Consider the following 110,960-nt stretch of genomic DNA (forward strand, 5'->3'; position numbering starts at 1 on the left):
AGATCGGCCTCGGCGAAATCCTGTTCGGGGGGCACCGGCAGGCCAAGCAGGTTGGCGGCGTGGGCGATCACGTCCTGCGGCGGTGCGGGATCGTCGTCGCAGACATTGTAGACCGCGCCGGGGTCGGGGCGCGCGATCGAGGCCAGCAACACCTGCACGATGTCGTCGACATGGGTGCGGGAGAATACCTGGCCCGGCTTGACGATCCGGCGCGCGGTGCCGTTGCGCAGCTTTTCGAACGGGCCGCGACCGGGGCCGTAGATGCCGGCCAGGCGGAAGATGTGCAACGGCAGGCCGGGAATGGCGGCCCATGCGGCCTCGGCCGCCACGCGCCGTTCGCCGCGCCTTGTGGCGGGCGTCAGCGGTGCGGTCTCGTCGACCCAGCCGCCCCGGCGATCGCCATAGACCCCGGTGGTGGACAGGTATCCGGCCCATGCCAGCCGGGATGCGGCACCGGCGATTTCCTGCCCATAGAGCGGCAGCACCGGGTCGCCCTGCGCATCGGGCCCTGCCGAACACAGCAGGTGAGTCGCCCGGGCGATGACGTCGGCGATATCGTCCTGCCCCCATAGCAGGGGGGTGACGCACTGCGCGGTCAAGTCACTGATTTTCGAAGGATTCCGCGTGGTTCCAAAGACCTGCCACCCGGCCGGGACCAGCCGCCGCGCAAGGGCCTGGGCCACGTATCCGTGGCCGAATGAGAGCAGGATTTTTTCCATGCACGATAAATGGGTTAGGCGCCCTGCCATGGCAAGTGTTACAAAAATTGCTTTGAGTGTTGTGTTTTGTAACTTATAACATGTTCAGCGAACAGCAGGAGGCCAGCCATGTATAGCCAGGGTCTGATCGGTGCCGATGGCAGCACCACGGAAACGCCGGAATTCCTTGATACCTTCCAGAAGCGCATCGACGCCGAGCAGAAGATCGAGCCGACCGACGCGATGCCCGAGGGCTATCGCCGGACGCTGGTGCGCCAGATCGGCCAGCATGCCCATTCCGAGATTGTCGGTATGCTCCCCGAGGGCAACTGGATCACCCGCGCGCCGTCGCTGCGCCGCAAGGCCGCGCTGCTGGCCAAGGTGCAGGACGAGGGCGGGCACGGTCTGTATCTCTATTCCGCCGCCGAAACGCTGGGCGTGAGCCGCGAGCAGATGACCGAGGAGCTGCATTCGGGCAAGGCGAAGTATTCGTCGATCTTCAACTACCCGACGCTGACCTGGGCGGATATCGGCATCATCGGCTGGCTGGTCGACGGCGCCGCGATCATGAACCAGATCCCGCTGTGTCGCTGTTCCTTTGGCCCCTATGCCCGCGCGATGATCCGGGTCTGCAAGGAGGAATCGTTCCACCAGCGGCAGGGATACGAGATCGTCATGACGCTGGCGCAGGGCACGCCGGAGCAGAAGGCGATGGCGCAGGATGCGCTGAACCGCTGGTGGTGGCCGTCGATCATGATGTTCGGCCCGCACGACGCCGACAGCCAGCACTCGGATCAGAGCATGGCGTGGAAGATCAAGCGGTTCACCAATGACGAGCTGCGCCAGAAATTCATCGACGCCACGGTGCCGCAGGCCGAGTATCTTGACCTGACGATCCCTGACCCGGACCTGAAATGGAACGAGGCAAAGCAGGGTTACGACCACGGGCCGATCGACTGGGACGAGTTCTGGCGCGTGGTCAAGGGCCACGGGCCGATGGCGCGCGACCGGATAAAGGACCGCAAGGCCGCCTGGGACAACGGCGCCTGGGTGCGCGAGGCGGCACTGACCCATGCCGAAAAGCGCCGCGCGCGCAAGATGGCGGCGGAGTGACGCCGGCAGGGATGGGGGCGCATCGCCCCGCCTGCCGGCCCGCTTTCCGGGGGCGCTGCCCCCGGACCCCCGGAGTATTTTTCAGAACGATGAAAGGATGAGGCCATGACGCAAGCGACGCCTCTTTGGGAAGTGTTCATCCGGCCCCGCAACGGGCTGAGCCACAAGCATGTGGGGTCGATCCATGCCGCGGACGAGGTGATGGCGGTGCAGGCGGCGCGCGATGTCTATACGCGGCGCGGCGAGGGCACGTCGATCTGGGTCGTGCGCTCGGCCGATATCGTGGCGAGCGATCCCGACCAGGCCGGCGAGAATTTCGAGCCGACCGCCGACAAGATCTATCGCCACCCGACATTCTACGAGATCCCCGAAGACGTGGGGCATATGTGATGGCTGTGTTCGAGGCGATCCTGGAGCTGGCGGACGATCACCTGGTGCTGGGCCACCGGATCAGCGAGTGGTGCGGCCACGCGCCGATGCTGGAAGAAGACCTGGCGATGCCGAACATGGCGCTGGACCTGATCGGCACCGCGCGCACGCTGTATGATCGCGCGGCCATGCTGGAGGGCAAGGGCCGGTCCGAGGATGACATGGCCTATCTGCGCGGTGAGCGGGAGTATCGCAACTGCCTGCTGGTCGAGCGCCCGAACGAGGATTTCGCGCATACCATGCTGCGCTCGCTCTATTTCGCGGCGTTCATGCGGCCGTTCTGGCTGGCAACGCTGGAAATGACGACTGACGAGACCGTGCGCGGGGTGGCGGGCAAGGCCGAAAAGGAAATGGCCTATCACATCCGCCATGCCGGGGAATGGGTGATCCGGCTGGGCGACGGGACCGAGGAAAGCGCGCGGCGGATGCGTGACGCGGTGGCGGCGCTGCATATCTATACCGGCGAGCTGTTCGAAAGCTCGCCCGCGGCGACCGAAGCCGAGGCCGAAGGGGTGTTGCCGGTTCGTGCGGATATGCGCGCGGCCTGGGAAGATGTGATCGGCCAGGTATTCGCCGAGGCGCTGCTGGAGGCGCCCGAGGTGCCGTATCCCCAGACCGGCGGGCGCAAGGGGCTGCATGGCGAGGGGCTGGGCCATCTGCTGGCCGAGATGCAATCGGTCTATCGCGCCCATCCCGGGGCCACGTGGTGAGCGTGTGCTGGCAGGGAACCGGCGAGGCGGCATGGGAGGCTGCGGCCTCGGTGCCCGACCCCGAGGTGCCCTGCGTGACGGTGGCCGATCTGGGCATTTTGCGCTGGGTCAGGGTCGAAGACGGGGTGGCGGTGGCCGGTGTCACGCCGACCTATTCGGGCTGCCCGGCGACGCTGGCGATCGAGCTGGCGATCGAGGCGGCGTTGCGGGATGCCGGGTTCGACGCGCGGATCGAACGCGTGCTGACGCCGCCCTGGACGACCGACTGGATCACCGATGAAGGCCGCGAGAAACTGCGCGACTATGGCATCGCCCCGCCCGAGGAAAGCGGCGGCAAGGCCACGCTGTTCGGCGCGGCGCAGGTGACCTGCCCGCGCTGCGGCAGCCGCGAGACCGAGCGTCTGTCCGAGTTCGGCTCGACCGCGTGCAAGGCGCAGTATCGCTGCCTGAGCTGCCGCGAGCCGTTCGATTATTTCAAATGCATCTGAGGGGGGCACGATGTTCCACGACCTGACCATTCGCGCCGTGCGGCAGGAAACGCCCGACGCGGTTTCGATCACCTTCGACACGCCCGCGGCGGGGTTCGACTGGCAGCCGGGGCAGTACCTGACCCTGCGCGCCGATGTGCAGGGCGAGGATGCGCGGCGGTCCTATTCCATCGCGTCACTGCCCGGCGCGCCGCTGACCGTGGGCGTCAAGAGGGTCGAAGGCGGGATGTTCTCGACCTTTTGCCAGGGGCTGAAGCCGGGCGACCGCATCCGTGTGATGCCGCCCGAGGGCCGGTTCGTGACGCATGGCGAGGAGGATATCGTGCTGATCGCCGCCGGATCGGGGATCACGCCGATGGTGTCGATTGCCGGCGCTGCGCTGGCGCGGGGCGCGCGGGTGACGCTGATCTACGGCAACCGCAATTTCGGGTCGATCATGTTCCGCGAACAGCTGGATGCGCTGAAGGATCGGTATGTCGACCGGTTTACCCTGATCCACGTGCTGAGCCGCGAGCCGCAGGATGTCGACCTGCTGAACGGGCGGATCACCGGCGAAAAGGTCGCCGCGCTGGGCCGTGCGGGCGCTGTCGATCTGGCGGGGGCCGACGGGATATTCCTGTGCGGGCCGGGCGACATGATCGACGATGTGACCGCCATGCTGGACGGGCAGGGCATCGCGCGTGAGCGGATTCATTTCGAACGCTTCTACCAGGATGGCGAGGTGCCGCGCGCGCCGAAATCGGCCGCGGCCGAGGCAGCCGCGGAACACAGTGCGCAGGTCGAGGTGATCCTGGACGGCGCGCGCCGGCAATTCACCGTGACCGCCGGGGACGATACCGTGCTGGACGCCGCCGCGCGGCAGGGGCTGGAGCTGCCCTATTCCTGCAAGGGCGGCATGTGCTGCACCTGCCGCTGCAAGGTGTCGGAGGGCAGCGCCGAGATGGCGGTGAATTACTCGCTGGAGCCGTGGGAGCTGGAGGCCGGGTTCACGCTGGCCTGCCAGACGCGGCCGACGAGCGAAAAGCTGGTGCTGGATTTCGACGCGGCGTGATCAGGCCAGCCTGACCCGGCCTTTTTGGGTCAGCTCCCACACATCGCCGTCCTGGAACAGGGCGGCGGTGACCTTGCGGCCATAGCCCGCGCCGCTGTCGAGATTGACGCGGTTTCCGTAATTTCTGGCTGTTTCGACCGGGGTATGGCCGTGCACGATCAGCGCGCCATGATCGCGCGGGTCGTCGTGAAACTCTTGCCGTATCCACAACAGGTCGGTTTCCGATTGCGCATCCAGCGCCACGCCGGGGCGGATGCCGGCATGGGCAAAGAACAGCCCGCCGACGCGATGCGAGAGTTTCAGGTCGCGCAGGAATTGCGCGTGGTGCGCGGGCACCTGCGCGCGGATTTCATTGGCCAGTTCGAACATGCGGCGGCCTTCCACCTCTGTCACGCCGTAAGAGGCCACGGTTTCGCGCCCGCCGATCCGGTCGTGCAGCCAGTGATAGCCGACCAGCATATAGGGATCGTGCCGGGGCGGGGTTTCCAGGTACCATTCCATCATCCGGTCGTGATTGCCCTTGAGGCAGGTCCAGTCGCGCCCGTCGGTGCGGCCCCGCGACAAAAGCTCGATCACGCCCCGGCTGTCGGGGCCGCGGTCGACGTAATCGCCCAGAAACACGACGGGCGCATCGGCGCCGCCATCCGCCTCGATCAGGGAAAGCGCGTCTTCGAGCCGGGCAAGCTGGCCATGAATGTCGCCGACGGCGTAGATGGGATCGGTCATGTCATGGCCTTAGCGGAAATGCGGGGCGGGAAAAAGGCGCTTGCCCCGCCGCAGGACAAAAGGCGCCACCCCGGCGGAGGTGGCGCCTTTTAGTGTCGCGTATCGCGCGGGATCAGGCTACGTCGAATTCCAGCGGCTTGATCTGGCGGAAAAGGCCGGTGTCATGCAGCGCCGTCAGCACCGAGGCGGGCGGTTCCGCATCGAGATAGAGCAGCGCGATCGCCTCGCCCCCGGCGGCCGCGCGGCCAAGGGTGAAGTTGGCGATGTTGACGCCATTGGTGCCCATCGTCTGGCCCAGCGTGCCGATGATGCCGGGCACGTCCTCGTTCGTGGTGTAGAGCATGTGGCTGCCCACCTCGGCGTCGATATTGATGCCCTTGATCTGGATGAAGCGCGGCTTGCCGTCCGAGAACACGGTGCCCGCGACGGACCGCTCGCGCTTGTCGGTGACGACGGTGACCTTGATATACCCTTCGAACGCGCCGGATTTGTCCTGGTTCGTCGTGCTGATCTTGATCCCGCGTTCCTTGGCGATCACGGGGGCCGAGACCATGTTCACATCCGGGTTCACCTTTTTCATGATGCCCGACACGACCGAGCAGTTCAGCGCCTCGAGGTTCATCGCGGCGACGACACCGTCGTAAAGGATGTTGATGGCCTTGATCGGCTCGTCCGTCATCTGGCCGATGAAGCTGCCCAGATGCCCGGCAAGCGACACCCACGGGCCCATGACCTTGGCCTCTTCGGCGGTCATCGACGGCATGTTCAGCGCGTTTTCCACCGCGCCGTCCAGCAGGTAGTTCGACATCTGTTCGGCCACCTGCAAGGCCACGTTTTCCTGTGCCTCGGTGGTGGCGGCGCCCAGATGCGGGGTGCAGACCACGTTGGGCAGGTTGAAAAGCGGGTTTTCGGTGGCCGGTTCGACGCTGAACACGTCGAAGGCCGCGCCGGCGACATGGCCCGATTTCAGCAGGTCGGCCAGCGCCTCTTCGTCGACAAGGCCGCCGCGGGCGCAGTTGATGACGCGCACGCCCTTCCTGGTCTTTTCAAGGTTTTCGCGGCTGAGGATGTTGCGGGTCTGGTCGGTCAGCGGAACGTGCAGCGTGATGAAATCGGCGCGTGTCAGCAGGTCGTCGAGGTCTTCGACCTTTTCGACGCCCATCTTCTCGGCCTTTTCGACGCTCAGGAACGGATCGTAGGCGACGACCTTCATCTTCAGGCCGCGCGCGCGGTCGCAGACGATGCCGCCGATATTGCCCGCGCCGATCACGCCCAGCGTCTTGCCGGTGAGTTCGACGCCCATGAATTTCGACTTTTCCCACTTGCCCGCATGGGTCGAGGCGCTGGCCTCGGGAATCTGGCGGGCCACGGCGAACATCATGGCGATGGCGTGTTCGGCGGTGGTGATCATGTTGCCAAAGGGTGTGTTCATCACGATCACACCCTTTTTCGACGCCGCTTCCTTGTCGATGTTGTCGGTGCCGATCCCGGCGCGGCCGATCACCTTGAGCCTGTCGGCCTTTTCCAGGATCGTCGGCGTAACCTTGGTGGCCGAACGGATGGCGAGACCGTCGTAATTGCCGATGATCTCGGCCAGTTTTTCCTTGTCCTTGCCCAGGTCGGGCATGAAATCCACGTCGATCCCGCGATCGCGGAAGATCTGGACGGCGGCATCGGACAGCTTGTCGGAGATGAGAACTTTGGGAGCCATGTGTTTGGTCCTTTGAAGCTATGTCAGGGGGTCATCAGGCGCTGCGCGCCGTCTTTGCGAAGGAAGGCGGCAGCCCTGACGAGTGTTCGTTATTGCGCGGCGATTTCTTCGTGGAACGCCCAGTCGAGCCAGGGCAGCATCGCCTCGATATCGCTGGTTTCCACCGTGCCGCCGCACCAGATGCGCAGGCCGGCCGGTGCGTCGCGGTAGGCGCCTACGTCCAGCGCCACGCCCTCGGCCTCAAGCCGCTTGGCGACGGCCTTGGCGAATGCGGCGCCGTCGGTGATCCGGTCGTCGGTGAATTTCAGGCAGACGCTGGTGTTCGACCGCGTGGCCGGGTCGTTGGCCAGATTGTCGATCCAGCCGCGGTCGTCGCAGAAATCCCAGATCGCCCGCGCATTGGCATCGGCCCGCGCCATCAGCCCCTTGAACCCGCCGACCGAGCGCGCCCAGTCCAGCGCGACGAGGTAATCCTCGACCGCCAGCATCGAAGGCGTGTTGATCGTTTCGCCGACAAAGATGCCCTCGATCAGCTTGCCGCCCTTGGTCAGGCGGAAAATCTTGGGCAGGGGCCATGCGGGGGTATAGCTTTCCAGCCGCTCCACCGCGCGGGGGGAAAGGATCAGCATCCCGTGGGCCGCTTCGCCGCCCAGCACCTTTTGCCAGCTGAAGGTGGTCACATCCAGCTTGTCCCAGGGCAGATCCTGCGCAAAGGCGGCGCTGGTCGCGTCGCAGATCGTCAGCCCGTCGCGGTTTGCGGGGATCGCATCGCCGTTGGGCACGCGCACGCCCGAGGTGGTGCCGTTCCAGGTGAACACGACATCGGTATTCCAGTCGACCGTGGCCAGCTCGACGATATCGCCATAGTCGGCGGTCTTTACCTCGGCGTCGATCTTAAGCTGCTTGACCGCGTCGGTCACCCAGCCCGCGCCAAAGCTTTCCCATGCCAGCATTGTGGCCTTGCGCGCACCCAGGAGCGACCACATCGCCATTTCCACCGCGCCGGTATCCGAGGCAGGCACGATCCCGATGCGGTAGTCGGCGGGGATGCCCAGCAGCTCGCGCGTGCCTTCGATCGCGTCCTTCAGCTTGGCCTTGCCCACCGCGGCGCGGTGCGACCGGCCCAATGCGGCATCGGACAGCTTGTTCAGGTCGAATGTGGGGATCTTGGCGCAGGGGCCAGAGGAAAAACGCGGGTTAGCCGGCCGCGTTGCCGGTTTGGTCATAGCCATGATGTGCTACCCTTCCAGATAAGCGCCCCTCGTTGGGGAGGGGTGTCCCAAGGCCGGGATTACTCGCACCCAGGAAAAACAGCAATAGATACATGGGCCAGAGATGCAGAAAAATGCAGCCCAATGTGGAACATTGCCGGAACGCAAGTTTCCGATTGGCACAAATCTGACACAAAGCGCGACACGCCGGATGCCCGCCGCAAGGTGCGGCTGCACAGGTCATGGAGTCTGCCGGGGAAAACAAAAATCGCCGAGGGAGCTGGCACTCCACTCGACGACATTTGGAAAATAGAAGCTTCGCGAAAAGATTACTGCAATCCGAGTCGCACCGCAAGCCGGACGATGGGGGTGCCGTCATGAGCGCCACCTATACCCATCAGGGCCTGCCCGAAGGCGTGAAGCCGTTTGACCTGCCGGACATGCTGGAGAAGCTGCGCATGAGGCTGGGGCTTCGGGACGAAGACATCACCTATATCCGCTACCTGCTGCGGAAGGTCCGCGCCGCCGATTTTCAACCGGGCCGGATATGCGCGGTCTGGGAGGCGGCTGCGACTCAGGCCGCCGATCTCGGGTTCAACACCCGGCGGATCACGCGGATTGCCACACGGCTGGAAACGCGCGGGCTGGTCCTGCGGACGGCCAGCAAGGGTGGCCGCCGGTTCGGACTGCGCGGGCCGGACGGCAGGATCGTTGCGGCTGGCGGGATCAATCTCGGCCCGCTGATCGAACAAGCGGGCGATCTGCTGCGCCTCATCCGGCATGAGGCGCGGGCGTCGGAGCGCCTGCGCGACCAGCGGCAGCGTGCCAACGATCTCATCAAGGTGATCCGCGCCCTCGATGCGGAGGGCGCGCTTGAAGTCGCGCGTGCCGTGTTTCCCAGATTGCGCCCTTCAGAGGTCAACGACCCGGAGCGGCTCGCCGGGATCATCGAGGCGCTAGAGGCTGTGCTGGCCGATTTTTCGACTGCTCCCGGTCGGACAACCGAGGCCGCCGGGTCGGACAGTTCGGGCCGACCAGATACCAACCCGGAAAAGAAAACCAAAACCTGTATGGCCGGGAAGCGGCGCGAAACGCAGCCGCTGCACACGACACCCGCACAGGTCGCCCTGCTGGCATCCCGCGACCTGCGCAAGGCCTTGGAGCTTTACTGGAGCGCCCAGGATCGAGGTGGGCACCTGAGTTGGGAGAGCGTCTTGGCGGCCGTTCGGGATCGCGTCCGTCAACTCGGGATTTCGGGTGCGTTCTGGGAACGACAATGCGATCTGCTCGGGCCTGATCGGGCGGCCCTGTGTCTGGTGATTGCAGATCGCAACGCTGAACGGACGGATGATTATCGGGTCCGTGACGCGGCCAGGGCTTTTGCGGGCATGGCGCGAAAGGAGGGGTGCCAGGGCGGGATCGTCAACAGCCTGCTGGGCGAGCTGATCGCATTCGCGGGAGGTCAGCAACGATGATGCTGGATGTTTGCTCCCCCGCTGCCTGCAAAGCGCTTACGATTCCCTTGGCGATCCCATCTCGTGCGCCACATACAGGGTTGGCGCGAGATGGGATCGCAGCCGCCAACGGTGGCTTCGATCCGGGACGGATCGGCGGCGCAGCCGCTTGGCGGGGTCGAGGGGCGCAGCGCTCTCGCCGACATGTTGCTTGCAACATAATAGTCGGTCCATATTGCGTTACTCCGAACGGGGGGCTTTGACGATGTCCGGCCCTCAATTCCTCCATATCCAGAGCTATTCCCTGAAGGCGAACCCTGCCGGTCAGTCGGTGGTTCAGATACTTGGCGAGGCTGCCCGGCAGCCGGAATATTCGGTGCATGTCGATAGTCCGACGCCGCCCAAAATCATCTATGGCGTGACGCCGGACGAGGTGCGCGAAAAGCATGACGAGATGGTCAAGTCCCGCACCATCGAGGTTAAACTTGCCAACGGGAAGACTGCCAATCGCGGCATTCGAAAAGACCGGCACACGCTGTTGACGGCAGTCGCGTCGTATCCGCTGCTGACCAGACAGGTCGGGGAAGGTCTGCCCGACCGCATGGCATATGAGCGGTGGATCGACCTGAACTTGAAGTGGCTACGCGACCAGTTCGGCGAGCAACTGGTTTCGGTCATTGAACATGTAGACGAGAAACACCCCCACCTTCACGCATTCATCTTGCCACTGGACGACCCGGATTGCATGGCGCGGCGGTTGAACCCTGCCTGGAAGGCCAAGGAAGAGGCCGAGACGCTGGCGAAGACCGATGGTCAAGCAGCCAAGGAGGCGGTGAAGCTGGGGAACCGCGCGTACAAGGCCAAGGCACGTGAATTGCAGGACGATTATTATGAAAAAGTCGGTTTGCCAGCAGGGCTGACGAGGACCGGGCCGAAACGCGAACGCCTAAGCCGCCAGCAATGGAAGGCGCGGAAGGAGGCGGCGAAACGTGAAGCCGAACTGCTCGATCAGATGAATGCCCGCGTCGACGACCTCGCCGATGGTCAGGCAGAGCTGGACGCGGAAGCAGAACGGAAGGCCGAGGAGATTGCGGCGAAGCTGGAAATGGCGGAATCGATTCTTGAAGGCGCCGAACGTGCCCAACAGGATGCCGAGCAGACGGCGCGTGCCATTATCGCGCGGGCAGAACGCGAGGCCGAACACCTGAACCGGCGCGTCCGCAGCGAGTTGTTTTATCGTCAGGACCGGCTCGAAACCGAAATCCAACAATTTGCCCAAACCCGGAAGGCGTTCGATGCGGAGAAAAAGCAGCTTCGTATGGAAGCCTTCACCGAGACGGCGGGTGTGACCGTCCGCGTCATACTGGGCGTGTTCACGGGCCGTGTGGAGCTGACCGATGATCGAAAACGGCTGCGGATCGACGATCCGTCGTTGGCGCAGTCCGTGACGCGATTGGAGCTGACCGCTGCCCTTTGCAAGGTTGTCGCAGTCGTTGAGTTGGTCTGGCACCGGCTGACCGGCAGGTTATCCGAAGCGGAGCTGCAAGCCGAGCGGCACCGGGCAGAGCAAACCTTGAAACCGACAGTTCACAAAAACCACCGGGGGCCTGACCCCTCATGAGCGATCTCGACAAGCGTATCGCCAACCTTCGGGAAAGACGGGACGGCAACATCAAGCTGGTCGGGCGGGAAACCGAACGGCTCAACCAGAAGGTTGCGGCGCTGGATAACGCGGTTCAGCAGGCCTTTGACCGAATGAAGCTGTGTGAGGCGAAGGCCGCTCAGGTGGATGCGGAAATGGATCGGCTGGTTGGAAGGCTTGGCAAGCTGCGCAGCCTCCTCCTTGCCGGAATACTGGTGATCTTGCTGGCGGCAATTGCGATCCTCGCGGTGGCTGCGTGGTCCGGGGCAAACATCCGACAGGCGGCGCGACAGGAGGCTGCGACCATCCGAATGCAGAACGCGACCGAAATCGCTCAGGCACGCCGAGAAGGCGAGGAGGCACTGGCCGGGCTGCACCAGCAATTCGCAGAGCAGAGAGCATCAATCGAAGGGCAGATCGTGGAAATTGGCGCCGACCTGGCAATGCTGTCCGAAGAGCGCGACGCAGCGCGAACGGAACTCGAACGGTTCCGCGATCTGCGGGACCGGATCGGCTTCCACCTTGCGGACTACCGGGGAAGAGTGGTGATTATCGTGCCGGAAGGCCAGGAAATCCGGGGCTGGCGAGCGCCGGGCCTGTCAGACCTGGCCCGATACAACGGGCGGGTGTTTCGGATACGGGAGGTAGAGTAGCACGCCTACTGTTGTGCTTCTCGCGCGGCGTCCAGTTCTGTCATGGCCTCGCCGATTTCTGTGCGTATCGTTGCAAAGTAGTTCTCTGCGCGACTGAGCGCCCCGGTGGATTGCTGCACATCCTCCAAGGTTAGACCCTGGACGACGGCAAGGTTCTCTTCCAGCCATTGACGGTGCCTGCCTTGTGCGCGGCCCACACATCCCCAAGGTTGCATACCCGAAACCATGCTGCCGTAGGCTTCGCAGGCTGCGTTCAGTTCCTCATGGAGATCGGGCAATTCGGAAGCCAGCCTTTGTCCTTCAGCTTTTGCGTTATCCAGACGGAGCACCAGTTCTGCGTTCTGAGCTTCTGCTTCCGCGAGGGCTGCGGTCAATTCAGACCGTGCGTTGTCCAACACGTTTTGCGCCTCGGAAATAGCTTCGACCAACCTCTCCCCAGGGCGTATGCCGAAACGTGCTGTGCCGTCAGGGTCATCCAGTGCCACCAGGGTGTCCTCACCTTGCGAGATCAGGCGTTCGGCGCGGCCGCTGTCACACAGTCGGGGCTGACGTGCACGGAGGCGCAACCCTTGGGATTCCGCTTCATTCTGAACCGCCTCAATCGCTTCACAGATTTCCGCGAAGTCAGATACTAGGCCCCGCGCCTTGGCGAGGTCTGACCGCAGGGCCTCTGCCTCATCCATAGTTGCATTGGCTTTCAGCACAGTCGCGATTTCAAGCGCTTGGATCGCGGTCGCGGGGCGTTCGAGGTCGCGCATCATCAGGGTGGGGTGTTCGGACAAAAGGCGTTCGAAACGCGCTCTGCAATCGGCCTGCATGATGGTCAGCAATTCAGCGGGCACATCGTCCCGGTCATCCAGACGGCCGGATACCGCATCAAGGCATTCCAGCTTCCACGCAGGCACACTTGCCGCTTCAGGATCGTTGCCAGTGAGAAAACCCCGGAGAGCGTCCTCTGAAGTATCGGCAACTGTCATCGACGGGAGCGACAATAATAAAATAAGGCAAAAGCGCGGGAGAGTTTGCATACCGGATACCTGCAACCAGAACGGGATTCTGCGCTTTTGTCGACGATCTTTGCCTAAGCTGCAAGTGATGTGTGAAACAGTTTTCAGAGATACCTCAGCCAGTTAACTCTTCTTCGATTGCTAAAACAAAATCGCTCATCCTGATCCCGAGGCCATCGCACAACCCGCGCAGCGTCGAAAGGCTCGGCTGATGCCGACAGCTTTCCAGCAGCGAGATGTAACGCATGCTTTTGCCCGCCCGGTGGGCCAGTTCTTCCTGAGATAGGCCCGCGCGTTGTCGCTCACGTCGAAGCACCGTCGCGAAGGCGGTCAACAGGTCTTTGTCTGTTTTTTCGCTCATTGCCCGAAGAGCGGGCAGAACGGCAATTGCTTCTATGAAGTATTCTATGAATAATGAAGTATACTGTGAGTTTCTCGGAGGTTAGGCCATGCAAATCATCACCATCTTCAACCCGAAGGGCGGCACGGGAAAGACCACGGTCGTCATGACGATTGCCTCGGGCCTGATCGAAGCCGGGGAGCGTGTAGCGGTCCTCGATCTTTCGCAGCCCAGAGAATCCAGCCTGGAAGGGTCGCGCTTCATAACCATGTGGGAAGATGCGATGGTCGAGACCGGCGTTGGCGCGGATCAGCTCGTCACGGCACCTGCCAAAGACGCGGCCGCGATGAACCGGGCGCTGGATGGCTTTGCCCGCCAAGGTTTCGATTACGTGCTGGTGGATACCGGCACCTATGTGGACCGTCGCACTATCGACGCGCTGGAACAGAGCAAGCTGGTGATCGCGCCGTTCCGGTTCGCCCAGGAAGCCGCGTGGGCAAGCCACTGGTTCGCCGAGAACAGCTTCGATCTTGCCCCGGTCTTCGGCCTTTCGACCGGTGCCGTCGATCTGGAAGAAGAGACGCTGGCCTGCGCGACGTTTACCACCGGGCCTGTGCTGCGGAAGCGCCTGCCCGCTAGCTACCTGCTCGATACGCAGTTCAAGAGCGGGCATCTTTTCGCCCGGAAACGGCGCAAGGCGTTCGCGCCGGAAGATCGCTCGCCCAAAGCCCGTGCATACTGGTGGGGCGCCTATGCCGCCCGCGCGGAAGTCATGGCTTTGTGCCTTGAAATTATCGACATCCTGAAGGTCGGCACGCCGCGCGGCTATATCGTCAATCGACCGTTGGCGACCGGCGATGCCTTCGCCCATTTGCGCGGGCTGCTTGAGGCCGACGCAGAACTGTTCACCGGATAAAGAGTGGAGTCTACCCAATGAAACCGTTCCTGATTTCTGTCCTTTTCACCACGTTTCCCATCGCCGCTGTCGCCGAAGATCAGCTCGTGCCGCTCGATACGATCCCGGAACGCCCGTATCCTTACGAGATTGTCGGCACGCAGCCCGGTGACGATCTTGAAGCGATCATGCAGGTCTTCACCGAGCGAACGGGCGCGGAGCCGTATGGCGATACCGAGGTGATCCGCGTCCAGTCGCCCGAAGGCCGCGCCTTCGAGGTCCCCCTTGATGTCTGGCGCAACATTGGCGGTCTGAGCAGGCAGGAGATCATCGGGAGGTCCAACCGGGACTACGAGGAGGCCTTCCGTGTCGAGATGGCAACGGACGCACTGAACGGCACGCCTGTGGTCATCAACCGGTCCATGCGCTTGCCCACAGGCGAGCTGCCTGAAGCCCTGGCCCTTCGCGCCCAGATCGAGGACACCTACGGCCCGCCCTCCAAGGTGGACATGAACGACCACGGTTCCATGACGATGGTCTACGCCTGGGGCGACGGCGGGTTCATCCCCGACCTTGACGCCCAGCCCGAACGCGAGATCACCTACATGGATCGCGGTCGCGAACGCACCGAAACCTACCAGCCCTGTATCGGCAACCAGGCCTATAGCGGCAGTGTCGAATACCGCTTTCGGCATCCGAGAGAACGCGGGATCATGCCGGGTTGTGTGGCTGTCTTCCAGATCAGCCACACTGGCAAGCCCGGCCAGACCTCGATCTCCTTCAAGATCACGGATTATGAGCTGGCCCGCCTGAACACGGCCGAGACCGACCGCCAGATCGTCGAGGCCCTGACCGGCGAGCAGGACGTCGAGGCATCGGATATGGATTTGTGACGATACCTTTGCGATCTGCTAATGGTGTGCGTCCCCGGCCAGGCCGGGGGCAACGAAGGAATTTGGACAATGGTGAACTGGTATACCGCCGACACCCATTTCGGACACGAGAACATCATCCCGTTTTGCGGGCGGCCGTTTCGCCATGTCGGTCACATGGATTCCATGCTGATCGAGAACATGTGGAAGGTTGTGCAGCCGGATGATGACCTCTGGATCATCGGCGATTTCGCGTTCGGCCCGAAGGCAAAAGACCCGGAGTATCTCGATATCCTGTTCGGCCAGCTTCCCGGTGCTCGCAAACATCTGATCGTGGGCAACCATGACCTGGCCCCGACGCTGGCCCTGCCCTGGGACAGCATCTCGCACCTGACCGAAGTCCGGGACGGGCCGGATGGCCTGCATCACACGCTCTGCCACTACCCGATGATCACCTGGAACGGCGCTCGCAAGGGGACGCTCCAGCTCTTTGGCCATGTGCACAACAACTGGCAGGGATCGCGGAATGCGGTGAACTTGGGCGTCGATCAATGGGATTTCATGCCGGTGTCGTTTCAGCAGGTGGCGCAGCGGGCGAAGCGGCTGCCGGTGAACCAGCATTGGGGGGATGTGGAACGAGGGCGGGTGTTGATATGACGCTGCCGGAAGATGAAAAGCCGGGTCGTTAACGCTTCGGAATACCGGGTTTAATCCAGCCTTCGTGCTGGAGGTTTGAGTATCGAACGGCGGGAAGCAGCCATTCGCTGCGGGTGCTGGAACGCTACGAAAGCGGACATTCTGCTGGGTTTCCTAGCCAGACAAGCTCCGAATTTAGTTTCATCTTACCTGCTGCAGCAAGTTCTTCTGATGTGAAAACGGCACTGGCCATCTAGCGGTCCGCGCCCCAGATTACAGTGGTACTCTCTTCTTCCAGATACGAAGTCTAGGTGATAGGATCACGCAAATCCACAAAATCTAGAGAGTAAAGTAGAATCAGTGGCCAGCTTCAAGTCCTTACTAAAGTATATCTGGTCATTCATCGCCGGGCCTGGAAACAGAGCATCACAGAAATCGCGCTATGTTGATCTCGCCCCGACAAGCGACGCTGATGAAGAGGGCGTTTATGCAAGAGCTCTGAGTTTCGCTACTAGTAATGCGAATGTCTTCAACATCGCGCTCACAGGCCCATACGGATCGGGCAAAAGCAGTGTCATCAAGTCCTTCTTGAAGCGATACCGCGGTAAGCATCTTTCCATTTCGCTAGCTTCATTTCTGCCAGATGCGGAAAGCGATCAGCCCGAAGTCAACCGACAACAAATAGAACGCAGCATCTTGCAGCAGATGCTATACGGGCCCGACGCGGACAAACTGCCGTTGTCGCGCTTCAAGCGGATACAGAAGCCTAAAAGGATCGCACCTTTGATGTCTTTGCTGGCTTTGGTGGGATTTTTTTCGGCTTGGCACTTATTTCAAAACAGAGCGGAAATCGCATCCGGGGCATTCTTTACGCCGATTGGGTTAAAAAATTGGCTAAATTTTCTTACGTTCTTGATCGGCTTTCTCTTTTTGTGGCGTGTTCTGCACCAGCTCTACGTCAAGAGCTTGGGCGTATCGGTCAAGAGCATCTCACTCAAAGATGTGGAGATGTCGACAAATGAAGCCGACAAAGAGTCGATACTCAATCGGCATTTGGATGAGATTATCTATTTTTTCCAATCCACGAAATACGACCTAGTGATTATTGAAGACCTAGACCGCTTTGAAGAGCCGGCGATTTTTGTCACACTTCGAGAGATAAACGGATTAATCAATGCCAATAACCGTGTGACGCGAAGAGTGCGTTTTCTCTACGCTTTGCGCGACGACATGTTCGTCAACAAAGACCGCACCAAGTTCTTCGAATTCATTGTTCCGGTGGTTCCAATCATCAATGCCTCAAACTCAATCGATAAGGTTCTTGTCGAGGGCAAACGACTCGAGCTGGATACAAGGCTTAACCCGCAGTTCTTGCGCGAAGTATCGCGCTATCTGAGCGACCTTAGACTGATCAAGAATATCTTCAACGAATATGCGATTTACATCGACAATCTGGAACAGGAAGAGAAAGGCGTTCTGGATCCCAACAAACTCGTGGCGGTTCTAATCTACAAGAATGTTATGCCGGACGATTTTGAGAGCCTACATCAACAGAAAGGCAAGATCGCGGCCATCTTGCAGCGCTACGACGAGTGTGTTGCCAGCATCGAGATGGACCACAAAGCTGCCATTCGCGAAATTGAAGCAGAGATCGCTGAAGCTGAAGAACAGCACCCTCGCGATTTGAAAGAACTACGCAGAGTCTATGCGATGGCCATTTTAGATCGTCTGCAGAACAACCACTCAATTGTGCGTATTCGCAATGTCGATATTCAACCTCAAAAATTGACCGATCACGAACTTCTCGAAGAAATTATTGAAACCTCAATTGTGCAACAACGCTCAATTCAAGGGCATCAAAGGGAACTGGACCTGTCCACACTGCAAAAGGACGTTGATACCAGGCGTAGCTACAAAGAGCGCAAAGAATTGATCCAGCGCAAGTCTTCGGAGCATCGAGAAGGTGCTGCGCGCAGAATCCAAAAACAGAAAGATCAGATAGCTTCGCTCCGTCGTTCAAAGTTCAGCACCATCATCCAAGCCTGTTCGGACAACCTAGAAGATGATCTGGCTGCCCTTGGTGAGAACAGAGATTTGATCCAGTACCTGCTCTTTGAAGGGTTCTTGGACGATACCTACTATCAATACATTTCTCTTTTCCATTCTGGTCGCCTGTCGCCCAGCGACAATAAGTTTCTGATCCAAATCCGCGGCTTTAAAACACCTGACCCAGACTTCCAGATCGACAACCCGGCGGAAGTTGTTGCAGGCATGCGTGAGGAAGATTTTGAGCGTGGCTATGTCCTGAACCGGCACCTCATCGACCATATGCTGGAAAACGTATCAGAGCATAAGGGACGTCTTGAGCAAGCGATGAAATTTATCGCTCGCAATTTTGAAGGATCTCAGGAGTTCTTCGAGAGCTTTTACACAAATGGGCGGCAGATATCACAGCTTATGAATGAGCTCGCGAAGCATTCACCTGGCGTGGCAGACTTAGCGGTGAAAGCGCCGAATGCTCCTTACCACATTGCTCACTTGGTCAATTTCCTACCTCCGAAGATGCTGACGGACACAATAAATCGCACAGGGACTGTGTCGGGATACCTCAATGAAGGCCTGGTGGATGTCCTGAACACGGGAATTGATCTTGAACTAGGTCGTCTAGAGGCACTTGGTGTTCAAGTCGTAAGCCTAGCTGATATTGCCGATCATCATGCTGCTGCGAAGTTCGTTGTTGAGAATGCCCTATATCGTATTTCATACGATAACATTCGCCATGTCATCGCATTAAGTGCTGATGCGACGACATTGGCCGGTCTTGAGACCCACAATTTTTCAACCATACGCGAACTTGGTCCACAACACCTTCAAGACCATATTGAGCAGAACTTTGGCACCTACCTAACGGATGTTGTGCTGCCGCTAGAAGAGAATACGCATGAGAGCAAAGACGCAATCGTACTCGTACTCAAACGCGACGATGTAGACGAAAGTGTTTTGACCGAATTTCTTGTGAAGCAAGACGCGGTTTTTGAGAGTTTGGACGAGGTGCCAACCCGGTTCTACTCCACACTCATCGAGCACAATATGGTCGAACCGAAATGGGAGAACTTGATACGCTACACGAGTCTTGAAAAATACAGCGGCGATCTCCTGACTGCCTTTATGCAGGATGGTAGCAACAAACAGGCCCTACTGGCGGATCACTATGAAAACAATAAGGATAGCCTAGCGCTCAGCCGCTTCATTCTCAAAAATGAAGAATTCTCAGATGCTGAGCTACGGGACTACTTGAATATCGTTCCCGTGACATTCACGAATTTTCCTGAGAAAGAAAACGCCTCTAGACGCCAGATTTTGGTCGAAGAGGGTGTGATTGGCTTCAACGACGATACGTTCGGCGCGGCATCAAAAGAAGACGAGCTACTGATCGCGCTGCTGGTTCAGCATATCGGCGCGTTTCTTGAGAAGAAGTCCGACTATCTTGTTGAAGATCGAATTTTGGCCGCGCTGCTTGAAGAGGAGATATCCGAAGCGCAGAAGCTTGAAATTGCCCGTGGCATTAATGCGAGCACTGTAGCGACCGATCCTCAAATCGCTGCTATCGTCGGGCCGGTGCTTGATCGTTCTGACGTCGCGTTCAAGGATTTCGACTTTGAGTACATAAAATCAGTCATCATAAACTCCTCTCCCACGAGAGTTAAAATTTCTTTGCTGAACAAATGCCAGAGCTTTATGAGCGAAGACCAAGTCAGGCTGGTCATTGCGGGCTTGCCTGCGCCGTACTCAACGATTGCCGAATTTTGGGTTTATCCGAGAATTAAGAATACGGAACAAAACCAAGTGTTGGCAGAGTGGCTCGAAGAACGAGGAATCATCTCGTCATGGAGCAAAACACTTCTTGGCGATATCCGCATCAACACTTTCAGGCGGGCCCGCGGCGAAAGCTGAGTTTGAGGCGAAGGGCTTCACAGATCACGGTTTGGACGTATCGCGGTTTCATACAGCTCCCTTGGTAGACTCCATTTCAGCTAAGGGGTAGCGTCAAAGTAACACTCCCGGCACGGGATGGGCTCGCTACACTCGACTTCTCATGGTCATGGGTAAGTCAATACGACTCGCATCATGTTTTGCTCTTGCAGCGAAAGTCGGCAATGCGGACTGCGACCACGGCATCGAGGGACTGTGCCGGATGTCGGCTATGGGCCGCCACTAGCGTGCGCCGAACTTGCCAAACATCGGGCGCGAACTTGTCCAAAGAGCATCCTCAAGGTCTTGGACAAGGGCAGTATTTAATTCGCCGCGAACAACGGAGACCTCCACGCGTAGTCTATTTTCCGTATTGGGACACCATAGGTGCATCTTTAGTGCATATGTTCCTGCCGCGCAGTTGTTCAAATGCTGCGGAAGCCTGTCCCTAATTGTTCGTGAACTACCAACATAGACGGTTCTGCTTCCAGCCACTCCGTTGTTTCGAGCCAGCTTGACACCGTCTGGTGGTACGTACTCTTCAAAAGCCAGTCTCAACCGGTTTGCGCCATCTTGGTCATTCACTGTGAGGCGGTAAATGGCCGCACAATCGATGTCCTCGCCGAGCAATGGTGTGATCCAATCCCGGATCTGAGCAGCGTTGACCCCCGCTCTAATCTGCTCGAATGAAAAGTCTCGCTGAAATACATCCGTGAGCTGTGCGTTATCGATAGCTGCAACTCGATTCCGAAGGTTTTGGCGAGCAAGATCCAACACTGCATTATTAATCAAACTGCCGATCTCCTCAGTAGTGTCTCGATAGTATCGTCTAGCCAATTCCGAGACGGAACACCAAGGCAGCCTTCGATTTGGTATCTTCTCTCAATGTCAGGAATGTGGGCTGCAACCGCAGCATCTCAAGATGCTTCCTGATGGCCGGTGTGGTCCGTCCCCGGTCTAGGCGGCGTCAGCCTACGAACTCGCAGGAAATCATTCGGACCTAGCAATTTATGCCATTCTGGTTCCTGGCTTCTCTAGCGGAGGCTCCTTCGGGCTCTTCGTATCTCCCATGTGCCCCCAGAAACGATCCCTTCGGGTGATACTTACCGTCCGAGCCAAGAAACGAGCCAGGTAGGTGGTACTTTCCATCACTTCCAATGAATGATCCGGCAAAGTGGTACTTCCCGTCCTGCCCGAGAAAACAACCAGCCGGGTGGTACTTGCCATCCTGGCCGAGGAAAGCGCCTCCAGGATGATATCTTCCATCCTGACCCAAAAAAGAGCCAGCGGCGTGATACTGCCCGTCTTGTCCTAGAATTGCACCAGCGGGATGGTACTTGCCATCGGCGCGAAGAGTTTCGCCTTTGCGGTGATATTTGCCATCTTGCCCAAGAAATGAACCGGGAGCGTGATATCGACCGTCTTGACCAAGGAAGTACCCCTTGGGATGGTATCGGCCATCTTGTCCCAAGAATGAACCAGTCGGATGATACTTTCCGTCTTGGCCGAGGAATTTTCCGGTCATGCATGCCTCCCTAGATGCGGAGAGAACTTTTGGCGAACATAAGGGTAAATCGGTCACTCTGCAATCAGCATTTTCATAATCAAGAGTTCCGCATTTCACGCCTCGACCGTCAGACATGCGGCGAGGTTCGTGATTGGCGGCTTCAGGGAAGCTGCACCACAACATCTACAGCGTCCTGAAGGACAGCTCCGGGCCGCTAGTCGGCTCCCGCCGCATCTCTCCCCTGTGCTCCGCCCAAATCCTCATCCACCATGCGCTGCCATGTGGCCATGTCACGTTCATACTGATCTTGGTCCTCGCCGTAGTCTTCCCAGAAGGGCGGTGCGGGCAGGTCTTCGGGGTGGAAACGGTAGCGCGTGACCATCTTCACGGCATCACGAATGACCTGGGGGTGGATGCGCAGCGCCCCGTCCCAGTCATACGTTACGACAAGTCGCGCGACCTTGGTGCGGGTGTTCATGTCCATGTCGGGATACTCGGCGTCCAGGAAGCGCAAGACGGTGCAAAAATCGCTGATTGCACTTTCGATGGTCTCGGGTCGGGCACGAGCGGGCCTGCCCAGCAGGATTTCGTTCATGTCCACGCCTGTCAGCACGGCCAGGCGAACCAGAACGTCAGATGATATCGTGCGCTGGCCTCGCTCGTACCCGTAATAGGTGCGCGGCGTCACTTCCATCAGCTCGGCCATCTCCTGTTTGTTCAGCTTGAGGCGCAAGCGAAGGTTTCGAAGGTTCTCATGAACCGCGCTGTCCGGGCCGTTTCTGCGAACTGCTTCTTCGCGTGCGCGGTCGCGGTCTTCTTCGGCTTCTTGCCTCAAAAGCTCGTCTTTGGACCTTGCGCGGAACTTGTAGTTCGTCATTACATACCTCATTTCGGAAACAAGTTACCGTTATTATATATTAAAACAAGATAGTATTTACACTTATGTTGGGGGTGTAGCAAACTGCAAGAAGATGCAGGAGACCGGTGACGCCATGTCAGAATTGTTGGCAAAGGGGCAAACGCCCGAGAAATGGAGTGAAACTCTGATGAGCCACGGGGTTCATGTTTCGCCGCGCCTTATCCGCTCCAAAGCCCGGCGGTCAGGTCAATACTACAAGATCGATCGCCTCATGCTGCTGACGCCCGAGCAGTTGGAAAAGCTGCTGGCCGTGGAAGGAGGGGCCGGGCATGGCCAATCGTGAGGCGCAACTCCTCCATCCCGAATACACGACGCCCGCCGAACTGGCAGGTCACCTCGGCATGTCCGTGCGGACGGTCAAGGAGAAGGTCGCTGAAATCGGCGCTTACGCCAAGCTGGGCCGTCGCCGCGTCATGTTCCCCCACCACGTTCACGATTTCATGGAGGCGATCCAATGCCGCTCACACTCCACCGACGAGGCAAAAACTGGCACTACCGGGGGACCGTGGCCGGAAGGCGATTACGCGGCTCTACGGGCACGGCTGACCGCTCCATCGCGGAACGGATCAAAGCCGAGGTCGAGGCAAAAGCGTGGGACAGGCGGTTCGACGGGCCGGGGGCGGGGCTGACGATGGCGCAGGTTTTCACCGCCTATCTGGATGCGGACAAGCCGGAGAGATTCCTGCTGCGTCTGGCAGACTATTGGAAGGATACGCTTGTCGAGAATGTGCGCCCCGAGACGGTGCGCCAGGCGGCGAAGAAGATCTACCCCGGCGCAGCGGAACCGACCTGGAACCGCCAGGTCATCAAGCCGACGCAGGCCGCCATCAACTATGCTGCGGAGCTTGGCTGGTGTCAGCGGATTTCAGTGCGGCGATACACCGAGAACCCGGAACTCAAGACGCCTGCCACTCTGGAGTGGGTGCTGGCGTTCTCGGATCAGGCGGCGAAGGATGATTTACAGCATCTCGGTGCGCTGTGCCTCTTCATGTTCGGGACCGCTGCAAGAGTGGGAGAGGCCTGCCGCCTTCAGTGGCGCGATGTCGATCTGGACAACGCGACGGCCAAAATCCACCTCTTCAAGCCGACGCCGTGGAGCCGGACCGCGCATTTGCAGCCTGCCCTGGTGGAGGCGCTGGAAGCGCTGCCTTCCAACCGCAGCCCGGATGAGCGCGTTTTCAAATACACGGGTCGGGGGAGCGTTCGTGGCCCTTGGAACAATGTCGCGAAGCGGGCAGAGATCGAGCGGTTGACGCCGCATTGCTGCCGCCACGGCTTCGCGACCTCGATGTTGCGCAAGGGTTATGATGTAAAGACCGTCGCAGTGCGTGGAGGGTGGAAAGATGCGACCACCGTACTGCGCACCTATGCCCACGCAATCGAGGATCAGACCGTCACGGATGTGCTGTTTGACACATGAGTGACACAGCGCCATACTGCGTCACGCGCAACAATCTGAAAATAAAGGAGAAAAGCGCCATGAACATGACCCCTCGTTGGGAGGGGTGTCCCGTGGACGCAGATACGGGTGCGAGTGCCGTCTGGCAAGCGCAGAAATGACGCAGCAGCGGCGGTTGACCCGCAAAATGCGACATTGCGCGTTCCGATAGGAAACTCGGGCCGGTGGGGTGGCGGTGCGGTCCGACTTGGCGCTATAGAGCCTGCGAATCCCATGTGGCCGGAGGTTTGCCCCGTGTTCATCTGCACCCTGATCGCCGAACCCGGCACGCTGGACCCTGCGCTGGTGGACAGCTTGCGCAATGCCTGGGGCGGGGGCGATGCGCACTGGTTGTCGCCGGACGAGGCGGCGGAGTTCTCGCTGGCCGGGATGCCCGCCAACCGTTGGGAGGTGTGGGCCGATGTGCAGAAACTGGGTGTCGATCTGGTGATCCAGCCCGCGCAAGGGCGGCGCAAGAGGATGCTGCTGGCCGATATGGACAGCACCATGATCCAGCAGGAATGCATCGACGAGCTGGCCGATGAGGCCGGGGTGGGCGCACACGTCAAGGACATCACTGCCCGCGCGATGAACGGAGAGCTGGATTTTGAAGGCGCCCTGACCGAGCGTGTGGCGCTGCTGAAAGGGCTGGAGGCGCAGGTGATCGACCATGTGCTGGCAACCCGCATCACCTATATGCCGGGCGGGGCGGCGCTGCTGGCGACGATGAAGGCGCATGGCGCGCATACCGTTCTGGTGTCGGGCGGGTTCACCGCGTTCACGGCCAAGGTGGCGGCCGAGCTTGGCTTTCACGAAAACCGCGCCAACACGCTGCTGATCGAGGGTGGCAGGCTGACCGGCGAGGTCGCCCGCCCGATCCTGGGCAGGCAGGCCAAGGTCGACGCGCTGGAACAGGTCACCGCGCGGCTGGGCCTGACCGAGGGCGATGTGATCGCCGTGGGCGACGGGGCCAACGACCTCGGGATGCTGCACCGGGCCGGAACCGGCGTGGCGCTGCATGCCAAGCCCGCGGTCGCGGCGGAATGCGAGGTGCGGGTGAACCACGGCGACCTGACGGCGCTGCTGTATCTGCAAGGCTACGCTCGGTCCGAGTTCGTCCTGCCCTGACGCGGATGCGTGGCCGCGATCACTGGTGCCTCAGCGCCTCGATCGGGTCCATGCGCGCGGCGGCGCGTGCCGGGAAATAGCCAAAGATCACGCCCACCACCGCCGAGAAGGCGAAGGCCATCAGCACCACCGTCGGGTCGGGGGCGAAGGGGATCGACATCAGGTTCGATGCGAATGCGGCCAGCCCCAGCCCCAGCAGGATGCCCAGCACGCCGCCCAGCAGCGACAGCACCACGGCCTCGACCAGGAATTGCATCATCACCTGCCGCGCCTGCGCGCCCACGGCAAGGCGGATGCCGATCTCGCGCGTTCGTTCGGTCACCGACACCAGCATGATGTTCATGATACCAATGCCGCCCACCAGCAGGCTGACCGCCGCCACGGCGGACAGCATCCCGGTCAGCACATCGTTGATCCCCGTCAACATGCTGGCGATCTGTTTCATGTCGCGCACGTTGAAATCGTCATCCTCGCCGGGGCTGATGCGTCTGATCTCGCGCAGCAGGGAGTCGATCTCGGCCTTGGCCGCGTCGGTCGAGGCCCCGTCGCGTACGGCGACATAGATCATCCCGACATCGCGGTTGCCCGCGATCCGGCGCTGGAACAGCCGCATCGGCAGCATCACCACGTCGTCCTGGTCCTGCCCGAAGGTCGACGCGCCCTTGGGCTCCAGCAGGCCGATCACCTCGCAGCTGATTGCGCCGATGCGTATCTTCTGGCCCACCGGGTCGCCGCTGCCGAACAGTTCCAAGCGCACCGTTTCGCCCATGATGCAGACCGCGCGGCCGGCCTTTTCCTCGGCCGCGTTGAAATTGCGCCCGGCGATCAGCGGCCAGTCGGTCGCCATCAGGTAGCGGCTGTCGGTGGCCGTGATCTGGGTGCGGTAATTCTCGTTTCCATAGACCACGGTCGCCGATGAGCTGCCCATCGGCGCCGCGGTTTCCACCAGCGCGATCTCTTCGGCGATCCGGTCCACGTCCTTCATCTCGAACGGTTTGCTGGCGGCGTTCGAACTGCCTGGCCCCATGCGCGCCTGTCCGGGGCTGATCATCAGGATATTCGTGCCCAGCTTTTCCACATCGCTGGTCACCTGATCGGACGAGCCCTGTCCGACCGTCACCATCGCGATCACGGCGGCCACCCCGATCACCACCCCCAACACCGTCAGGAACGACCGCAGCGCGTTGCGAAAAATCGCCTTGAGCGCCAGCTTCACGGTTTCCCAAAGCACCTCAGCCCGCCTTTCTCATGCGGCCTTGCCGGGCCGGCCGTCGCGGGCGATCTTTCCGTCCACCATCCAGATCAGCCGGTCGGCATAGGCCGCCATGTCGTCCTCATGCGTGACCATCACGATGGTCAGGTCAGGGTTTTCCTGCCTCAGCCCGGTCAGCAATTGCATGATCTCGACCGAGCGCCGGGTATCGAGGTTGCCGGTCGGTTCGTCGGCAAGGATCACCTCGGGCGAGCCCGCCAGCGCCCGGGCCATCGCCACGCGCTGCTGCTGCCCGCCGGACAGTTGCGAGGGATCGTGATGCTCGCGCCCCTCCAGCCCGACCTGCTGCAATGCCTGCCGCGCGCGCGCGATCCGTTCCTCTGGCGGCAGGCCCTTGTAGATCAGGGGTAGTTCCACGTTATCGAGCGCCGTCGTCCGGGGCAGCAGGTTGTAACCCTGGAACACGAAGCCAAGGAAATTGCGCCGCAGCAGCGCCCGCTGGTCGTGGCTGAGCCGGGCGATTTCCACCCCGTTGAAATGGTAGCTGCCGCCGGTCGGCCGGTCGAGGCAGCCGATCACGTTCATCGCGGTCGATTTGCCCGACCCGCTTGGCCCCATGATCGCCACGAACTCGCCGCGCCTGATATCGAGGTCGAGCCCGTCCAGCGCGCGCACCTCTGCCTCGCCCTTGCCGTAAACCCGCGTGATCCCGCGCATACGGATCAGCGGCATGTCCTCGTCTTCGGCCATCGTTCAGCCGCCCTGCCCGATGATCACCATGTCGCCGGGATGCAGGTCGCCGCCGGTCACGATGGTGTGGCGCCCGTCGCTGGCGCCGGTTTCCACGGCGATTTCGGTGGCCGACCCGTCGCGCAGGACCCACACGGTTCTGGCCGAGGTGACCCCGGCTTGTTCGCCCGGCGGCGACGGCATGAGCATCCCCAGCAGCCCGCCGCCCCGGTCCGAACTGTCGTCGCTTGCCACGGGCGGGGCAAAGCGCAGCGCGGCGTTGGGCACCAGCAGCTTGTCGGTTTCTTCGGCCACGACGATCTCGGCGGTGGCGGTCATCCCGGGACGCAGCGCCATGTCGGGGTTTTCCAGCGCCAGCGTTGCGCTGTAAGTCACCACCCCGTCCACCGTTTCCGGCGCATAGCGGATGCGCACGATTTCGGCCTCGAACAGCCGTTCGTCATAGGCCTCGACGGTGAAGCGGGCGATATTGCCGGGGGAAAGCTGGCCGATATCGGCCTCGTCCACGGCGACCTGCACTTCCATCTTGGTCAGGTCTTCGGCCACGGTGAACAGCACCGGAGCAGAGAGCGAGGCCGCCACGATTTGCCCGGTATCGGCCTGCCGGTCCAGCACCACGCCGTTGATCGGGGAACATATGCAGGCCTTGTCCAGCTCGGTCCGGCTGAGCGCCAGGTTGGCCTCGGCCACGCTGCGGTCGGCATTGGCGACCTGCACCTGCGCCAGCGCCCGGTCGAGCGCGGCCTTCGACTCGATCAGCGCCTGGTGCGATGTGACGCCACGCTCATCCAGTTTTCTTGCTGTCTGGTAGTTTTCCATCGCCTCGCTCAGCGTGGCGGTGGCGGACAGAACCTGCGCCTCAGATGCCTGCAGGCTGGCTTCGCGCAGGCGGACCTGCGCCTCGAGCTTTTCGGTATCGAGCCGCGCCAGCACCTGGCCGTCCGTCACCGGATCGTTGTAATCCACAAGAACCTCGGCAATCGTGCCCGAAAGCTCGCTCGAGATATCGACGACATTGGTGGGCTCCACAGTGCCCGTCGCGGTGATCGTCACGGTAACATCGCCGCGCACTGCCGCCTCGGTGCGATAGGCGGGCGCGGTACTGGCGTCCTGCCGCGTCTGAAACCACCAGTAGAAACCGCCGCCAAGCAGCACGACCAGACCCGCGATCAGCCCCCAGCGACGCATCCGCCCGGCCCCCCGGCCTGCACCGATCCCGATCGCGGCTTCGATCTCTTGCTGTTTCGATTTCGATGCTTCGGCCATGGCCCTTGCCTCTCAGCTGGCGGCTGTCTGTGCGGTGTGCCATGCACGTCGCGCCGACTCGGTTTCCCGAGAATGGCACCATTTTAACGTGCGGCAACGACATTTCCGGCGCAAAGCCCGGTGTCAGGGGCGCATGGCGGCCGGGCGCACCTATTTGTCGCACAAAGGGTATCGCCTGACGGGCGGTGCAGGCAACGGCTTTGGCGAATGCCGCGCCTCGGCCCGAGGCTAGCGCGGGCGTGGCTGGCGGCAAATTGTCACGCGAAGGCCCCGGCCGGGCGTATCGCCCCGGTCACCAGACCCGCGAAATTGCGGATCGGCGCGTTCAGGAACTTGCGCGTCGCCGGATGATCGGCGTCGAGCAGGCCCAGCTTTACCAGGATCGCGGCAATGGCGCATTCCGCGCCGCGCGTGCCGCCATCGGTGATCTTCAGCGCGACGCCCAGTTTGCGCTCGGGGATGATGGCGATGAAAAATGCCTCGGCCCCGGTTTTCAGCGCCACGCGCCCGCCCATCGCGCGCATCAGTTCGGTGCAGGCGCGGCCTTCGCCGGCGACAAGCTCGGGGCAGGCGGTCATCGCGTCGCGCAGCGTTGCGGCGGCGCTTTGCTGCGTGCCGGCGCCATCACGCGCGGCGGCGAAAAAGGCCATCGCCCGCGCCATGCCATGCAGCGAGGTGGCGAAATTCGGGGCCGAACAGCCGTCGATGCCGAAACCGGGGCTGTCCTCGCCGGTGACCTCTTCGAACGCGGCCTTGCACGCCTTTTGCACGGGGTGGTCGGGGTCGACATAGTCGGGGCCTGCGCCCAGATGGTCGGCCAGCGTCAGGAATCCGGCGTGTTTGCCCGAGCAGTTGTTGTGGATGCGGCAGGGCGCGCGCCCTTCGCGGATCAGCGTATCGCGGATGTCCAGATCGCGCGGTTCCTGCGGGCCGCAACGGAAATCGTCATCGGTCTTGCCGATGTGATCCAGCCATGCCTGCACGCGCCCGACATGGATCGCGGCGGCGTTGTGCGAGGCGCAGGCCAGCGCGAAATGTTCCGTCCCCAACCCGTTCGCGGCGGCGGCACCGCTGGTCAGCAAGGGCAGCGCCTGGATCATCTTGGCCGACGAACGCGGCAGGACGGTGGTTTCCGGGTCGCCCCAGGCCTGGACGATCTGACCGGTGTCGTCGCAGATCACCGCGTGGCCCATATGCACGCTTTCCAGAATCGGGCCGCGCCAGATCTCGGCCATGGGAACCGGGTTCGTCATCGTCTTTGCCCTTCAAATCTGTGCGAAAATTCGCCAATGGCCCCTTTCACCGGTGGCGGATCATACGCTAATGTCGCAATGTCGAGACGGAGTGGTGCCGCAAGAGCAAAGCGAAAACAAGCGGCATCGGTTGAATTGAGGCTAACGGACAGCTGGAGGCTGGTCACATGGTATCACGGATTGCGAAAGGGCTGGTCTGCGCCACGATGGTGCTGGCGGGCACGCATACCTGGGCGCAGGACACGAGCGACAACCAGGTTGCCGCAAAAACCGATTGGAGCGTATTCGAAGACACCGATCCCAAGGAATGCTGGGCGGTATCCTCTCCGAAGGAAACGGTGAACATGCGCGACGGGCGCGTCGTCGCCGTGCGCCGGGGCGAAATCCTGTTCATGGCGTTTTACCGTCCCGGGGCAGGGGTGCAGGGGCAGCTGGGTTTCACCGGCGGTTATCCCTTTGCCAGCGGTTCGACCGTGAACCTGAATGTCGACGGCAACGAGTTCGAACTGTTCACCGAGGGCGAATGGGCCTGGCCGGCCTCGGCCGCGGACGATGCCAAGATCATCACCGCGATGAAGCGCGGTGCAAGCGCCATCCTGACCGCGCGGTCCTCGCGGGGCACCACGACGAAGGATACGTTCTCCCTTCTCGGGTTCACCGCCGCTCTGGAAGAGGCTGAAAAACGCTGCCAGTGAGGGGGGTGCAGAACCCACCGCAGAAACTTGCGAGTTGAACAATGCGCCTGCCCGGAACAGCCGCGCAGCGGCCCGGGCATCGCACGGCCGGGCGATTGGCTGCCGCAAGTGCCACGCTTTGAGGGAGCAGGTGGCTGCACGATAGAATGCCAGTCACAAATGTCGGATCGCCCGACCGCGGGCATGCGATGCCCTCTGTCGGGAACGGTTCACATGTCCCAAGGGGCTCTGAGCGGTCATCGCCGCCGCACTGTCCCTCACCCCATTCCCCATGCACTCCGCCGGGGGCTGTCTGAAATGCCACAACCCCCGGATCATGCGTTGCTTTTTCTGGACGGGCCCCGCGCCGTTCTGTAACTTGGGCACAAACCGGGGCGAAAAGACCCCGCACCTTGAGGCAGTCACAGATGTTTCCCGAGCGGTTCTCGAACCTACCGGCCTATGCGTTCCCGCGCCTGCGCGCGCTCCTTGACCCGCATCCAGCGGGCGGGCCGGTGCGTCATATGACCATCGGTGAGCCGAAACACCCCTTTCCCGCGTGGATTTCCGACATCCTGAGCCGCGAAATGTCGGGTTTCGGGCAATACCCCCCGAACGAGGGCACGCCCGAACTGCGCGCCGCGATCACCGGCTGGCTGAACCGCCGCTATGGCGTGACGCTGGACCCGGACACGCAGGTGATGGCGCTGAACGGCACGCGCGAGGGGCTGTATAATGCCTGCATGGCGCTGGTGCCCGAGGCAAAGAACGGGGCGAAACCGGCGATCCTGATGCCGAACCCGTTTTATCAGGTCTACATGATCGGCGCGATCTCGGTGCAGGCCGAGCCCGTTTTCGTGCCGGCAACCCGCGAAACCGGGTATCTGCCCGATTACATGTCGCTGCCGGCCGAACTGCTGAACCGTGTGGCGGCGGCCTATATCTGTTCGCCCGCGAACCCGCAGGGCGCGGTGGCAAGCCGGGCCTACTGGACCGACCTGATCGGGCTGGCCGAGACATATGATTTCCAGGTCTTCGCCGACGAATGTTACAGCGAAATCTACCGGGGCGAGCCGCCTGTCGGTGCGTTGGACGTAGCCGCGGAAATGGGCGCGCATCCTGACAGGGTGGTGGTGTTCCATTCGCTGTCCAAGCGGTCGAACCTGCCGGGGCTGCGTTCGGGCTTCGTGGCCGGGGGTGCGGAAAGCATCCAGCGGATCAGGCAATTGCGCGCCTATTCCGGCGCACCGCTGCCGCTGCCCCTGCAGCGCGTGGCCGAGGCCGTCTGGACGGATGAGGCGCATGTGCAGGAAAACCGCGCGCTTTACCGCGAAAAGTACGCGGTCGCGGACGAGATTTTCGCGGGCATCAACAGCTACCAGGGCCCCGAGGCGGGGTTCTTCCTCTGGCTGCCCGTCGAGGATGGCGAAGAGGCCGCATTGAAAGCCTGGACCGAAACCGGCGTGCGGGTTCTGCCCGGCGCCTATCTGAGCCGCGACACGGCGCAGGGCAATCCGGGCAAGGGGTATATCAGGGTCGCGATGGTGGCCCCCCTGGACGAGATGCGCGAGGGGCTGATCGCCCTGCGCGACTGCATCTACAGGTAAAGAAAAGAAGAGAAGACGAGGCGAGGCATGGCATATCAGACAAGGGGGCGTGATCCGCTGTTCGACAGCGACATGGCCGAGGCAATCGAAAAGCGCGGCAAGGAATTGCTGGGGATCGGCCTGCTGGTGCTGGCCGCCGCCGCCGCTGCGATGGTCATGAGCTATCATCCCGAGGACCCGTCCTTCCTGTCGGCCACCGATCAGCCGGTGCAGAACTGGCTGGGCCGGTTCGGCGCCTCGATCGCCGCGCCGCTGTTCATGATCGTGGGATGGGCGGCCTGGGGCCTGCCCATCGTGCTGGGGGCCTGGGGGATGCGCCTGATGCTGCATCGCGGGGCGGATCGCGCCGTGGGCCGCCTGATCTTTGCCCCGATCTGGATCGCCGTGCTGTCGCTCTATGCCGCGTCGCTGACGCCCGGTGCCGAATGGGCGCAAACCCATTCCTTCGGTCTGGGCGGGCTGTTCGGCGATACCGTCATGGGCACGCTTCTGGGTATCCTGCCGGTCGGCGCGGCCTTCGGGCTCAAGCTGATCTCGGTGCTTCTGGGGGCCGGAATGCTGGTTCTGGGCGCCTTCGTGCTGGGCTTTACCATGCCGGAACTGCGCCGTATCGCCCGGTTCCTTCTGGTCGGTCTCGTCGTGGCCTATGCCGGCCTGATGACGCTGCTGGGCCGGGGTGCCGGCGGTGCCGTGCAGGCGGCCCGCGCGATGCAGGCCCGCGCCGCCGACCGCAAGGCCGAGCGCGAGTTCGCCGCGCAGGAGGCCGCGGAATACGCCGCCGCGCAACAGGCCGTGGCCCCGCCGATGACGCACCGGGTGCGCCGGGCCGAACCGCCGCTTTCGGGTATGCCCGAACTGGTCGAGGACGAGGAAGAGCCCGCGCGCAGCGGCCTGTTCGCCCGTATGCCCAGCCTGATCCGCCGCCCCGAAACCATGCCCGAGCCCGAGCTTGTCACCCCCGACCCTGTGGCCGGCGATGCCGAGATGCCGGGCGATGATCGCATCCGCGCCAAGATCGCCGATGTCATCAAAAGCCGCGCGCGCGGCGGGGCCGCCATCATCGCGCCCGGCACGGCGCCTTTGACCAAAGGGCGTGGCCGCGGGCCGGACCCGTTGCTGCTGAACACCGGCCGCGCGGCGGGTGCCTTGCCGCCCGAGCCGCCCCTGACCGCCGCGCAGGCGGCGCAGCCCGCCCTGTCGGTGCCCCCCGCGCCCGCCGCCTTCGACGATGAGGAGGAGGATGACGACGCCTATCTGCCGTTGCAGGATCAGCAGGTGACCCACCCCGCGATCCCGGTGGCCGAGCCGCGCAAGGTGGTGCAGCACCCGGTGCGCAAGCCGGTGCAGCCCTCGACCCGCGCCCGCGCCGAGGCGCAGCCCGCCCTGCCGCTGGAAGAACGCGCCGCCATCGAATACGACCTGCCGCCGCTGTCGCTGCTGTCCAGCCCCGAAACCGTGCAACGCCATCACCTGAGCGACGAGGCGCTTGAGGAAAACGCGCGTATGCTGGAAACCGTGCTGGACGATTACGGCGTCAAGGGCGAGATCGTCAGCGTCCGCCCCGGCCCCGTCGTGACCATGTACGAGCTGGAACCCGCGCCGGGCCTCAAGGCCAGCCGCGTGATCGGCCTGGCCGACGATATCGCGCGCTCGATGTCGGCGCTGTCGGCCCGCGTGTCCACCGTGCCGGGCCGCAGCGTGATCGGGATCGAACTGCCCAACGATTACCGCGAGATGGTGAATTTCCGCGAAGTCCTGTCCAGCCGCGACTATGGCGACGGCAAGCACAAGCTGCCGCTGGCGCTGGGCAAGGATATCGGCGGCGATCCGGTTGTGGCGAACCTGTCCAAGATGCCCCACCTGCTGATCGCGGGGACCACGGGCTCGGGCAAGTCGGTGGCGATCAACACCATGATCCTGTCGCTGCTCTACAAGCTGACGCCGGAAGAATGCCGGCTGATCATGATCGACCCCAAGATGCTGGAACTGTCGGTCTATGACGGTATCCCGCACCTTCTGTCGCCCGTCGTGACCGACCCGAAAAAGGCGGTTGTCGCCCTGAAATGGGTCGTGGGCGAGATGGAGGAGCGTTATCGCAAGATGTCCAAGATGGGCGTGCGCAACATCGACGGCTATAACAGCCGCGTGGCGGACGCGCTGGCCAAGGGCGAGATGTTCAGCCGCACGGTGCAGACCGGGTTTGACGACGAAACCGGCGAACCCGTGTTCGAGACCGAGGAATTCGCACCCGAGAAGATGCCCTATATCGTCGTGATCGTGGACGAGATGGCCGACCTGATGATGGTCGCGGGCAAAGAGATCGAAGCCTGCATTCAGCGCCTGGCACAGATGGCGCGGGCCAGCGGCATTCACCTGATCATGGCAACGCAGCGGCCCTCGGTCGACGTGATCACCGGCACGATCAAGGCGAACTTTCCCACGCGGATCTCGTTCCAGGTGACGTCGAAGATCGACAGTCGCACCATCCTGGGCGAACAGGGGGCCGAGCAACTGCTGGGTCAGGGCGACATGCTGTATATGGCGGGCGGGGCCAAGATCACCCGCTGCCACGCGCCCTTCGTGTCGGACGAAGAAGTCGAGGAAATCGTCAACCACCTGAAATCCTACGGCCCGCCCGAATATATCGGCGGTGTCGTGGAAGGCCCCGACGACGACAAGGCAGACAATATCGACGCGGTTCTGGGCCTGAACACGGGCGGCAACACCACGGGCGAGGATGCGCTTTACGATCAGGCGGTGGCGATTGCGATCAAGGACCGCAAATGCTCGACCTCCTATATCCAGCGCAAGCTGGGCATCGGCTATAACAAGGCCGCGCGCCTGGTCGAGCAGATGGAGGACGAGGGCATCGTCAGCACCGCCAACCATGTCGGCAAGCGCGAGATCCTGGTGCCCGAGCAATAAATCGCCCGATGACATCCCCGTCGCGTGAACGTGACGGGGGGTATCTGGCGCGTTGGTGCATCACGGCATAGTTTCGGGGGCATGATGGTGTTTCGTTCCTTTCTTGCGGCGGCCCTGCTGGTTGCCACAACCCTGCCCGCGGCGGCCGAGAAGCTGTCGCTGGCGGAAATCTCGCGCTATCTGAACGACCTGCAAACGGCGCAGGGCGCGTTTACCCAGATCAACGATGACGGCACGATCGACACCGGCACGATCTATATCAAGCGTCCGGGGCGCGTGCGGTTCGAATATGCGCCGCCAAACCCGGCGCTGGTGCTGGCGGGCGCGGGCAGCGTGGCGGTGTTCGACGCGCGGTCGAACATGGGGCCGGATGTCTATCCGCTGAACCAGACGCCGCTGTCGATCATCCTGGCGCGCGATGTCGACCTGACCCGCGCGCGCATGGTGGTGGGGCACGAAACGGACGGGACGACCACGACGGTAACGGCGCAGGACCCCGACAATCCCGATTACGGGAATATCCAGCTGGTCTTTACCGCCAACCCGACAGAGCTGCGCCAGTGGAAGATCAACGACAGCGCGGGCGGCACGACAACCGTGGTGCTGGGCGAGATGACGGTCGGCGGTGCCATCAGCAACCGCCAGTTCGATATCCAGCGCGAGGCCGAAAGGCGCAGCGGCCGCTAGGGCCGGGATCAGGCGGTCAGCAGGGCGATGTGATCCATCGTCAGGCCGGCCCCGGTTGCGAAACTGGCGATCGGCACACCGTTCATGGTCAGAGCCATCCGGTCGGGGGTCTGCATATCCTCGGCAAGGCCCAGTGTCGGCTCAGCCCCCGTTGACGCGTCATAGACGATGACGATCTGGTCCTCTTCGGGGTCGAAGTCGCTTACGAAAACCGGGTCGGCGATCCAGTCGCCCAGAATGACCGTGTCGGCCCCGTCGCCTGTGTCGATATGGTCGCCATCTCCGCCTTCGATCACGTCATTGCCGCCACCACCGTTCAGGAAATCCGCAGCATCGTCGCCGCGCCCCGTCAGGGTGTCGTGGCCCCAGCCGCCGAACAGGGTATCGGCATCGGCCCCGCCATCCAGAACATCGTGCCCCAGCCCGCCATGCAGCGTGTCGTTGCCGGCATCGCCTTGCAGCGTATCGCTGCCATCGCCGCCGACCAGACTGTCATCGCCGGTCCCGCCGGACAGCAGGTCGTCATCCGCGGCGCCGAACAGCGTGTCGTTACCGTCATCCCCCTGCAAAAGATCGTCGCCGGTGTCGCCCTGCAGCGTATCGTCACCATTGCCGCCCGACAGGCTGTCGTCGCCTGCCTCGCCATGCAGGTCGTCATCGCCTGCGCCGCCCGACAGGCTGTCATTCCCGTCGCCGCCGCCCATTTCGTCGATGCCATCGCCGCCGGTCAGGATATCGTCGCCATCCCCGCCCGCGATCGTCTGGTCGCCACCCCCGTCCGGCAACCCGTCCGAGGCGAGCCGGACAAGGTCGGGCACATCGCCGGTCGCGGTTTCGCCGGGCGTGTCGGGGGCATCGGTTTCGACCTCTCCATCATCCTCTTCCGGCATCACGGCGACGACGGCGGCCCCGGCCATCATAAGGCCCAGCAGACTGGCAAGCATCAACATGGTTCTAACCCCGGAAACACACACCCCAACGGCACTCTGCCACAGATAGGGTGAGTCGGATCAGATACAATCGGAAGGCGTGGTTAACGGATTTGCCCGATCTCGTCGGCGATCTGGCGTGCCCATTGGCCGACGATGGGCAGGAATTCGATCTGCGACAACCACCACGCCAGCAGCGAAACAAGGATCGTCGCCCCCACGACCGAGCCCAGGCCAAAGGCCATCCCGCGCAGGAACTGGAACATCAGCATTTTCCGGGGCTTGTCATGCATCCGCACGAAACGGTGGCTGTTCAGCAGCGCCACCTCGCGCGAAAGGCGCTCGATCGCGTCCTTCAGATCGCTTTGCCCGTCAGCCATCGGATGTCCTTTCGTCGCGGCCAGGCAGCCACGGTTCGGGTTGCCGGGTATAGGCGATGTAAAGCGGGTGCTTCGGATGCCCCGCCTGCGTCAGGCCCAGATGGTGCACCGCGCGGCCGGTGCCGCGCAACAGCGCCTCGACCTGCGCACCGCGATCCAGATGCGCACCATGCGCCCCCCAGGCGGCGATGATCCGGTCGGCCCAGGGGCAGCTTTCAGCGATGGCCGCATTGTTCGCCGGGCCCACAGGATCGGCGGCGGCGCGCATCTTTTTCGGGTCGGTATCGCGCCATGCAAAGATGTTGGTCACGCGGAACGCGCCGAACCCCAGCGCGCGGGCGCGGCGTTCGCAGCGTTCCACGGTGGGGTCGTTCTGCACCTCGGTCGCGGTCGACGGGTTCAGCATGATGAACAGGGCCCGCCGCCCGGCAGGTTCCCACACCCGCGTCAGAAGATAGCGGTAGCGTTCGCAATCCGAATAGACGGCGGTGGAATGGGCATCGCCCTTTTGAAACTCGCGCGTGATCATGCAGGGTTTTTGCCGGTCTGTGCGATGCGTTGCAAGGGTCAGGCGTTGAACACGCGGCTGGGATGCAGCTCACCCGACTTGTAGCGGCCCACGGCCACCGCCTGCCCCTGGTAGGAGGCCCAGCATTCCTCGCCATACTCGACATCGCTGGCGATCACCATGCCGGGGTTGCCGTTACGCAGCCGGGTCGCGCCCTGATCGGTGCAGGTGACCTGCGGCAGGTCCGCCAGCCCGGTTTCCAGCGGCAGCAGCAACGCGTCAAGTTCCGGCTGCCGGGCCAGTTCCTCGAGCCGGTCCAGCGTAACCGCCTCTTCCACGTCGAAGGGGCCGGACCAGATCCGCCGCAGCCGGGTGACATGGCCATGACACCCCAGAACCTCGCCCAGATCGCGGGCGATGGCGCGCACATAGCCGCCCTTGCCGCAGGTCATTTCCAGCGTGACATGGTCGGGATCGGGCCGGTCCACCAGCACCAGCTCTTCGACCCAGAGGGGGCGGGCCGCGATTTCGACCTCTTCGCCCTCGCGCGCAAGCTTGTAGGCGCGCTGCCCGTCGATCTTGACCGCCGAGAATTTCGGCGGAACCTGCATGATCTCGCCCAGGAACCCGCCAAGCGCCTGCTTGATCTCGTCGTCGGAAGGGCGGGTCTCGCTTTCGGCGACCACCTCGCCCTCGGCATCGTCGGTGTTGGTGGCCTGGCCCAGCCGCATGGTGAATTCATACGCCTTCATCGCGTCGGTGACGAAAGGCACGGTCTTGGTCGCCTCGCCCAGTGCCACCGCCAGAACCCCCGTCGCCTCGGGGTCGAGGGTGCCGGCATGGCCCGCCTTGTTGGCGTCGAACGCCCAGCGGACCTTGTTCACCACCGCGGTCGAGGTCAGGCCCGCGGGTTTGTCCACGACCAGCCAGCCGGAAATGTCGCGGCCCTTTTTCCTGCGTCCCATGCGCCTGTGCCCTTACCAGAGAAAGCGGCGGGGTAGCCCAAGCGCCGCGCGCTGTCAAACGCCCTCAGTCATCTTTCTGAAAGGGCGCGCGCCCGATGGATTCATACGATTCGAACCCGGCCCGCTTTGCGTCTTTCGGCGCATAGACATTCCGCAGGTCGGCCATGCGCGGCACGGTCATCTTCTTCGCCAGTTTCTTCAGGTCGAGCGCGCGAAATTCGTTCCATTCGGTCAGCAGCACCAGCAGGTCGGCGTTCTGCGCGGCCTTGTAGGCATCGTCGAGCCAGTGAACGCCGGGCAGCAGCGCCTCGCCCTCGTGCCTGCCCTGCGGGTCGACCACGCGCACCTTGGCGCCGCCGCCGACCAGCGCGGGCACGATGGTCAGGCTGGGCGCGTCGCGCATGTCGTCGGTGTTGGGCTTGAAGGTGACGCCAAGCACCGCGACCGTCTTGCCGTTGAACGAGCCGTCGCAAAGATCGAGCAGCTTGTCGATCATCCGGCGCTTGATCTCTTCGTTGACCTTGATGACGGTTTCGGTGATCTGCATCGGCACGGCATGGTCCTGCCCGATCCGCGCCAGCGCCTTGGTATCCTTGGGAAAGCAGGAACCGCCATAGCCCGGCCCGGCATGAAGGAACTTGTTGCCGATCCGCCCGTCCAGCCCGATGCCGCGCGCCACCTCTTTCACGTCGCCGCCTGCGCGTTCGCACAGCGCCGCGATTTCGTTGATGAAGGTGATCTTGGTCGCCAGAAAGGCGTTGGCCGCGTATTTGATCATCTCGGCCGATTCCAGATCGGTCGTGACGATGGGAAAGTCGCGCAGGTAGAGCGGGCGATAGATTTCTGCCATCACCTCGGCGGCGCGGTCGTTCTGCACGCCCACCACCACGCGGTCGGGTTTCATGAAATCCTCGATCGCGGCGCCTTCGCGCAGGAATTCAGGGTTCGAGGCGACGTCGAAATCCAGCTCCGGGTTGGCCTTGCGTATCGCCTTTTTGACCTGCCGGTTGGTGCCGACGGGCACGGTGGATTTCGTCACCACCACGACATAGCCCTTTGCCACCCGCGCGATCTCTTCCGCGGCGGCCATCACATAGGTCAGGTCGGCATGCCCGTCGCCACGCCGCGTGGGTGTGCCCACGGCGATGAACACCGCATCGGCCCCGTCCACCGCCCTTTCCAGGTCCATGGTAAAGGACAGCCGCCCGGCCTCGACATTCTTGACCATCAGCTGATCCAGGCCCGGCTCGTAAATCGGCACCTCGCCCTGTTCCAGCCTTGCGATCTTGGCCGGGTCCCTGTCGACGCAGATCACATCATGCCCGAAATCGGAAAAACATACCCCCGAAACCAGCCCCACATAACCCGTCCCGATCATTGCGATTTTCATTCGCCTGGTCCTGCTGTTCGTGTTGTGGCGATCTTTTCGCCAGACCGGCCCCCAGTGTCAATCGGACCCGTGATCGCGGGGGTGCCGGGCGGAAAACCGTGTTGAAAATGCCGGGCGGGATCAGGCGCGCGCTGCCAGTTGCAGGTCGCTTTCGGGCTGTTCGACCCAGCGGGCCAGCACCTCGCGCGCCGCCTTCGCGTCATGCGCGTCGATCGCGTCGCGCAGGTCGCGCAGGGCGTTGGCCATCTCGATCTCGGACAGGGCGCTTTCCTGCGCGCGCAGGATTCCGGGATGCGGTGTGGTCAGCATATCGGCCGAAATCAGCAACTCTTCGCGCAGCTTCTCGCCGGGGCGCAGGCCGGTGATGCGGATCTCGATATCGCCGTCGGGGGTGTCCGCGTCACGAACCGCCAGCCCGGCGCCTTCGATCATCTGGCGGGCAAGGGTGCGGATCGGCACGGGCTGCCCCATGTCCAGCACGAAAAGGTCGCCGCCCCGCGCGTAGGACCCCGCCAGCAGGACAAGGCGCGCGGCCTCGGACCGGGTCATGAAATAGCGGCTGACCTGCTCATGCGTCAGCGTCACCGGGCCACCCCGCGCGATCTGTTCCCGGAAAAGCGGGATCACCGACCCGGACGAGCCGAGCACGTTGCCAAAGCGCACCATGGCGAATTTCGTGCGCGTCGCGCGCGTGGCAAGATCCTGCACCACCATTTCGGCCAGCCGTTTCGACGCGCCCATGACATTGGCGGGGCGCACCGCCTTGTCCGACGAGACAAGGATGAACCGCCGCACCCCGGCCCGGAGCGCCGCCGCCGCGATCACGCGGGTGCCGAAGACGTTGTTCCAGAGCCCCGCGATCTCGTTACCCTCGACCAGCGGCACGTGTTTGTAGGCGGCGGCGTGCACGATCACCTCGACCCGGTGGATTTTCAGGATATGCGCCACCAACCCCATATCCGTGACCGAGCCCAGGACCGGCACGATGTCCGCGCCCTGCGGATCGGCGCGCATCTCGGTGTCGATGGTGTAGAGGGCAAGCTCGGAATGATCGAGCAGGATCAGCCGCGCCGGCGCACATGCCAGAAGCTGCCGGCAGAGTTCCCCGCCGATCGTGCCGCCCGCGCCGGTGATCAGGATCGTCCGCCCGGTATAGCTGTGCGCGGCGCCGGGCAGATCGGCGTCCAGATGCGCGCGGCCCAGCAACTCCTCGACCGGCTGCGCGGCCTGCTGCAGGCTGACCCCGCTGCCGCTGACAAGTGTTGCGAATGACGGCAGCGAATGCAGCTCGACCCCAAGCGGGCGCAGCCGCCGCGCGATACGCATCTGCGCGCGGGCATCGACCGAGGGCATGGCCAGAACGATCCTGTCGATCCTGTGCCGCGCCGTCAGGGCCGCCAGTTCCAGGGGGGCAAAGACCGGCAACCCGGCGACGACAAGCCCCTGCAGCGCGGGGTTGTCGTCGACAAAGGCGACCGGCGTTACCGCGTCATCGGTGCGCAGCGCGGCGGCCAGTTGTTGCCCGGTCCGGCCCGCGCCGTAGACGATCACGCGCATCCGGTCCTGCCCGCGGCGATAGATGGCGATCAGCGCCTGCCGCAGCAGCACGCGCCACGATACCGACAGGATCAGGTAGGCCATCGTGACCGTCACGAAGGCGCGGGGAAACAGGGGGTGCAGCATCAGGTGATTGACCGCCAGCCCGCCCAGCCCGGTCAGCGCGGCAAAAAGCGCGGTCCTGACGATTCCGCGGCTTTCATAGGCATTCAGCTTGATCCGGGGCAGGCCGGTCAGGATGGCCGCCAGCGCGGCGATGGCGGATATGGCCAGCGTCAGCCAGACGATGCGCGCGCCCTCGGGCGGGGTGCCGGTCAGGGCAACGGCCAGCAAAACCGCCAGCGGCACCATCGCGATATCGAGCGTCAGAAAGATCAGCCGCTTCTGGAACCGCGAAAGAGAGGTCACCATCCTGTAAAGAAACATCCAGCACCCTGCACGATCGCAAACCGGTTACGAAAGGGCCCGGGCGCACCGGAAACGCGCATTTGGCCCATGCCTCCGGCTTGGACCCAAAGTGGTAAACGGGTGGTAAACGAAAGTGGAAAAACCCGCCGGCGCGGCGATCAGACCGGGGAAAACCCGCCCAGGTGCTTTTCGCCGCGCGCGCGGGCCAGGTCGATCTGGTGCTGGCGTTCACGGAACCGCGCCTTGTCTTCGTCGCTGGTTTCATCGGCGCAAAGGTGGCAGCTGACGCCATGCTCGTACTCCGGGCGGTCGCGGTCCCCGGGCAGGATCGGGCGGCGGCAGGCGTGGCACAGCAGGTGCGGCCCCTCTTTCAGCCCGTGTTCCACCGACACGCGCCCGTCGAAGACGAAACAGGCGCCTTGCCATGTGCTGTCGTCGGCAGGCACCTCTTCAAGGTATTTCAGGATGCCGCCCTTCAGGTGATAGACCTCGGGCACGCCCTGGCCCAGCAGGAAATTGGTCGATTTCTCGCACCGGATGCCGCCGGTGCAGAACATGGCGATCCGCTTGTTGTGGAATCGCCCCTTGTTCTGTTCCCACCAGTCGGGAAACTCGCGGAAACTGTCGGTCTGCGGATCGACCGCGCCTTCGAACGTGCCGATGGCCACCTCGTAATCGTTGCGGGTGTCGATCACCACCACGTCGTCGCTGCGGATCAGGTCGTTCCAGTCCTGCGGCGCGACGTAATGGCCGACGCGGGCGCGCGGGTCGATATCGGGCTGCCCCATCGTCACGATCTCGCGCTTGAGCTTGACCTTGGTGCGGGCAAAGGGCTGCTCGGCCGCGGCGCTTTCCTTCCACTCCAGACCGGCGCAGCCGGGCAGGGCGCGCACGTGGGACAGCACAGCGTCGATACCGGCACGATCCCCCGCGATGGTGCCGTTGATCCCCTCGCGTGCCAGCAGCAGCGTGCCGGTCACGCCCTTGTCCTGCATCAGCGACAAAAGCGGCCCGCGCAGGGCAGCGGGGTCGTCGAAGCGGGTAAAGTGGTAAAGGGCGGCCAGGATATACATGCGGGCGATTTACGCCCAAGCGCGCCGCCCCGCAAGCGTCAGGATTGACGCGCCTCACCGTGACCCCTACGCCTGTGGCAAAAGAACGGAGCCCACAGATGCCTGACGCCAACGAAGCCCTGATCGTAATCGACGTGCAAAAGGATTTCTGCCCCGGCGGCGCGCTGGCTGTCCCCGGGGGCGACCAGATCGTGCCGGGTATCAACGCGCTGATGGCCGGGGCCGGGGCGGTTGTGCTGACGCAGGATTGGCATCCGTCCGGCCATTCCTCCTTCGCATCGTCGCACGAAGGCCGCGACCCTTACGAGGTGATCGACATGCCGTATGGCCCCCAGGTCCTGTGGCCCGATCACTGTGTGCAGGGTCGCAAGGGCGCGCGGTTCCACGCGGGCCTGCAGGTGGATCATGCCGACATGATCATCCGCAAGGGATACAACCCGGACATCGACAGCTATTCCGCCTTTTTCGAGAACGACCATGAAACCCCGACAGGGCTGGAGGGGTATCTGCGCACACGCGGCATCGACAGGCTGGTGATGGTCGGCCTTGCCACCGATTTCTGCGTCAATTACTCGGCCGTGGATGCCGCAGGGCTGGGTTTCGACGTGACCGTGCGGCTGGACCTGTGCCGGGGGATCGACCTTGACGGCTCGCTCGACGCCGCGCTTGCGGGGATGCGGCAGGCGGGCGTGACCCTCGCCTGACACCGCCCGCAGCTTGCAACCTGCGGCCCGGATGCTTTAACCAGACCCAACCGTAAATCCCGGAGGCCGCCATGGTCGACATCGCCAACCGCGTCTGGAACCACAAGTGGAAGATCGACCCGATCGTGCGGTCGCTGATCGACACCGATTTCTACAAGCTGCTGATGTGCCAGTCGGTCTTTCGCAACAGGCCCGACACGCAGGTAACGTTCAGCCTGATCAACCGCACAAAGTCGATCCGCCTGGCCGACCTGATCGACGAGGGCGAACTGCGTGAGCAGCTCGACCATATCCGCTCGCTCCGGCTGACCCGCGGCGAAAGCACCTGGCTGCGCGGCAACACCTTCTATGGCAAGCGCCAGATGTTCCGCCCCGATTTCATGGAGTGGTTCGAGAACCTGCAACTGCCGCCCTATCACCTGGAAAAACACGACGGGCAGTACGAACTGACCTTCGAAGGATCGTGGCCCGAGGTGATGCTGTGGGAAATCCCCGCGCTGGCCGTTCTGATGGAACTGCGCGGCCGTGCCGTTCTGCACGAGATGAAGCGGTTTGAACTGCAGGTGCTGTATGCCCGCGGCATGACCAAGCTATGGGAAAAGGTCGAGACGCTGCGCCAGATCGACGGGCTGCGGCTGGCCGATTTCGGTACCCGGCGGCGGCATTCCTTCCTGTGGCAGGATTGGTGCGTGCGCGCGCTGCACGAAGGGTTGGGCGACAATTTCGTCGGCACCTCGAACTGCCTGATCGCCAAGAACCGCGATCTCGAGGCGATCGGCACCAATGCCCATGAACTGCCGATGGTCTATGCTGCGCTGGCCGATACCGACGAGGAGCTGGCCCAGGCGCCCTATCAGGTTCTGGCCGACTGGCACGAAGAGCATTCCGGCAACCTGCGCATCATCCTGCCCGACACCTACGGCACCGAAGGGTTCCTGGACCGCGCGCCCGACTGGCTGGCGGGCTGGACCGGGATACGCATCGACAGCGGCGATCCGGTGAAGGGCACCGAAACCGCGATCCGCTGGTGGAAGGAGCGGGGCGAGGACCCGACGAAGAAGCTGGTGATCTTTTCCGACGGGCTGGACGTGGACAAGATCGCGGAGCTGCAGGCGCATTTCGCGGGCCGGGTGCGCATCTCTTTCGGCTGGGGCACGCTGCTGACCAACGATTTCCGCGGCCTGACCGACGGCGATGCGCTGGCGCCGTTCTCGCTGGTCTGCAAGGCGGTGTCGGCCAATGGCCGGCCCACGGTGAAATTGTCGGACAACCCCGAAAAGGCGATGGGCCCCGCGGACGAGATCGCGCGCTACAAGCGCGTGTTCGGCGTGGGCGAGCAGGAGCGGATGGAGGTCGTGGTTTGATTTCCGCCTTGCGGAAGGAAATCCCACCCTCTTGCATTCCGACCGCGCGCCGGTGAATCTCCCCCGGAACACGAGGAGGTTCGCACATCCATGATCCCCATCGCCCCGCCCGCGCCCGACAATCCGCCCCATGAAACCGTCAACGACATGATCCGCGCCAGCGCCGCGCGTAACCCGGGGCGCATGGCGGTGGTGTGCGGCGACACGCGCCGGACATGGGCGGAATTCGACGAACGGGTGAACCGCGTGGCCAACGCGCTGATCGGCATGGGCGTGGCAAAGGGCGACCGCGTGGCAATGCTGGCGCCGAACTCGGCGGAATATGCCGAACTGTTCATCGGCACGCTGCGTGCCGGTGCGATCATCACGCCGCTGTCCACGATGGCCGCGTCCGGGGCGCTGGAAAAGATGTTGCTGGATTGCGGGGCAAAGACGTTCTTCCTTGCCGATCAATACCGCGACCTTGCCGCACCTTTCCTGTCAGGACTCGCGGCGCAGACCGTGGCGCTGGATTTCGACGCCGGCCTGCCGCGATACGAGGATCTGCTGGCCCGCGCCGATACCTCCGATCCGGCCGTTCCCGTCACGCTGGATGATCCGTGCAACCTGATCTATTCCTCGGGCACCACCGGTACGCCCAAGGGCATCCTGCACAATCACTGGATGCGCGCGGCGCAGATGTCGCGGGTGGGGCCCAACGGTTATGCCGATGACGACGCGCGCACGCTGATTTCGACGCCGCTCTATTCCAATACCACCATCGTCTGTTTCCTGCCCGCGCTGGTGGGCGGCGGAACCGCCCACCTGATGCCGAAATTCGATGCGCGCCGGTATCTTGAGATCGTGCAGGCCGAACGCATCACCCACACCATGCTGGTGCCGGTGCAATACAAGCGCATCATGGACGTGCCCGATTTCGACGATTTCGACCTGTCCTCGATGCGGTGCAAGTTTTCCACCTCGGCGCCGCTGCGCGCGGATGTGAAGGCCGACGTTCTGGCCCGCTTTCCCGGCAAGCTGATCGAATATTACGGCCTGACCGAAGGTGGCGGCGTGACCGTGCTGGTGGCAGACGAGCAGCCCGGCAAGCTGCATACCGTGGGCGCCCCGGCCGAGTTTTCCGAGATCCGCATCATCGACGAGGACGGCAAGCCGCTGCCGCAGGGCCAGGTGGGCGAGATCGTGGGCCGCTCTCCCACCATGATGTCGGGTTATTTCGGGCGCGACGACCTGACCGCCGAGTACATCTGGACGGATGGGGATGGCACGCAGTTCTTCCGCTCGGGCGACATGGGCCGTTTCGACGAGGACGGGTTCCTGATCCTGTCGGACCGCAAGAAGGACATGATCATTTCCGGCGGGCTGAACATCTATGCCGACGATCTGGAGCTGGTGCTGCTGTCCGACCCGGATGTCATGGACGCGGCGGTGATCGGTGTGCCGTCGGAGGCCTGGGGCGAAACCCCGCTGGGGCTGGTGGTGCTGCACGCCGGGGCCGAACGCGGTGCGGACGATATATGCCGGGCGGCGAACGAACGGCTGGGCAAAAGCCACCGCCTGTCGGCGGTCGAAATCCGCGACGACCTGCCGCGCAGTTCCATCGGCAAGATCCTGAAGCGTGAATTGCGCGCACCCTATTGGGAAGCAGCCGGGCGGCAGATCTGATCCGCGCCTATCCCAGCCGGTGCGCCATCTGGCGCAGCGCCAGAAGGTAGCCGTTCGTGCCGCAGCCCGCGATCACCCCGTCGGCGCGCGCCGAGACATAGGAGTGATGGCGGAACGCCTCGCGCTTGTGGATGTTCGAGATATGCACCTCGATCACCGCGCCGTCATACATGTTCAGCGCATCGAGGATCGCCACCGAGGTATGGGTATAGGCCGCCGGGTTGATGATGATCCCGGCCGCGCTGTTACGGGCCTGCTGAATCCAGGTCACCAGCTCGCCCTCGTCATTGCTCTGGCGGAAATCGACCGTCAGGGACAGTTCCCCGGCCAGCGCCGCGCAGGCCGCTTCCACGTCCTGCAGCGTTTGCGCGCCATAGATATCGGGCTCGCGCGCGCCCAGAAGGTTCAGGTTCGGCCCGTTCAGGATCAGGATCGTCTGGCTCATGCTGCTCTTGCCCTATGCCCATGCGCCCGCTGTCGGGGCTTTGGCGCAGTATCGGGCTTTGCGCCGCGCCTGTCGAGGGGTCAGGCGCCCCCCACGACATCGACCATTTCGGCGCGCGTCCGGGCCCAGATCGGCGCCAGTTCGGCCAGCCCCTCGCGGAACGGGGCCTCTTCGCCGGATTTGCCCAGTGCCTCCAGGTCGCCCAGCCGCGAATGCAGGGTTGCCGCGCCCAGCACTGCCGCCGATCCGGCGATCTTGTGCAGCCGGGGCACCAGATCGCCCATCGGCTGTGCGCTGCAGCCTTCGATCTCTTCCAGCGTGGCGTCGGTTTCGCGGATGAACCGGTCCAGCAACTGCCCGGCCGCGTCGGCGCCCAGGTCCTGCATCAGCTCGCGCAGGCGCTGGTCGTCCACTGCGCCGGTCTCGGCGGGTTTGCGCGGTTCTGGATCGGTCAGCGCCAGCGGCGACTCGGGCGGCCTGGTGCCGCAATAGCTGGCCAGTTTCGCCAGCAGGTCGATCCGTTCGATCGGCTTGCCGACCGTATCGTTCATTCCCGCCGCGCCGAACGCCCGGATTTCATCGGGCAGGGCATGGGCGGTCACGGCCAGGATCGGCGTTTCGGCCGAGGGCCCGTTTCCTGCACGGATCGCGTGCGTCGCCTGAACCCCATCCATCACCGGCATAGAGATGTCCATCAGGATGATATCGAAGCGGCGCAGCTCGGATATCCTGACGCCTTCCTCGCCGTTCATGGCCTCGGTCACGTTATGCCCCTCGGCCAGCAGCATGTCGCGCAGCACGACCCGGTTGATCTGGTTGTCCTCGACGATCAGCACGTCCAGCGCCCGGTCGAAACGGGTGCAGGCCGCCGTGTTCTCGTCGGATTCATGGATTTCGGCCCGTTCCAGCGGCAACCGTATCCAGAAGATGCTGCCCTCGCCCTCGATGCTGTCGACACCGATCTCGCCGCCCATCGCCTCAGTCAGGCGGCGCGAGATGCCAAGGCCCAGCCCGGTGCCCTCGGCGCGCCGTCCATAGGTGCTGTCGAGCGTTTCGAAATCGCCGAAGATCCGGCCGATATCCTTTTCCGCGATACCGATCCCGGTATCGACGACGCGGAATTCAAGCGTTTCGGCGCCGTTATGCTCCATCACCTCGCATTCCAGCGAGACCGAGCCGTTGCGGGTGAACTTGATGGCGTTGCTGATCAGGTTCAGCAGAACCTGGCGCAGCCGGACCGGATCGCCGGTCATCGCCGGAACCGGATCGGACAACCATTCATAGTTCAGCTCGTTCCGGTTCGCCTCGGCCACGCTGCGCTGCCCTTCGATCATCTCGTGCAGCAACGGCTCGGGCCGGAAGGCGGTGTTCGCTATCAGAACCTTGCCCGCCTCGAATTTCGAAATTTCCAGCACATCGTTGACATGATGCATCAGCAACTGGCCGGATGCCGACATGTTGTGCACATAGGTTTTCTGCTGCGCATCCAGGCGCGTATCGCGCAGCAGGCTGAGCGTACCCAGCAGCCCGTTCAGCGGCGTGCGCATCTCGTGGCTCATCACGGCGAGGAACTCGGCCTTGGCGCGCTCGCCGGCAAGCGCCTTGTCGCGCGCCTCGACCAGCGATGCCTCGGCCTCGCGCCGGTCGGTGATGTCGCGCACGAAGGCCACGAAAACCGGCCCGTCGCGGTCGGCCACGCGGTCGACCGACAGCTCCACCGGGAACAGCGTACCGGATTTGCGCCGCGCCTCCATCTCCAGCCGGCCGGCGCCGACGATCCCGGATTTGCCGGTATCGGCATAAGCGTGAAGCTCGCGGTAGAAGGCGGGCTTGCGGTGGTCGGGCACCACCAGGTCGGCAATCGCAGCGCCCAGCGCCTCGTCCGCGCCATAGCCGAACATGTTTTCCGCCGCGCCGTTGAAGGCCGAGATGCGGCCCAGGCTGTCGAACACAAGCACAGCGTCCAGCGAGGTTTCGAATATCCGCTGCAGGCGGGTGGCGGTATCGCGCTGCTGTGCGGCCTGTTCCTGCGCCCGGCGCGACAACCGCATCAGCACCATGGCAAAGATCGACAGGATCAGCACCAGGCTGACCGCGGTCGCCGCCATACGATAGAGCGTGGCGGCCATCGCCTCGCGCTCGAAGGCGGCGCGTTGCGAAAACACCTCGTGCGCGTTGTTCGACAGCTCCGACATCACCGGCAAGAGGGACCGCGCCTGCGCCGAGATTGCCGGCAGCCCGGCGGCCAGTTCGGCATCGCTCCGCGCGGCACTGTCGGCCAGTTCGTCGGAAAATGCAGAAAGCTGTTCCATCGCCGGGCCGAAACGCGCGTCTTCCTGCAGCATCCGGTCCGCGATCTCCGACTCCAGCGCGGTCAGCCCGTCGCGGAACCCGGCCATTCGCGCCCGCAAATCATCGGCCGATGTGGCAGGCATGCCCGAAGCGTCGGCCAGCACCGTCAGGTCAAGCTCGGCCCGTGATGCATTCCACAGCGCGTCCGTCTCGCCGACCTGGGTGTCCAGCATTTCCAGCCGGCGGTCCACATCCATCGACAACCCGATCGCCGCGATGATGGCAAAGGCCAGCCCCACGACCACCGCAAGGTGCTTGGTGCGCTGCCTGTTTTCGGTGGGCTCCAACTCGATCTGTTTTTTGAACATCGTCTTGCCTGTGCGCTGCCTCATGTGGGAATCCGCGGTTCCGAGCGGCCGCATCTGGTCTGCCGTCCGGCGCGGTTCCCTGTGCCCCGACGCCGCCACATCCTGCCGGAGGGAACGGCAGGATGCGCGGGCGATCGGTTTTCATCCGGGCGACACGCGTTATCTTCGGCTGGCGCACCTTCCTGCGGATCGTGACTTTCAGGCTACCCGCCCCGGCCCCGTTCTCCGAGTGTGGCATCGGGCTAGATGCGTATCCGAACGGATAGGCGTGATCTTGCTTTCGGACAGGGTTCGAAAAAAACGCAAATATCTGCCACAACTTTGCCATCACCGCTGGGCAACATGCAGCGTGACGGGGTCCGCGCCGGACGGGCCGACGAGCAGGAAAAAGAAGCAATTTACTGACAATGGCGGAATGCACGGCCAAGGCCCCGCCAGAGGACGGACAGGATGAAGATTCTCATCGCGGACGATCACGATCTCTTGCGGGACACGCTGGTCATGTTCCTGGAATCGCAGGGCGATATCGAAACGATCTGTGCCCGTGACCTTGGCGAGGCGCAGGACATCCTGAAAAAGGACGATCGTTTCGACCTCGTACTGCTGGATTTCAACATGCCGGGCATGAACGGGCTTGCCGGCATGGAAGCGGTGATGAGGGCCTATCCCCATATCAGCGTGGCGCTCATGTCGGGCGTGGCGACCAAACCCATCGCCGAAAAGGCGCTGGCCGCGGGGGCCGCGGGTTTCCTGCCCAAGACGCTGTCGGCCAAGTCGCTGATCAACGCGGTCAAGTTCATGGCGATGGGCGAACAATACGCGCCGCTCGATTTCATGACCGCAGAGGAAGAGACCCCGCAGAACGAGATGGCCGAGAAACTGTCGCGCCGCGAGCTTCAGGTGCTCGAGGGCCTGACGCAGGGCAAATCCAACAAGGAAATCGCCCGCGATCTGGATGTGCAGGAACCCACGGTCAAGCTGCACATGAAGACGCTCTATCGCAAGATCGGCGCCTCGAACCGCACGCAGGCCGCGCTTCTGGCGCGTGACGCCGGACTGTTCTGATCCTTATTCGGCGGCGTCGCGCCTGGGCAGCACCCAGTCGGGGCGCGGGAAGTGGCAGGTGTAGCCGTTGGGAAACCGTTGCAGGTAATCCTGATGCTCCGGCTCGGCCTCCCAGAAATCGCCGGCCGGCTCCACCTCGGTCACCACCTTGCCGGGCCATAGGCCGCTGGCCTCGACATCGCGGATGGTGTCCAGCGCAACCTGCCTTTGCCCATCGTCCACGAAATAGATGGCCGAACGATAGCTCATTCCCAGATCGTTGCCCTGGCGGTTCATCGTCGTCGGGTCGTGGATCTGGAAGAAATACTCCAGCAGCCGGCGATAGCTGATCGCGTCGGGGTCAAAGACGATCTCGATCCCCTCGGCATGGGTGCCGTGGTTGCGATAGGTGGCGTTCGGCACATCCCCGCCGGTATATCCCACGCGGGTGCGCAACACTCCGGGCAGCTTGCGGATCAGATCCTGCATCCCCCAGAAACATCCCCCCGCCAGAACGGCGCGTTCTTCAGTCATCCGATATCCTCCACCTGGTCAACATACTCGCCATAGCCCTCGGCCTCCATATCGTCACGATGGATGAACCGCAGGCTGGCCGAGTTGATGCAATAGCGCAGCCCGCCGCGATCCGGCGGGCCATCGGGAAACACGTGGCCCAGGTGGCTGTCGCCGTGGCGTGACCGCACCTCGGTGCGCACCATGCCGTGACTGCTGTCCGTCAGTTCCACGATATTGTCCGTCTCGATCGGCTTGACGAAACTGGGCCAGCCGCAGCCCGACTCGTATTTGGCGGACGAGGCGAAAAGCGGCTCGCCCGACACGATGTCGACATAGATACCCGGTGCCTTGTTGCCCAGGTACTTGCCCGTGCCCGGCCGTTCCGTGCCGCTTTCCTGCGTCACCCGGAATTCCTCGGGCGACAGCGCCGCGATGGCGTCAGGCGATTTATGGTACTTGGTCATTCCGGCCCTCCGACTCCTTGTCACTGTGCAATAGATGGTGCGCGCACGCGGATTTCAAACCCATTCGGCAGGGCACTGACGCAGGTTTTACCGGCTGCCGCGATGGATGAACTCCGGCGGCCGCACCCTGATCGCCCACTCCAGTTGCGCGTCGGTTTCCACCGCGCACGGGCGCACATGGCGCAACCGCTCCAGCGCAAGCGCCGGTGCCTCGCCCGCCTCGATCATCAGCCGCAGGGCGATCATGCCCGACCGCCCGCAGCCGCCCATGCAATGCACCAGCACGCGCCCGCCCCCGCGCAGGGCCGACAGGGCGATCCGGCTGGTCTTGTCCCATTTCCGCGTCGTCGCGGCGTCGGGCACGCCGAGATCCGCCACCGGCAGATGCACCCAGCGGCTGCCCCGGTCCTGCATGTCCTGGCCCAGCGTTTCCGCCCCTTCGGCCACCAGTTCGGCCTGCGTTGCCAGCGTGACGACCAGCGACGGCCGCCATTCGCGCAGATGCTCGATATCCTCGGCATAGCTGCCGCCACGGCCGGGCAGGGGGCATATCGCCAGTATCCCGCCGGCAACCGGCAAAGCGTGGATCACCATCTGGCTCATGGCTCAGAGCCTTTCCACACCGAACGTATCGCATTGCCGGATATCGCCGGTTTCATAGCCTTGGGCGAACCAGCGCGCGCGCTGCGCACTGGTGCCGTGGGTAAAGGTATGTGGCTGCGGCACGCGGCCCGCGCGTTTCTGCAACAGGTCGTCGCCGATCATCCGCGCGGCGTTCAGCGCCTCTTCGATGTCGCCGGGTTCCAGCAAACCATCGACCGCGCGTGCCCAGACGCCCGACAGGCAATCGGCCTGCAACTCCAGCCGCACGGTCAGCGCGTTGGCCTGCGTTTCGCCGACGGCCTGCCGCCGCTGGTTCACCTGGCCGAGGATTCCCAGCTCGTTCTGGACATGGTGGGCCACCTCATGCGCGATCACATAGGCCGCCGCGAAATCGCCGCGTGCGCCCAGGCGCTGCGACAGCGTGGCGAAGAACTCGGTATCCAGATACGCCTTGCGGTCGGCCGGGCAATAGAACGGGCCGGTCGCGCCGCTGGCGCTGCCGCAGGGCGATTGCGTGACGCCGGAATACAGCACCAGAACCGGAGGTGTATACTCGCGCCCCAGCTGCGCGGGAAACACCTGGCCCCAGACCTGCTCGGTCGTCGCCAGAACGCGGGACGAGAACTCGGCCGCGCGCTCCTCCCCGGCGGTCAGTTCGCGCGGGGCGGATTGCGTCATCGGTGCCTGCCCCTGCAAAAGCGGCGTCACGTCGATCCCGGCGAAATACCCCAGCGCAAGGATCACCAGCAGGCCGACGCCCCCGATGCCGCCCGCGCGCGCCGCACCGCCCGCCCGGCGGCGATCCTCGATGTTGCGGCTGCCACGCACGCCTTTCAAACGCATCGTATCCCCCCATACAGGCAACGCCGGAAAGGGTGCCGCGCCCCGCGCCGAAAAGCAAGCTTGATGGCGTGCCCCGCAATCTTCGGGCTTTGTACAGCCGGACAGGTCGCAAGCCCGCGCTTTGAGTGGACCTTGCCCCGCGCGGCGCTTAGGTTGGCGAAAGCCCCGAATCCGCGACACGGAAGGCACGCATGAGCGAGACAGCCCAAAACCCCTATCAGGTGCTGGCCCGGAAATACCGGCCCGAAACCTTTGCCGACCTGGTCGGCCAGGACGCGATGGTGCGCACGCTGAAAAACGCGTTCGAAGCCGACCGTATCGCGCAGGCCTTCATCATGACCGGCATTCGCGGCACGGGTAAGACCACGACCGCGCGGATCATCGCCAAGGGCATGAACTGCATCGGCCCCGACGGCAACGGCGGGCCCACCACCGATCCCTGCGGCCAGTGCGAACATTGCGTCGCCATCATGGAAGGTCGCCATGTCGACGTGATGGAAATGGACGCCGCCAGCCGCACAGGCGTGGGCGATATCCGTGAAATCATCGACAGCGTGCATTACCGCGCCGCCTCGGCGCGCTACAAGATCTATATCATCGACGAGGTTCACATGCTGTCGACCAGCGCGTTCAACGCGCTGCTCAAGACGCTGGAGGAACCCCCGGCGCATGTAAAGTTCATCTTTGCCACCACCGAGATCCGCAAGGTGCCAGTCACCGTGCTGTCGCGCTGCCAGCGGTTCGACCTGCGCCGGATCGAACCCGAGGTGATGATGGGCCTGCTGCGCCGGATCGCGGGCAGCGAGGGGGCGGAAATCGCCGACGATGCCCTGGCCCTGATCACCCGCGCGGCCGAAGGATCGGCGCGGGATGCGACCTCGCTGCTGGATCAGGCGATATCCCACGGCGCCGGCGAAACCACCGCCGAGCAGGTGCGCGCGATGCTGGGCCTGGCCGATCGCGGCCGGGTGATGGACCTGTTCGACATGATCATGAAGGGCGACGCGGCCGGCGCCCTGTCCGAACTTGGCGCGCAATATGCCGACGGCGCCGACCCGCTGGCCGTCCTGCGCGACCTGGCCGAGATCACGCACTGGATTTCGGTGGTCAAGATCACGCCCGAGGCGGCCGACGACCCCACCGTCAGCCCCGACGAGCGCGCGCGCGGGCAGCAGATGGCCGGCGCGCTGCCGATGCGTGTGCTCAGCCGCACGTGGCAGATGCTGCTCAAGGCGCTGGAAGAGGTCGCCGCCGCCCCGAATTCGATGATGGCCGCCGAAATGGCGGTGATCCGGCTGACCCATGTCGCCGAACTGCCCAGCCCCGAAGACCTGGTGCGCAAGCTCAAAGATACCACCCCGCCACCCCCGCCCAGCCCCGGCGGCGGTGCCACCGCCGGTCCGGCCGGCGGCGCCATGGCCGATGCCCGCGGCACCCCCGCGCCCACCCATCAGGGCGGCGGCGGCCCCCACGCCCGTGGCGGCGGCGGGCCCGTGGCGGCGCTGGCGCAGGATACCGAGCAGGCCCTCGCGCGCTTTCCCGGCTTTGACCACGTGGTCGAGCTGATCCGCGCCAACCGCGACGTCAAGCTGCTGGTGGATGTCGAAACCTCGCTGCGGCTGGCCAGCTACCGCCCCGGCCGGATCGAGTTCGTGCCCACCGAGCAGGCCCCGCAGGATCTGGCGCAGCGGCTGGGCAGCGCCCTGCAACGCTGGACCGGCAATCGCTGGGCGGTCACGCTGGTGAACGAGGGCGGCGCCGAAACCATCGCCGAAAAACGTGACGCCGCCAATCTGGAACTCAGGAAACAGGCCGAGGCACACCCGCTGGTTCAGGCGGTTCTGGAGAAGTTTCCCGCCGCGCGCATCACGGCCATCCGCACCCCGCAGGAACAGCAGGCGCAGGCCGAGGCCGACGCGCTGGCCGAGGTCGAGGATGAGTGGGACCCGTTCGAAGAGGACTGAGGGCGCATGACACGAAACCGCGCGGTTTTCGCACCCGACCGCGCGGTTTCGTCACCGCCCCGCCCTTGTCCAAACCCCTGCGCGCTGCGATATGTGAACCAAGCGCGGCGCGCCCTTCGCGCCGCCCCGAACAGGAGAAATGAGATGCTGAAAGGTTTGGGTGGTCTCGGCGACATGGCCGGGATGATGAAGAAGGCGCAGCAGATGCAGACCCGCATGGCCGAGCTGCAAGAGGAAATGGCCAGCATGATGGTCGAGGGCGAGGCCGGCGCCGGTCTGGTCAAGGCCACCTGCAGCGCCAAGGGTGAGCTGAAGGGGCTGGATATCGACCCGTCGATCTTCAACGGCGACGACAAGGAAGTGGTCGAGGACCTGATCCTTGCCGCGATCAAGGACGCGCAGGCCAAGGCCGCCGAACGCGCGCAGCACGAGATGGCACGCCTGACCGAGGATCTGGGCCTGCCCAAGGACATGAAACTGCCGTTCTGATCTTCATCGTTCGGCAAATACTCCGGGGAGCGCGAGGGGCCGGCCCCTCGCTCCTGCCGCCGGCCAGGGGCGCACCGCCATGAATTCAACCCGCGATATCGAGGCGCTGATCGACGCGATGGCAAAGCTGCCGGGGCTTGGCCCGCGCTCGGCCCGGCGGGCGGTGCTGCACCTGATCCGCAAGCGCGCGCTGCTGATGCAGCCGCTGGCCGAGCTGATGGGGCAGGTCGCCACCACGGCGCGGGAATGCCTGAATTGCGGCAATGTCGGCACCACAGACATCTGCGATATCTGCGCCAGCGAAAAGCGTGCCAACGGCCAAATCTGCGTGGTCGAGGATGTGGCCGATCTCTGGGCGATGGAGCGCGGCCATGCCTTCAAGGGCCGCTATCACGTGCTGGGCGGTACGCTCTCTGCGCTCGACCAGGTCGGGCCCGAGCAGTTGCGCATTCCCCGCCTGATCGACCGGGTGGACAGCGAACGGGTGACCGAGGTGATCCTGGCGCTGAACGCCACCGTCGACGGACAGACCACCGCGCATTACATCGCCGATCAGCTGGAGGGGCGCGTGACGCTGACCTCGTTGGCGCAGGGCGTGCCGATCGGGGGCGAGCTGGATTACCTCGACGATGGCACGATTGCCGCCGCGCTGAACGCGCGCAAGGCGATCTGACGGCCGGTTCAGGCCAGCAGCATCCACAGCGCCACCCCCGCCAGCAGTGCGGCGAAGCCAAGGTTCAGCCGCCGCGCCGCCGCCGGCTTGCGGAACTGGCGGGCCAGCATGTCGCCCGCGAGCGTCCAGAAGGTAAAGGCCGCCAGGTTGTTGAGGGTAAAGACACTGGTGATCCACAGCGCGTCGGCAATGGCGGGGCGGGTCAGGAACTGGCTGAACATCAGCGCGATGATGACATAGGCCTTGGGGTTCAGGACCAGCAGGACGACACCGCCCCAGAAACCGAGGACTCGCGCCTCGGGCCCTTGTGCCAGATGCCCCGCCATCGCCATCCGCCATGCCAGCCACAGGACATAGGACGCGCCGGCGATCCGCATCGCGCCGGTCAGCGCCGGAAAGGCCGCGATCGCGCCGCCAAGGCCCAGCCCGATCGCCGCTGTCACGCCCCATGTCGCCAGGTGATAGCCCGCGGTGGCCGGCAGCGTCGCCCGCAGCCCGAACCGCGCGCCGTTGGCGGCAAAGATCATGTTGCCCGGTCCGGGGCTGTAGGCGAGCGGGAACAGGAAGAGGATCAGCGCAAGGGTCATCGGGGGCCTCCGGTTTTGCACCGCTTCTGCCCTGCCGGCGGCGGGCGGGCGACCCGAACCATGCGCATTCGGGAAAAAGCTGCTAGGCTCGCCGCGCGCGACAGTCGAAAAGGGGCCGCCATGCCCGTATCCCCCCGGTTTGCCGGTATTTTATACCTTGTCATCATCCTGTGCGGCGTCGCCTCCGAGGCGGTGTTCCGCGCGCCGTTCCGGGCCGATCCCGCGCTGGTGGTAGGCGACGCGCTGGGGCTGCGTATCTCGATGCTGGCCGATCTGGCGATGGCATTGGCCGATGTCGGGCTGGCGGTTCTGTTGCTGGCCCTGTTGCAGCCTTTCGGGACATGGCTGGCCGTCGCCGCGACGGCGTTCCGGCTGGTGCAGGCGGCCTGCATCGCCGGCGGGCTGGGCTGGATCATGGCAGCGATCCTCGACCCGTCCGGCGCCGGTGACTGGCTGTCGCTGCACGGTGTCGCCTACGACGTGTCGCTGGCGTTCTTTGCCGTCAATTGCGTGCTGACCGGCGTTTTGCTGCAGCGCGCCGGGCTGTGGTGGTTGGGACGGGGCGTCGTGGCCTCGGGTATCGTTTATGCGACGGGAAGCGTTCTGCGCATCGTCGCCCCTGCGATGGCGGATGGTTTTGCTGTGGCCTATGCGGTGTCGCTGGTGGCGGAAACGGCATTCTGCCTGTGGCTGCTGCTCGGGGCACGCGGGCTGATGCTGCGGACGGAATGAGAAAGGCCCGGATCGGGCGATCCGGGCCTTGGCATACAGAGGGTGGCGGAACGGCCCCGGTCAGGGCTGTTCGTCCTCATCCTCGTCGTCGTCATCGCTGTCGCCCGGCAGGTTGAAGAAGCTGTCGGCGTCGGGAATCGCGTCTTCCTTGTCGTCGTCATCCTTGAGGCTGAAGGTTTCTAGCCCCTCGATGGCGGTCGGCATACGCGGCGATTCGTCCATGCCCAGCGATTGCTCGGTCGACAGCAGCTTGCGGCGTGCGTCGTCGTCCATCGCCTCGCCTTCCTTGGCGCGCTTTTCGGCGGCCTTTTGCACGGCGGCGTCAAGCTCGGACTGTTTGCACAGGCCCAGGGCGACCGGGTCGATCGGCTGCATGTTCGAGATGTTCCAGTGCGTGCGTTCACGGATCGACTGGATCGTCGGCTTGGTGGTGCCCACCAGTTTCGATATCTGGCCATCGGTCAGCTCGGGGTGGAACTTGACCAGCCACAGGATCGCGTTGGGCCGGTCCTGACGCTTGGACAGCGGCGTATAACGCGGGCCGCGGCGTTTTTCCTCGCCCACGGCGGCGGGGTTGAACTTGAGCTTGAGCTTGTAGAGCGGATCGGCTTCGCCCTTTTCGATTTCGCCCTGCTCAAGCTGGTTGTTGGCGATCGGGTCGAAGCCCTTGACGCCCGCGGCGACGTCACCATCGGCGATGCCCTGCACCTCAAGCTCGTGCATGCCGGTGAAATCGGCGATCTGCTTGAAGGTCAGCGTGGTGTTGTCGACCAGCCAGACGGCGGTGGCTTTTGCCATGATCGGTTTGTTCATGTCAGATCTCCTGAACTCAAATCTTCCCCGCTGCCGGAAAACGGCTGCCCGGTGCGGGCTGGGTTTCCATTGTGGGGGAAATTGGCGCCTGTATACTGCCGGAAATCGTATAAGGAAAGAGTGAATGCGCGTCCTGGCCCTGCTGTGTCTGTGTATCGGCATCGCCGCGCCGCTGGCTGCTGGGAACGACAGGGCGGGGGAATTCGACTATTACGTGCTTGCGCTCAGTTGGTCGCCCAACTGGTGCGCAACCGAGGGCGATGCGCGCAATTCGCCGCAATGCGACGCCTCGCGGGATTTCGGCTGGGTGCTGCACGGGCTCTGGCCGCAATACCACCGGGGCTGGCCGTCGCATTGCCTGACCACATGGCCACAGCCCGGCCGCGCCATGACCCGCGAAATGGCCGATATCATGGGGACAAGCGGGCTGGCCTGGTACCAGTGGAAGAAGCACGGGTCCTGTTCGGGTCTGTCGCCGGCGGATTACTACGCGCTGGCGCGGCGTGCCTACGAGATGGTCAACCGACCGGCGGTGTTCCGGCAGCTCGACAAGCCGGTGCGCCTGCCCGCCAAGGTGGTCGAGCAGGCGTTCATCGAGGCGAATCCGGGGTGGGAGCCCGACATGCTGACCATCACCTGCAAGGATGGCCGGATACAGGAGGCGCGGCTGTGCCTGTCACGCGATCTGCAGCCGGTGCCCTGCGGCCGCGACGTGGTGCGCGATTGCCCGATGAAGGATGCCCTGTTCGATCCCGTCCGCTGATATGTCCGCCGGAATGCAATGCGCCGCCGGAAATGAAACCGGCGGCGCATATCGTTCAGCCATTCAATCGCGCGTCGGGGCAGGCCCCCGGTCAATCGCTCAGATAAGCAGATCGTCCAGCGATTTCCCCTTTTTCAGCGCCTCTTTCACCCATTCGGGGCGGCGGCCCTTGCCCGTCCAGGTGATGGCGGGATCGTCGGGATTGCGGTATTTCGGGATACCCATTCTTTTGGATTTCTTGCCGCCGACAAGATCGTTCAGCGAGAATCCCATTTCCTGCGCTTTCGCCTCAAGCTCCGACAACGCTTTCTGGCGCTGGCGTTCCTTGTAATTGTCAATGGCGCGGGCAACCTGTTTCTGAAGGGTTCTGAGTTCGTCGAGTGACAGCGAGTCGAGATCTATTTGTGACATTCTTTCATTTCCATCTTTCCGCCATACAGTGGCGGCGCTTTTAGCAGGCATGAATTGTAATAACCGGCGTTAAGCCCAGTGATTACGAACCGTAGCAGGAAAAGGAAGAATGATGAATTGGTAATTTTCAATTCATTCAAACTCAATCCCCGCGCAATTTGAACGCGGGGGTTGAATTCAAAGCCAAATGATTAACGCCTGAGAGTCAGGCGACTTTCAGCACGATTTTTCCGATATGGCTGCCTGCTTCCATTCGGGCATGGGCATCCGCGGCCTTTTCAAGGGGGAATTCGCTGTCCATGACCGGCGCGACCTTGCCCGCCTCAAGCAATGGCCAGACATGTTCGCGCAGCGCCTCGGCGATTTCGGCCTTGGCCAGGTCGCTTTGCGGGCGCAGCGTGCTGCCGGTGATGGTCAGGCGCCGGGTCATCATCTGGGCGAAATTCACCTCGACCTTGGGGCCCTGCAGGAACGCGATCTGCACCAGCCGCCCGTCATCGGCCAGCGCGCGCAGGTTGCGCGGGATATAAAGGCCCCCCACCATGTCGAGGATCAGGTTGGCGCCGCCTTCCTCGCGCATAACCTCGACGAAATCCTCGTCGTTGTAGATGATCGTGCGATGCGCGCCCAGGGCGGCGCAGGCGGCGGCCTTTTCCTGTCTGCTGACGGTGGCAAACACCCGCGCGCCGAATTCGCGTGCCAGCTGGATCGCCGTGGTGCCGATGCCGCTGGCGCCGCCATGCACCAGGAACCGCTCTCCGGCTTTCAGGCCGCCGCGCATGAACACGTTGGTCCAGACGGTGAAAAAGGTCTCGGGCAGGCACGCGGCCTCGCGCATGTCCATGCCGGCGGGCACGGGCAGGCAATGTGCCGCCGGTGTAGCGACGTATTCGGCATATCCCCCGCCCGGCAGCAGCGCGCAGACCTTGTCGCCGACCTGCCAGTCATGCACGCCTTCGCCAAGGGCCGCGATTTCGCCCGCAGCTTCGAGCCCCGGCAGGTCGCTGGCCCCCGGTGGCGGCGCATAGGCGCCGGCGCGTTGCAGCGCATCGGGCCGGTTCACGCCGGCCCAGTGCACGCGGATCACCACCTGGCCGGGTCCGGGCGCGGGGCGCGGGCGTTCGGCCTTTTTCAGGACCTCGGGACCGCCGGGTTCGGAAATCTCGACGGCGCGCATCGTTTCGGTCATGGTCTTCTCCTTATTGCGATCCGGGCCATTGGCCGGGCATGTCGTCGGACGCACGCATCGGTGCCCTGATCCTGCCCAGCAGGCCAAGGGGGCCCGCAAGGATGGTGGTGAAGGCGCGGTTGTCGCGCAGCTTGCCCTTGACCTTTTCGAACTGCATCACGTTGTCGATCCGGCGGTCCAGAAACGCCCACGTGGCCTGGTGATCCTCGCTTTCGTCGCCCAGCCAATAGAGAACCGTGGCGCTGTAGACACCGCTGAGAATGGTCCGCTTGGTGTACCAGTTCACATCGTCCGACTGGTCGCCCAGCACCGTCCAGATCCTGTCGGCCGTGCCCCAGATCGCGCGCGCCCCGTCGCCGGCATATTGCGGCAGGGCGAACAGGGTCGTGCCGCGGCGCACGATTTCCTTGTCCTCGGCGGCCTCGATGCGGAGCCGGACCGCCGCGGTTACCCGGTCCCGAAAGCGCATGCCGGACATATCTTCGGCCTGGATGCGGCGCACCATCTCGTCATCGCCGCGCTGGTGATAGGCCATCGCCAGGTCCACCGCACCGCGCGGGCAGGTGGCCTGCGCCAGCGCCGGATCGACAGCTGCATCGGCCACCGCCGCATCGAAACTCGCCTGGCTCCACCCGTCAAAGGGCACATGCATCAGGGCTGCATCGAGCAGCCGGTCTTTCACGCTCTGATCGTCCATCGGGGCCTCCGTCGGCTTTTGGCGTTACCCTAGACAAGTAAGGCGGGCTTTGCTATATGGCCACTTCCTGCAATTTCCTTGCAACTCAAACTTAGAAAGGTGGTGAAAACCACATGCAGGTTACTGTTCGTGACAACAACGTCGATCAGGCGCTCCGTGCCCTGAAGAAAAAGCTGCAGCGTGAAGGCGTTTTCCGCGAAATGAAGCTCAAGCAGCATTTCGAGAAACCGTCGGTCAAGAAAGCACGCGAAAAGGCCGAGGCGATTCGCCGCGCCCGCAAGCTGGCACGTAAGAAAGCGCAGCGCGAAGGTCTGCTTTAAGCCCTTCGTCCTGACGGACAGAGAAAAAACGATGACCCCCGGGCGTTGCTTCGGGGGTTTTTCTTTTTTGGGAGCAATGCGTGTCGGTTCGCGCCTGATCGCGGGAGAGCCTGCGACGCACCCTGCCCGGAACGGCCGCGCAGCGGCCCGGGCATCGCACGGCCGCCCCCCGGCCGGGCGATTGGCTGCCGCAGGTGCCACGGTCAGAGGGAGGATGTGGCTGCACGATAAAATGCCAGTCACAAACGTCGGATCGCCCGACCGCGGCCGTGCGATGCCCTCCGGTTGCGGACACTACCATTCCTTTCCAGGCGCTCAGCCCAGCGTCTTGCGCAGCCAGTCGGCGGAGCGGCGCAGCGCCGCGTTGCCTTGCGGGACGACCTTGGTCAGCGATGCGAAGGCATGGACCTGACCGGGGAATTCGGCCAGCTCTGCCGCAACGCCCGCATCGCGCAGTGCGGCGGCATGGGCCTGCCCGTCATCCCATAGCGGATCATGCCCCGCCACCACGATCATCGCCGGCGGCTGGCCCACCAGATGTGGCGAGAACAGCGGCGAGACACGCGGATCGAGCCGGTCCTGCGTTTCGGGCAGATACTGGTCGAGATACCACCGGATGCGCACCACCGGCAAAAGCGGTTGATCCTTCAGCGATTGCATGGATTGCGATGTCATGCGCGCGTCGACCGCCGGATAGATCAGCAGTTGCCCGGCCGGCACGGGCAGCCCCGCCGCGCCCAGATCGTGCATCAGCACCGCCGTCAGGTTGGCCCCCGCGCTGTCGCCGCCCACGGCCAGCCGCGCCGGGTCGATCCGCAGCGCGGTCGCGCCCGAAACAAGCGCCCGATAACAGGCCAGCACGTCATCCGCGCCGGCGGGAAACTTGTGCTCGGGCGCAAGCCGGTAGTCATAGGAGATAACCCGGACGCCCGCCCAGTCGGCCAGCTTGCCGCACAGCCCGTCATGGCTGCCGATACTGCCCTGCACCCAGCCGCCGCCATGCAGGAAAAGCAGGGTCGGCGCATCCTCGCCTGCCCCGGCAGGCGTATAAAGCCGCGCGGGCCGTGGCCCGTCGGCACCCGGCAGGGTGATATCCTGCCTGTTCACACTCGCCGGTGTGGGGCGGTCGAATTTCGCCGCCATCATCTCGATCTGCGCGCGGCTTTCCTCAAGGCTGGGCATGGCGCCCGGCGCGCGGACAAGTCCGACCAGATCACAGAGAGCCTGCGCGCTGGCGTCGATTTTCCGCCCGTCCACCACCGGCAATCGCCCGCCATACAGCGCCCGCCTGGCGCCATCGGGCAACAGCACGCGCGCCAGCGCAAGGGCCAACCGCAGTTTCTGCATCAGACCCGCTCGATCGCGATGGCGGTGCCTTCGCCGCCGCCGATGCAGATCGCCGCGATACCGCGTTTCAGCCCGCGTTTTTCCAGCGCGTTCAGCAGCGTCACCATGATCCGCGCGCCCGATGCGCCGATCGGATGGCCCAGGGCACAGGCGCCGCCATTCACGTTCACGATGTCGCGCGGCAGGCCCATTTCCTTCATGAAGGCCATGGGCACGACGGCGAATGCCTCGTTCACCTCCCACAGGTCGACATCCGAGGTTTTCCAGCCCAGACGGTCCAGCAGCTTTTTCGCGGCCGGCACGGGGGCGGTCGGGAAATCCTTTGGCGCATGGGCATGGCTGGCGTGGCCCAGGATGCGGGCGCGCACGTTCAGCCCCTGCGCGTCGGCAGCATCCTGGCTGGCCAGCACCAGCGCCGCGGCACCGTCGGAAATCGACGAGGAATTGGCCGCCGTCACCGTGCCGTCCTTGCGGAAGGCCGGTTTCAGCATCGGGATCTTTTCGGGCCGTGCCTTGGCGGGCTGTTCGTCCTTGGTGATGACTTCCTCGCCGGTGCGGGCGTGGATGGTGAACGGGGCGATCTCGCCGTCGAAGGCGCCCGAGCGTTCGGCATCCAGCGCGTTTTCAAGCGAGGCGATGGCGTATTGGTCCTGATCCTCGCGGGTGAACTGGAACGCCCCGGCGCAATCCTCGGCGAAGGTGCCCATCAGGCGGCCCTTGTCATAGGCGTCTTCCAGCCCGTCCAGGAACATATGGTCCTTGACTTCCTGGTGGCCGATCCGTGCGCCGCCGCGCATCTTGGGCAGGATGTAGGGCGCATTCGACATCGATTCCATGCCGCCCGCGATCATCGTGCCGGCATGGCCCAGCGCGATCTGGTCGAACGCCACCATCGCCGCCTTCATGCCCGATCCGCACATCTTGTTCAGCGTGGTGGCGGGCACCTCTTCGCCAAGCCCCGCCGCGAACCCGGCCTGTCGGGCGGGTGCCTGGCCCTGTCCTGCGGGCAGCACGCAGCCCATCAGGACCTCGTCCACGGTCCCGGTGCCCGCGTCTGCCAGCGCGGCGCGGATCGCCGCGCCGCCCAGATCGGCGGCTGCGACCCCGTCGAACACGCCCTGAAATCCACCCATCGGCGTGCGCGACGCCCCTGCGATCACAACGTTCTTCATGGCTCACTCCCTTATCCTTTGTTCCTGCATACCGAATGGTAAGGAATGCCGTCTAGCCTTCCGTCGCAGAGCAGTATTTCTACCAATGAACGGATCGGAGCGGATGCAGCTTTCGGCAAGACAATTCGGGCCATTCCACGTGGTCGACATCGCAGGGCCGCGAATCGACGCGGCGGTCGCCATCGCCTTCAAGGATTCGGTGCGCGACCTGACCGATGATATCGACGGGGATGTCATCCTGAACCTCGGGGCAGTGGATTTCATCGATTCCAGCGGTCTGGGCGCCATCGTCGCCGCGATGAAGCAGCTTGGCCCCGACCGGCGGCTGCACCTCGCCTGCCTGTCGCCGGCGGTGGAAAAGGTGTTCCGCCTGACGCGGATGGACAGCGTTTTCACCATTCACCGATCGCTCGACGCGGCGCTGGGCGATCACGGGGCATAGGGCAAAAATGGCGGATGCACGGCAGAAAACGATACCCCCCGCCCAGGGTGGCGGCGCGTTGATCGTCAATTTCCACGCCACCCCCCTGAACGTGCGCGAGGCGCTGGGCACGTTGCTGACCTATCTTGCGCCGCTCGGCCTGCCGCCCGATCAGCGCGACACGATCCAGCTGGTGCTGGCCGAGGCGCTGAACAACGTGACCGAACATGCCTATCCCGCCGGGGCAGGTGGGCCGATCTACCTGCGCGCCCTTGCCGAATGCGCGGAACTGACCGTCATCATCCGGGATCGCGGCGTGCCCCTGCCGGCCGAGCTGATCCTGTCGGAGGGCAAGGCCGGCCGCGATCCGGCCGACCTGCCCGAAGGCGGTTTCGGCTGGCACCTGATCCGCAGCCTTGCCAGCACGCTCGATCACAACCGCCTGGCGCGGTGGAACGAGCTGAAGGTGGTGTTCTCTCTTGCCCGGTTCGCGGGTGGGCCTGCCTGCCACCAAATCGCCCCAAAGCCATCGGAATAGCGCCAGAATCCAGCGGCATAACGATTCCCGTAGCTGCATAGGCTTCCCTCGGCGTCGCGTTTTCACAGCCCCCACCCAGTGCGCGGCGCCGAGGTTCTTACCCTTCCGAAAATTCCCGGACCGGCGCGATTGGCATTCCCTGCCTGCCGCCTTACTCTCCGTCGCATAACGGACAGGAGGCTGCCGATCATGCGCGATTTCCACATTCCCGGCCGCTCGCCGGTGCTGGCCACGAACGGCATCTGTGCCACGTCGCACCCGCTGGCGGCAAAGACCGCCCTCGACATCCTGAACCGCGGCGGAAACGCGATGGATGCGGCGATTGCCGGTGCGATCCTGCTGGGCATCGCCGAGCCGCAGATGACCGGCATCGGCGGCGATTGCTTTGTCCTCTATACCCGGCCGGGCGACAGCACGATGCGGGCGCTGAACGGGTCGGGCCGCGCCCCGGCGGCGGCCAGCGCCGCCGACCTGCGCGCCCGCGGCCTGACCGCGGTGCCGCTGACCGGCCCCGAGGCGGTGACCATACCCACCGCCATGGCCGCCTTTGCACACCTTTCGGAAACCGAGGGCAAGCTGGGGCTCGATACCCTTCTGGCGCCCTCGATCCATTACGCCGACGAGGGCATTCCCGTCGCCCCGCGCGTGGCCTTCGACTGGCCCGAGGCGGCGAAATGCCTGCACCCCAAGGCGCGCGATTTTTACCTGGTCGACGGCAAGGTGCCGACCGCCGGCCAGATCTTTCGCGCGCCGGGCCAGGCCGAGGTGCTGCGCCGCGTGGCCCGAGATGGCATCAAGGCGTTCTACGAAGGCGAAGTGGCCGAGGACATGGTTGCCGCGCTCAAGGCGCTGGGGGGCGTGCACGAAATGGCGGATTTCGCCGCCGCCGCGCCCATCGACAGCACGCCGGTCAGCGGCACCTACAAGCGGGCCGAGCTTGTCGAGCATCCGCCGAACGGGCAGGGCGCCACGGCGATCCTGATGCTGAACATCCTGTCGCATTTCGATATCGCCTCGCTCGATCCGATGGGCGCCGAACGCGCGCATCTTGAGGCCGAGGCCGCGAAACTGGCCTATGACGCGCGCAACCGCTTTATCGCCGATCCCGGCCACACCACCCGGCTGGAGCATATGCTGGCCCCGGAAACCGCCGCAAAGCTGGCCGCGCTGATCGACCCGAAAACGGCGATGCCCGCCGCCGCCCCGCTGACCGAGGCGGTGCACAAGGACACGATCTATATCACCGTGGTGGATCAGGACCGCATGGCGGTCAGCCTGATCTATTCGATTTTCCACGGCTTCGGTTCGGGCATCGCGTCGGACAGGTTCGGCATCCTGCTGCAGAACCGCGGCGCGGGCTTCACCCTGCAAGAGGGGCACGCGAACGAAATGGCGGGCGGCAAGCGCCCCATGCACACGATCATCCCCGCCATGCTGCGGCAGGGCAGCGCGCTGATGCCCTTTGGCGTGATGGGCGGCGCCTATCAGCCCAACGGGCACGCGCGCGTCGTGTCGAACATGGTCGATTTCGGGATGGGCCCGCAGGCGGCCATCGACGCGCCGCGCGCGTTTTCCGATGCCGGCACGATGAAGGTCGAGCGTGGATACAGCGACGCGGTGCGCGCCGAACTGGCCGCGATGGGCCACAAGGTCGAGATCCCGGGCGGCCCGATCGGCGGCGGCCAGGCGATCCTGATCCGTGAGGATGGCATCCTGGAAGGCGGGTCGGACCCGCGCAAGGACGGTATCGCGCTGGGTTACTGACGCGCAAAGGCCCGCCGCCCCGGCGGGCCTGTTTCAGGTGTCGCCCAGCTTGGCGTGCACCTCGTCCAGGTCGATCTCGCCTATCGGCATCTTGTTCGACGGGTCGTCGAAATCGTATTTGAACAGCGCGAAATCGCGGTGATAGATTTCCTTCACCAGGTGCATCGACAGGTCGTCGAAATAATCCTCGACCGGGTGCGCGCGTTTCGGGCCGTGACCTTCGGATTCGTTGAATCGCGGAATCTTTTTCAGATCGACCTTTTTCGGCGTCTTGATCGCCTTCAGGACATCGCCCATCCCGTCGTTGAAATCCTCGGTCCAGAAGATCTTGTCGTAACGCCCGCCGTTCAGGATGAAGGTGCTGACATGGCCCGACATGGCCGACCAGTGAATGTCGGGCTCCATCGGCTTGCGCCAGCGGATCGTGTCGCGCGCAAACAGCAGGAAGCGGCGGAAGGATTTGATCTGGTCGAACTCGAAACCCGTTTCGGGCTCGCCCACCTCGATCCCGTATTTCTGGATCAAGAGCGGCACCAGGTTGCCGCGATAGCGTTTTCCGTTGCGCTGGATGCCGCAGATCTTGTCGAAGAACGAGCTGAGGATGCGGGTATAGGGGTTGCGCACACAGGTGAAGGCATAGGATTTATGCGCCTTCACATTCGCCTCGATCAGCGGCTGGCTGGCCTCGATCGCCCATTTGTGCATACCGCCGGTGGCGTCGTGAATGTCACCGTCGAAAAACGTGCCGTGATCCGAATAATACATGATCTGCCCGATGGTCGAGCAGGCGCATTTGGGGACCACGCGATAAACGACGCTTTCACTCTCCGTCATCCAGGTTCCTGGGAAACCCATCTTGCCTACCGCGCCTCCATGCAGTGCGTCATTTTTTCAAGACGCGTTCATGCTGTTTGAAAAATCCGAATTCGCCTGTTTATTCAATGGCAGTTCATCTTTATCTAGATACCGTGACCCAGTAAACAGAGGCTTTCATACATTCGCATGGCCAGGATCGCCTTCATATTGCTGTGTCACAAGGACCCCGAGGCGATCATCGAACAGGCCGAACGGCTGACGGCGGCGGGCGACTACATGTCGATCCATTTCGACGCCAGCGCCAGCCCCGAACATTTCGACCGGATACGCGATGCCCTTGGGGACAATCCCAACGTGGTTTTCGCCCGCAAGCGGGTCAAATGCGGCTGGGGGGAATGGAGCCTTGTCCAGGCGACGCTGAATGCCGTCGAAACCGCGGTTGCGTCGTTCCCGCGCGCCACGCATTTCTACATGCTGTCGGGCGATTGCATGGCGATCAAGTCGGCCGAATACACCCATGAATTCCTGGACCGCGACGATTGCGATTACATCGAAAGCTTCGACTATTTCGAAAGCGACTGGATCAAGACGGGCTGGAAAGAGGAACGGCTGATCTATCGTCACTGGTTCAACGAACGCACGCAGAAAAAACGGTTCTACTGGATGTTCCGGGCGCAGGAACGCCTTGGCCTGACGCGTGAGATTCCCCCCGATATCCAGGTGATGATCGGCAGCCAGTGGTGGTGCCTGCGCCGCCGCACCATCGAATGGATCCTGAACTTCACCCGCGAGCGCAAGGATGTCATGCGGTTCTTCCGCACCACCTGGATCCCCGACGAGACATTTTTCCAGACGCTTGTGCGCCACCTTGTGCCGGAAAGCGAGATCAGCACCCGCACGCTGACATTCCTGATGTTCACCGATTACGGGATGCCGGTGGTGTTCTACAACGATCACTACGACATGCTGCTCAGCCAGGATTTCCTGTTCGCGCGCAAGATCAGCCCCGAGGCGACCGAGCTGAAGGCCCGGCTTGGCGCGCTATATGCCGCCGAGAATGTCGAGTTCAAGATCTCGAACGAGGGACGCAGCCTGTTCAGGTTCCTCGCCGGTCGCGGCCGCATCGGGCGCCGCTTCGCCACCCGGTTCTGGGAAACCGAATCGACACTGGGCCGCGAACGCGAGTTGATGATCATCGTGTGCAAGAAATGGCACGTGGCCAAGCGCCTGCTGAATCGCATCCGGCAGGTCACCAACATCCCCGCCATCGAATACCTGTTCAACGAGGAAGGCACGCAACTGCCCGACCTCGGCGGCATCCAGTCGACGCTGGGCAAGCGCACCCGCCACCGCCGCGCGCTGATGCGGATGCTGTTCGACTATTACGACACCGACCGCCTGATCGTCTGCATGGACCCCAACAATATCGACCTGCTGCACGATTTCTGCGGTGACCGCTCCACCACAAGGCTGCTCGAGGTGCAATGCCAGTTCACCGACGATTTCCTGACCGGCCACGCCAGGCGCGTGGGCCTTGCCGGCGAACAGACCCCGCGCGAAACGCTTGAGCGGCTGTTGCCGACGATCCGGCAGGACATCACCTTTGAAATCGACCGTATCCGCGATGCGAATTTCGAAAACCACAACCGCATCCGCGAATCCGACAGCCCCGAGGACAACGCCGCGTCGATCGCGCAATTCCTGTCGATCACGGGCGACAAGGCGCGCGAGATCGCGGAAACCGAATACCTGTTTGCTGACTGAGGTGCACGATGGCCTATGCCTATGACGACCAGAATATCTTTGCCAAAATCCTGCGCGGCGAGATCCCGAACAACACCGTCTATGAAAGCGCGCACAGCCTTGCCTTTCACGACATCCAGCCGCAGGCGCCGGTGCATGTTCTGGTGATCCCCAAGGGGCCCTACGTGACCTATGACCATTTCGCCGCCGAGGCGTCGGATGCCGAGATTGCGGATTACACCCGCGCCATCGGCGAGGTCTGCAGGCTGGTCGAGGTCGCGCCGGGCAATGACGGCGGCGGCTATCGCCTGATCTCGAACACGGGCGAGGCCGGCGTGCAGGAGGTGCCGCACCTGCACATGCATGTGCTGGGCGGGCGCGTTCTGGGCCGGATGCTGCGGCGGTTCGACGATTAACTGCCGCGATAGGTGGAATAGCCGTAGGCCGACAGCAACAGCGGCACATGGTAATGCGCCTCCGGGTCGGCCATGCCGAACCGGATCGGGATCTGGTCCAGGAACAGCGGTTCGGCCCCGGCCTGCGCGGTGGCGCGCAGGTAGTCGCCGGCGAAAAACACCAGCTCGTATGTGCCCGCCGCGAACTTGCCTTGCGGCAGGATCGGCGCATCGGTGCGGCCGTCCTCGTTGGTTTCGGTCTCGGCGATCTTGCGGTGCGAATTGCCGCTGACCTTGTAAAGCGCGATCTTCACCCCCGCGGCCGGCAATCCGCGCGCGGTGTCCAGAACATGTGTCGTCAGGTATCCTTTGGGCATGAATCGCTCCTTTTTTGGGCTAACCTAGCGGATGGGCGGCATCCGCACAGGCAAAAACGGAATTTTCCGGCTTGCGAAAGTGTTTCAAAGATTTTTTGAAACTGGCAAGGGGGGCGGCTGCTTTAAAACCCATTCAATTGTGAAGGAGCAAGCGATGCCACGCTACCCGCGCGACATGATCGGTTATGGCGCCAATCCGCCCGATGCCCGTTGGCCCGGCGGCGCGAAAGTCGCCGTGCAATTCGTGCTGAACTACGAAGAGGGCGGTGAGAACTGCATCCTGCACGGCGATGCCGCGTCCGAGGCGTTCCTGTCCGATATCGCCGGTGCCCAGCCCTGGCAGGGCCAGCGGCACTGGAACATGGAATCGATTTACGACTACGGCGCGCGTGCCGGGTTCTGGCGGCTGCACCGGCTGTTCACCGGCGCCGGTATCCCGGTGACGATCTACGGCGTCGCAACCGCGCTGGCCCGCAGCCCCGAACAGGTGGGCGCGATGCAGGACGCGGGCTGGGAAATCGCGTCGCACGGGCTGAAATGGGTCGAACACCGCGACATGCCCGAGGATCAGGAACGCGCCCAGATCGCCGAAGCCATTCGCCTGCATACCGAGGTCGTGGGCGAGCGCCCGCTGGGCTGGTATACCGGGCGTTGCAGCGAAAACACTGTGCGCTTGGTCGCCGAGGAAGGCGGGTTCGCCTATATCTCCGACACCTATGACGACGACCTACCCTACTGGATCGAGGTCGGAGAGCGTGACCAGCTGATCATTCCCTACACGCTGGAAGCCAACGATATGCGCTTTGCCACCGCGCCGGGCTATATCACGGGCGAGCAGTTCTTTACCTATCTCAGGGACGCGTTCGATGTGCTCTATGCCGAGGGGCAGGAAGGGGCGCCGAAAATGCTGAGCATCGGGTTGCACTGTCGCCTGATCGGACGGCCCGGCAAGCTGGCCGGGCTCAAGCGGTTCATCGACTACATACAAGGGTTCGATGGCGTCTGGACGCCGCGCCGGATCGACATCGCCCGCCACTGGGCCGAAACCCACCCGCACACGCGCAAGGCCCGGCCCAGCCGGATGGACCGTGAAACATTCACCGAAACATACGGTGGCGTATTTGAGCATTCCCGCTGGATCGCCGACCGCGCCTTCGATCTGGAGCTTGGCCCGGCCCACGATACCCTGGCGGGCCTGCACAACGCGTTGGCCCGCATCTTTCGCAGCGCCAGCCATGACGAACGGCTGGGCGTGCTGACCGCCCACCCCGACCTGGCGGGCAAGCTGGCCGCGGCCAAACGCCTGACCGCCGACTCCACCGCCGAACAGGCCAGCGCGGGGCTCGATGCGCTGACCGATGCGGAACGCGCGCGGTTCACCGAGCTGAACACCGCCTACGTGGCCAGGCACGGCTTTCCCTTCATCATCGCCGTGCGCGACCACGACAAGGCGTCGATCCTTGCCGCGTTCGAAACGCGCCTTGCCAACGACACCGAAACCGAGTTCGAAACCGCCTGCAAACAGGTCGAGCGTATCGCCCGCCTGCGGCTGGAGGATATGCTGTGACCTATACCTTTCCCCCCGGTGGCCTGCCCGATCAGTCGGGCGATCCCGAAGGCACCGCCGTCTTTACTCCGGCCTACGCGGTTCTGCCCGCCTGCACGATGCGCGACATCGTTACCAGCCATCTGCCCGGCTGGACCGATACCCGCGCATGGATCATCGCCCGCCCGCTGACGGGCTTTGCCGAAACTTTCGCGCAATACGCGGTCGAGGTCGCGCCGGGCGGCGGGTCGGACACGCCCGAACCGGACACGCGCGCGCAGGCCGCGATCCTCGTGACCGGGGGCGAAATGACGCTGACCATCGGCAGCCAGAACCATACGCTGACGTCGGGTGGCTATGCCTATATCCATCCCGGGGCGGTCTGGACGGTCAGGAACGGCGGCAGCGCGCCGCTTCAGTTCCACTGGATACGCAAGCGGTACGAACCCGCGCCGGGCATCGACACGCCCGAAAGCTTCGTTACCTCGGATCGTGACATGCCGGTCAACTGGATGCCCGGCACCGACAAATGGGGCACCACGCGCTTTGTCGATCCGGCCGACCTGCGTCACGACATGCACGCCAATATCGTGACCTTCCTGCCCGGCGGCCGCATCCCCTTTGCCGAAACGCATGTGATGGAGCACGGGCTGTACGTGTTGCAGGGCACCGCCCGCTACCTGCTGAACAAGGACTGGGTCGAGGTCGGCCCCGGCGATTTCATGTGGCTGCGCGCCTTCTGCCCGCAGGCCTGCATCGCCACGGGCGACGAACCCTTCCGTTATCTTCTGTACAAGGACGTCAACCGCCACCCCCGGCTGACATTGTGACCCGACCATGCCCATGATTCGCATCGACCCCCTGACCGCCTCTGCCTTCGCCCCGTTCGGTGACGTGCTGGAGGCCGCGGGTGGGCCCGACCGGATCATCAACCGGGGCTTCTGCGGGCGCTGGCACGATCGCGCAAAGCTGGATTTCGGCCCGGACGGGCGCGCGGGCATCAGCATCTTCCGGGCCGAGCCGCGCGCGCTGCCCTATACGCTCGACCTTGTCGAACGGCACCCCGACGGCAGCCAGGCCTTCCTGCCCATGCATGAACAGGACTGGCTGGTGATCGTGGCCGAGGATGCAGGCGGCACGCCCGTGAATTTCCGCGCCTTCCGCGCCGCCGCCGGTCAGGGGGTGAATTTCCACCGTGGCACGTGGCACGGCGTGCTGACCCCGCTGCACGAACCGGGGCTGTTCGCGGTGGTGGACCGCATCGGCCCCACGCCGAACCTGCAGGAATTCACGCTCGATCCACCGATCACGGTCGGGCCCTAACCATGAAAAGACCCGGAGGAACCGGGAAAACCCCAACAAGGAGACACAGGGACAATGGCAGACACCTCACTGGGAACCGCGGAACAGCTCCGCGATCCGAACTATACCCCACCCATCGCGCAGGCGGTGCCGCTGGGCATCCAGCACGTGCTGGCGATGTTCGTATCCAACGTCACGCCCGCGATCATCGTCGCGGGCGCCGCGGGCTTCGGGTTCGGGTCGAACAGCCCGGATTTCCCCAACATGATCTACATGATCCAGATGTCGATGCTGTTCGCCGGTATCGCCACTCTGTTCCAGTCGATCGGCATGGGGCCGGTGGGCGCACGGCTGCCGATCGTGCAGGGCACCTCCTTTGCGTTTCTGCCGGTGATGATCCCGGCGGTCGCCGGGCAGGGCATTGAGGGGATGGCCGGGCTGATGACCGGCGTGGTGATCGGCGGCATCTTCCATTTCTGCCTTGGCACGGTGATCGGGCGCATCCGTTTCGCGCTGCCGCCGCTGGTGACGGGGCTGATCGTGCTGATGATCGGCCTGTCGCTGATCAAGGTGGGCATCCAGTATGCCGCCGGTGGCGTGCCCCTGATCGGCACGCCCGAATACGGCTCGGCCGCGATGTGGACACCGGCGTTCGTGGTGATCCTCGTGACCCTGGTGCTCAAGTTCTTTACCCGCGGGCTGATCTCGGTCGCGGCGGTTCTGGTCGGCCTGATCGCGGGCTACCTTGTCGCGCTGGCGATGGGGCAGGTGAATTTCGCCAATGTCGGCCGCGCCGCCGTGTTCGCGCCGCCCATGCCCTTCAAATGGGGGATCGAGTTCAACAGCGCCATCATCATCGGCATGTGCTTCATGGCGGTCATCTCGGCCATCGAAACGGTGGGTGACGTCAGCGGCATCTGCAAGGGTGGCGCCGGGCGCGAGGCAACCGACAAGGAAATCAGCGGCGCGACCTATGCCGACGGTCTGGGCACCGCCATCGCCGGCGTGTTCGGCGGCCTGCCCAACACCTCGTTCAGCCAGAATGTCGGCCTGATCTCGATGACCGGCGTCATGAGCCGCCACGTCGTCACTATCGGCGCGGTCTTCCTGATCGTCTGCGGGCTGCTGCCCAAGATCGGCGCCATCGTATCGACCGTGCCGATCAACGTGCTGGGCGGCGGCGTGATCGTGATGTTCGGCATGGTGGCTGCGGCCGGCGTCAACATGCTGGCCGACGTGACGTGGAACCGCCGCAACATGGTGATCTTCGCCGTGTCGCTGTCGGTGGGCCTGGGCCTGCAACTGGAACCCGGCGCATTGCAGCACCTGCCGCGCACGCTGCAGATCCTGCTGACCAGCGGCCTGCTGCCGGCGGCGGCGCTGTCGATCATCCTGAACCTCGTCCTGCCCGAAGAGCTGGACTGAGGCACGGCGCAACCGCGCGAACCGGGCCGGGGCGGCGCTGCCCCGGCCCTTTCGTTTTCCGAGGAGAGGAAAAGGTAACACGTATTGACCTTGCTCCGCGCCCGACGCAAAGTCGCGGCCGCGCGACAGGAGGAACCGATGGAAACGAAAACCCCGATAATGACCCCAGTTCTGATCGTGGGCTGCGTGATCATCCTTGTCGGTTTTGCCATCCGGGCCAGTTTCGGGGTGTTCCAGATTCCCATCGCGCAGGAATTCGGCTGGCTCCGGGCCGAGTTCAGCCTTGCCATCGCCATCCAGAACCTCGCCTGGGGGATCGGCCAGCCGCTTTTCGGTGCGGTGGCCGAAAAGATGGGCGACCGGATGGCGATCGTCGTCGGTGCGCTGACCTATGCCGCGGGGCTGGTCCTGTCGTCCTTTGCGGTGACGCCCGAAGCGCATCAGATGCTGGAAATCCTTGTGGGCTTCGGCATCGCGGGCACCGGGTTCGGTGTGATCCTGGCCGTGGTCGGCCGCGCCAGCAGCGACGAGAACCGCTCGATGAGCCTGGCCATCGCCACCGCCGCCGGGTCGGCGGGGCAGGTTTTCGGCGCGCCGGTGGCCGAATGGCTGCTGTCGATGATGCCCTGGCAACAGGTGTTCATGGTCTTTGCCGCGGCGATCCTGGCCACGCTGCTGTTGCTGCCGGCGATGCGCGCCCCCGCCGCCAGCCGCGCCGAGATCGAGGAAAGCATGGGCACGATCCTGCGCCGCGCCTTCCGCGACCCGTCCTATACGCTGATCTTCCTGGGCTTCTTTTCCTGCGGCTATCAACTGGCCTTCATCACCGCGCATTTCCCCGCCTTCGTGACCGAAATGTGCGGCCCCATCGCGCCGGGCGGGTTGCTGGACAGCATCGGCATCGGCACCACCTCGGCCCTTGGCGCGGTGGCGATCTCGCTGATCGGGATGGCCAATATCGCGGGCACGCTGACCGCCGGCTGGCTGGGCAAGCGGTATTCCAAGAAATACCTGCTGGCGGCCATCTATACCGGGCGCACATTCGTTGCGGCGGCGTTCATCCTGTTTCCGATCACCCCGGCAACCGTGCTGCTGTTCTCGGTCGCGATGGGGGCGCTGTGGCTGGCGACGGTGCCGCTGACCAGCGGGCTGATCGCCCATATCTACGGGCTGCGCTACATGGGCACGCTTTATGGCATCGTGTTCTTTTCCCACCAGCTTGGCGGGTTCCTGGGCGTCTGGCTGGGTGGGCGAATGTATGACGCCTATGGCGACTACACCACCGTATGGTGGATCGGCGTCGCGGTCGGCGCGTTTTCCGCCATCGTCCATTTGCCGGTGAAGGAACGACAGATCACCGCGCCTGCGTGACCCGGCCGGCCGCTAGGCCCGGTGTTGCCGCCACTGGTTCAGGATATACCGGCTGGTCATCAGGTCCAGATGCGCGCCGCCGCCATTCTTGAACAGGGTGATTTCGTCGTCGGACATGCGCGCAAACCGGTCCGGGGCGTAGTAATCCGCGATCAGGTCGTCCCGCGCGATCGCCCCGGTTTCCAGCGGTATCCTGATTTCCCCGATATGGCCCACCGTCGTGTCATAGCTGTCGACGAACACCCGCGCGCGGCGCATCGCCTCGTCATCGGCTTCGCGCATGTCGGGGCGATAGGCGCCGATCAGGTCGATATGCTGCCCGGGCCGGAACCAGTCGCCGTGCAATACCGGCTCGGTGCTCATGGTGGCGCTGGTGACGATATCGGCAGCACGCACCGCAGCCTCAAGATCGGTCGCCACCCGCATTCCGGGAAAAGCGGCGGCCATCTTTTCGGCATTCGAAACCGTGCGGTTCCAGACGGTAAAGCGCGCGTCGGGAAATGCGGCACCATAAGCCTGACGCAACGAGTGCCCCACCGTGCCCGCGCCCACGATCAGGATCTCGCGGCTGTCGGGCCGCGCCAGCTTGCGCGCGGCGCACAGGGAATCCCCGGCGGTTTTCCACTTGGTCACAAGGTGGAAATCCACCAGCGCCTCCAGCGCGCCGGTCTTGTCGTCGAACAGCGTGACCGCGCCGTTCACCATCGGCCGGCCCTTGCCCGGATTGCCGGGAAAGACGGTGGCCGATTTCACCGCCAGCCCCATACCGTCGATCCACGCCGCGCGGTTCAGCAGCGTGTCGGGATCGCGGTAAAGAAAGATATCGTCGATCTGCGCCCTGGGCAGCCTGTGGCCTGCATCCAGCGCCTCGGTCAGCGCGATCCAGTCCAGCAGTTTCTCGCCCTCGGCGAAGGGAATGAAGGGAACCGTCATGCTACCCCCGTTGCGCCGCGCGGATCGCGCGTTCCAGCGCGTCGAGGAAACGGGAGCGGTCGGCCTTTGTAAACCCCTTGCCGCCCCCCTGCATGAACGGGTTCGAGGCCCGCAGGTCCGCCATCAGGTCGCGCGTGGCCAGCACGTTGCCGATATTGGCGGCGGTCAATGCCTCGCCATTAGGTTTCAGCACCAGCGCCCCGTTTTCCACGCAGCGCGCGGCCAGCGGGATATCGCCCGTCACCACCACGTCGCCGGGGCCCGCGCGCTCGGCGATCCACATATCGGCCACGTCCGGCCCTTCGGGCACGATCACGGTTTCCACCAGCGGGTTTTGCGACGGGCGCAGCCCGCCATTGCTGACCACTTTCATCGGCAGCTTGTGGCGCGTCGCCACGCGCTCGGCCTCGGATTTGACCGGGCAGGCGTCGGCGTCGATGTAAAGCGTCATAACCCCTTCTTGCCCTTGGGCACCTTGTATTCCTCGGGGATGGGCATCCGGTTGAACGCATCCAGCCCCGCGATGCGATAGGCCTCGGCCAGCGTGGGGTAGTTAAAGGTATTCTGCACGAAATAATCCACCGTGCCCTTCAGGTTCAGCACCGCCTGCGCGATGTGGATCAACTCGGTCGCGCCTTCGCCCACGATCTGCACGCCCAGCACGCGGCGGGTTTTCAGGCTGACCAGCATCTTCAGCATCCCGTGCTCCAGCCCCATGATATGCCCCCGGCTGGTTTCGCGGAACCGCGCCACGCCGACCTCGTACGGGATGCCGCGTTCCTGCATTTCCTCTTCGCTCATGCCGCAGGTGCTGATCTCGGGGACCGAGTAGATGCCATAGGGAAACCACGGGCTTTCCGGCAGCGTGGGGGTGTCGAGCGCATGACACGCCGCCACCCGCCCCTGCTGCAAGGATGTCGAGGCCAGCGAGGGGTGGCCGATCACGTCGCCGGCCGCATAGATATGCGGCACACCCGTCTGATAGCTTTTGCGGTCCACGGTCAGCCGCCCGCGATGGTCGGTTTCCAGGCCCACCGCCTCAAGCCCCAGCTTTTCGGTCGCGCCCATGCGCCCGGCGGCGAACAGCATCATCTCGGCGCGCACGTGGCGACCGTTGTCCAGGCTGATCTCGACATGCCCGCCATTGTCCTCGATCTTCTCGACCTTGGAGCCAAGCCGCAGGTCGACGCCGTTTTCCTTGATCTGGTGGGTAAAGTCCGACATCAGCGCGGTGTCGATGAAATCGAGGAACGTGTCGCGCGGCTCGATCAGCGTCACCCGCACGTCGAGCGCGGAAAACATCGTGGCGTATTCCACCCCGATCACGCCCGCGCCCACCACGGCCAGCGAACGGGGAATTTCCGCCATGTCCAGGAACTCGTCACTGTCCAGAACCGTGCGCCCGTTGAACGGCACGTAATCGGGGCGATAGGTGCGGGTGCCGGTGGCGATCAGGAACTTGTCGCCGGTGATGCGGCGGGTTTCATCCGCCTCGGTCGCAACCTCGATCTCGTTGGGGCCGGTAAAACGGGCAAAACCGTGGAGCGTGTCGACATGGTTGCGGTTGAACTGGTGCTCCAGCACGTCGACCTCGTGCTCCAGCGTCATGTGCAGCCGGGCCTTCAGGTCGTCGGCCCCGATATCCTCTTTCACCCGGTAGGAACGGCCGTAGAAACTGCGCTCGCGCCAGCCCGACAGGTTCAGCACCGTTTCGCGCAGGGTTTTCGACGGGATCGTGCCGGTATGCACCGAAACCCCGCCCATCCTGTCCTTGCGGTCGACGACCAGCACCTTGCGCCGCAGCTTGCCCGACTGGATCGCCGCCGCGCGGCCCGCCGGGCCCGAGCCGATGATGATGAGATCGTAATCCGCCATGCCGATGCTCAGGCGTAAAGGGCTTCGGCATGGAAGGCGACGTGATCCTCCATGAAACTCGAAACAAAGAAATAGCTGTGGTCATATCCCTTTTGCAGCCGCAGCGTGGCGGGGATGCGGCGGGCGGCCACCGCTTCGGCCAGCGCCTCGGGTTGCAGCAGGTCGATGAACTGGTCGCTGCTGCCGGTGTCGATCAGCAGCGGGATGTCCAGCCCCTTGTCGCGCATCGTCAGCGTGGCGTCATGGGCGGCCCATTTGGTTTCGTCGCTGCCCAGGTAGGCACTTAGCTGCTTGCGGCCCCAGTCGCCATTCGTCGGGTGGCAGATCGGGCTGAAGGCGCTGACCGAGCGGAACCGCCCCGGCAGCCCCATCGCCAGCGTCAGCGCGCCATGCCCGCCCATCGAATGCCCGGTGATCGCCTGCCTCTCGGGGTCGAGCGCGAAGGCATCGAACACCAGTTCGGGCAGGTCGGTGGCGATGTAATCCCACATGCGGAAATGCGGCGCCCAGGGCGCCTCGGTCGCGTTCACGTAGAACCCCGCGCCCTGGCCCAGGTCATAGGCCTCGTCGTCGGCCACGCCTTCGCCGCGCGGCGAAGTATCGGGGAAAATCAAGGCGATACCCTGTTCCGCCGCCCAGCCCTGCGCACCCGCCTTGACCATCGCGTTCTCATGGGTGCAGGTCAGGCCGCTGAGATACCACAGCACCGGCACCGGGCCATCCTGCGCCTCTTCGGGCAGGAACAGGCCGAAGGTCATGTCGCAGCCGGTGGCGTTGGAGCTGTGGGTGTAAACGCCCTGAATGCCACCGAAGCAGCGGTTTTCCGAAACGGTTTTCATGGGATACCCCCTTTGTCCTGTCGGTTCATGGCTATCCGAGCCGCGGCCGCGCGGCAAGGTTCAGAAGCCCGAGACCCAGGCGATCACGGCCGAGACCGTGACGATGGAAAAACCCGTCGAGATCAGGATCGAGGCGGACACACGTTGTGGTGCCACGCCGTAGTGCTGCGCCAACATGTAGACGTTTCCGGCCACCGGCAGAGAGGCGGCGGCGATCATGACGCCGGCGGCATATGGCTCGACCGGGAACAGCACCAGCGCGCCGACGGCCACGGCGGCGGGGTGCAGGATCAGCTTGCAGAAGCTGAGCCAGCCGGCGACGGTCAGGCGCTCGGCCGACTTGGTGGCGAGGCTGGCGCCGATGGCGAACAGCGCGCCGGGGGTGGCGGCGGCGCCGAGGATGGACACGAAATCATTGAGCGGTCCGGGGATCGGGATTTCCAGCGCCGACCAGGAAAGCCCGATGCAAATACTTACGATCATTGGATTTTTCAAAAGGCCCATACCCACGGTGCGCAGGATGCCAAGGCCCACACGCCCATCGCGCGCGCCCGTGATCAGGATCACGATGAGAGAGCCGAAAACGATCAGGTCCATGGCCACGACCAGCATGACCGGGGCGATGGCGGGCTCGCCCAGCAGCATGACGAGCATGGGAATCCCGAGGAATCCGACATTTCCGACGACCGCGCATTGGGACTCGACGGCGGCTTCCTCGACGCTCAGGCGGCGCAGGAACGAGACGCCGGTGGCGATGCCGTAGACGAGTGCGGTGCCCCAGAGATAGGCAAAGACGAACTGGAGGTCGAACACCTCTGTTAACGAAAGGTTGGCCGAGAAGCGGAACAGCATTGCCGACAGCGCGAAGTAGAACACGAACTTCGTCAGGGCGGCGGTCGCCTCTTCGGTAAAAAATCCTGTCTTTCCAGCGCCGTAACCCAGTCCGATCAGGGCAAAGAAAGGCAGGGTCTGAAGGAAGATCTGGATCATGGCGCCCTTCGTAGCATGGGGGGCGGTGCGGTCAATGGCGGACATGCGCGGGCCGGGCCGGAAATGCCGACCGCGCGGTTTGGCGGGAAAACCGCGCGGTTTCGGAAACGGGATCGACGGTGGATTTTCCTGTGTAAGAGCCGGGCAATTGCCACGTCACAGGGCGGCAGTCGGGCGCCGGGGCGGACGTGGTTCATGGTTGCCAAGCACCTGAAATGTCGGGGCTTTCCGTCGCTGCCACGAAATCGCCAGGCCGGGGGCGATCCGGCGATCGCGCGGTGGGGGCTGTGCCCCATCTGGGCTGCGCAGGATACTTTGTCCGGCCCGGCGGGAAGGCGATTTTCATCAATCGCGCGGCTTTCCCCCGAAACCGCGCGGTTCTGAACGCTCCGCGCGCTGCCCCAGGGCGCCGTTAACCCGCGACCGCCAGAGTGCCCGAAACAGAGCGAGGTGCGAGATGGCGAAACCCGGCGCCGCCCGGCCGATCCAGATGGCAGAGTTGCGCCGCCGTCCCGGAACCCTGATCCGGGCGGTGGCGCATCAGGGGCAGAGATTTGTGATCTTCAACAACCGGAAGGAAATGGCCGCGCTGGTGCGCGTCGCCGATCTGGATGCGCTGGAACGTGCGGGCGGGCAGAGCACCGAACGGCAGATCGAACAGATGCTGGAGCGGCTGGGCGGGCACGATGCCTTGCGCCGGTTGTTGCGGGTGATGGACGGGTTCTGACGGGCCGGGGCCGTCAGGAAAAGATGTGTCAAGAGTGTTTATTTCGCGCCCAGGGCGTTTTTTTCTTGTTTGAAACGCAAATCAGCGGGCAGAATTTCGGGAAGATCGCGGCCCGGACCGCGTGGATCGGGGATGCGGTCGTCACAACGGACGGAGGGCACCCCGACATGAGTAACGAGACCTACGTGGTCGCCTATGAGGACAGCGAAGGCCAGCATGTGCTGGATTACGCTGTCGAACAGGCGAAGAAATCCGGCGCCAGCCTGTATATCATACATGTGCTGGAATGGTCGCCATACGCATTCCTGACACCGCAGGAACTGGAGGAACGGCACAAGCGCCGCTCGGAAGAGAGCGGGCGGGCGCAAAGCCTTATCCTCGATCCGGCGGTCAAGCACGCGCAGGATGCCGGCGTCAGCGCCGAGGGCAAGATCCGCTATGGCCAGGTTGTCGAGATCGTGGTGGAGACCGCGAAAAAGCTGAATGCCTCGATGATCTTCGTGGGGCGTGGCGGCGGCAACGGGCTGGGCGCGCGCATCTTCGGGTCGGTCCCGCTGGGGCTGGCGCAGGTTGCGCCGGTTCCAACCGTCATCGTACCGCAATGAGAGGGCCAGCCATGTCGTATCATCGTTTTCCAGCGGCCCTTGCCGCGCTTTGCGCCCTGTCGGGACCGGCGGCCGCGCAATCCATCGACGAGACCATCAACCGGATCTTCGCGGACTATACGGGCTGGTATGTCGGCCTGATCTTTGCCGACCTGCCGGGCACGAACTTTTCGTGGATCGCGCTGTGGCTGGTGGTGGCCGCGCTGATATTCACCTTTTACTTCGGGTTCATCCAGATCAAGGGTTTCGCCCATTCGATCCGGCTGGTGAAGGGGGATTACTCGGACCCCGACGATGCCGGCGAGGTCAGCCATTTCCAGGCGCTGGCAACGGCGCTGTCGGGCACCGTGGGGCTGGGCAACATCGCCGGCGTGGCGGTGGCCGTTGGCATCGGCGGGCCGGGCGCGACATTCTGGATGGTCCTGGCGGGCCTGTTCGGTATGGCCACGAAGTTCACCGAATGTACGCTGGGCGTGAAATACCGCAACGAATACCCCGACGGCACGGTGTCGGGCGGACCGATGTATTACATCACCAAGGGCTTCAAGGAGCGTGGCCTGCCCGGCGGCCCGATCCTGGCGGTGCTGTTCTGCATCTTCACCATCCTCGGTGCGCTGGGTGGCGGCAACATGTTCCAGGCCAACCAGGCCCATGCGCAGATATCGAACGTGCTGGGCGACTTTCCCGGCTGGATCACCGGGCTGGTGATTGCCGTAATCACCTTCATGGTGATCGCGGGCGGGCTGAAATCCATCGCGCGCGTGACCGAGAAGGTGGTGCCGTTCATGGGCATCTTCTATGTGCTGGTGTCGGTGGTGATCCTGATCATGAATGCCGACATGATCGCCTGGGCGTTTGGCCAGATCTTTGCCGGGGCCTTTACCGGGCTGGGCGTGGCCGGCGGGTTCACCGGGGCGCTGATCCAGGGGTTCCGCCGGGCCGCGTTTTCGAACGAGGCCGGTATCGGGTCGGCCGCCATCGCCCACTCGGCGGTGCGCACAAAGGAGCCGGTGACCGAAGGCTATGTTGCCCTGCTGGAGCCGTTCATCGACACGGTGGTGATCTGCACCATGACCGCGCTGGTGATCGTCATCACCGGGGTTCTGAATGTCGATCCCGAAACCGGGCTGTATGTCTGGAACGCCGATGCGGGCCGTATCTCGACCGAGGGCGAGGTGGTCGGCGTGGCGCTGACCTCGGCCGCCTATGCAAAGGCGTTCGGCTGGTTCCCGGTGCTGCTGGCGGTCGCGGTGGTGCTGTTCGCGTTCTCGACCATGATCAGCTGGTCCTATTACGGGCTGAAGGCCTGGACCTACCTGTTCGGCGAGGGCGCGGCCAAGGAGATCGTGTTCAAGGTGATCTTCTGCCTGTTCATCGTGATCGGCGCCTCGGCGAACCTGGGGCCGGTGATCGACTTTTCCGACGCGATGCTGTTCTCGATGGCGATCGTGAACATCATCGCGCTCTATCTGCTGATGCCCATCGTGCGCGGTGAGCTGGGCAGCTATGTCGAGCGGCTGCGGTCGGGGCAGATCACCCGTTACAAGGGTTGAGCGAAGGGGGCGCGCGGCGGTGTCGCGCGCCCTTTCCCAAGGCGCCTAGCCGCTGCCGATCAGCGCACCGGCGGCAAAGACCAGCGCGCCGCCCAGAACCACCTGGAAGGTCGCGCGCAGGAACGGCGTTTCCATGTACTTGTTCTGAATCCAGGCGATCGCCCACAATTCGATGAACACCACGACGAAGGCGATGATCGTCGCGGTCCAGAATTCGGGGATGAGGTAAGGCAGCGCGTGGCCCAGCCCGCCCAGCATCGTCATCACGCCGGAGGCCACGCCGCGTTTCCACGGGCTGCCGCGGCCCGACAATTCGCCATCGTCCGAGGCGGCCTCGGTAAAGCCCATCGAGATGCCCGCGCCGACCGAGGCGGCAAGGCCGACCAGGAAGGTCGTCCAGGTATCCTGCGTGGCGAAGGCGGTGGCGAAGATCGGCGCCAGCGTCGAGACCGAGCCATCCATCAGCCCGGCAAGGCCCGGCTGCACCCATGTCAGCACGAACTGCCGGTGTGAGGCGCGTTCCTCGGACGCGCGGGCGTCTTCGGTCAGGTGCTGCGCCTCCAGATCGCCGGCTTTGGTCTGGTGCCCGGCCTCGGCGGCGGCAAGATCGCCCAGCAGCTTGCGCGTGTCGGCATCGGATGTGCGTTTCGCGGCGGTGAGATAGAAATGCTCGGCATCGCGTTCCATCGCCTCGGCCTCTTCGCGGATGCGTTCGATGCCGAGGTTTTCGACCAGCCAGACCGGGCGGCGGGCGTAGTAGCCGGCCACATGTTCGCGCCGGATCAGCGGGATCACCTCGCCGAAACGTTTGCGGTGCAGCTCGATCAGGCGCTGGCGGTGGCCGTCCTCTTCGCTGGCCATGCCGTCGAAGATGCGGGCGGTATCGGGGAAATCGGCGCGCAGCATTTCGGCGTAGGAACGGTAGATGCGGGCGTCGTCCTCTTCCGAGGAAATGGCGAGCGCCAGGATTTCCTGTTCGCTGAGGTCGCGGAAATGGCGGCGTTGGGTGAAGAAGCGCATGGCGTGTCCGTTTATTAGAATTATTCTAAAATAACACCGGGCACCGGGGATGCAACACCCGCGCTTGCCGAAACTGAACCGCACGGTTTAAACTCAACTGACGGGGAGGGTTTGTCCATGGGTGCAACCGCCGCAGCGGCCATTCGCCGGGGGCGCAAGTTCGGCCAGGTTCTGCAGGGCGCGCGCGAGGTGTTCCTGCGGGACGGGTTCGAAGGCGCGTCGGTGGACGACATCGCGCGGGCGGCGGGGGTGTCCAAGGCGACGCTCTATGCCTATTTCCCCGACAAGAAGATCCTGTTCTTCGAGGTGGTGCGCACCGAATGCCAGCGCCAGGCCGAACTGGCGGTCGACCGCATCGACGAGGCCGCCCCGCCGGAGAAGGTGCTGAAAACGGTGGCGTGGCGGTTCGTGCCGTTTGTGCTGTCGGATTTCGCGCGGCGCATCTTTCGCATCTGCCTGGCCGAGGCGGACCGCTTCCCGGAACTGGGGCGGGTGTTCTATGAAAGCGGCCCGGCGCTGGGCCACGCGCACCTGGCCACCTACCTGCGCGCGGCCGCGGCGCGCGGCGAATTGCGGATCGAGGATTTCGACCTGGCCGCCGCGCAATTTTCCGAACTGTGCAAGGCCCATGTCTGGACACGCTCGGCCTTTGGCGTGCAGACAGAATTTTCGCAGGACGAGTTGACCCGCGTGATCGACGGTGCGGTGGGCACGTTCCTTGCCCGCTATGGCGTGTAAGCGGCGACACTACGGATGTAAGGGGCTGAGTATCGGTGCGCGATCCGCGACGAACGCGGCGCGTCAGTCAATCCGCGCGTGGCACAGGGCCGGGGGGTTCGCGCATAGGTTGACATCCTCCACCCCTGCTGTTCTTCTCGGCTCCGGTGCGATCCAGAAACCGACGGAGCCTGTGCATGATCAAGCGAGCCCTGATAATGACGTCCTTCGTGGTGATGTCGGCGATCCCTGCCGCTGCCCAGACGGAGACCGATCCCGATGCGCCGGTCGGGGCAGGGGATGACTGCGCCGCGATACTTGCCCGGCCGGAATTCGCTGAACTGACCGGAGTCGAACTGACCCGGTTGAAGTCGACGGGGCAGGGGGAGGTGCTGCTGGGGAAAACCTGCCCGAAAGACGTTATCGAAACCTATTTCCTGGACCGCGGTTGGGTACTGCTCGCCGAAGGGGTCATGAGCGCGCCATACGTTCGTCCCGAAATGGCCCCCGGCACCGATTGGCGGAAATACTGTCTGCAGCGGTTTTTCCTGCTGCGGTGGCTGGGGGTGAAACCGTGTCGGGCAACCGCTGACTTTTTCACCCGTAATGACGTTATAACGATCATCACTGCGGGAATGAGTATATGAGGAGAGGCCCCATGCCCGCCTGCGCCGAACCGTTCAGCGTCCGCCGGGCCGGGTGCGATCCAGAAACCGACGGAGCCTGTGCATGATCAAGCGAGCCCTGATAATGACGTCCTTCGTGGTGATGTCGGCGGTCCCCGTGGCCGCCCAGACGGAGACCGATCCCGATGCGCCGGTTGGTGCGGAAGATGACTGCGCCGCGATACTTGCCCGGCCGGAATTCGCTGAACTGACCGGAGTCGAACTGACCCGGTTGGGTTCAACCGGGCAGGGGGAGGTACTGCTGGGGAAAACCTGCCCGAAAGATGTTATCGAAACCTATTTCCTGGACCGGGGTTGGGTACTGTCCGCGGAGGGGGTCACGAACGCGCAATACGCTCGTCCCGAAGCGGCCCCCGGCACCGATTGGCGGAACTACTGTCTGCAGCGGTTTTTCCTGCTGCGGTGGCTGGGGGTGAAACCGTGTCGGGCAATCGCTAATATTTACTCCCGTAATGACGTTATAACGCTTATTACTGCGAGCAATATTATATGAGGGGACGCCTCATACCCATCCATGCCGAACCGTTCTGGGGATCGGGGAGCGTTCGCCGGGCCGGGTGCGATCCAGAAACCGACGGAGCCTGTGCATGATAAAGCGAGCCCTGATGGTGACGTCCTTCGTGGTGATGTCGGCGGTCCCCGTGGCCGCCCAGACGGAGACCGGTCCCGATGCGCCGGTCGGGGCAGGGGATGACTGCACCGCGATACTTGCCCGGCCGGAATTCGCTGAACTGACCGGAGTCGAACTGACCCGGTTGGGTTCAACGGGGCAGGGGGAGGTACTGCTGGGGAAAACCTGCCCGAAAGACGTTATCGAAACCTATTTCCTGGACCGGGGTTGGGTACTGCTCGCCGAAGGGGTCATGAGCGCGCAATACGCTCGTCCCGAAATGGCCCCCGGCACCGATTGGCGGAAATACTGTCTGCAGCGGTTTTTCCTGCTGCGGTGGCTGGGGGTGAAACCGTGTCGGGCAACCGCTGACTTTTTCACCCGTAATGACGTTATAACGATCATCACTGCGGGAATGAGTATATGAGGGGACGCCTCATACTCATCCATGCCGAACCGTTCTGGGGATCGGGGAGCGTCCGCCGGACCGGCCTGCCTGTCCGGTCCTAGTCGATCCGGCGCAGCAAAAGCTGGTTGCCGGGGCCCTTCTTGGTCTCGAACACCTTGAGTTCGGCCACCAGTTCGCTGAGCTTGCGCTTGCCGTAGCTGCGGCTGTCGAAATCGGGGTGGTCGGCCTGTATCTGCTGGCCGATGCGGCCCAGCGGATACCAGTCGTCGTCCTGGTCGACCTTTTCCATCGCGTCGTAGATCAGTTGCCGCGCGGCGGCCATCGCCTGCTGGCTGAGGCCGGGTTTCGGGCCGTCCCTTTTCGGCTCGTCCGCCTGCGCGATATTCTCGATCGCGACGAAGCGGTTGCAGGCGTTCTTGAGCGCGGGCGGGGCCTTTTGTTCGCCGATGCCGATCACCGTCAGGCCCTGTTCGCGGATGCGGCTTGCCAGCCTTGTGAAATCGCTGTCGGAACTGACCAGCACGAACCCGTCGAAATGCCCGGCGTGCAGGATATCCATCGCGTCGATCACCAGCCCGATATCGGAGGAGTTCTTGCCGCGTGTGGCGGCGGTCTGCTGGTATTGCACGAGGCCCAGTTCCTGCGCGACCCGCGTCCAGCCCGAAAGGTGGTTGTTGCCCCAGTCGCCATAGACGCGGCGCAGGCCCGGTTCGCCGAAGCTGGTGACCTCTTTCAGGATCGCATCGGCGTATTTCGCGGGCACGTTGTCGGCGTCGATCAGCACGGCAAGCAGGGGGGTGTCAGTGGCCATTCTGGAACATCTCCGTATCGAGGTCGGCGCAGGTGGTTCGCCCTTGCCAGAGGGTATAGAGGGCTTTAGCGCGGGCCGCATCGTTTTCCTGGAAGTAAAGCACGCCGCTGTCGATCCGTTCGCGCACGATGGGGGTCAGCAGCAGGTGGCCGCAGGCGCGGACCTGCATCGGCTGGCCGATCGCCTGCCCGGTCAGCGCGGCCAGATCGGCGGCGGCATCGGGCGTCACGCGCAGGTGGATATCGGCGGCGGTGCCGTTCTCCGAAAGCTGCATATCCGCGATGTCGCCGGGATGGAGGCGAAGCTGCTGCCCGGCGGCATGGAACGACAGCACGGGGTTACCCTGGGCCGTTGCCGGGCCGGGCAGGGCCATCGCGGCGGCGACGATCAGGGCAAGGGGGCGGAGCGGGGTCATTGCGGCACCTTAGACCAGCGGCCGGAACATGACGAGCGCATCGACATAGCCCTGCTGCGGGTGGCGGAAGGCGCCGGGCAGGCGGCCGACGATGTCGAACCCGGCACCTTCCCAGGTGGCGATGGCGCGGCTGTTGGTCGACACGACAAAGTTGAACTGCATGGCGCGAAAGCCGAAACCCGGCGCGGCGTCGAGCGAATGGGCCAGCATCGCGCGGGCCACGCCACGGCCGCGCGCGGCGGGTGCGGTGATATAGCCGCAATTGCAGACATGGCTGCCGCCGCCCTTCTGGTTGCGCACCATGTAATAGGTGCCAAGGGCTTCGCCCCCGTCCTGGGCCAGGAACACGCGGCGTTCGGGGCCGAACCAGTAGGCCAGCGCATCGTCGCGCGGGATATCGGGGTCGATGGCATAGGTGTCGCCGGCGCGGAACACCGGTTCGAGCATCGTCCAGACGGCATCGTCGTCGGCGCGCGTGGCGGGGCGGATCGTCAGGGTCATCGGTGCGGGCCCTTGCAGGGTGGGCAGGTCTGCCCACCCCTGTCGTGCCGGGTCAGTAGATCACGACCGAGCGGATGGATTCGCCCTTGTGCATCAGGTCGAAGGCGTCGTTGATCTTTTCCAGCGGCATGGTGTGGGTGATCATGGAGTCGATCTCGATCTTCCCGTCCACGTACCAGTCGACGAATTTCGGCACGTCGGTGCGGCCCTTTGCGCCGCCGAAGGCCGTGCCTTTCCACGTGCGCCCGGTGACAAGCTGGAAGGGACGGGTGCTGATCTCGGCCCCTGCCGGCGCCACGCCGATGATGACCGACACGCCCCAGCCGCGATGCGAACATTCCAGCGCGTCGCGCATCACCTTGACGTTGCCGGTGGCGTCGAAGGAGTAATCCACGCCGCCGATCTGGTCACGCTCGGTTTTCGTCAGATCGACGATGGCCTGCACCGTGTTGTCGACCCTGGAGGGGTTGACGAAATGGGTCATGCCGAATTTCTTTGCCATCTCGGCCTTGTCGTCGTTCAGGTCGACGCCGATGATCATGTCGGCCCCCGCCATGCGCAGGCCCTGGATCACGTTCAGCCCGATCCCGCCAAGGCCGAACACGGCAGCGGTGCTGCCGATCTCGACCCCCGCGGTATTGATCACCGCGCCGATGCCGGTGGTGACGCCGCAGCCGATATAGCAGATCTTGTCGAAGGGCGCGTCCTCGCGCACCCTGGCCAGCGCGATTTCGGGCATCACGGTGTGGTTGGCGAAGGTCGAGCAGCCCATGTAGTGATAGATCGGCGTGCCATCCAGCATGGAAAACCGGGTGGTGCCGTCGGGCATCAGGCCCTGCCCTTGCGTGTTGCGGATCGCGGTGCAGAGGTTGGTCTTGCCCGACAGGCAGGACGGGCATTCGCGGCATTCCGGGGTGTAGAGCGGGATCACGTGATCGCCGGGTTTCAGCGTGGTGACGCCTTCGCCCACCTCGAGCACGACGCCCGCGCCTTCGTGGCCGAGGATCGAGGGAAAGATGCCTTCGGGGTCGGCGCCCGACAGGGTGAATTCGTCGGTATGGCAGATGCCGGTGGCCCGGATCTCGACCAGCACCTCGCCGGCTTTCGGGCCTTCGAGGTTCACCTCCATGATTTCCAACGGTTTTCCGGCCTCGAGGGCCACGGCGGCTTTGGTGCGCATTTTCCTGTTCCTCCGCGGATTGCGATCCTGCGAACCCTGCTGCAATCGTGCCGGTAATTCAAGCGTGGAACGGGGCCGCCGGATGACGCGGGATTTTCAGCGCAGGGCCGCAAATTCACCACATTCCGGCGGGAAAATCGGGGCCTCACCGGCAGAAGGATGCAGCTATGCTCGGATTTCTGGACAAGCTGAAAAAGGCCGTTGTCCGCGAGGAAAAAAACCCCGAACTGGCCGATGCCGACCCGATGGCCGCGAGCGAGGCGGCCTGGGACGAACAGGTGCGGCGCGAATTCCTGGAATGGCACGAAACCGCGACGCTGCGCGAGGGGCCGGCGGTTTCGCCGCATGACGGGCCGGTGCGGCTGCGCCCGGTGATGCCGCTGCCGGGGCAGGACGTGTCGGGCAGCTGGATCGGCGGCCTGCCCTGCCTGCCGCCGGAAATGCCCTGGCCGGTCATCGGCGACAGGCCGGCGCTGTTCCTGGCGCAGATAGATTGCAGCGAATTGCCGGCAGAGCTGTGGGGCGGCGCGGGGCCGCGCACCGGCTGGCTGGTGTTCTTCCTGGCGCAGGACCGCCTGTCGGAACTGTGCGTGCGCCATGTGGACGGCGCGCTGGAAAATCGCAACCCGCCGGGCGTGCTGAACTATCCGCGCGGGCTGAACTGGCCGGCGGCGCTGCCGCAGGGGATATGGCCGGATTACGGGCAGATGCCCCGCTGGCCCGTGGTGGTGGAACCGATCGCCGAACTGCCCGCCGAAAGCGGGATCGAGCGCAAGATGAACAGCAGGAACCTGCCGCGGCAGGAGTGCTATCGTGATTTCAGCATGTGCAACGGGCGCTACCCGTTCGACTGGGTGACGGCGCTGCTGCTGCTGCACAGCGCGGCCGAGGATCTCAGCCGCTGGGCCGGGGTTTACCGGGACCGCCAGGTCAAGGGCGAGGACGAGGCCGGCGAATTGTTGCACAGCAGCGAGGCCGCCGCGCGCAACGTGGCGCGGCTGATCGGCGGGGTCGAACGCGCCCGTGCCCGCGCCCGGTTCAACGACGAAGCCGCCGAACTGGTGGTCGAGGGGCTGCGCCGGGTGAAGCGCAAGGTCGAGATCTGGGACGACGATGGCCGCAGGGTGGTGGCCGCGCCGGTGATCGGATCGAGCACGGTGATGCGCCAGTACCTGCCGCTGGCCGAGATGCGCGCGCGGCAGATCTATTGCGCCGACCCCGGGGCGCTGCCCGAGGCGCAGCGCGCCTATTACGAACGGCTGTGGCTGTCGGATGCCGGGTTCGAAAGCGGCTATATGGGCGGGCGGCCCGAGGGCTCGTTCTTCGAGGGGTATGTGGATACCGGCGCGGTGCCGCTGTTGCTGCTGCCGACCAGCGACCTGATGGGCTGGATGTGGGGCGATCTTGGCGATCTGGGCATCTTCATCCGCGGCAGCGATCTGGAGGTGGGCCATTGGGACAGCGCCTGGGCGGCGGATACCCACGAGTGATACCCGTGTGCCGGTGGCGGGGCTGGACTCGACTCGCGCAGCGTCCTATCAGGAACATATCGTGAACAAAGCGGGGTGCCCCATGCCCGGCAAACGTGTGCTGTCCCTGTGGTTTCCGCGTCTGGGCGCCGAACGTCTGTTGCGCGTGTTGCGCGTGCCGGACGGGTCGGTGCCCTTTGCCGTGCTGCGCGATACCGGGCAGATGCAGGTGATCGCCTCGCTGAACGAGGCGGGCAGCCGGGCGGGGCTGCGGGTGGGCCAGCCGATGCGCGACGCGATGGCGATGTGCCCCGACCTGATGACACGGTTGCAGAACCTGCAGGCCGAGGCGGCGTTCCTGACGACGCTGCGCCGCTGGGCCACGCGGTTTTCGCCCTGGGTGGCCCTGCAGGGGGCGGATGCGCTGATGCTGGACATCACCGGCTGCGCGCATCTGTTCGGCGGCGAAGAGGCGCTGATCGCGCGGATCGGGGACGATTGCGCGCGCCACGGGCTGAGCGTGCGGTGCGGCATCGCCGACACCCCCGGCGCGGCCTGGGCGCTGGCGCGGTTCGCCGGCGGCGCGGTGAGCCACAACCGCAGCGGCGACGCCATCGACCAGGAGGCGCGCGCCACCCGCGCCCGTGCCGTCAGGCGCCGGACCTGGGAACGCGGCGGCGCGGCGCCGGTGCAGGGCGCGGCGCGGGCGCCCGGCCACCGCATCGCCGCCCCCGGCCAGACCCGCAGCGCGCTGGAACCGCTGCCGGTGGCGGCTTTGCGGCTGGAGCCCGAGATGGTGGAAAAGCTGGGCCGGCTGGGCCTGCGGCGGATCGGCGACCTGGCGGGGCAGCCGCGCGCCGCGCTGGCCCGGCGTTTTGGTGTCGGGCTGGTGCGGCGGCTGGACCAGGCGCTGGGCGCCGAGCCCGAGCCGATCGGTCCCGTGCGCCAGGACACGGCACTGGCCACGCGGCTGACCCTGCCCGAGCCGATCGGGCTGGAGGCCGATGTGCTGGCCGCGCTGGACCGGCTGGTCCCGCGGCTGTGCGCCATGCTGCGTGACCGCGGGCTGGGCGCGCGCGCCGTGCGGCTGCAGGCGTATCGCGCCGATGGCACGATGGCGGCGTTAAGCGTCGGGCTGGCCCGCCCCGCGCAGGAGCCCGAACGCATCCGCCCGCTGCTGGCGATGAAGCTGGGCGAACTGGATGCCGGGTTCGGCATCGACATGCTGCGGCTTGAGGCGGTGCAGGCCGAACCCGTCCATGCCACCGCCCATACCGGCCATGCCGGGGCGGCGCTGGCCGCGCGCGGGCGGATGGAGCAGGCAAATGCGCTGGACGACCTGATCGGGCGGATGGGCGCGCGGATCGGGCTGGAGGCGATCACCCGCCGCCATCCCGGCGAAAGCCATATCCCGGAAAAGGGCGCGCAGGTGCTGGCCGCCGCCTGGTCGGCCCCGCATGACGGGCCCTGGCCGGAACCGCCCGCGCCGCGCCCGCTGCTGATGTGGCGGCCCGAGCCGGTGCAGGCCCCCGACCGGCCGCACCTGCCCGGCAGCTTTCGCTGGCGGCGGCAGGATTTCCGCGTGGCCCATGCGCGCGGGCCCGAGCGCATCGCGCCGGAATGGTGGCTGGACGACCCGGAATGGCGGTCGGGCACGCGGGATTACTGGGTGGTCACCACGGACAGGGGCGCGCGGCTGTGGCTGTTCTTTGCCCACGGCGCGGCGCTGAGCGCGGGCTGGTTCTGCCAGGGCAGTTTCGGGTGAGGGGGCCTGCCGGCCGTCGTTAATCTTAACTTAATCTATTTTGAGTTGTGTTTGCCAAAAGGGGCAAGCATTGGGAAAAGCGGAGAAAACCTTTGCGCGCATGGCAGCAAATCCGCGCGACTGGAAGATAAACGACATAAAATCCGTGTGCCGCCGGTTTGGCCTGTTCTGCGATCCACCGTCGAGCGGAAGTCACTACAAAGTGTACAGCGACTACCTTGAGGGCATGTTGACGATCCCCGCTCACAGGCCGATCAAGCCCATATACATCAAGCAGTTTGTCAGCTATGCGAAAGCGCACAGGCTGAAAGTGGAGGAGCAAGGCAATGGATGAATATCTTGTCGTCGTCGTTCCGCTTTCCGACGAAGATGGCGGTGGATACCTTGGCATCGCGCCGGATCTTCAGGGGTGTATGTCGGACGGCGAAACCCGCGAGGACGCAGTTCGGAATGTCGAGGCCGCCATTGCCGAATGGATAAATGCGCAGAAGAAACGCGGCGTTGCCATTCCCAAGCCGGGCGCTGCCGGCGAACGCGCGAATGAGCGGCAGAAGTCGCTTCTGAAGGCGCTGAAGGCACTGACCGATTATGTCGATCATGCCGACGGGCGGATCAGGGACCTGGAGCGCGCCCTCGAAGAGGCAATCCGCCGTGTTCCCGACTGGGAAGCCAGCCTGCCCCTGTTCCTGGCGGCCGGGGGATCGGCCCATTCGGTGACGACCGGGCAGCACTGAGGCCGGTACCCCGTCACGCCATCCGGGTATATCGATCCTCGATATCCTTGGCGTAGTCGGCGACGCGCAGGTGGAACTTGCGGTTCAGGTTGCTGCGGGCCAGTTTCAGCGATTGCACCAGCAGCCGTGCCGACAGGGTTTTCGGCGACAGTTTCAGCGACACGCTCATCCGTGTGCGCTGCCGGGACAGGGCCACGAGGTCGATCACCATCCCGGCCTCGAGCCCCTGTGACCCGCCGGTGAACGCCATCTGGTTGGGCGGGTCGTAGGTGCCGAGCGTCACGGCCACCTCGCGTTCGCGCCCGCGCAGCATGAAGCGTGCGTTCCAGCTCATGCCTTCGCCGGGTTCGCGCAGCGTGTCGGTGCGCTGCACCTCGGCGCCGCGGCGCATGGCGGCGCGTTCGAACCCGTCGAAATCCGAGAGCATCTGGAACACCGCGTCGATCGGCGCGGCGATATCTTCCCTGGTGGCAAATTTCATGGTTCTGCTCGTTACCTTACTATGGGCACTATGGGCGATCCCTGCACCCGTGTTTCGCCGATGGGCACTTGTCGTGTCAATCCAGCCGGTCCGCAAGCCAGTTGCGCAACAAAAACCCGGCTATGGCACCATGTCGCGGGGGCAGGATGCGGGGGTGTTGCCGGGCCATCACGGCAAGCATCTCTTCGCGGGTCACCCAGAGCGCCTCTTCGATCTCGACGGGGTCGATCGTGATCTCGTGGCTGGTCGCTTCGCCATGGCAGCCCAGCATCAGCGATGCGGGAAACGGCCAGGGCTGGCTGGCAAGGTAGGAGACCGGCCCGACGCGCACGCCGGCCTCTTCCCAGACCTCGCGGCGCACTGCGGCCTCGACCGTTTCGCCGGGTTCGACGAAACCCGCCAGCAGCGAATACATCCCCTCGGGCCAGCCGTGGCTGCGGCCCAGCAGCACCGAATTGCCGTGGGTGATCAGCATGATGACCACCGGGTCGGTGCGCGGGAAATGATGCGCGCCGCAAGACGGGCAATCGGCCTGCCAGCCGGCCTGGCTGACGGTGTTTTCCGCCCCGCAGCGCGCACAGAAGCGGTGGCTGCGGTGCCACAGGAACAGCGCCCGCGCGGTGGCGGCCAGTTCGGCGTCGCGCGGGGACAGCCCGGCCATGACGGCGCGCAATTCGCGGAACCTGTGGGTTTCGGGCAGGGACGGGTGGTGCTGTTCGCTGCGGTCGAGAAAGCTGTTGAGCGCGGCATCGTCCACCGCGCCGGGGGCCCAGGCCGAAAGGTCATGGGCAAAGACGGCCGCGCCGCCCTCGCGCCCCAGCAGGATCGGGGGCGTGCCCGCCGCCTCGGCCCGGATCGGGTGATCCATCGGCAGGCGCACCAGCGCCGCGCCGGGCCGGCCGGTTTCGTCGGGGGCTGTGTCGGCCATCAGCGGCTTGCCCCGCCAGAGCGCGATGGCGCGGCTTTCCGGGGCCTGCGCCAGTGAGGCGAGCGCCGCGCTGTCGCCGCGCAGTTCGGCCGCGCGATCCAGCGCCGAGCCGCCGAAGGTCACCGTTTCCGCGATACGCATGGTCGTGTTCCTGTCGCCTGTGCCGGGTGGCGCGACATTGCCAGCGCCCGCGCGGAAAGAAAACCCGCCCGTCGCGTCCCGATCTTGCAGGGGGCGGGAAAGCGATCTACCAATGGTTGTAAATGGCTGCGAAAGCGCCGCCCTGTTCCGGGGCTGGCCGCTGCGTGGCGGGGGAAAGCATCGGGCGGGATGTCGGACGATCTGGAAAAGCCGGGCGGCGCGGCGGCACGTGTGGCGTTGCGGGTGCTGCAGACAAGCGATCTGCACGGGCACCTGATGGCCTATGATTACGCGGGCGACCGGCCGCAGCCGGGCGTGGGGCTGGTGCGCACGGCGGCGCTGATCGCGGCGGCGCGGGAAGAGGCCGCCAACAGCCTGCTGGTGGATTGCGGCGATTTCCTGTTCGGCGACATGCTGGCCGACGACTGGGTGGCCGCCCCCGCGCCGCGCGACCCCAATCCGGTGATCCGGGCGATGAACGCGCTGGATTACGCGGCGGTGGCGCTGGGCAATCATGAATTCAATTTCGGGCTTGGCCCGCTGTCCGAGGCGCTGTCGCAGGCGCGGTTTCCGGTGCTGTGCAGCAACCTGTCGCCGGTGCGGGGCGGCGTGCCTCTTGCCGCGCGGTCGGGGCTGATGCTGCATCGGCGGGTCACCGACGATACCGGGCGGGTGCATGAGCTTAGGATCGGGCTGCTGTCGGTGCTGCCGCCGCAGGTGATGCAATGGGACGCGGCGCACCTGTCGGGGCGGGTGCAGGTGCGCGGCATGGTCGGGGCGGCGCGGGCCGGGGCGGCAGGGCTGCGCGCGGCCGGGGCCGATCTGGTGATCGTGCTGAACCATTCCGGCCTTGGCGATGGCAGCGACGATCCGGGGGCCGAGAATGCCGGGCTGGCGCTGGCGCGGCTCGACGATATCGACGCGGTGCTGTGCGCGCATAAGCACCGGCTGTTTCCCGGCCCGTATTACCGGGGGCGCGCCGGGGTGGATGCGCGGGCGGGGACGCTCTGGGGCAAGCCGGCGGCAATGCCGGGCTGCTGGGGCAGCCATCTTGCGGTGATCGACCTTGACCTTGTGCGGGGGGCGGGTGGCTGGCGCGTGGCGGGTCACCGGACCGTGCTGCGCCCGATCGCGGAACGGGTGAAGGGGGCACAGGTGCCGCAGGTGGCGGACGCGCCCGCGCTGGTGCGGCTGGCCACGCCCGCCCACCGCGCCACGCTGGACCGGATGCGGCGCGAGGTCGGCCGGGTCGAGACCGGCGTGACGACGCATTTTTCGCAGGTGGCGCCCTGCCGCGTGACCGCGCTGGTGGCGGCCGCGCAGTTGTGGCGCGCGCGCGACCTGCTGGCCGGGCGGGCGCATCCGCCGATCCTGAGCGCGGCCGCGCCGTTCCGCTGCGGCGGCACGGGCGGGCCGGGGAACTATACCGGGCTGCCTGCCGGGCCGGTGCGGGTCAAGGACATCGCCGCGATCTATCCGTTTCCCAACACCCTGCGCGTGGTGGCGGTGAGCGGGGCGCAGATCCTCGACTGGCTGGAGCAGGCGGCGGCGCAGTTTCACCGGCTGGAGCCGCGCCGCCCTAGACAGCCGTTGCTGCGCGACGATTTCCCAAGCTACGATTTCGACGTGCTGCACGGGCTGCGTTATGCGATCGACCCGGGCCGCCCGGCGCGGTTCGATCCGGCGGGCCGCCTGCTGGACCCGCGCGCGGCGCGCGTGACCGGGGTTTCGTGGAACGGTGCGCCGCTCGATCCCGGCATGGAGTTCTGGGTGCTGACCAACAGCTATCGTGCCGGGGGCGGGGGCGGTTTCGCGGCGCTGTCCGGTGCCGGGACCGTGCTGGAGGTGGACGAGGCGATCCCCGGCATCCTGACGGATTACTTGCGCGCGGGGCATACCGTGCCGGCGGGCGCGGCGGCGGTCTGGCGCTTTGCCGCCTTGCCGGGGGTCGAGGCCTTGCTGCGCACCGCGCCGGGCGCGGTGCCGCCCAAGGGCATCGACCTGCGCCCCGCGGGCATGGGCGAGGACGGGTTCGCGCGGTTCGTGCTGCGGTTCTGAGCGCGGGCCGGGTTGCGAATCCGCTTTGCCCGCCCTATATCGGGCGGTGAGAGGTTGGCGCGGGCAGGCGCCTCGCCAACCCGGTCAGGTCCGGAAGGAAGCAGCCGTAACGAGCCCCGCTTGGGTCGTTGTCCAGCCTCTCACCGTATTTTCCCAGTATTTACCTCGTATGGCGGGCCTTGAGCCCGCCTAACGCGTGAAATCGGTGATCACGGTCACGCCCGCGCCCTGAAAGCCATCCATCGCGCGCAGTGCCGTTTCGGCCTGACCCAGCGCGATGCGGCCCGTCACCAGCCGCGAGATATCCAGCCGCCCGCCCGCGATCATCCCGAACAGCGCATCGAAGCGCCGCGCCGCCATGCCGCGCGAGCCCGCGATGCTGATCTGGCGGGAATAGACCAGCTCCAGCAGCGGCAGGCTGACGGTTTCGTGCGGGCCCAGCGGCATACCGATCTGGACGTGGCGGCCCAGCTTGCGCAGCGAGCGGACCGAGTTTTCGAAGGTGGCGGTCACGCCCAGCGCCTCGACCGAGACATGCGCGCCGCCATCGGTTGCGTCGCGCACCGCCGCGCCCACATCGCCGATGCCCGACACGTTCAGCACCGCGGTTGCGCCAAGCTGGCGGGCCATGTCCAGCGCGTCGTCCTTGACATCGACCGCCAGCACCCGCGCCCCCAGCGCCGCGCCCACCATCACCGCCGACAGCCCCACGCCGCCGCAGCCATGCACCGCCAGCCACTCGCCGGGGCGCAGGTCGCCCCGGTCGGCCACCGCGCGAAAGGCGGTGGTCACGCGGCAGCCCATGCCGGCGGCCTCGTCAAAACCCATGGTTTCGGGCAGGTGCACGAGGTTGAAATCGGCGCGCGGCACGGCCAGCCGTTCGGCGAAGGCGCCCCAGCCGGTAAAGCCGATCACCTGCTGGTGGTTGCAGGTGGTGGGATCGCCGGTACGGCAGTCGGGGCAATGCCCGCAGGCCAGGATGAAGGGGGCGGTCACCCGGTCGCCGGTGCGAAAGCCGCGCACGTCGCGGCCGACCTCCTGGACGATGCCGGCGAATTCGTGGCCCATCACATGCGGCAGCACCACGTCCGGGTCGGCGCCCTTCCATGCATGGTGGTCCGAGCGACAGACGCCGCAAGCCATGACCTGCACCACCACCCCGTCAGGCGGGCAGGCGGGATCGGCCACGGTTTCCAGCGAAAGCGCGCTGTCATACCGCTCCATCACCAGTGCTTTCATGGCCTGCCCTCCCTGCGTCGTTCGGAGGCAGGGAAGCGCAGACTGCCCGTCATGGCAAGCGGATTGTCAGCCGTTCCCGCCCAGGCATTCGGCAAAGGCCGTGCCCATCGCGCGCAGGGTCCGGGGATAGAGACCGGCGCCCGGATCGGCGGCGGCGGTGCCCAGCGGGTCGAGCGTGGCGGTGGACAGCCCGTCGGTGCCCAGCGCGGCGATGATGCCGGGATCGAATTGCGGTTCGGTGAAGATGCAGGTGACGTTCAGCTCGCCGATCTTGTCGCGCAGTTCGGCGATCCGCCCGGCGCTGGGCGCGGTGGCGTCCGACAGGCTGATCGAACCGGCGGCGGCCAGCCCGAAGCGGTTTTCGAAATATTGATAGGCATCGTGGAACACGATGAAACCGGCGGAGGTTTCGGGCAGGGTGGCGGCGATCTCGGATTCGAGGGTGGCAAGCTGTGCCTTTCCGGCATCGGCATTGGCGCGATAGGTGGCGGCGTTGTCGGGGTCGAGTTCCGCCAGCTCGGCGGCGATCGCATCCAGCCAAGCCGCACCGTTGCGCGGGTCGAGCCAGGCGTGGCTGTCCTGCGATCCGTGGTCGTGGTCATCATGCCCGTCTTCGGCGTGGTCGTGCCCGGCATGATCGTCGTCATGATCGTGATCGTCGTGATCGTCATGTGCATGATCGTCGTGCCCGTCGTCGTCATGGGCATGGTCGTGGCGTTCGAATGTCGCGCCGTCACGTTTTTCCAGCAAGGTGGTGCCCGGCGCGTCCAGCAGGTGCAGGACATGTGCCTGCCCGGCCAGCGTTTCCACCGGCTGCATCAGCCAGGGCGTCAGCCCTTCGCCCACCATCACCACAAGGTCGGCCTGATCCAGCGCGCGCGCCTCGGACGGGCGCAGGGAATAGCCGTGCGGCGAGGCGCCGGGCCGCACCAGCAGAGCGGGTTCGCCAAGCTCGCCCATCACCTGAGCGACAAGCGAATGCACCGGCGCGATGTCGGTGGCGACGCGGGGCACCTCGGCCAGCGCGGCGGTGGTGGTCAGCAAGAGGGCGGTCAGGGCTGGGCGGAGCATGGGCAAACCTCGGTTCTGTGGAATACGCGGGATCAGATACATGTGATACTATAACATCGCAAGCGAAATGTTATAATATTGCGTTTCGCCGTCGCCTGCCTTACTCTCGCTCCGCCATGACCAACACCGCCTTTCATGCCCACGATCACAACGCCTGCATCGCCGATGCCCTGTCGGCGGCCGATGCCTATTGCGCCGCGAACAAGCTGCAATTCACCCCGGTGCGCCGCCGCGTGCTGGAGATCCTTCTGGAAAAGCACCGTGCGCTGGGGGCCTATGACATCCTGTCGGACCTGGATGCCGAGGGGTTCGGATCGCAGCCGCCTGTCGTCTATCGCGCGCTCGATTTCCTTGTGAGTCACGGGTTCGTCCACAAGATCGAGCAGCTGAACGCCTATACCGCCTGCACCCATCCCGGTGCGGATCATGTGCCGGCCTTCCTGATCTGCCGTGAATGCGGCGCCGTGGAAGAGGCCACCGCGCAGCCGATGCAGGGCGCGCTGGGCCGCGCCGCGCGCGAGGCGGGCTTTACCATCGAACGCGCGGTGATCGAGGCGCAGGGCCTGTGCCCGAAATGCCGCGAGGTCGCGGCATGAGCCTGATCGCGGCGGAAGACCTGGGTGTCCGGCTGGGCGGGCACGAGGTGCTGTCGCATGTCGATTTCGCCATCGAAAGGGGTGAGATCGTGACCGTGGTCGGGCCCAACGGGTCGGGCAAATCCACCTTCCTGCGGGCGCTGATCGGCGCGCAGCCGCTAAGCTCGGGGCGGATCACCCGCGCGCCGGGGCTGCGCATCGGATACGTGCCGCAAAAGCTGCATATCGACCCCACGCTGCCGATGACGGTGGCGCGATTCCTGTCGCTGCCGAAACGCCGCCCGCAGGCGGATGTGGCGCGTGCGCTGGAGCGCGTGGCGGTGCCGCACCTTGAGGGCCGGCAGATGGTCGACCTGTCGGGCGGGCAGTTCCAGCGCGTTCTGCTGGCGCGTGCGCTGCTGGAGGCGCCCGACCTGCTGATCCTGGACGAGGCGACGCAGGGGCTGGACCAGCCGGGCTCGGCCGCGTTCTATCGCCTGATCGAAGAGTTGCGGCAGGATCTGGGCTGCGCGGTGGTGATGGTCAGCCACGAATTGCACGTGGTGATGGCGGCCAGCGACAGGGTGATCTGCCTGAACGGGCATGTCTGCTGCCAGGGCACGCCCGAGATCGTGGCCAGCGCGCCGGAATACCGCGCGCTGTTCGGCACCGGCACGCAGGGCGCGCTGGCGCTGTATCGTCACGATCACAACCACAGCCACGATGCCGATTGCGACCACGCCCACCACCGCCACGAGGAAGAGGCATGAGCCTGCTGGACGATTTCCTGATCCGGGCCGCGCTGGCCGGGGTCGGCGTGGCGCTGGCCGCCGCGCCGATGGGCTGTTTCGTGGTCTGGCGGCGGATGGCCTATTTCGGCGATGCCACCGCGCATGCCGCGATACTGGGCGTGGCGATGGCGCTGGCGCTGGACATTCCGGTGTTCGGCGGTGCGGTCGCGGTGGCGCTGGCGATGGCACTGACCGTCAGCACGCTGAGCGGGCGGGGTTATTCGATGGATACGCTGCTGGGCGTGCTGGCGCATTCGGCGCTGGCCTTCGGGCTGGTGGCGGTGTCGTTCCTGACCGATGTGCGGATCGACCTGATGGCCTATCTGTTCGGCGACATCCTGGCGGTCGGCCGGGCCGACCTGGGCGTGATCTGGGCCGGTGCGGCGCTGGTCGTGGGGCTGTTGACCTGGCGCTGGCAGGCGCTGCTGACCGCGACGCTGAACCCCGACCTGGCCTATGCCGGCGGGCTTGATCCGCGGCGCGAGCAGCTGATCCTGACGCTGGCGCTGGCACTGGTCGTCGCGGTGGCGATCAAGGTGGTGGGCGTTCTGCTGATCGCGGCGATGCTGCTGATTCCGGCGGCGGTCGCGCGCCCCTTTGCGCGCACGCCCGAACAGATGGCGATGGCGGCGGCGGCGGTGGCCGTGGTATCGGTGCTGGGCGGGCTGTGGGTTTCGCTGGATCTCGACACACCCGCCGGGCCGAGCATCGTTTGCGTGGCGGCGGTGCTGTTCCTGCTGTCGTCGCTGTTCCGCAGCGTTCGGCAGGGTGCATGACGTCACGTTTTTCGCAATGCGAAACGATTTTCCGCCAGTTGACGCGCCACATCCCCCGCTTTAGGTTTTTGCCCTGAACGAGGGCCGCAAAAGCGGCCCGGGCTGAAACGATCACGGGGGGAGCGCATGGCCGATATCCATCAGGTCAACGATCTTGTTTCCATTGAACGTCAGGGCGATATCGCCCTTGTCTGCATCGACAACCCGCCGGTGAACGCCACCGGCCAGCAGGTGCGCGAGGGCTTGCAGCAAGCAATCGAGCGGCTGAACGCCGAAGGCACCGCCGGGGTCATCGCGATCCATGCCGCCGGGCGCACCTTTGTCGCCGGCGCCGATATCCGCGAGTTCGGCAAGCCGCCGCAACCGCCCGCGCTGCCCGATGTGTTCAACGTGATCGAGGACAGCGAAATCCCTGTAATAGCGGTCATGCATGGCACGGCGCTGGGCGGCGGGTTCGAACTGGGCCTTGCGACCCATGCCCGCGTGGGCATCGAGGGGCTGCGCGTGGGTCTGCCCGAGATCAATCTCGGGCTTCTGCCCGGTGCCGGTGGCACGCAGCGCGTGCCGCGCCTTGCGGGTATCCCGATGGCGCTGGACATGGCGCTGTCGGGGCGGATGGTCGGCGCGAAAGAGGCGCTGGAAAAGGGCCTGATCGACCGGCTGGAAACCGGCGATCCGCGCGAGGTGGCGCTGAAGGCCGCGCAGGACGTGCTGAACGGCACGCTGGCCACGCGCCGCACCTGCGATCTGGACACCCCGAAGGACGATGCCGCGCTGGACGACACCGCCGCGATGCTGAAGAAAAAGCAGGCGCACCTGTTCTCGCCCCACAAGATCGTCGAGGCGGTCCGCGCCTCATACCTGCCGCGCGCCGAGGGGCTGAAGGTCGAGCGGCAGGCGTTCATAGACAGCATGGACACGCCGCAGCGCGCGGGCATGATCCACGCGTTTTTCGGCGAGCGCGCGGTATCGAACATCCCCGAGGCCAAGGGCGACACCCGCCCGCTGGACAGGGTCGGCGTGATCGGCGGCGGCACGATGGGCTCGGGTATCGCAACCTCGTGCCTGCTGGCCGGTATCCCGGTGACGCTGGTCGAGGTGGCGCAGGACGGGCTGGACCGGGGTGTGGCCACCATCACCAAGAATATCGACGGCGCGGTAAGCCGTGGCAAGCTGCCCGCCGACAAGCGTGACGCTGTGCTGGGGATGCTGAGCCCTTCGCTGGAGATGGAGGCGCTGGCCGATGTCGACCTGGTGATCGAGGCGGTGTTCGAACAGATGGACGTGAAGAAGGAGATCTTCACCAAACTGGACGCGATCTGCAGGGACGGGGCCATTCTGGCCTCGAACACCTCGTACCTGGATGTGAACGAGATCGCCGCCTGCACCGCCCGCCCACAGGACGTGCTGGGGCTGCATTTCTTTTCGCCTGCCCATGTGATGCGGCTGCTGGAAATCGTCCAGGGCGAAAAGACCGCCGCCGACGTTCTGGCCACCGGCTTTGCGCTGGCGAAAAAGCTGAAGAAGGTCGGCGTGCTGGCGCAGGTCTGCGACGGGTTCATCGGCAACCGCATCCTTGCGCATTACGGCAAGACCGCCAGCTATCTTGTGCTGGACGGCGCCAGCCCGCAACAGGTGGACGACGCGCTGGAAGGGTTCGGTTTCGCGATGGGCCCGCACAAGGTGGGCGACCTGGCGGGGCTGGATATCGGCTGGATGACGCGCAAGCGCAAGGCCGCCACCCGCGACCCGGACGAGCGTTACGCCGGCGACGTGGCCGACCGTATCTGCGAAAACGGCTGGTTCGGGCGCAAGACCGGCAAGGGCTATTACCTGTATGATAGCGGCGCCCCGGTGCCGAACCCCGAGGTGGCAAAGATCATCGACGATGTGCGCAGCGACAAGGGCATTAGCCCGCGCGATTTCACCGATCAGGAGATCGTCGACCGCTACATGACCGCGATGATTTCCGAGGCCGCCCGCGTGGTCGGCGACGGCACCGCCAAGCGGCCGGTGGATGTCGATATGGTGTTCCTGTTCGGCTACGGGTTCCCGCGGTTCCGTGGCGGGCCGCTGCATTATGCCGACACGATCGGGGCCGGCGAACTGGTCGCCCGGATCGAAACCTATGCCAAGGAAGACCCCCATTACTGGCAGGTGCCGCCCATCCTGAAGAAGATGGCACAGGATGGCGGCAAATTCGCCGATCTGAACTGAGGAGCCGATCATGGACCTGAGCTTTACCAAGGAAGAACTGGCCTTCCGCGACGAGGTGCGCAGCTATCTGGCCGACAACCTGCCGGAGCGGATTTCCGACGCAGTGCGCCGTGGCGGTGAGCTGACCAAGGAGATGATGGAGGAATGGCACGCCATCCTTCAGCGCAAGGGGTGGCTGGCGACGATCTGGCCCAAGGAATATGGCGGGCCGGGCTGGACGCCGGTGCAAAAGCACATCTTCGAGGAAGAATGCTGCCGCGCCTATGCGCCGCGCATCGTGCCCTTCGGGCTGAGCATGCTGGGCCCGGTGCTGATCAGGTTCGGGACCGAGGAACAGAAGGCCGAAATCCTGCCGCGTATCCTGGACGGCACCGACTGGTGGTGCCAGGGCTATTCCGAGCCGGGGGCGGGCAGCGACCTTGCCAGCCTGAAAACCCGTGCCGTGCGCGATGGCGACGAATGGGTGATCAACGGGCAGAAAACCTGGACCACGCTGGGCCAGCACGCCAACAAGATCTTTTGCCTGTGCCGCACCGACCCGGACGCCAAGCAGCAGGAAGGTATCTCTTTCATCCTTGTCGATCTGGACACGCCCGGCATCGAAATGCGCCCGATCAAGCTGATCGAGGGTGGGCACGAGGTGAACGAGGTATTCTTTACCGATGTGCGCGTGCCCTATGGCAACCTTGTGGGCGAGGAAAACAAGGGCTGGACCATCGCGAAATACCTGCTGACGCATGAGCGCACGGGGATTGCCGGTGTCGGTTTCTCGATGCAGAGCCTCGAAGAGGTCAAGGCGCTGGCCCGCAAGGTCAAACGCGGCGGCAAGCGCCTGATCGACGACCCGCTGTTCGCCGCGCGCATCGCGCAGGCCGAGGTGGACCTTGAGGCGATGAAGATCACCAACCTGCGGATGCTGTTCCGCGCGCAGGAAATGGGCGCGCCGGGGCCGGAAACCTCGATCCTGAAGATCAAGGGCACGGTGATCCACCAGGAGCTGAAGGACCTGGCCCGCCGGGCGCTGGGGCCGGTGGCCGCGCCCTTCCCCGGCTACCTTGCCGAGGGCAACATCATGTTCGGCCCCGACGGGACGGAACACAACGCCGCGCGCTATTTCAACAATCGCAAGACCTCGATCTTCGGGGGGTCGAACGAGATTCAGCGCAATATCCTGAGCAAGGCCGCATTGGAGCTGTAAGAGATGGATTTCAACCTGACGGAAGACCGGCGGATGCTGTCGGACAGCCTGAACCGGTATCTTGGCGACAAGTACCCGGTCGAGCATCGCAACAGGGTGGCCTATGACCTGCCGTGCCACGACCCCGAGAAATGGGACGAGATCGCGGAACTGGGCGCGCTGTTCGCGCTGGCGCCCGAAGAGGCCGGAGGCTTTGGCGGCGGCGGCTTCGATATCTCGGTGGTGTTCGAGGCGCTGGGCCGCGCGCTTTGCCCCGAGCCGGTGCTGGGCGCGGCGATGGCCGCGCGCATCCTGACGAAACTGGGGACGGACCAGGAGGCGCTGCTGTCGGGTGCCACGAAATACGCCGTCGCGCTGGCCGAGGTCGACGCGCCTTACGACCTGTCCGAAATGGCCTGCACCGCCAGCGCGTCGGGCGATGGGCACGCCCTGTCGGGCCGCAAGACCAGTGTCTATGGCGGGCAGGTGGCCGATGTCTTTATCGTCGCGGCGATGCTGGACGGCGCGCCCGCGCTGTTCGCGGTGCAGGCCGGCGATGCCGAAGTGGTCGGCTATCCGATGATGGATGGCGGCGGCGCGGCAGAGCTGTTGCTGGACGGCACGCCGGGCAAGCTGCTGGCCGCGGATGCCGGCGCGATCGTTCAGGATGCGATCAACGCGGGGATCGTCGCGCTGTGTGCCGAGGCGGTGGGCGCGATGGACGTGACCCACGCCACCACGGTCGATTACCTGAAACAGCGCAAGCAGTTCGGCGTTCCGATCGGCAAGTTCCAGGTGCTGCAACACCGCGCGGTCGACATGCTGACCGAGATCGAGCAGGCGCGTTCGATCACCATCAAGGCAGCGGCGGAACTGGATGGCCCGGACGCGGCGCGCTTTGCCTCGATGGCGAAGAACATGATCGGCCGCGCCGCGCGGCTGGTGGCCGAAGAGGCGATCCAGATGCATGGCGGTATCGCGATGACATGGGAATACCCGGTCTCGCATTACGCCAAGCGGCTGGTGATGCTGGACGCGCAACTGGGCGATACCGATTATCACCTGAGCCGGATCATGGCCGATCTGGCGGCGTAAGGCCGGGCGAACGTGACCCCTGAAACCGCGCCGCAGCCCGGCGCGGTTTTTTCGTGGCCGATTGACGGACCGGCCCCGGCCCAATATGCGCTTTGCCAAACCGGAGCCCGGGGCCGCATCATGGACGACCTTTCCCTGCTGATCGACCTGCACCGCGACGGCGCCCGCCAGGGGCCGGGCAGCGACGAGTCCACGCGGCTGGCCGTTACCCTGTCGGGGCTGCGCGGCAGGGCGGGGTTGCGCATCGCCGATATCGGCTGCGGCACCGGGGCGGCGACCCGTGTTCTGGCGCGGGAGCTGGATGCCCATGTCACGGCGGTCGATGTCCTGCCCGCGTTTCTGGACGTGCTGGCGCAACGGTTGGACAAGGCCGGGCTGGCCGGCCGGATCGAACCGCTGGCGGTGTCGATGGAGGCGCTGCCCTTCGACGAGCAGGGTTTCGATGCGATCTGGTCCGAGGGCGCGATCTATAACATCGGGTTCGAGGCGGGCGTGCAGGCATGGCGGCGGTTCCTGAAACCGGGCGGCATACTGGCGGTGTCGGAACTGACATGGCTGACCGCCGAGCGGCCCGCGGAACTGACCGACCACTGGATGCGCGAATACCCGCAGGTTGCCACGGCGGCGGAAAAGATGGCGCAGCTGGAACGCAACGGGTTTTCGCCCATCGGGTATTTCCCGCTGGGGCGCGACTGCTGGCTGGACAATTACTATCGCCCGATGCAGGCGCGGTTCGACGATTTCCTTGCGCGCAACGGCCAGTCCGACGCGGCAAGGGCCATCGTCGCGGCCGAGCAGGGCGAAATCGGCCTTTACGAACGCAACGCCGATTTCGTCAGCTATGGCTATTACATCGCCCGCCGGGTGGGTGGCTGAGCGCATGGACGCCCGGCGCGCATGGCGCTAAACACGCGCGCATGAGCGACGCCTACAGCCCCCCCGACACGCCGCTGGACGTGCTGCACGAGGATATGGAGATCCTCGTGGTGAACAAGCCCGCGGGCCTGTTGTCGGTGCCGGGCAAGGGCGAGCACCTGTCCGATTGCCTGCTGTCGCGCGTGCAGGTGGCGTTTCCGCAGGCGCTGCTGGTGCACCGGCTGGATCGCGATACCTCGGGCGTGATGGTGTTCGCGCTGACGCCCCATGCGCAGCGGCACCTTGGGCTGCAATTCGAAAAGCGGCAGGTAAAGAAAACCTATGTCGCCCGCGTGGCCGGGCGGCTGGAGCCGCGCAAGGGCACGGTCGACCTGCCGCTGATCGTGGACTGGCCGAACCGGCCCCGGCAGATGGTCTGCCACGAGACCGGAAAGCCCGCCGTGACCGACTGGCGCGTGACCCGCTATGGCGAGGGCGAAACGCGGGTGCGGCTGATGCCGAGGACCGGGCGCAGCCACCAGTTGCGGGTGCATATGCTGGCGCTGGGCCACCCGATCCTGGGCGATCCGTTCTATGCTACGGGCGCGGCGCGCGACGATCACCCGCGCCTGATGCTGCATTCCGAGGAACTGCGCCTGCGCCACCCCGATGGCGGCAAGGGCATGGCGTTCCGGGCCGGGGCGCCGTTCTGAAAGGAAGATGGCGAAATGCCCGGAACAGCCGCGCAGCGGCCCGGGCATCGCACGGCCGCGGCCCTGTGATGCCCTCTGTCGCGCTCAGTTTGGAGTGCTGGCTGGCTGGATGGCGCTACGCTGTCCCGAAACGAAACCTGTCCGCCCCAACGGCGAGGGTCACGAAAAAGGGGCGCCGAAGCGCCCCTTTCGAACCCTGATCAGGCGGCGTCCCAGCCCGAGACGGCCTTGACCTCAAGGAAATCCTCGATGCCCCAGACCCCGCCTTCGCGGCCGTTGCCCGACTGTTTCATGCCGCCGAAGGGCGCACCGGCGCCGCGCGAATTGCCGTTCATTTCCACCATGCCCGAGCGCAGTTGCAGCGCCAGCCGGTTGGCCCGCGATCCGTCCTGCGTCTGGACATAGTTGGTCAGCCCGTAAACCGTGTCATTGGCGATCTGCACCGCCTCTTCCTCGGTCTCGAAGGGGATGATCGACAGCACCGGGCCAAAAATTTCCTCGCGCGCGATGGTCATGTCGTTGGTGACATCGGCAAAGACCGTGGGCCGCACGAAGAATCCCTTGTTGAACCCTTCGGGGCGACCGGGGCCGCCGGCGACAAGGCGCGCGCCTTCCTCGATGCCCTTTTCGATCAGGCCCTGGATCTTGTTCCACTGGGCCTCGTTCACCACCGGGCCGATATGCCGGCCCTCTTCGCTGGCGGGGCCGACCGTGACGCTGTTCGCGACCTCGGCCGCGGTTTCCACGGCCTTGTCGTAAACACCCTTCTGCACAAGCATCCGGCTGGGGGCGTTACAGCTTTGGCCGGTGTTGTTCATCATGTGCAGCACGCCGCGCTTGACCGCCTTGTCGTCGGCATCGGCAAAGACGATGTTGGCGCCCTTGCCACCCAGTTCCAGGTGCACGCGTTTCAGCGTGTCGGCCGCGTTCTTGGAGATCGCGATGCCGGCGCGGGTCGAGCCGGTAAAGCTGACCATATCCACGTCCTTGTGGCCGGAAAGCTGGCTGCCGACCCCGGCACCGTCGCCGTTCACCAGGTTGAACACGCCCTTGGGGAAACCGGCCTCGTGCATCATCTCGGCGAAAAGCAGCGCGTCGAGCGGGCTTTCCTCGGACGGTTTCAGGACCATCGTGCAGCCGGCGATGGCGGCGGCGATCACCTTGAGCGTGATCTGGTTCATCGGCCAGTTCCACGGCGTGATCAGCGCGCAGACGCCCACCGCCTCGCGCACGATGCGGTCGTTGGGGGCGTGATCGCCCAGCGGCCGGATGAATTCGAACCCTTCGGCGGCCTTCAGGAAGTTCTTGATATGGCTGTAACCCGCGCCCCATTGCTGGGTCCGGGCCATGTCGATCGGCGCGCCCATTTCAAGGCTGATGGCCTGTGCCATGTCCTCGGCGCGGGCCTTGTAGATTTCGGCCAGCTTCCCGATCAGAGCGAGACGCTCGGCGACGGGTGTCGCCATCCAGCCGGGAAGCGCCGCCCTGGCCGCCGCAACGGCGGCATCGGTATCGGCCTTACCGCCCAGCGAGATGACGGCGCAGGGCTCTTCGGTGGTGGGGTTGATGACGTGATGGTCGCGGCCCTCTTTCGGGTCGACCCATTCACCGTTAATGTAGAACTGGCGTTTTTCGATCATGTCGGAACCTCCGCAAATCAGGGGATCGCCGCCCATCGGACCGGCGATTTGGCAACACTCTGTCACCGTCGCGCGGGCAGGACAAGCCGCGTGACAGTGATTTGATCAAATTTTCCCTGTGCGGATTCCGGCCGGTCTTTGCGACATCCCGCCGCTCTGTGCCAATCGGCATGCCGGCACGTCTGGTAATCTTGAGTTTAGAATGTATCTAAAACTGTCATACACACCTGACCCTTTTGAAAGGATTGTAAAATGGGCTTGAGAATCAACGATATCGTTCCCGATTTCACCGCCGCGACCGACCAGGGCGAGATCACCTTTCACGACTGGATCGGCGACGACTGGGCGATCCTGTTCTCGCACCCCAAGGATTTCACACCGGTCTGCACGACCGAGTTCGGCGCCGTGGCGCAACTGGCCGATGAATGGGCAAAGCGCAACACCAAGGTGATCGGCCTGTCGGTGGACGGTGTGGACGAGCATGTGAAGTGGAAATCGGATATCGAGGGCTATGCCGGCGCCAAGGCGACATTTCCGATCATCGCCGACAAGGACCTGGCCGTTTCCAAGGCGTTCGACATGCTGCCGGCCGATGCCTACCTGCCCGATGGGCGCACCGCCGCCGATTCGGCCTCTGTGCGTTCGGTCTTCATCATCAGCCCGGACAAGAAGGTGCAGCTGATCATGACCTACCCGATGTCGGTCGGCCGCAACTTTGCCGAGGTCGTGCGCGCGCTGGACGCGCTGCAGGCGACATATGGCAACCCGATTGCCACCGGCGCGAACTGGACCGCGGGCGAGGACGTGATCGTGGCGCTGACGCTGAACGACGATCAGGCACGCGAGAAGTTCGGCGAAATCGACGTCAAGCTGCCCTATCTGCGCACGACAAGGCACGACGCCTGATACGGCCCGGCGGTATCGCAAAAGAGGACAGGGGGCCCCTGCACGGGGCCCCTTTTCTTTTGTGCGGAAATCGGGTCTTACCCCGGACGCGCGGCTGTGGCAGGCTGGGCACCGTTGCCGCGACAGGAGAGGCGCGCATGACGTCACCGCGCACAGGCGTGAAGAAACCACCCATGATCATCGGCTGGCGGGAAAGGATCGCCCTGCCCGAACTGGGTATCCCGCTGGTTCAGGCCAAGATCGACACCGGCGCGCGCAGCTCGGCCCTCCATGCGACCCATATCCGCCCGTTCGAAAAGGACGGGCAGGATTGGGTGCGGTTCCACATTCCCCATGCCAGCGGGTTACGTGCCCGCGATGTCGAGGCGCCGCTGCTGGGGGAACGCGCGGTCAAGAACACCAGCGGCGCTCCGCAGGACCGCATGGTGATCGAAACGCTTTTGGTCCTGGGAAACCGCCACTGGCATATCGAGGTCACGCTGGCCGACCGCGCCAACATGACCATGCCGATCATCCTGGGCCGCACCGCCATAAGGCGCCGGCGCATCCTGGTGGATGCGGGCCGGTCGTTTCTTGCGGGTGAGCCGGGCCCGGCAGCGTCGGGCAAAAGACACGAACAGGACCGGAAGGAGGCCCTGCCATGAAGATAGCGATGCTGACGCGCAACCCGCGTCTTTATTCCCACCGCCGCCTCGTCGAGGCCGCGGAAGAGCGTGGTCACGAGCTGGAGATGATCAACACGCTGCGCTGTTCGATGAACATCGCCTCGCGCCGGCCCGAAATCTATTACGACGGGTCGAAACTGCCGAAATACGATGCGGTGATTCCACGGATCGGCGCCTCGATCACCTTTTACGGGCTGGCCGTTCTGCGCCAGTTCGAGATGCAGGGCACCTATCCGCTGAACGAGTCCGTGGCGATCGGGCGAAGCCGTGACAAGCTGCGCTCGATGCAGTTGCTGGCGCGGGACGGGATCGGGCTGCCGGTCACCACCTTCGCCCACGATCCGAAAAAAGCCGAAGAGGTCATGTCGCTGGCCGGGGGCACGCCGGTGGTGATCAAGCTGCTTGAGGGCACGCAGGGTATCGGCGTGGTGCTGGCCGACACCGC

General features: G+C 64.6%; 110 protein-coding genes, 1 other RNA gene and 1 pseudogene (2 of these 112 cut by a window edge). 63 read left to right on the forward strand and 49 right to left on the reverse strand.

Translation table 11 applies throughout. The features are described 5' to 3' along the window. A protein-coding gene (locus tag F3H87_RS06290) for an SDR family oxidoreductase (RefSeq protein WP_149787741.1) crosses the window boundary here: on the reverse strand, positions 1–719 show its 5' portion. Its footprint begins 136 nt before the window's first position; 719 of the gene's 855 nt are visible here — the first part of the coding sequence; the start codon lies at positions 717–719; the stop codon falls past the left edge of the window. A gap of 108 nt (positions 720–827) precedes the next feature. On the opposite strand from F3H87_RS06290, the gene paaA reads away from it, so the two are divergent. The 5 genes from paaA to F3H87_RS06315 all read left to right on the forward strand — a co-directional run bounded on the left by paaA (position 828) and on the right by F3H87_RS06315 (position 4,489). Beyond that, positions 828–1,811: a 1,2-phenylacetyl-CoA epoxidase subunit PaaA gene (gene paaA, locus F3H87_RS06295; RefSeq protein ID WP_149787742.1), complete on the forward strand. Its 984-nt coding sequence runs from the start codon at positions 828–830 to the stop codon at positions 1,809–1,811. 105 nt (positions 1,812–1,916) lie between these two features. Further along, entirely contained in the window at positions 1,917–2,201 is a 285-nt protein-coding gene (gene paaB, locus F3H87_RS06300) for a 1,2-phenylacetyl-CoA epoxidase subunit PaaB (protein ID WP_149787743.1), read from the forward strand. Then, on the forward strand, positions 2,201–2,950 hold the full coding sequence (gene paaC / locus F3H87_RS06305) for a 1,2-phenylacetyl-CoA epoxidase subunit PaaC (protein ID WP_149787744.1): 750 nt from the start codon (positions 2,201–2,203) through the stop codon (positions 2,948–2,950). The genes paaB and paaC overlap by 1 nt, the downstream gene beginning before the upstream one ends. Continuing rightward, entirely contained in the window at positions 2,947–3,438 is a 492-nt protein-coding gene (gene paaD, locus F3H87_RS06310; RefSeq protein WP_223227991.1) for a 1,2-phenylacetyl-CoA epoxidase subunit PaaD, read from the forward strand. The genes paaC and paaD overlap by 4 nt, the downstream gene beginning before the upstream one ends. Positions 3,439–3,448: 10 nt before the next feature. Next, positions 3,449–4,489 carry a 2Fe-2S iron-sulfur cluster-binding protein gene (locus F3H87_RS06315; protein WP_149787746.1) on the forward strand — a complete coding sequence of 347 codons (1,041 nt, stop codon included), beginning with the start codon at positions 3,449–3,451 and terminating at the stop codon, positions 4,487–4,489. Here F3H87_RS06315 and F3H87_RS06320 read toward each other — a convergent pair whose 3' ends face one another. From F3H87_RS06320 to F3H87_RS06330, 3 genes are all read right to left on the reverse strand, one after another. Continuing rightward, the gene (locus F3H87_RS06320) at positions 4,490–5,215 is read right to left on the reverse strand and encodes a metallophosphoesterase family protein (RefSeq protein WP_149787747.1); all 726 of its coding nucleotides are present in this window, start codon (positions 5,213–5,215) and stop codon (positions 4,490–4,492) included. Positions 5,216–5,327: 112 nt separating this feature from the next. Continuing rightward, a complete protein-coding gene (gene serA, locus F3H87_RS06325) occupies positions 5,328–6,926 on the reverse strand; it encodes a phosphoglycerate dehydrogenase (RefSeq protein ID WP_149787748.1) in 1,599 nt (532 codons plus the stop codon). A gap of 89 nt (positions 6,927–7,015) precedes the next feature. Next, positions 7,016–8,158: a phosphoserine transaminase gene (locus F3H87_RS06330; RefSeq protein ID WP_149787749.1), complete on the reverse strand. Its 1,143-nt coding sequence runs from the start codon at positions 8,156–8,158 to the stop codon at positions 7,016–7,018. A gap of 356 nt (positions 8,159–8,514) precedes the next feature. Here F3H87_RS06330 and F3H87_RS06335 point away from each other — a divergent pair, with 356 nt between their 5' ends. The 3 genes from F3H87_RS06335 to F3H87_RS06345 all read left to right on the forward strand — a co-directional run bounded on the left by F3H87_RS06335 (position 8,515) and on the right by F3H87_RS06345 (position 11,886). Continuing rightward, complete coding sequence (locus F3H87_RS06335; RefSeq protein ID WP_188129177.1) at positions 8,515–9,612, forward strand: helix-turn-helix domain-containing protein; 1,098 nt, start codon at positions 8,515–8,517, stop codon at positions 9,610–9,612. Between the two features lie 244 nt (positions 9,613–9,856). Beyond that, entirely contained in the window at positions 9,857–11,212 is a 1,356-nt protein-coding gene (locus tag F3H87_RS06340; protein WP_149787751.1) for a plasmid recombination protein, read from the forward strand. Beyond that, positions 11,209–11,886: a hypothetical protein gene (locus F3H87_RS06345; protein WP_149787752.1), complete on the forward strand. Its 678-nt coding sequence runs from the start codon at positions 11,209–11,211 to the stop codon at positions 11,884–11,886. The genes F3H87_RS06340 and F3H87_RS06345 overlap by 4 nt, the downstream gene beginning before the upstream one ends. Positions 11,887–11,891: 5 nt before the next feature. Here the strand turns inward: F3H87_RS06345 and F3H87_RS06350 are convergent, their stop codons facing one another. Next, positions 11,892–12,914, reverse strand: a complete 1,023-nt coding sequence (locus F3H87_RS06350; protein ID WP_149787753.1) for a hypothetical protein — start codon at positions 12,912–12,914, stop codon at positions 11,892–11,894. 94 nt (positions 12,915–13,008) lie between these two features. After that, positions 13,009–13,254 carry a helix-turn-helix domain-containing protein gene (locus F3H87_RS06355; protein ID WP_149787754.1) on the reverse strand — a complete coding sequence of 82 codons (246 nt, stop codon included), beginning with the start codon at positions 13,252–13,254 and terminating at the stop codon, positions 13,009–13,011. 88 nt (positions 13,255–13,342) lie between these two features. On the opposite strand from F3H87_RS06355, the gene F3H87_RS06360 reads away from it, so the two are divergent. The 4 genes from F3H87_RS06360 (at position 13,343) to F3H87_RS06375 (ending at position 19,590) form a co-directional block, all read left to right on the forward strand. After that, complete coding sequence (locus F3H87_RS06360; protein WP_149787755.1) at positions 13,343–14,149, forward strand: ParA family protein; 807 nt, start codon at positions 13,343–13,345, stop codon at positions 14,147–14,149. Positions 14,150–14,166: 17 nt separating this feature from the next. Next, positions 14,167–15,021, forward strand: a complete 855-nt coding sequence (locus tag F3H87_RS06365) for a hypothetical protein (RefSeq protein WP_149787756.1) — start codon at positions 14,167–14,169, stop codon at positions 15,019–15,021. 69 nt (positions 15,022–15,090) lie between these two features. Further along, positions 15,091–15,657, forward strand: a complete 567-nt coding sequence (locus F3H87_RS06370; RefSeq protein ID WP_149787757.1) for a metallophosphoesterase — start codon at positions 15,091–15,093, stop codon at positions 15,655–15,657. Positions 15,658–15,996: 339 nt separating this feature from the next. Beyond that, positions 15,997–19,590, forward strand: a complete 3,594-nt coding sequence (locus F3H87_RS06375) for a YobI family P-loop NTPase (RefSeq protein ID WP_149787758.1) — start codon at positions 15,997–15,999, stop codon at positions 19,588–19,590. A gap of 1,018 nt (positions 19,591–20,608) precedes the next feature. On the opposite strand, the gene F3H87_RS06380 is transcribed toward F3H87_RS06375, so the two are convergent. Beyond that, entirely contained in the window at positions 20,609–21,133 is a 525-nt protein-coding gene (locus F3H87_RS06380; protein ID WP_149787759.1) for a hypothetical protein, read from the reverse strand. Positions 21,134–21,329: 196 nt separating this feature from the next. Next, positions 21,330–21,992, reverse strand: coding sequence for a helix-turn-helix domain-containing protein (locus F3H87_RS06385; protein WP_188129178.1), 663 nt, complete (start codon positions 21,990–21,992; stop codon positions 21,330–21,332). A 94-nt stretch (positions 21,993–22,086) separates the two neighbouring features. On the opposite strand from F3H87_RS06385, the gene F3H87_RS06390 reads away from it, so the two are divergent. The 3 genes from F3H87_RS06390 (at position 22,087) to serB (ending at position 24,600) form a co-directional block, all read left to right on the forward strand. Next, positions 22,087–22,317: a hypothetical protein gene (locus F3H87_RS06390; RefSeq protein ID WP_149791994.1), complete on the forward strand. Its 231-nt coding sequence runs from the start codon at positions 22,087–22,089 to the stop codon at positions 22,315–22,317. Between the two features lie 171 nt (positions 22,318–22,488). Next, positions 22,489–23,454 (forward strand): tyrosine-type recombinase/integrase, encoded by a 966-nt coding sequence (locus tag F3H87_RS06395; protein WP_149787762.1) that lies wholly within the window; start codon positions 22,489–22,491, stop codon positions 23,452–23,454. Between the two features lie 273 nt (positions 23,455–23,727). Continuing rightward, a complete protein-coding gene (gene serB, locus F3H87_RS06400) occupies positions 23,728–24,600 on the forward strand; it encodes a phosphoserine phosphatase SerB (RefSeq protein ID WP_149787763.1) in 873 nt (290 codons plus the stop codon). Between the two features lie 19 nt (positions 24,601–24,619). Here the strand turns inward: serB and F3H87_RS06405 are convergent, their stop codons facing one another. From F3H87_RS06405 to F3H87_RS06420, 4 genes are all read right to left on the reverse strand, one after another. Then, entirely contained in the window at positions 24,620–25,831 is a 1,212-nt protein-coding gene (locus F3H87_RS06405) for an ABC transporter permease (RefSeq protein ID WP_149787764.1), read from the reverse strand. Positions 25,832–25,846: 15 nt separating this feature from the next. Beyond that, complete coding sequence (locus tag F3H87_RS06410; protein ID WP_149787765.1) at positions 25,847–26,563, reverse strand: ABC transporter ATP-binding protein; 717 nt, start codon at positions 26,561–26,563, stop codon at positions 25,847–25,849. Between the two features lie 3 nt (positions 26,564–26,566). Beyond that, the gene (locus F3H87_RS06415; RefSeq protein WP_149787766.1) at positions 26,567–27,829 is read right to left on the reverse strand and encodes an efflux RND transporter periplasmic adaptor subunit; all 1,263 of its coding nucleotides are present in this window, start codon (positions 27,827–27,829) and stop codon (positions 26,567–26,569) included. A gap of 257 nt (positions 27,830–28,086) precedes the next feature. Continuing rightward, the gene (locus F3H87_RS06420; protein ID WP_149787767.1) at positions 28,087–29,082 is read right to left on the reverse strand and encodes an asparaginase; all 996 of its coding nucleotides are present in this window, start codon (positions 29,080–29,082) and stop codon (positions 28,087–28,089) included. Between the two features lie 206 nt (positions 29,083–29,288). Between F3H87_RS06420 and F3H87_RS06425 the strand changes: the two genes are divergently transcribed. The 4 genes from F3H87_RS06425 to F3H87_RS06440 all read left to right on the forward strand — a co-directional run bounded on the left by F3H87_RS06425 (position 29,289) and on the right by F3H87_RS06440 (position 34,975). Further along, positions 29,289–29,777, forward strand: coding sequence for an invasion associated locus B family protein (locus tag F3H87_RS06425; RefSeq protein WP_149788208.1), 489 nt, complete (start codon positions 29,289–29,291; stop codon positions 29,775–29,777). 407 nt (positions 29,778–30,184) lie between these two features. Further along, positions 30,185–31,363 carry an aminotransferase class I/II-fold pyridoxal phosphate-dependent enzyme gene (locus F3H87_RS06430; protein ID WP_149788209.1) on the forward strand — a complete coding sequence of 393 codons (1,179 nt, stop codon included), beginning with the start codon at positions 30,185–30,187 and terminating at the stop codon, positions 31,361–31,363. Between the two features lie 27 nt (positions 31,364–31,390). Next, a complete protein-coding gene (locus F3H87_RS06435; protein WP_149787768.1) occupies positions 31,391–34,288 on the forward strand; it encodes a DNA translocase FtsK in 2,898 nt (965 codons plus the stop codon). 81 nt (positions 34,289–34,369) lie between these two features. Continuing rightward, positions 34,370–34,975, forward strand: a complete 606-nt coding sequence (locus F3H87_RS06440) for a LolA family protein (protein WP_149787769.1) — start codon at positions 34,370–34,372, stop codon at positions 34,973–34,975. 8 nt (positions 34,976–34,983) lie between these two features. Here F3H87_RS06440 and F3H87_RS06445 read toward each other — a convergent pair whose 3' ends face one another. From F3H87_RS06445 to trhO, 7 genes are all read right to left on the reverse strand, one after another. Then, a complete protein-coding gene (locus F3H87_RS06445) occupies positions 34,984–35,925 on the reverse strand; it encodes a calcium-binding protein (RefSeq protein WP_149787770.1) in 942 nt (313 codons plus the stop codon). 83 nt (positions 35,926–36,008) lie between these two features. Beyond that, positions 36,009–36,284 carry a DUF5665 domain-containing protein gene (locus F3H87_RS06450; protein WP_149787771.1) on the reverse strand — a complete coding sequence of 92 codons (276 nt, stop codon included), beginning with the start codon at positions 36,282–36,284 and terminating at the stop codon, positions 36,009–36,011. Beyond that, positions 36,277–36,813, reverse strand: coding sequence for a DUF1643 domain-containing protein (locus tag F3H87_RS06455; RefSeq protein WP_149787772.1), 537 nt, complete (start codon positions 36,811–36,813; stop codon positions 36,277–36,279). The genes F3H87_RS06450 and F3H87_RS06455 overlap by 8 nt, the downstream gene beginning before the upstream one ends. 38 nt (positions 36,814–36,851) lie before the next feature. Continuing rightward, positions 36,852–37,757, reverse strand: coding sequence for a tRNA pseudouridine(55) synthase TruB (gene truB / locus F3H87_RS06460; protein ID WP_149787773.1), 906 nt, complete (start codon positions 37,755–37,757; stop codon positions 36,852–36,854). A 64-nt stretch (positions 37,758–37,821) separates the two neighbouring features. After that, on the reverse strand, positions 37,822–39,147 hold the full coding sequence (locus F3H87_RS06465) for a UDP-glucose dehydrogenase family protein (RefSeq protein WP_149787774.1): 1,326 nt from the start codon (positions 39,145–39,147) through the stop codon (positions 37,822–37,824). Between the two features lie 120 nt (positions 39,148–39,267). Further along, on the reverse strand, positions 39,268–41,130 hold the full coding sequence (locus tag F3H87_RS06470; protein ID WP_149787775.1) for a polysaccharide biosynthesis protein: 1,863 nt from the start codon (positions 41,128–41,130) through the stop codon (positions 39,268–39,270). Positions 41,131–41,270: 140 nt separating this feature from the next. Continuing rightward, positions 41,271–42,185 (reverse strand): oxygen-dependent tRNA uridine(34) hydroxylase TrhO, encoded by a 915-nt coding sequence (trhO, locus tag F3H87_RS06475; RefSeq protein ID WP_149787776.1) that lies wholly within the window; start codon positions 42,183–42,185, stop codon positions 41,271–41,273. 98 nt (positions 42,186–42,283) lie between these two features. Between trhO and pncA the strand changes: the two genes are divergently transcribed. The 3 genes from pncA (at position 42,284) to F3H87_RS06490 (ending at position 45,918) form a co-directional block, all read left to right on the forward strand. Beyond that, complete coding sequence (gene pncA / locus F3H87_RS06480) at positions 42,284–42,889, forward strand: bifunctional nicotinamidase/pyrazinamidase (RefSeq protein ID WP_149787777.1); 606 nt, start codon at positions 42,284–42,286, stop codon at positions 42,887–42,889. 71 nt (positions 42,890–42,960) lie between these two features. Beyond that, on the forward strand, positions 42,961–44,253 hold the full coding sequence (gene pncB, locus F3H87_RS06485) for a nicotinate phosphoribosyltransferase (RefSeq protein WP_149787778.1): 1,293 nt from the start codon (positions 42,961–42,963) through the stop codon (positions 44,251–44,253). A gap of 90 nt (positions 44,254–44,343) precedes the next feature. Continuing rightward, positions 44,344–45,918 (forward strand): class I adenylate-forming enzyme family protein, encoded by a 1,575-nt coding sequence (locus F3H87_RS06490; protein ID WP_149787779.1) that lies wholly within the window; start codon positions 44,344–44,346, stop codon positions 45,916–45,918. Positions 45,919–45,925: 7 nt separating this feature from the next. Here F3H87_RS06490 and aroQ read toward each other — a convergent pair whose 3' ends face one another. Together aroQ and F3H87_RS06500 are read right to left on the reverse strand one after the other, a co-directional pair. Continuing rightward, the gene (aroQ, locus tag F3H87_RS06495; RefSeq protein ID WP_149787780.1) at positions 45,926–46,363 is read right to left on the reverse strand and encodes a type II 3-dehydroquinate dehydratase; all 438 of its coding nucleotides are present in this window, start codon (positions 46,361–46,363) and stop codon (positions 45,926–45,928) included. An 80-nt stretch (positions 46,364–46,443) separates the two neighbouring features. Continuing rightward, positions 46,444–49,047, reverse strand: a complete 2,604-nt coding sequence (locus F3H87_RS06500; protein WP_188129179.1) for a hybrid sensor histidine kinase/response regulator — start codon at positions 49,045–49,047, stop codon at positions 46,444–46,446. 426 nt (positions 49,048–49,473) lie between these two features. Here F3H87_RS06500 and F3H87_RS06505 point away from each other — a divergent pair, with 426 nt between their 5' ends. Beyond that, positions 49,474–50,088, forward strand: a complete 615-nt coding sequence (locus F3H87_RS06505) for a response regulator transcription factor (RefSeq protein WP_149787782.1) — start codon at positions 49,474–49,476, stop codon at positions 50,086–50,088. 3 nt (positions 50,089–50,091) lie between these two features. Here the strand turns inward: F3H87_RS06505 and msrA are convergent, their stop codons facing one another. The 4 genes from msrA to ypfJ form a co-directional block, all read right to left on the reverse strand. Continuing rightward, complete coding sequence (msrA, locus tag F3H87_RS06510) at positions 50,092–50,601, reverse strand: peptide-methionine (S)-S-oxide reductase MsrA (protein WP_149787783.1); 510 nt, start codon at positions 50,599–50,601, stop codon at positions 50,092–50,094. Next, complete coding sequence (gene msrB / locus F3H87_RS06515) at positions 50,598–51,047, reverse strand: peptide-methionine (R)-S-oxide reductase MsrB (protein ID WP_149787784.1); 450 nt, start codon at positions 51,045–51,047, stop codon at positions 50,598–50,600. Before msrB ends, msrA begins: the two co-directional genes overlap by 4 nt. Positions 51,048–51,134: 87 nt before the next feature. Beyond that, positions 51,135–51,650, reverse strand: a complete 516-nt coding sequence (locus F3H87_RS06520) for a phosphatase domain-containing putative toxin (protein WP_188129180.1) — start codon at positions 51,648–51,650, stop codon at positions 51,135–51,137. A gap of 3 nt (positions 51,651–51,653) precedes the next feature. Continuing rightward, positions 51,654–52,493, reverse strand: coding sequence for a KPN_02809 family neutral zinc metallopeptidase (gene ypfJ / locus F3H87_RS06525; protein WP_149787785.1), 840 nt, complete (start codon positions 52,491–52,493; stop codon positions 51,654–51,656). A gap of 179 nt (positions 52,494–52,672) precedes the next feature. On the opposite strand from ypfJ, the pseudogene F3H87_RS06530 reads away from it, so the two are divergent. From F3H87_RS06530 to recR, 3 genes and pseudogenes are all read left to right on the forward strand, one after another. Next, positions 52,673–54,457, forward strand: a pseudogene (locus F3H87_RS06530) (DNA polymerase III subunit gamma/tau); the annotation flags it as partial. Positions 54,458–54,601: 144 nt separating this feature from the next. Continuing rightward, positions 54,602–54,946 (forward strand): YbaB/EbfC family nucleoid-associated protein, encoded by a 345-nt coding sequence (locus F3H87_RS06535; protein ID WP_149787787.1) that lies wholly within the window; start codon positions 54,602–54,604, stop codon positions 54,944–54,946. 79 nt (positions 54,947–55,025) lie between these two features. Beyond that, on the forward strand, positions 55,026–55,619 hold the full coding sequence (gene recR, locus F3H87_RS06540) for a recombination mediator RecR (RefSeq protein ID WP_149787788.1): 594 nt from the start codon (positions 55,026–55,028) through the stop codon (positions 55,617–55,619). Between the two features lie 8 nt (positions 55,620–55,627). On the opposite strand, the gene F3H87_RS06545 is transcribed toward recR, so the two are convergent. Next, positions 55,628–56,206: a LysE family translocator gene (locus tag F3H87_RS06545; RefSeq protein ID WP_149787789.1), complete on the reverse strand. Its 579-nt coding sequence runs from the start codon at positions 56,204–56,206 to the stop codon at positions 55,628–55,630. 120 nt (positions 56,207–56,326) lie between these two features. Between F3H87_RS06545 and F3H87_RS06550 the strand changes: the two genes are divergently transcribed. Further along, entirely contained in the window at positions 56,327–56,938 is a 612-nt protein-coding gene (locus tag F3H87_RS06550) for a DUF4386 domain-containing protein (RefSeq protein WP_149787790.1), read from the forward strand. Positions 56,939–56,998: 60 nt separating this feature from the next. Here the strand turns inward: F3H87_RS06550 and F3H87_RS06555 are convergent, their stop codons facing one another. Then, entirely contained in the window at positions 56,999–57,751 is a 753-nt protein-coding gene (locus F3H87_RS06555) for a DUF1013 domain-containing protein (RefSeq protein ID WP_149787791.1), read from the reverse strand. Between the two features lie 124 nt (positions 57,752–57,875). Between F3H87_RS06555 and F3H87_RS06560 the strand changes: the two genes are divergently transcribed. After that, positions 57,876–58,514 carry a ribonuclease T2 family protein gene (locus F3H87_RS06560; protein ID WP_149787792.1) on the forward strand — a complete coding sequence of 213 codons (639 nt, stop codon included), beginning with the start codon at positions 57,876–57,878 and terminating at the stop codon, positions 58,512–58,514. A gap of 99 nt (positions 58,515–58,613) precedes the next feature. Here the strand turns inward: F3H87_RS06560 and F3H87_RS06565 are convergent, their stop codons facing one another. The 3 genes from F3H87_RS06565 to F3H87_RS06575 form a co-directional block, all read right to left on the reverse strand. Further along, positions 58,614–58,925, reverse strand: a complete 312-nt coding sequence (locus F3H87_RS06565) for an H-NS histone family protein (RefSeq protein WP_149787793.1) — start codon at positions 58,923–58,925, stop codon at positions 58,614–58,616. Between the two features lie 205 nt (positions 58,926–59,130). Then, complete coding sequence (locus tag F3H87_RS06570; protein WP_149787794.1) at positions 59,131–60,114, reverse strand: NAD(P)H-quinone oxidoreductase; 984 nt, start codon at positions 60,112–60,114, stop codon at positions 59,131–59,133. 10 nt (positions 60,115–60,124) lie between these two features. Then, positions 60,125–60,811 (reverse strand): COQ9 family protein, encoded by a 687-nt coding sequence (locus tag F3H87_RS06575; protein ID WP_149787795.1) that lies wholly within the window; start codon positions 60,809–60,811, stop codon positions 60,125–60,127. 113 nt (positions 60,812–60,924) lie between these two features. On the opposite strand from F3H87_RS06575, the gene rpsU reads away from it, so the two are divergent. Further along, a complete protein-coding gene (gene rpsU / locus F3H87_RS06580) occupies positions 60,925–61,131 on the forward strand; it encodes a 30S ribosomal protein S21 (protein WP_090029267.1) in 207 nt (68 codons plus the stop codon). Between the two features lie 315 nt (positions 61,132–61,446). On the opposite strand, the gene F3H87_RS06585 is transcribed toward rpsU, so the two are convergent. Beyond that, positions 61,447–62,478, reverse strand: a complete 1,032-nt coding sequence (locus F3H87_RS06585) for an alpha/beta hydrolase (protein ID WP_149787796.1) — start codon at positions 62,476–62,478, stop codon at positions 61,447–61,449. Further along, entirely contained in the window at positions 62,478–63,650 is a 1,173-nt protein-coding gene (locus tag F3H87_RS06590; protein ID WP_149787797.1) for a thiolase family protein, read from the reverse strand. Before F3H87_RS06590 ends, F3H87_RS06585 begins: the two co-directional genes overlap by 1 nt. Before the next feature lie 103 nt (positions 63,651–63,753). On the opposite strand from F3H87_RS06590, the gene F3H87_RS06595 reads away from it, so the two are divergent. From F3H87_RS06595 to F3H87_RS06605, 3 genes are all read left to right on the forward strand, one after another. Continuing rightward, entirely contained in the window at positions 63,754–64,092 is a 339-nt protein-coding gene (locus tag F3H87_RS06595) for an STAS domain-containing protein (protein ID WP_149788211.1), read from the forward strand. A 58-nt stretch (positions 64,093–64,150) separates the two neighbouring features. Beyond that, positions 64,151–64,609 (forward strand): ATP-binding protein, encoded by a 459-nt coding sequence (locus tag F3H87_RS06600; RefSeq protein ID WP_188129181.1) that lies wholly within the window; start codon positions 64,151–64,153, stop codon positions 64,607–64,609. Positions 64,610–64,798: 189 nt separating this feature from the next. Then, positions 64,799–66,373 carry a gamma-glutamyltransferase family protein gene (locus tag F3H87_RS06605; RefSeq protein ID WP_149787799.1) on the forward strand — a complete coding sequence of 525 codons (1,575 nt, stop codon included), beginning with the start codon at positions 64,799–64,801 and terminating at the stop codon, positions 66,371–66,373. A gap of 33 nt (positions 66,374–66,406) precedes the next feature. Here F3H87_RS06605 and F3H87_RS06610 read toward each other — a convergent pair whose 3' ends face one another. Beyond that, positions 66,407–67,228, reverse strand: coding sequence for a sulfotransferase family protein (locus F3H87_RS06610; protein WP_149787800.1), 822 nt, complete (start codon positions 67,226–67,228; stop codon positions 66,407–66,409). Positions 67,229–67,375: 147 nt separating this feature from the next. Between F3H87_RS06610 and F3H87_RS06615 the strand changes: the two genes are divergently transcribed. Together F3H87_RS06615 and F3H87_RS06620 are read left to right on the forward strand one after the other, a co-directional pair. Further along, a complete protein-coding gene (locus F3H87_RS06615) occupies positions 67,376–68,953 on the forward strand; it encodes a DUF5928 domain-containing protein (protein WP_149787801.1) in 1,578 nt (525 codons plus the stop codon). A gap of 8 nt (positions 68,954–68,961) precedes the next feature. After that, entirely contained in the window at positions 68,962–69,348 is a 387-nt protein-coding gene (locus F3H87_RS06620; RefSeq protein ID WP_149787802.1) for a histidine triad nucleotide-binding protein, read from the forward strand. Here the strand turns inward: F3H87_RS06620 and uraH are convergent. Further along, positions 69,345–69,704, reverse strand: coding sequence for a hydroxyisourate hydrolase (gene uraH, locus F3H87_RS06625; RefSeq protein ID WP_149787803.1), 360 nt, complete (start codon positions 69,702–69,704; stop codon positions 69,345–69,347). The genes F3H87_RS06620 and uraH overlap by 4 nt on opposite strands. A gap of 154 nt (positions 69,705–69,858) precedes the next feature. Between uraH and puuE the strand changes: the two genes are divergently transcribed. The 5 genes from puuE (at position 69,859) to F3H87_RS06650 (ending at position 75,348) form a co-directional block, all read left to right on the forward strand. Next, complete coding sequence (gene puuE, locus F3H87_RS06630) at positions 69,859–71,271, forward strand: allantoinase PuuE (RefSeq protein ID WP_149787804.1); 1,413 nt, start codon at positions 69,859–69,861, stop codon at positions 71,269–71,271. Further along, the gene (locus tag F3H87_RS06635) at positions 71,268–72,080 is read left to right on the forward strand and encodes a bifunctional allantoicase/(S)-ureidoglycine aminohydrolase (protein WP_149787805.1); all 813 of its coding nucleotides are present in this window, start codon (positions 71,268–71,270) and stop codon (positions 72,078–72,080) included. The genes puuE and F3H87_RS06635 overlap by 4 nt, the downstream gene beginning before the upstream one ends. Before the next feature lie 7 nt (positions 72,081–72,087). Continuing rightward, positions 72,088–72,573, forward strand: a complete 486-nt coding sequence (locus F3H87_RS06640; RefSeq protein ID WP_223227992.1) for an ureidoglycolate lyase — start codon at positions 72,088–72,090, stop codon at positions 72,571–72,573. A 54-nt stretch (positions 72,574–72,627) separates the two neighbouring features. Further along, a complete protein-coding gene (locus tag F3H87_RS06645) occupies positions 72,628–73,977 on the forward strand; it encodes a uracil-xanthine permease family protein (protein ID WP_149787806.1) in 1,350 nt (449 codons plus the stop codon). 138 nt (positions 73,978–74,115) lie between these two features. Next, entirely contained in the window at positions 74,116–75,348 is a 1,233-nt protein-coding gene (locus F3H87_RS06650) for an MFS transporter (protein ID WP_149787807.1), read from the forward strand. A gap of 12 nt (positions 75,349–75,360) precedes the next feature. Here the strand turns inward: F3H87_RS06650 and F3H87_RS06655 are convergent, their stop codons facing one another. Genes F3H87_RS06655 through F3H87_RS06675 form a run of 5 tightly spaced genes read right to left on the reverse strand, consistent with a single transcriptional unit; the run spans position 75,361 to position 79,985 of the window. Continuing rightward, on the reverse strand, positions 75,361–76,281 hold the full coding sequence (locus F3H87_RS06655; protein WP_149787808.1) for an ornithine cyclodeaminase family protein: 921 nt from the start codon (positions 76,279–76,281) through the stop codon (positions 75,361–75,363). A 1-nt stretch (position 76,282) separates the two neighbouring features. Next, positions 76,283–76,732 (reverse strand): YaiI/YqxD family protein, encoded by a 450-nt coding sequence (locus F3H87_RS06660; protein ID WP_149787809.1) that lies wholly within the window; start codon positions 76,730–76,732, stop codon positions 76,283–76,285. Further along, positions 76,729–78,156, reverse strand: a complete 1,428-nt coding sequence (sthA, locus tag F3H87_RS06665) for a Si-specific NAD(P)(+) transhydrogenase (RefSeq protein ID WP_149787810.1) — start codon at positions 78,154–78,156, stop codon at positions 76,729–76,731. The genes F3H87_RS06660 and sthA overlap by 4 nt, the downstream gene beginning before the upstream one ends. Before the next feature lie 8 nt (positions 78,157–78,164). Next, a complete protein-coding gene (fghA, locus tag F3H87_RS06670) occupies positions 78,165–78,995 on the reverse strand; it encodes an S-formylglutathione hydrolase (RefSeq protein ID WP_149787811.1) in 831 nt (276 codons plus the stop codon). Positions 78,996–79,055: 60 nt separating this feature from the next. After that, positions 79,056–79,985, reverse strand: coding sequence for an AEC family transporter (locus tag F3H87_RS06675; protein WP_149787812.1), 930 nt, complete (start codon positions 79,983–79,985; stop codon positions 79,056–79,058). 457 nt (positions 79,986–80,442) lie between these two features. On the opposite strand from F3H87_RS06675, the gene F3H87_RS06680 reads away from it, so the two are divergent. From F3H87_RS06680 to F3H87_RS06690, 3 genes are all read left to right on the forward strand, one after another. Beyond that, positions 80,443–80,712: a type II toxin-antitoxin system Phd/YefM family antitoxin gene (locus F3H87_RS06680; RefSeq protein WP_149787813.1), complete on the forward strand. Its 270-nt coding sequence runs from the start codon at positions 80,443–80,445 to the stop codon at positions 80,710–80,712. 167 nt (positions 80,713–80,879) lie between these two features. After that, positions 80,880–81,317: a universal stress protein gene (locus F3H87_RS06685; RefSeq protein ID WP_149787814.1), complete on the forward strand. Its 438-nt coding sequence runs from the start codon at positions 80,880–80,882 to the stop codon at positions 81,315–81,317. 11 nt (positions 81,318–81,328) lie between these two features. Then, a complete protein-coding gene (locus F3H87_RS06690) occupies positions 81,329–82,870 on the forward strand; it encodes an alanine/glycine:cation symporter family protein (RefSeq protein WP_149787815.1) in 1,542 nt (513 codons plus the stop codon). A gap of 45 nt (positions 82,871–82,915) precedes the next feature. Here the strand turns inward: F3H87_RS06690 and mbfA are convergent, their stop codons facing one another. Then, positions 82,916–83,890: an iron exporter MbfA gene (gene mbfA / locus F3H87_RS06695; protein ID WP_149787816.1), complete on the reverse strand. Its 975-nt coding sequence runs from the start codon at positions 83,888–83,890 to the stop codon at positions 82,916–82,918. 117 nt (positions 83,891–84,007) lie between these two features. On the opposite strand from mbfA, the gene F3H87_RS06700 reads away from it, so the two are divergent. The 4 genes from F3H87_RS06700 to F3H87_RS06715 all read left to right on the forward strand — a co-directional run bounded on the left by F3H87_RS06700 (position 84,008) and on the right by F3H87_RS06715 (position 86,330). Beyond that, positions 84,008–84,628, forward strand: coding sequence for a TetR/AcrR family transcriptional regulator (locus F3H87_RS06700; RefSeq protein WP_149787817.1), 621 nt, complete (start codon positions 84,008–84,010; stop codon positions 84,626–84,628). Positions 84,629–84,804: 176 nt separating this feature from the next. After that, complete coding sequence (locus F3H87_RS06705; RefSeq protein WP_149787818.1) at positions 84,805–85,254, forward strand: hypothetical protein; 450 nt, start codon at positions 84,805–84,807, stop codon at positions 85,252–85,254. An 82-nt stretch (positions 85,255–85,336) separates the two neighbouring features. After that, entirely contained in the window at positions 85,337–85,786 is a 450-nt protein-coding gene (locus F3H87_RS06710; protein ID WP_149787819.1) for a hypothetical protein, read from the forward strand. 94 nt (positions 85,787–85,880) lie between these two features. Then, on the forward strand, positions 85,881–86,330 hold the full coding sequence (locus F3H87_RS06715) for a hypothetical protein (protein ID WP_149787820.1): 450 nt from the start codon (positions 85,881–85,883) through the stop codon (positions 86,328–86,330). A gap of 79 nt (positions 86,331–86,409) precedes the next feature. On the opposite strand, the gene F3H87_RS06720 is transcribed toward F3H87_RS06715, so the two are convergent. The 4 genes from F3H87_RS06720 to F3H87_RS06735 are packed head-to-tail and all read right to left on the reverse strand — an operon-like array spanning position 86,410 to position 89,219. Beyond that, entirely contained in the window at positions 86,410–87,123 is a 714-nt protein-coding gene (locus tag F3H87_RS06720) for an NYN domain-containing protein (RefSeq protein WP_149787821.1), read from the reverse strand. Then, positions 87,113–87,538 carry a hypothetical protein gene (locus F3H87_RS06725; protein ID WP_149787822.1) on the reverse strand — a complete coding sequence of 142 codons (426 nt, stop codon included), beginning with the start codon at positions 87,536–87,538 and terminating at the stop codon, positions 87,113–87,115. Before F3H87_RS06725 ends, F3H87_RS06720 begins: the two co-directional genes overlap by 11 nt. A gap of 9 nt (positions 87,539–87,547) precedes the next feature. Next, positions 87,548–88,039, reverse strand: coding sequence for a GNAT family N-acetyltransferase (locus F3H87_RS06730; RefSeq protein WP_223227993.1), 492 nt, complete (start codon positions 88,037–88,039; stop codon positions 87,548–87,550). Between the two features lie 52 nt (positions 88,040–88,091). After that, positions 88,092–89,219, reverse strand: coding sequence for an S-(hydroxymethyl)glutathione dehydrogenase/class III alcohol dehydrogenase (locus F3H87_RS06735; RefSeq protein ID WP_149787823.1), 1,128 nt, complete (start codon positions 89,217–89,219; stop codon positions 88,092–88,094). Positions 89,220–89,386: 167 nt separating this feature from the next. Between F3H87_RS06735 and F3H87_RS06740 the strand changes: the two genes are divergently transcribed. From F3H87_RS06740 to F3H87_RS06755, 4 genes are all read left to right on the forward strand, one after another. Beyond that, positions 89,387–90,709 (forward strand): DUF1963 domain-containing protein, encoded by a 1,323-nt coding sequence (locus tag F3H87_RS06740; RefSeq protein ID WP_149787824.1) that lies wholly within the window; start codon positions 89,387–89,389, stop codon positions 90,707–90,709. Positions 90,710–90,791: 82 nt separating this feature from the next. Beyond that, positions 90,792–92,453, forward strand: a complete 1,662-nt coding sequence (locus tag F3H87_RS06745) for a Y-family DNA polymerase (RefSeq protein WP_149787825.1) — start codon at positions 90,792–90,794, stop codon at positions 92,451–92,453. Between the two features lie 70 nt (positions 92,454–92,523). Continuing rightward, positions 92,524–92,787 (forward strand): hypothetical protein, encoded by a 264-nt coding sequence (locus tag F3H87_RS06750; protein ID WP_223227994.1) that lies wholly within the window; start codon positions 92,524–92,526, stop codon positions 92,785–92,787. Next, positions 92,780–93,187, forward strand: coding sequence for a type II toxin-antitoxin system HicB family antitoxin (locus tag F3H87_RS06755; RefSeq protein ID WP_149787826.1), 408 nt, complete (start codon positions 92,780–92,782; stop codon positions 93,185–93,187). The genes F3H87_RS06750 and F3H87_RS06755 overlap by 8 nt, the downstream gene beginning before the upstream one ends. A gap of 13 nt (positions 93,188–93,200) precedes the next feature. On the opposite strand, the gene F3H87_RS06760 is transcribed toward F3H87_RS06755, so the two are convergent. Together F3H87_RS06760 and nudC are read right to left on the reverse strand one after the other, a co-directional pair. After that, positions 93,201–93,668, reverse strand: a complete 468-nt coding sequence (locus F3H87_RS06760; RefSeq protein ID WP_149787827.1) for an SRPBCC family protein — start codon at positions 93,666–93,668, stop codon at positions 93,201–93,203. 76 nt (positions 93,669–93,744) lie between these two features. After that, on the reverse strand, positions 93,745–94,737 hold the full coding sequence (nudC, locus tag F3H87_RS06765; protein ID WP_149787828.1) for an NAD(+) diphosphatase: 993 nt from the start codon (positions 94,735–94,737) through the stop codon (positions 93,745–93,747). Positions 94,738–94,926: 189 nt separating this feature from the next. Here nudC and F3H87_RS06770 point away from each other — a divergent pair, with 189 nt between their 5' ends. Further along, the gene (locus F3H87_RS06770) at positions 94,927–96,795 is read left to right on the forward strand and encodes a bifunctional 2',3'-cyclic-nucleotide 2'-phosphodiesterase/3'-nucleotidase (protein ID WP_149787829.1); all 1,869 of its coding nucleotides are present in this window, start codon (positions 94,927–94,929) and stop codon (positions 96,793–96,795) included. Between the two features lie 48 nt (positions 96,796–96,843). Beyond that, positions 96,844–96,940, forward strand: an RNA gene (gene ffs / locus F3H87_RS06775) — signal recognition particle sRNA small type. Between the two features lie 44 nt (positions 96,941–96,984). Here ffs and F3H87_RS06780 read toward each other — a convergent pair. Together F3H87_RS06780 and F3H87_RS06785 are read right to left on the reverse strand one after the other, a co-directional pair. Continuing rightward, positions 96,985–98,034 (reverse strand): zinc-dependent alcohol dehydrogenase family protein, encoded by a 1,050-nt coding sequence (locus F3H87_RS06780; protein ID WP_149787830.1) that lies wholly within the window; start codon positions 98,032–98,034, stop codon positions 96,985–96,987. 66 nt (positions 98,035–98,100) lie between these two features. Beyond that, the gene (locus F3H87_RS06785) at positions 98,101–99,105 is read right to left on the reverse strand and encodes a zinc ABC transporter substrate-binding protein (protein ID WP_149787831.1); all 1,005 of its coding nucleotides are present in this window, start codon (positions 99,103–99,105) and stop codon (positions 98,101–98,103) included. A 116-nt stretch (positions 99,106–99,221) separates the two neighbouring features. Here F3H87_RS06785 and F3H87_RS06790 point away from each other — a divergent pair, with 116 nt between their 5' ends. The 8 genes from F3H87_RS06790 (at position 99,222) to F3H87_RS06825 (ending at position 107,304) form a co-directional block, all read left to right on the forward strand. Further along, positions 99,222–99,701, forward strand: coding sequence for a Fur family transcriptional regulator (locus tag F3H87_RS06790; RefSeq protein ID WP_149787832.1), 480 nt, complete (start codon positions 99,222–99,224; stop codon positions 99,699–99,701). Further along, positions 99,698–100,450, forward strand: coding sequence for an ATP-binding cassette domain-containing protein (locus tag F3H87_RS06795; protein ID WP_149787833.1), 753 nt, complete (start codon positions 99,698–99,700; stop codon positions 100,448–100,450). Before F3H87_RS06790 ends, F3H87_RS06795 begins: the two co-directional genes overlap by 4 nt. Beyond that, positions 100,447–101,247, forward strand: a complete 801-nt coding sequence (locus tag F3H87_RS06800; protein WP_149787834.1) for a metal ABC transporter permease — start codon at positions 100,447–100,449, stop codon at positions 101,245–101,247. Before F3H87_RS06795 ends, F3H87_RS06800 begins: the two co-directional genes overlap by 4 nt. A gap of 126 nt (positions 101,248–101,373) precedes the next feature. Continuing rightward, a complete protein-coding gene (locus F3H87_RS06805; RefSeq protein ID WP_149787835.1) occupies positions 101,374–103,464 on the forward strand; it encodes a 3-hydroxyacyl-CoA dehydrogenase NAD-binding domain-containing protein in 2,091 nt (696 codons plus the stop codon). Positions 103,465–103,474: 10 nt separating this feature from the next. Further along, a complete protein-coding gene (locus F3H87_RS06810; RefSeq protein WP_149787836.1) occupies positions 103,475–104,662 on the forward strand; it encodes an acyl-CoA dehydrogenase family protein in 1,188 nt (395 codons plus the stop codon). Positions 104,663–104,665: 3 nt separating this feature from the next. Further along, the gene (locus tag F3H87_RS06815) at positions 104,666–105,736 is read left to right on the forward strand and encodes an acyl-CoA dehydrogenase family protein (protein ID WP_149787837.1); all 1,071 of its coding nucleotides are present in this window, start codon (positions 104,666–104,668) and stop codon (positions 105,734–105,736) included. A gap of 120 nt (positions 105,737–105,856) precedes the next feature. Next, on the forward strand, positions 105,857–106,612 hold the full coding sequence (locus F3H87_RS06820; protein ID WP_149787838.1) for a class I SAM-dependent methyltransferase: 756 nt from the start codon (positions 105,857–105,859) through the stop codon (positions 106,610–106,612). A gap of 41 nt (positions 106,613–106,653) precedes the next feature. After that, positions 106,654–107,304: an RluA family pseudouridine synthase gene (locus F3H87_RS06825; protein ID WP_149787839.1), complete on the forward strand. Its 651-nt coding sequence runs from the start codon at positions 106,654–106,656 to the stop codon at positions 107,302–107,304. Between the two features lie 200 nt (positions 107,305–107,504). On the opposite strand, the gene F3H87_RS06830 is transcribed toward F3H87_RS06825, so the two are convergent. Then, on the reverse strand, positions 107,505–108,944 hold the full coding sequence (locus F3H87_RS06830) for an aldehyde dehydrogenase family protein (RefSeq protein WP_149787840.1): 1,440 nt from the start codon (positions 108,942–108,944) through the stop codon (positions 107,505–107,507). Positions 108,945–109,196: 252 nt separating this feature from the next. Here F3H87_RS06830 and F3H87_RS06835 point away from each other — a divergent pair, with 252 nt between their 5' ends. The 3 genes from F3H87_RS06835 to rimK all read left to right on the forward strand — a co-directional run. Then, the gene (locus F3H87_RS06835; protein WP_149787841.1) at positions 109,197–109,850 is read left to right on the forward strand and encodes a peroxiredoxin; all 654 of its coding nucleotides are present in this window, start codon (positions 109,197–109,199) and stop codon (positions 109,848–109,850) included. Between the two features lie 137 nt (positions 109,851–109,987). Then, complete coding sequence (locus tag F3H87_RS06840; RefSeq protein WP_149787842.1) at positions 109,988–110,494, forward strand: ATP-dependent zinc protease family protein; 507 nt, start codon at positions 109,988–109,990, stop codon at positions 110,492–110,494. Beyond that, positions 110,491–110,960, forward strand: partial view of a 30S ribosomal protein S6--L-glutamate ligase gene (gene rimK, locus F3H87_RS06845; protein ID WP_149787843.1) — the 5' portion only. 436 nt of this gene lie beyond the right edge of the window; 470 of the gene's 906 nt are visible here — the first part of the coding sequence; the start codon lies at positions 110,491–110,493; its stop codon lies off the right edge, out of view. The genes F3H87_RS06840 and rimK overlap by 4 nt, the downstream gene beginning before the upstream one ends.

It is taken from the genome of Lutimaribacter pacificus (assembly GCF_900142185.1).
Classification (GTDB): Bacteria; Pseudomonadota; Alphaproteobacteria; order Rhodobacterales; family Rhodobacteraceae; genus Lutimaribacter; species Lutimaribacter pacificus.

Coding starts and splice junctions, on each gene's coding strand:
- paaA (WP_149787742.1), top strand. CDS start 828: ATGTATAGCCAGGGTCTGATCGGTGCCGATGGCAGCACCACGGAAACG.
- paaB (WP_149787743.1), top strand. CDS start 1,917: ATGACGCAAGCGACGCCTCTTTGGGAAGTGTTCATCCGGCCCCGCAAC.
- paaC (WP_149787744.1), top strand. CDS start 2,201: ATGGCTGTGTTCGAGGCGATCCTGGAGCTGGCGGACGATCACCTGGTG.
- F3H87_RS06315 (WP_149787746.1), top strand. CDS start 3,449: ATGTTCCACGACCTGACCATTCGCGCCGTGCGGCAGGAAACGCCCGAC.
- F3H87_RS06320 (WP_149787747.1), bottom strand. CDS start 5,215: ATGACCGATCCCATCTACGCCGTCGGCGACATTCATGGCCAGCTTGCC.
- serA (WP_149787748.1), bottom strand. CDS start 6,926: ATGGCTCCCAAAGTTCTCATCTCCGACAAGCTGTCCGATGCCGCCGTC.
- F3H87_RS06330 (WP_149787749.1), bottom strand. CDS start 8,158: ATGGCTATGACCAAACCGGCAACGCGGCCGGCTAACCCGCGTTTTTCC.
- F3H87_RS06335 (WP_188129177.1), top strand. CDS start 8,515: ATGAGCGCCACCTATACCCATCAGGGCCTGCCCGAAGGCGTGAAGCCG.
- F3H87_RS06340 (WP_149787751.1), top strand. CDS start 9,857: ATGTCCGGCCCTCAATTCCTCCATATCCAGAGCTATTCCCTGAAGGCG.
- F3H87_RS06345 (WP_149787752.1), top strand. CDS start 11,209: ATGAGCGATCTCGACAAGCGTATCGCCAACCTTCGGGAAAGACGGGAC.
- F3H87_RS06350 (WP_149787753.1), bottom strand. CDS start 12,914: ATGCAAACTCTCCCGCGCTTTTGCCTTATTTTATTATTGTCGCTCCCG.
- F3H87_RS06355 (WP_149787754.1), bottom strand. CDS start 13,254: ATGAGCGAAAAAACAGACAAAGACCTGTTGACCGCCTTCGCGACGGTG.
- F3H87_RS06360 (WP_149787755.1), top strand. CDS start 13,343: ATGCAAATCATCACCATCTTCAACCCGAAGGGCGGCACGGGAAAGACC.
- F3H87_RS06365 (WP_149787756.1), top strand. CDS start 14,167: ATGAAACCGTTCCTGATTTCTGTCCTTTTCACCACGTTTCCCATCGCC.
- F3H87_RS06370 (WP_149787757.1), top strand. CDS start 15,091: ATGGTGAACTGGTATACCGCCGACACCCATTTCGGACACGAGAACATC.
- F3H87_RS06380 (WP_149787759.1), bottom strand. CDS start 21,133: ATGACCGGAAAATTCCTCGGCCAAGACGGAAAGTATCATCCGACTGGT.
- F3H87_RS06385 (WP_188129178.1), bottom strand. CDS start 21,992: ATGACGAACTACAAGTTCCGCGCAAGGTCCAAAGACGAGCTTTTGAGG.
- F3H87_RS06390 (WP_149791994.1), top strand. CDS start 22,087: ATGCAGGAGACCGGTGACGCCATGTCAGAATTGTTGGCAAAGGGGCAA.
- F3H87_RS06395 (WP_149787762.1), top strand. CDS start 22,489: ATGCCGCTCACACTCCACCGACGAGGCAAAAACTGGCACTACCGGGGG.
- F3H87_RS06410 (WP_149787765.1), bottom strand. CDS start 26,563: ATGGCCGAAGACGAGGACATGCCGCTGATCCGTATGCGCGGGATCACG.
- F3H87_RS06415 (WP_149787766.1), bottom strand. CDS start 27,829: ATGGCCGAAGCATCGAAATCGAAACAGCAAGAGATCGAAGCCGCGATC.
- F3H87_RS06420 (WP_149787767.1), bottom strand. CDS start 29,082: ATGACGAACCCGGTTCCCATGGCCGAGATCTGGCGCGGCCCGATTCTG.
- F3H87_RS06425 (WP_149788208.1), top strand. CDS start 29,289: ATGGTGCTGGCGGGCACGCATACCTGGGCGCAGGACACGAGCGACAAC.
- F3H87_RS06430 (WP_149788209.1), top strand. CDS start 30,185: ATGTTTCCCGAGCGGTTCTCGAACCTACCGGCCTATGCGTTCCCGCGC.
- F3H87_RS06435 (WP_149787768.1), top strand. CDS start 31,391: ATGGCATATCAGACAAGGGGGCGTGATCCGCTGTTCGACAGCGACATG.
- F3H87_RS06440 (WP_149787769.1), top strand. CDS start 34,370: ATGATGGTGTTTCGTTCCTTTCTTGCGGCGGCCCTGCTGGTTGCCACA.
- F3H87_RS06445 (WP_149787770.1), bottom strand. CDS start 35,925: ATGTTGATGCTTGCCAGTCTGCTGGGCCTTATGATGGCCGGGGCCGCC.
- F3H87_RS06450 (WP_149787771.1), bottom strand. CDS start 36,284: ATGGCTGACGGGCAAAGCGATCTGAAGGACGCGATCGAGCGCCTTTCG.
- F3H87_RS06455 (WP_149787772.1), bottom strand. CDS start 36,813: ATGATCACGCGCGAGTTTCAAAAGGGCGATGCCCATTCCACCGCCGTC.
- truB (WP_149787773.1), bottom strand. CDS start 37,757: ATGGGACGCAGGAAAAAGGGCCGCGACATTTCCGGCTGGCTGGTCGTG.
- F3H87_RS06465 (WP_149787774.1), bottom strand. CDS start 39,147: ATGAAAATCGCAATGATCGGGACGGGTTATGTGGGGCTGGTTTCGGGG.
- F3H87_RS06470 (WP_149787775.1), bottom strand. CDS start 41,130: ATGTTTCTTTACAGGATGGTGACCTCTCTTTCGCGGTTCCAGAAGCGG.
- trhO (WP_149787776.1), bottom strand. CDS start 42,185: ATGTATATCCTGGCCGCCCTTTACCACTTTACCCGCTTCGACGACCCC.
- pncA (WP_149787777.1), top strand. CDS start 42,284: ATGCCTGACGCCAACGAAGCCCTGATCGTAATCGACGTGCAAAAGGAT.
- pncB (WP_149787778.1), top strand. CDS start 42,961: ATGGTCGACATCGCCAACCGCGTCTGGAACCACAAGTGGAAGATCGAC.
- F3H87_RS06490 (WP_149787779.1), top strand. CDS start 44,344: ATGATCCCCATCGCCCCGCCCGCGCCCGACAATCCGCCCCATGAAACC.
- aroQ (WP_149787780.1), bottom strand. CDS start 46,363: ATGAGCCAGACGATCCTGATCCTGAACGGGCCGAACCTGAACCTTCTG.
- F3H87_RS06500 (WP_188129179.1), bottom strand. CDS start 49,047: ATGAGGCAGCGCACAGGCAAGACGATGTTCAAAAAACAGATCGAGTTG.
- F3H87_RS06505 (WP_149787782.1), top strand. CDS start 49,474: ATGAAGATTCTCATCGCGGACGATCACGATCTCTTGCGGGACACGCTG.
- msrA (WP_149787783.1), bottom strand. CDS start 50,601: ATGACTGAAGAACGCGCCGTTCTGGCGGGGGGATGTTTCTGGGGGATG.
- msrB (WP_149787784.1), bottom strand. CDS start 51,047: ATGACCAAGTACCATAAATCGCCTGACGCCATCGCGGCGCTGTCGCCC.
- F3H87_RS06520 (WP_188129180.1), bottom strand. CDS start 51,650: ATGAGCCAGATGGTGATCCACGCTTTGCCGGTTGCCGGCGGGATACTG.
- ypfJ (WP_149787785.1), bottom strand. CDS start 52,493: ATGCGTTTGAAAGGCGTGCGTGGCAGCCGCAACATCGAGGATCGCCGC.
- F3H87_RS06535 (WP_149787787.1), top strand. CDS start 54,602: ATGCTGAAAGGTTTGGGTGGTCTCGGCGACATGGCCGGGATGATGAAG.
- recR (WP_149787788.1), top strand. CDS start 55,026: ATGAATTCAACCCGCGATATCGAGGCGCTGATCGACGCGATGGCAAAG.
- F3H87_RS06545 (WP_149787789.1), bottom strand. CDS start 56,206: ATGACCCTTGCGCTGATCCTCTTCCTGTTCCCGCTCGCCTACAGCCCC.
- F3H87_RS06550 (WP_149787790.1), top strand. CDS start 56,327: ATGCCCGTATCCCCCCGGTTTGCCGGTATTTTATACCTTGTCATCATC.
- F3H87_RS06555 (WP_149787791.1), bottom strand. CDS start 57,751: ATGAACAAACCGATCATGGCAAAAGCCACCGCCGTCTGGCTGGTCGAC.
- F3H87_RS06560 (WP_149787792.1), top strand. CDS start 57,876: ATGCGCGTCCTGGCCCTGCTGTGTCTGTGTATCGGCATCGCCGCGCCG.
- F3H87_RS06565 (WP_149787793.1), bottom strand. CDS start 58,925: ATGTCACAAATAGATCTCGACTCGCTGTCACTCGACGAACTCAGAACC.
- F3H87_RS06570 (WP_149787794.1), bottom strand. CDS start 60,114: ATGACCGAAACGATGCGCGCCGTCGAGATTTCCGAACCCGGCGGTCCC.
- F3H87_RS06575 (WP_149787795.1), bottom strand. CDS start 60,811: ATGGACGATCAGAGCGTGAAAGACCGGCTGCTCGATGCAGCCCTGATG.
- rpsU (WP_090029267.1), top strand. CDS start 60,925: ATGCAGGTTACTGTTCGTGACAACAACGTCGATCAGGCGCTCCGTGCC.
- F3H87_RS06585 (WP_149787796.1), bottom strand. CDS start 62,478: ATGCAGAAACTGCGGTTGGCCCTTGCGCTGGCGCGCGTGCTGTTGCCC.
- F3H87_RS06590 (WP_149787797.1), bottom strand. CDS start 63,650: ATGAAGAACGTTGTGATCGCAGGGGCGTCGCGCACGCCGATGGGTGGA.
- F3H87_RS06595 (WP_149788211.1), top strand. CDS start 63,754: ATGCAGCTTTCGGCAAGACAATTCGGGCCATTCCACGTGGTCGACATC.
- F3H87_RS06605 (WP_149787799.1), top strand. CDS start 64,799: ATGCGCGATTTCCACATTCCCGGCCGCTCGCCGGTGCTGGCCACGAAC.
- F3H87_RS06610 (WP_149787800.1), bottom strand. CDS start 67,228: ATGGGTTTCCCAGGAACCTGGATGACGGAGAGTGAAAGCGTCGTTTAT.
- F3H87_RS06615 (WP_149787801.1), top strand. CDS start 67,376: ATGGCCAGGATCGCCTTCATATTGCTGTGTCACAAGGACCCCGAGGCG.
- F3H87_RS06620 (WP_149787802.1), top strand. CDS start 68,962: ATGGCCTATGCCTATGACGACCAGAATATCTTTGCCAAAATCCTGCGC.
- uraH (WP_149787803.1), bottom strand. CDS start 69,704: ATGCCCAAAGGATACCTGACGACACATGTTCTGGACACCGCGCGCGGA.
- puuE (WP_149787804.1), top strand. CDS start 69,859: ATGCCACGCTACCCGCGCGACATGATCGGTTATGGCGCCAATCCGCCC.
- F3H87_RS06640 (WP_223227992.1), top strand. CDS start 72,088: ATGCCCATGATTCGCATCGACCCCCTGACCGCCTCTGCCTTCGCCCCG.
- F3H87_RS06645 (WP_149787806.1), top strand. CDS start 72,628: ATGGCAGACACCTCACTGGGAACCGCGGAACAGCTCCGCGATCCGAAC.
- F3H87_RS06650 (WP_149787807.1), top strand. CDS start 74,116: ATGGAAACGAAAACCCCGATAATGACCCCAGTTCTGATCGTGGGCTGC.
- F3H87_RS06655 (WP_149787808.1), bottom strand. CDS start 76,281: ATGACGGTTCCCTTCATTCCCTTCGCCGAGGGCGAGAAACTGCTGGAC.
- F3H87_RS06660 (WP_149787809.1), bottom strand. CDS start 76,732: ATGACGCTTTACATCGACGCCGACGCCTGCCCGGTCAAATCCGAGGCC.
- sthA (WP_149787810.1), bottom strand. CDS start 78,156: ATGGCGGATTACGATCTCATCATCATCGGCTCGGGCCCGGCGGGCCGC.
- fghA (WP_149787811.1), bottom strand. CDS start 78,995: ATGAAAACCGTTTCGGAAAACCGCTGCTTCGGTGGCATTCAGGGCGTT.
- F3H87_RS06675 (WP_149787812.1), bottom strand. CDS start 79,985: ATGATCCAGATCTTCCTTCAGACCCTGCCTTTCTTTGCCCTGATCGGA.
- F3H87_RS06680 (WP_149787813.1), top strand. CDS start 80,443: ATGGCGAAACCCGGCGCCGCCCGGCCGATCCAGATGGCAGAGTTGCGC.
- F3H87_RS06685 (WP_149787814.1), top strand. CDS start 80,880: ATGAGTAACGAGACCTACGTGGTCGCCTATGAGGACAGCGAAGGCCAG.
- F3H87_RS06690 (WP_149787815.1), top strand. CDS start 81,329: ATGTCGTATCATCGTTTTCCAGCGGCCCTTGCCGCGCTTTGCGCCCTG.
- mbfA (WP_149787816.1), bottom strand. CDS start 83,890: ATGCGCTTCTTCACCCAACGCCGCCATTTCCGCGACCTCAGCGAACAG.
- F3H87_RS06700 (WP_149787817.1), top strand. CDS start 84,008: ATGGGTGCAACCGCCGCAGCGGCCATTCGCCGGGGGCGCAAGTTCGGC.
- F3H87_RS06705 (WP_149787818.1), top strand. CDS start 84,805: ATGATCAAGCGAGCCCTGATAATGACGTCCTTCGTGGTGATGTCGGCG.
- F3H87_RS06710 (WP_149787819.1), top strand. CDS start 85,337: ATGATCAAGCGAGCCCTGATAATGACGTCCTTCGTGGTGATGTCGGCG.
- F3H87_RS06715 (WP_149787820.1), top strand. CDS start 85,881: ATGATAAAGCGAGCCCTGATGGTGACGTCCTTCGTGGTGATGTCGGCG.
- F3H87_RS06720 (WP_149787821.1), bottom strand. CDS start 87,123: ATGGCCACTGACACCCCCCTGCTTGCCGTGCTGATCGACGCCGACAAC.
- F3H87_RS06725 (WP_149787822.1), bottom strand. CDS start 87,538: ATGACCCCGCTCCGCCCCCTTGCCCTGATCGTCGCCGCCGCGATGGCC.
- F3H87_RS06730 (WP_223227993.1), bottom strand. CDS start 88,039: ATGACCCTGACGATCCGCCCCGCCACGCGCGCCGACGACGATGCCGTC.
- F3H87_RS06735 (WP_149787823.1), bottom strand. CDS start 89,219: ATGCGCACCAAAGCCGCCGTGGCCCTCGAGGCCGGAAAACCGTTGGAA.
- F3H87_RS06740 (WP_149787824.1), top strand. CDS start 89,387: ATGCTCGGATTTCTGGACAAGCTGAAAAAGGCCGTTGTCCGCGAGGAA.
- F3H87_RS06745 (WP_149787825.1), top strand. CDS start 90,792: ATGCCCGGCAAACGTGTGCTGTCCCTGTGGTTTCCGCGTCTGGGCGCC.
- F3H87_RS06755 (WP_149787826.1), top strand. CDS start 92,780: ATGGATGAATATCTTGTCGTCGTCGTTCCGCTTTCCGACGAAGATGGC.
- F3H87_RS06760 (WP_149787827.1), bottom strand. CDS start 93,668: ATGAAATTTGCCACCAGGGAAGATATCGCCGCGCCGATCGACGCGGTG.
- nudC (WP_149787828.1), bottom strand. CDS start 94,737: ATGCGTATCGCGGAAACGGTGACCTTCGGCGGCTCGGCGCTGGATCGC.
- F3H87_RS06770 (WP_149787829.1), top strand. CDS start 94,927: ATGTCGGACGATCTGGAAAAGCCGGGCGGCGCGGCGGCACGTGTGGCG.
- F3H87_RS06780 (WP_149787830.1), bottom strand. CDS start 98,034: ATGAAAGCACTGGTGATGGAGCGGTATGACAGCGCGCTTTCGCTGGAA.
- F3H87_RS06785 (WP_149787831.1), bottom strand. CDS start 99,105: ATGCTCCGCCCAGCCCTGACCGCCCTCTTGCTGACCACCACCGCCGCG.
- F3H87_RS06790 (WP_149787832.1), top strand. CDS start 99,222: ATGACCAACACCGCCTTTCATGCCCACGATCACAACGCCTGCATCGCC.
- F3H87_RS06795 (WP_149787833.1), top strand. CDS start 99,698: ATGAGCCTGATCGCGGCGGAAGACCTGGGTGTCCGGCTGGGCGGGCAC.
- F3H87_RS06800 (WP_149787834.1), top strand. CDS start 100,447: ATGAGCCTGCTGGACGATTTCCTGATCCGGGCCGCGCTGGCCGGGGTC.
- F3H87_RS06805 (WP_149787835.1), top strand. CDS start 101,374: ATGGCCGATATCCATCAGGTCAACGATCTTGTTTCCATTGAACGTCAG.
- F3H87_RS06810 (WP_149787836.1), top strand. CDS start 103,475: ATGGACCTGAGCTTTACCAAGGAAGAACTGGCCTTCCGCGACGAGGTG.
- F3H87_RS06815 (WP_149787837.1), top strand. CDS start 104,666: ATGGATTTCAACCTGACGGAAGACCGGCGGATGCTGTCGGACAGCCTG.
- F3H87_RS06820 (WP_149787838.1), top strand. CDS start 105,857: ATGGACGACCTTTCCCTGCTGATCGACCTGCACCGCGACGGCGCCCGC.
- F3H87_RS06825 (WP_149787839.1), top strand. CDS start 106,654: ATGAGCGACGCCTACAGCCCCCCCGACACGCCGCTGGACGTGCTGCAC.
- F3H87_RS06830 (WP_149787840.1), bottom strand. CDS start 108,944: ATGATCGAAAAACGCCAGTTCTACATTAACGGTGAATGGGTCGACCCG.
- F3H87_RS06835 (WP_149787841.1), top strand. CDS start 109,197: ATGGGCTTGAGAATCAACGATATCGTTCCCGATTTCACCGCCGCGACC.
- F3H87_RS06840 (WP_149787842.1), top strand. CDS start 109,988: ATGACGTCACCGCGCACAGGCGTGAAGAAACCACCCATGATCATCGGC.